This window comes from Streptomyces sp. NPDC050997, from assembly GCF_040660135.1.
Classification (GTDB): Bacteria; Actinomycetota; Actinomycetes; order Streptomycetales; family Streptomycetaceae; genus Streptomyces.
In genome coordinates this window covers 144349-258795 of the sequence record NZ_JBFAGK010000006.1, presented here as the reverse complement: position 1 = coordinate 258795, position 114447 = coordinate 144349, and the positions used below count along the sequence as shown (strand labels likewise).

Sequence of the window (114447 nt, the reverse complement as noted above, 5' to 3'; positions counted from 1 at the left end):
ACGCCCGCTACACGTTGAAGCGGAACTCCACCACGTCCCCGTCCCGCATCACATAGTCCTTGCCCTCCATGCGGGCCTTGCCCTTGGCGCGGGACTCGGCGACGGAGCCGGTCTCGACCAGGTCCTCGAAGGAGATGACCTCGGCCTTGATGAAGCCCTTCTGGAAGTCGGTGTGGATGACACCGGCGGCCTCGGGGGCGGTGGCGCCCTTCTTGATGGTCCAGGCGCGGGATTCCTTGGGGCCGGCCGTCAGATAGGTCTGCAGGCCGAGGGTGTCGAAGCCGACGTGGGCGAGGGTGGCGAGGCCGGGCTCCTCGACGCCGACGGACTGGAGGAGTTCCATCGCGTCCTCCTCGTCGAGTTCGACGAGTTCCGACTCCAGCTTGGCGTTGAGGAAGATCGCCTCGGCCGGGGCGACCAGGGCGCGCTGCTCGTCCTTGAAGGAGTCGTCGGTCAGCTCGTCCTCGTCGACGTTGAAGACGTAGAGGAAGGGCTTGGCGGTCAGCAGGTGCAGGTCGTGCAGGAGTTCGGCGCGCTCACTGCCCTGGAGGATGCCCTGGGAGAACAGCGTGTCGCCCTTCTCCAGGATCTCCTTGGCCTCCTCGACGGCCTTCACCTTCGGCCCGATGTCCTTCTTGATCCGCGACTCCTTCTGGAGCCGGGGAAGGACCTTCTCGATGGTCTGGAGGTCGGCGAGGATCAGCTCGGTGTTGATCGTCTCGATGTCGTCCTTCGGCGAGACCTTGCCGTCGACGTGCACGACGTTCTCGTCCTCGAAGGCACGGATGACCTGGCAGATCGCGTCGGACTCACGGATGTTCGCCAGGAACTTGTTGCCCAGGCCCTCACCCTCGGAGGCGCCGCGCACGATGCCCGCGATGTCGACGAAGTCGACGGTGGCCGGCAGGATCCGCTCCGACTTGAAGATCTCGGCCAGCTTGGTGAGCCGGGGGTCGGGAACGCCCACGACTCCGACGTTCGGCTCGATCGTGGCGAACGGGTAGTTGGCCGCCAGCACGTCGTTCTTGGTCAGGGCGTTGAACAGGGTCGACTTGCCGACATTGGGCAGACCGACGATTCCGATCGTGAGCGACACGGTGCGACTTCCCGGAGTGAGAGTGAGGCGGCTGGCGTGAGAGGGCCGAGGGGACAGGCCCCTGGGGGCCGATCCACCAGTCTACGGCGTACCGCACCCCGCCCCGGCGACGTATCGAACGCATGGCCAAGGTCCGGTCGACGGCGTGTCTGAAGAGCGATTCGGCACATAAACCGACCTAAGTTTGTCCAGTGGAGCAATACAGGACCCGACCCCCGCAGTACGGACCGCGACGCGGCACGACCCCGCCCTTTCCCCCGCAGGCGGGACGGGATGCGAACGGCGGCCCCGCGCGGCCCGGCAGACCCGCCGCCCCGGCGGGCCGGGGCGGCGGGGTGTCGCGGCGTCCCCCGACGGTACGGCCGTCCGGTCCTCCGCTGGTCCAGGCCTTACGGCGGATGCCCAACCCCCGGCTCACCGGACTCGGCGGCGGACTGTTCTGCGGAACGCTGATGTTCCTTGTCGGCTGCGTCGACGAGCTGCTGTTCGGGTCGTCGCTGACGGCATACGGCGTGCTGTTCGTCCTGGCGTCCGCGCTGACCGCCTTCTGGATCCACCGGGGCGATCTGCTGACCGCCCCCGTCATCGTGCCGATCGCCTTCACGGTGGGGCTCCTGCCCTTGACCGACAGCGCCGGCGGGCTCGGTGGCCGTCTGATGGGCCTGTTCACCGCGCTCGCGACGCAGGCGGGATGGCTCTACGGGGGCGCGCTGGTCGCGGGTCTGATCGCCACCGTGCGGAAGATCCGCCAGCTGCGCCGTCGACCGGTCCGCGACCGTCCACCGGTGTGATCCACCGCCGCTGCCGGCTACTCCTTCGCCGCGTGCGTCGCCGCGTGCATCGCAGCGCCCACGATCCCCGCGTTGTTCTGCAGCTCGGCCGGGACGATCTCGGCCTTGATGCCCTCGATGTGGGGCAGGAACTTCTGGGACTTGCGGCTGACGCCGCCGCCGATGATGAACAGCTCGGGCGAGAAGAGCATCTCGACATGGGCGAGGTACTTCTGGACCCGGTGGGCCCAGTGCTCCCACGTCAGGTCCTCGTCCTCCCTGGCCTTGCTGGACGCGCGCTTCTCCGCGTCATGGCCGTGCAGCTCCAGGTGGCCCAGCTCGGTGTTGGGGACGAGGGCGCCGTCGACGAACAGGGCGCTGCCGATGCCGGTGCCGAACGTGAGGAGGACGACCGTGCCCCCGCGGCCCCGGCCCGCGCCGAAGCTCATCTCCGCGACGCCCGCCGCGTCCGCGTCGTTGACCACCGTCACCGGCAGGCCGCCCAGGTGCTCGCTGAACAGGGCACCCGCGTCCGTGTCGATCCAGTCCTTGTCGACGTTGGCCGCCGTACGGATCGTGGATCCGCCGGTGACAACGCCGGGGAAGGTGAGGCCGACGGGTCCGGTCCAGCCGTAGTTCTCGACGACCTGCCGCACGCCGTCCGCCACCGCGTCCGGTGTCGCCGGGTGCGGGGTCAGCACCTTGAAGCGCTCCTGGGCGAGATCGCCCCTGTCCAGGTCCACCGGGGCACCCTTGATCCCGGAACCACCGATGTCCAAGCCGAAGATCTGCATGGCTCTACGTTACGACGAACGACTGACAGTCACTCGGCCGAGGGGGCCCCTGAGATGTCCTTCACAAGGCCGCCACGCTCCGCCATCAGCGCCGCCGCCTCCTCGCGCAGATCGCGGCGCAGCTCCTTCGGCAGCGAGAACGTGATGGACTCCTCGGCCGCCTTGACCAGCTCGACGTCGCCGTAGCCGCGCTGCGTCAGCCACTCCAGGACCTCCTCGACGAGCACCTCCGGGACGGAGGCGCCGGAGGTGACGCCCACCGTGGTCACGCCCTCCAGCCAGGCCTCGTCGATCTCACTCGCGAAGTCCACGAGGTAGGCCTCGCGGGAGCCGGCGAGCTTGGCGACCTCGACGAGCCGCTTGGAGTTCGAGGAGTTGCGGGAGCCGACGACGATCACCAGCTCGGCCTCGGCGCCCATCTGCTTGACCGCGAGCTGACGGTTCTGGGTGGCGTAGCAGATGTCGTCGCTGGGCGGGGAGATGAGCTGCGGGAACTTCTCCTTGAGCGCGTCGACGGTCTCCATGGTCTCGTCGACGGAGAGCGTGGTCTGGGAGAGCCAGACAACCCTGGAGGGGTCGCGGACCTCGACCTTCGCCACGTCCTCGGGGCCGTCGACCAGCGTGATGTGGTCGGGGGCCTCGCCGGAGGTGCCGATGACCTCTTCGTGACCCTCGTGCCCGATCAGGAGGATGTCGTAGTCCTCGCCCGCGAAGCGGACGGCTTCCTTGTGAACCTTGGTGACCAGCGGGCAGGTCGCGTCGATGGTGGCGAGGCGGCCCTGCTCGGCCTCGTCGTGGACGGTGGGTGCGACGCCGTGCGCCGAGAACATGACGATGTTTCCCGGGGGCACCTCTTCGGTCTGCTCGACGAAGATGGCGCCCTTGTTCTCCAGGGTCCGCACGACGTACTTGTTGTGGACGATCTCGTGCCGGACGTACACCGGAGCGCCGTACTGCTCCAGGGCTTTCTCGACGGCGATCACGGCGCGGTCCACACCCGCGCAGTAGCCACGGGGGGCGGCGAGCAGGACACGGCGGCCAGGCGAAGCAGTCATGCGTCCCATCGTAAGGCCGCGTACGGCGGGTCGAAGATCGCCTCTGTGCCGGGGTGGTGGGAAGAGTCACGAAGAGTCACGGGGGTGCGCGTCCACGAGGCCGGGAGCCCCCGGGGACGGGGCGCTCGTGGCGGGACACTCGTGTCGGGGCGTTGTCGGACCGGGCCGTTAGTCTCGGCGCATGGCTGCGAACACGTCCCCGGAAGCTCCCCTGCCCGTCGGCGAGGTGTCGCGGCTCATCGGGGGGTGGATCGACCGGCTCGGTGCCGTGTGGGTGGAGGGGCAGATCACCCAGTTGTCGCGGCGGCCGGGCGCGGGTGTGGTGTTTCTGACGTTGCGTGACCCGTCGTACGACATCTCCGTGAGCGTCACCTGTTTTCGGCAGGTGTTCGACGCCGTGGCCGATGTGGTGAGCGAGGGCGCCCGGGTCGTCGTCCTGGCGAAGCCCGAGTGGTACGCGCCGCGGGGGCAACTGTCGCTGCGGGCCACCGAGATAAAGCCCGTCGGAGTCGGGGAGTTGCTCGCGCGGCTCGAACAGCTGAAGAAGTCGCTCGCCGCCGAAGGGCTGTTCGCGCCGGAGCGCAAGAAGGCGCTGCCCTTCCTACCCCAACTCGTCGGACTGGTCTGCGGGCGGGCCTCGGCCGCCGAGCGGGACGTCCTGGAGAACGCCCGGCACCGCTGGCCGGCGGTGCGCTTCGAGGTGCGCAACGTCGCCGTGCAGGGCGTGCACGCGGTGCCGCAGGTCGTACAGGCGGTGAAGGAGCTCGACGCGATCGACGAGGTGGACGTCATCGTCGTCGCCCGTGGGGGTGGCAGCGTGGAGGATCTGCTGCCGTTCTCCGACGAGCAGCTCATCCGGACGGTCGCGGCATGCCGTACGCCGGTCGTGTCCGCCATCGGGCACGAGCCGGACAACCCGCTCCTCGACCACGTCGCCGATCTGCGCGCCTCCACACCGACCGACGCGGCCAAGAAGGTCGTACCGGACGTGGGTGAGGAGTACGAGCGGGTGCGGATGCTGCGGGACCGCGCGCGGCGGTGCGTCGAGGCCTTCGTCGAGCGGGAGGAACGCGGGCTGGCGCAGGCGCTCGCGCGGCCGTCGATAGAGGATCCGCACCGGATGATCGACGAGCGGGCCGACCATGTCGTCTCGCTCCTCGACCGGGGTCGGCGCACCCTCGGCCACCTCCTCGACCGCGCCGACTCGGAGCTGACGCACACGCACGCGCGCGTGGTGGCCCTCTCCCCCGCCGCGACCCTGAAGCGGGGCTACGCCGTGCTGCAGAAGACGGACGGCCATGTCGTCCGCGACCCGGCCGAGGTGGCGGGGGACGAGGTCCTGCGGGCGCGGGTCTCCGAGGGTGAGTTCGTGGTTCGAGTCGATGTGCAGGCCGATGCGTAGGGTGGGCGAATGACCAGCAAGGTGGAGGAGACGGCGGCAGTGGCCGAGGGGCCCGGGTACGAGCAGGCACGGGACGAGCTGATCGACGTCGTACGGCGGCTGGAGGCGGGCGGTACGACGCTGGAGGAGTCCCTCGCCCTGTGGGAGCGCGGCGAGGAGCTGGCCAAGGTGTGCCGCCGCTGGCTGGACGGGGCACGGGCGCGGCTGGACGCGGCCCTCGCCGAGGAAGAGGGCCGGGAAGAGGGTTCCGGGGACACCGAGTAGCACCTGGGTGATGACCGGGGCTGTGAAGCGGATCACCACGCCCCGGTTTTGGTTGAACGTTGAACTTCAATGTCGTACCGTCGAAGACGCAAGCGGTCCCCGGTCCGTTTCCGGGTCCGACGCACACGCCGAAAAGGTTGACGCATGTCTCTCGTCCTCGACCCCGCCGCGCAGGACCTGCTGTTCCGCGAGGCCCGCACCGCGAACACCTTCACCGACGAGCCGGTGACCGAGGAGCAGGTGCAGGCGATCTACGACCTGGTCAAGTACGGCCCGACCGCCTTCAACCAGACCCCGCTGCGCATCACCCTGGTCCGCTCCGCCGAGGCCCGTGAGCGCCTGGTCCAGCACATGGCCGAGGGCAACCAGGCCAAGACCTCCACCGCCCCGCTGGTCGCGATCCTCGCCGCGGACAACGAGTTCCACGAGGAGCTCCCGCAGCTCTTCCCGGCCTTCCCGCAGCTCAAGGACGCCTACTTCAGCGAGCGCCCGGCCCGCGAGGGTGCCGCCGCACTGAACGCCGCCCTCCAGGCCGCGTACTTCATCGTCGGCGTCCGCGCCGCCGGGCTGGCCGCCGGCCCGATGACCGGCTTCGACTTCGAGGGCGTCCGCAAGGAGTTCCTCGACGACGACCACACCCCGCTGATGGTCGTCAACATCGGCAAGCCGGGCGAGGACGCCTGGCACCCGCGCTCCCCGCGCCTGGCCTACGACGACGTCATCACCACCGTCTGAGCGGTGCGTACACATGCGGAAGGCCCCCGGCGTCGACGCCGGGGGCCTTCCGCATGTCCGGGCGGCTCACGCCATCTTCAGTGCCCCGGCCATCTCCGTCAGCTGGGCGAACGAGCCCGTGCCGGCCACCACCGTGGTCGACCCCTTCTCCGCGAGCACCAGGGCGTCGTAGCGGCCACCCGCGTAGCGCGTCCACGTACGGCCGTCGATCTCCTGGGTGGTCTTCGTCGCGGTGCCGCCCTGACTGGCCTCGTCGATGAACGTGGACGGCTTCTGAGCGGACTGCTCGATCTGCACGTACTCCCCGTCGGGGGCGTGGAAGCCCAGGTGCCACGCGTCGAACTGGTCGCCCCGGAAGCGCACGGACGTCGCCTTCCAGCTGCCGGACAGGCCCTCCGGCGCCGCCACCGGGTAGGTCGCCGCGCGGCGAGCCGTGAGCAGCTCGACGCGATAGTCGACCTTCTTGATGTCCGGAGCGGAGTCGTCGTGCGGGATGAAGAGGTAGATGACGGCCGCCGCCACCCCGATCAGGCCCAGGGAGAGGATCATGTCCCGGACCGTCTTCTGCTTACCGTTCGAACCTGCCACACCCCTATCGTCGCAGGTGCCCTGGTCCGCTCATCCGTGGGGCCCCCTGCTCATTTTGTCTGCCTGACGATAGAGTCGGGCCACACCCTCATCCGGCCGTCGTCGTATCAGAAAGGTGCGCTCCGATGACCGAGCATCATCATCTGCCGTCCGAGCTCGAAGTTCCTTCCGAGGCTCCCGACCGCAACCTCGCCCTCGAACTCGTCCGGGTCACCGAAGCCGCGGCGATGGCCGCGGGCCGCTGGGTCGGGCGCGGCGACAAGAACGGCGCCGACGGTGCCGCGGTACGGGCCATGCGGACCCTCGTCTCCACCGTCTCGATGAACGGCGTCGTCGTCATCGGTGAGGGCGAGAAGGACGAGGCCCCGATGCTCTTCAACGGAGAGCGCGTCGGCGACGGGACAGGGCCCGAGTGCGACATCGCCGTCGACCCGATCGACGGCACCACGCTGACCGCGAAGGGCATGACCAACGCGATCGCGGTGCTGGCCGCCGCCGACCGCGGGTCGATGTTCGACCCGTCCGCCGTCTTCTACATGGACAAGCTGGTCACCGGGCCCGAGGCCGCCGACTTCGTCGACATCGACGCGCCCGTGTCCGTGAACATCCGCCGGGTCGCCAAGGCCAAGCGGTCCACGCCCGAGGACGTCACCGTCGTCATCCTGGACCGGCCGCGGCACGAGGGCCTCATCGACGAGGTCCGCCAGACCGGCGCGCGCATCAGGCTGATCGCCGACGGCGACGTGGCCGGCTCGATCCTGGCACTGCGCGAGGGCACCGGCGTCGACCTGCTGCTCGGCGTCGGCGGCACGCCGGAGGGCATCATCTCGGCCTGCGCGGTGAAGTGCCTGGGCGGCACCATCCAGGGCAAGCTGTGGCCGAAGGACGACGAGGAGCGGCAGCGGGCGATCGACGCGGGGCACGACCTGGACCGCGTCCTGACGACCGACGACCTGGTGTCCGGGGAGAACGTCTTCTTCGTGGCGACCGGCATCACCGACGGTGAGCTGCTGCGGGGCGTGCGGTACCGGTCGGAGACCGCGACGACCGACTCGATCGTGATGCGGTCGAAGTCGGGGACGGTACGGAGGATCGACTCCGAGCACCGGCTCAGCAAGCTGCGGGCATACAGCGCGATCGACTTCGATCGGGCGAAGTAGACAGAGCCCGAAAGTGAAGTAGGCAGAGCACCCAAGAAGAGAGGCGTCCCCGGTGCGGTGGGAACGCCTCTCTTCTCGCGTGCGGGTCAGCCGGCTGCCGCTATGCGGTCCCCCGCCCTGGCCGCCTTCTTCAGTTCCAGGTCGCGGCGGCGGCGCCGGGCCAGGACCACGCGGCGCTCCGCGGCGGTCAGGCCGCCCCAGACGCCGTAGGGCTCCGGTTGCAGGAGCGCGTGCTCGCGACACTCGACCATGACGGGGCAGCCCGCACAGACGCGTTTCGCGGCCTGTTCGCGGGAGAGCCGGGCGGCGGTGGGTTCCTTGGACGGCGCGAAGAACAGGCCGGCCTCGTCGCGCCGGCACACCGCCTCGGTGTGCCAAGGTGCGTCTTGGTCCCTGTCCCGCACTGGACCCCGCTGGGCCGGTACGGCAGCTACCTGCAGGGACGAATGCGGCGGTTGCAGCACGGTCTACTCCTGACGACGGCTTCGCGAGCGAGAGACGATGCAGCAAGGCCTACCCGCTGTACGCGCGCCTATGCACTGAGTTCCGAACCGCCGGATTACGAGGACTTGTACGCGCTCTCACGCCCGACGACCCATGATCCCTTTCACCGGAAACATGTCGGATTCGCCGTCGGATTCACGACCGTCAACGATCCAGATGCTTGCGCAAACCCTTGTCGACCTTGCGCTGCACCCGGTCGAGAATGTCCGCGACGAGCTTGCCGCGCTTGGGCCGGCCCTCGACGTTCCCCAGCACCGCCCAGCCGTCCACGTAGACCACGGGGGCTTCCGGGTCGTCCGAGTCGACGGTGTCCACCTCGAAGTTGCCGAGGACTCCGCCGCCGGTGCCGCGCAGCGAGACGTTCTCCGGGACGCGGACCTCGACATTGCCGAAGACCGAGATGGCCTTGATCACGACCTGCTGGTACTCGAAGATCGCCTCACTCAGGTCGATGTCGACGGTCCCGAAGACCGCGTACGCGTGGATCCGGCGGCCCGCTCGCCAACGGCCCTTGCGGACGGCGCTGCTGAACACCGCGACCACGTTGTCGTCGGGGTCGTGCGGGAGCGCGTCGGTGGGGCGGTTGGGGGCCGGGGCGTAACCGGGGGCGGCTCGGCGGCCATGGGCGGCCGGCAGGTCCCGTATGAAGACCTCCAGTTCGCCCACCGTCTTGGCGTTCAGCACCCCCTCGACGCGTTCCGCGTGCTCGTCGGCGGTGAGGCGCCCTTCGGCGAGGGCCTCGCGCAGGATGTCGGCGACGCGGTCACGCTCGGCGTCCGAGGCGCGCAGGTCGGCGTCCCTCGCGGCGGCGGGTTCCTGCACCTGCGGTTCGGTGTGCTTGTGAAGGTCCACGGCAGCAGCGTACCGAAACGCGATAGATCGCGACCAGGGGTGTGGACAAACCTTGAACCGGCCGACTGAGGACAACCTCACCAGAGCGCTGTCGGAGGCAGGTTCTACGCTGGTGGGCGCTGCCAATGGAGGCCAGCGGCCATCTGTCGAGTGAGGAATGGGCGACATGCCTGAGTTCGCGTACACCGATCTGCTCCCCATGGGAGAGGACACCACCCCCTACCGGCTGGTGACCTCCGAGGGTGTCTCCACCTTCGAGGCCGACGGGCGGACGTTCCTCAAGGTCGAGCCGGAGGCGCTGCGCAAGCTCGCCGAGGAGGCGATCCACGACATCCAGCACTACCTGCGCCCGGCCCACCTCGCCCAGCTGCGCCGGATCATCGACGACCCCGAGGCATCGAGCAACGACAAGTTCGTGGCACTGGACCTCCTGAAGAACGCGAACATCGCGGCCGCGGGTGTGCTGCCCATGTGCCAGGACACCGGCACGGCGATCGTCATGGGCAAGCGCGGACAGAACGTGCTGACCCGGGGCGCCGACGAGGAAGCCCTGAGCCGTGGCATCTACGACGCGTATCTGAACCTGAACCTGCGCTACTCGCAGATGGCGCCTCTCACCATGTGGGAGGAGAAGAACACCGGCTCCAACCTCCCGGCGCAGATCGAGCTGTACGCGACGGACGGCGGCGCCTACAAGTTCCTGTTCATGGCGAAGGGCGGCGGCAGCGCCAACAAGTCCTTCCTCTACCAGGAGACGAAGGCCGTCCTGAACGAGGCCTCCATGATGAAGTTCCTGGAGGAGAAGATCCGTTCGCTGGGGACGGCCGCCTGCCCGCCGTACCACCTGGCGATCGTCGTCGGCGGCACGTCCGCCGAGTACGCGCTGAAGACAGCCAAGTACGCCTCCGCGCACTACCTGGACGAGGTCCCCGCCGAGGGCTCGCCGCTCGGCCACGGCTTCCGGGACAAGGAGCTGGAGGAGAAGGTCTTCGAGCTGACCCAGAAGATCGGGATCGGGGCGCAGTTCGGCGGCAAGTACTTCTGCCACGACGTACGGGTGGTGCGGCTGCCGCGGCACGGCGCCTCCTGCCCCGTCGCCATCGCCGTCTCCTGCTCGGCGGACCGGCAGGCCGTCGCGAAGATCACCGCCGAGGGCGTCTTCCTGGAGCAGCTGGAGACGGACCCGGCGCGGTTCCTGCCGGAGACCACGGACGAGCACCTCGACGAGTCCTCGGACGCCGTCAGGATCGACCTCAACCAGCCGATGGACGACATCCTCGCCGAGCTGACCAAGTACCCGGTGAAGACCCGACTGTCGCTGACCGGCCCGCTGGTCGTGGCCCGCGACATCGCGCACGCCAAGATCAAGGAGCGGCTGGACGCGGGCGAGGAGATGCCGCAGTACCTGAAGGACCACCCGGTGTACTACGCCGGCCCGGCGAAGACGCCCGAGGGCTACGCGTCCGGCTCCTTCGGTCCGACGACGGCCGGCCGTATGGACTCCTACGTCGAGCAGTTCCAGGCGGCGGGCGGCTCCAAGGTGATGCTGGCCAAGGGCAACCGCAGCAAGCAGGTCACGGACGCGTGCGACGCGCACGGCGGCTTCTACCTGGGCTCGATCGGCGGCCCGGCGGCCCGGCTCGCGCAGGACTGCATCAAGAAGGTCGAGGTCGTCGAGTACGAGGAGCTCGGCATGGAGGCCGTATGGAAGATCGAGGTCGAGGACTTCCCGGCGTTCGTCGTCGTCGACGACAAGGGCAACGACTTCTTCACTTCGCGGGAACATGAGCAGCCGACGTTCACCAGCATCCCCGTGCGGGGTCCCGGCCTCGGCTGACCCGGCGGAGCGACGCCTGAAGAGAGCCCCCGGCACCCGCCGGGGGCTCTTGTCGTCTGACCTGGCCAAAACCGCACTCTTGACGCCGCATCGCGTGCGTCGCGAGGGTTCGTTGCGTAGAAGTCCGTGCAACCCACTTAGCCCGGGAGGCTGCTGTGTCGCTACGGTTCATCGCCAAGGACCCGAACACGGATGGGGCGAACTGCCCCACCGTGTGGGTTGACGAGGAGAAGCAAGAGATCGTGATGCAGGGTTGGACGGTGGACGAGGCCACGCGTGCCGAGTGCCTGAAGTCCGGTCCCATCCCCGACAGTGAGACCGTCGTCCGGCTGCCCATGCGTATGGCGGCCGCCATCCGGGAGGCATGCGATGCCGCAGACGGCACCGCCGTTCGCTGAGCTGCTGGCGAACTGTCAGCGGTCCGCCGTGCATCTGGAGATGCGCGACTTCTACGACGACCCCGACGAGGCTCCGCGCGTGGCCGCGTGGAAGGCCGGGTATCGGCCCGACCCGAACGACCGTGCGTCGTGGTGGCGTCCGTGGCTCGACATGGTGTCGGAAACCGTCTCCCATGGCGTGGTCATCCGTCGCGCCCGAATCGTCTCGGAGCCCGTGAGCGAGTACACGCGCTACCTCTACGACGGCACGTTTACCAACGTCGCCGCTGGTGAGCAGATCCGTTGGCTTCCCCGCCGGAACGCGTCGGACCTTGCCCTGCCGGGCAACGACTACTGGTGCTTCGATGACCGGTTGGTGAGGTTCGGCTACTTCTCAGGTGAAGGTGTCTACCTCGGCGACGAGGTGGACGACCGTCCCGAGGTGGTCAAGCTGTGCGCCTCGGCGTTCGAAGCCGTCTGGGACCGAGCCATTCCGCACGACCGCTACAAGATCTGAGGCCCGACAGCACCAATGGCCCGTTCCCCGTCGTCCAGCGTCCAGGCTGCCCGTGAGGCGCTCGCAGCACGTCTCCGGGAGGTCCGCCTAGACGCTGGGCTGACCGCGCGGGAGGTGGCCCTACAGGCCGGCTGGCACCCCTCCAAGGCGAGTCGGCTGGAGAACGCGGTTACGTCACCGTCCGATGATGATATCCGCGCATGGTGCGGTATCTGCGGAGCTGACGGCCAAGCGGCCGACCTGATCGCCGCTTCTCGCTCGGCTGAGTCCATGTATGTCGAGTGGCGACGCCTACAGCGCACGGGACTGCGTCGACTCCAAGAGTCATACGTACCGCTCTTCGAGCGCACGCGGACTTTCCGGATCTACTGTTCCAACGTTGTGCCTGGGCTGCTCCAGACCCCGGCCTACGCTACGGCGCTCCTCTCCGAGATCACCCACTTCCGGCAGTCCCCGAACGACGTGGCCGAAGCCGTCGCGGCCCGCATGGATCGGGCGCGCGTGCTGCGCCAAGGTGACCACCGTTTCGCGATCCTCGTTGAAGAAGCCGTCTTGCGGTACCGCATGGGCGACGCCGAAGTTATGGCCGGGCAACTCGGGCACCTGCTGTCGATCATGTCCCTTCCGGCGGTATCCCTGGGAGTCGTGCCGTTCACGGCTTCGCGGCACATGTGGCCGCTGGAGACGTTCAGCATCTACGACACCGAGCAGGCCCAGGTGGAGCTACTGACTGCCGCTGTCAACGTCACTGCTCCCTCAGAGATCGGGCAGTACGCCGAGGCATTCGATCGGCTGTCCGAGATTGCCGTCTACGGGGGCTCAGCGCGCGCCCTGATCACCGATGCCATAGGGGCCCTCGGGTAACTCGCGTGCAATTCTGTAGAACTTCGTAGAGCCCAACCGTGGCCCGTTCCTAGCTTGTTGGCCACGGAGCGCAGCTACGAGGAGCGGGCAACCATGGCGAGCGAAGCGAGAGCACGACTGGCCCGAGATGTGGCAGACCACGGAGATGACGGGCGGCTACTGGTCTTCAAAGATGCCGACGACCCGCTAGGGAACAGCGCGGAAGGCGCAGACCTGGCCCCGCATTCCGGCGTCGGCAGTCCCCGCCCGACGCTGAGGGAGCGAGTAGCGGAAGCCAACCGGCAGAGCCGCTTGGGCCGACCGTGACCACAGCCTTGGAGCGCCCGAAGAAGCCGCGGGCAGGCCGTACTGGGTACGAGGGCAGGGCCCCCGGCATGATCGAGTGGCTGAACGCCATGGCGACCATTTGCGGTACGTGCTTCGGTCACCGCGAAGTCTGGTGCCCTGGCTGTGCGGGCTTCGGGGGGTGCTGGACGTGCAACAACCGGGAGAAGGTTCGGTGCCCGCAGTGCGCGGGCGGGAAGCTCGACGGTTGGAGATGGTGAGGCGATTCATTGGCCGCATAGCTTGGCCAGCCGTCGTGTTCATTACCTGGCTCGCCTGCGGCCTGATCATCACGCTTGCCGCGACGCACAACCTATGAACTCCCGCCCCCGGTTGGTGGACAGGCCAAGCAGCCGGGGCGGGTTGTACGACAGCGCGGGGACCGTATCCCCGCTGTTCGGAGAAGGGAACGGCAGCATGAGCAGAGTCCCCGAATTCGAGTTCGTCAGGACGGCGGCATGCCGTGACGCACGGGTAAACAACTGCCCTGAGGTGGCGCTGAACGTGCCCGGCGTGGTGGCGCTGCGGGACAGCGAGCGGCCCGAGACCATCGTCACCATGACGGCCGCGCAGTGGTCCGACCTGACGGCCGCTGTGAAGGCAGGTGAGTACGACCTGAGCGCCTGAGAGTAGGTCCCGTGCCGAAGTGCCCCCGCTGTAACGCCGAGTGCCCCATGGACCCCGAGAACGGGTTGCCGTGGTGCGCGCGGTGCGGGGCGTTCTTCTGGCTCTCACCGCCTGCCTGCCGGGGCTTGTGGTGGTGGCGTAACGCTGCCACCCGTGCCCCCGTCCGGCCACGCGAGCACTGAGCGGGCCCACTGTCGGCCCCGTCCGTCTGTCGTTCCCCCGTGGCAGATGGGCGGGGCTTCCCCGCGTCGCAGCGATGGGTGTGCAGGGAACGAAGGAACCCCCGGCCCGAGAGCGCGGGGGTTCCTGTTGGGCGCTGCTGCGCCTACTCGGAGAGCTGGCGGTAAACGGTGGCCTGCCCGACTCCGAGAGCCTTAGCAATCGCCCCGTAAGACTCACCAGCGGCCCGGCGAGCCTTGGCCGCCGCGATCATGTCTTCGGTCATGGCCTTGGGCCTGCCACCGGTGCGGCCCTGAGCCTTGGCCGCTTCCAAACCGGCACGGGTGCGCTCCACGATCATGTCTCGCTCAAGCTCGGCGAAGGCGACCATCATCGTGAAGAAGAACTTCCCCTCGCCCTTCGGCGAGTAGCTACCGGCGAGAGTGCCAGTGAGGATGCGCAGGGCGATGCCTCGGGCGTGCAGATCCTCGGCGATCGTCAGCACGTCCTTCGTGGACCGTCCAAGGCGGTCCAGCTTCCAGACGACGAGCGTGTCACCCTCGCGCATGTAGTCGAGTGCGGCCAGGAGGCCCGCGCGGTCAATGTTCTTACCCGAAGCCTTGTCTTCGAAGACTCGGGCACAGCCGGCCTCAGCGAGAGCGTCAGCCTGAAGCTGCGCATCCTGCGCCTTGGTGCTGACCCGCTTGTAGCCGATCAGGTGCCCGGTGGTGGTGTCCGTCCCCATGCCCCGATCATTCCAAAACCCATTCCGAAACTCAAGGCTTCAGAGCAAGGTTCTGGAATGACTTTTGGAACGACCTGGGGCCCGAGAGTGGCCCCTTCGGCCACTGATCCACTAACCACCGCTTTCGAGACGGATCTACGGGTCCCCACTGAGGGACGTGGGCGCATGTCCCCTCTTGGGGAGTCTGGCCCCCGTCTCGGATGACCTGGTCTGGTTCGTTGTTGATCCCAGTTGATCTGGGTCGTCAGCCTGTGTCTTGCGGCATCGAAACGATGATCACGCGGTGCGCTGGCTGTGCACGGCGTCCTGATCACTGGACTACTGTGCCGAGGCATGAACGCGGACCGCTGGTTAGCAGACACCCGGACTTCCTACGACACGGTCGCGGTCAGCTATGCCGACCGAATACGCGAGGCTTTGGCGAGGGAACCGTACCTTCGAGCGACTCTGGCGTTGTTCGCCGACTTGGTGCACGCCGCTGGCGGCGGGCCGGTGGCGGACGTGGGCTGCGGACCTGGACACGTCACCGCTCACCTGCATGAGTTGGCTGTGGACGCTTTCGGTATCGACCTCTCACCCGTGATGATCGACGTAGCTCGGCGCGACCACCCCGGCCTGCGATTCGAGGTGGGCTCGATGACAGACCTCGACCTCGCCGACTCTTCGGTTGTCGGCCTGCTCGCTTTTTGGTCGTTGATTCACGTCCCCGACGATGCCGTCCCCACGGTCTTCGGCCACTTCCGACGGGTGTTGCGTCCCAGCGGACCACTGCTGCTCGGCTTTCACGTCGGCGACGAGTCGAGGCTGAAGACGCAGGGCTACGGCGGTTATCCGATGAACGTCTACGTCCACCGCCGCCAACCCGACCAAGTGGCGGCCTGGCTACGCGAGGCTGGGTTCACGGTCGAGGCCCAAATGCTGCTCGACCTTGATGAGAGTGTTCCAGGGGCGGTCCTTTTCGCGCGCCGTCAGTCCTAGCCCCGCCAGCGTTCCGGTTGCGACCGATAGGACAGCGCAATCCAGATATACGCGGGAGGGGTCGCTACGATGTGTTAAGCATAGGCGCAGATTCCCACCAGTTCGGGTTAATGTGCGGCCGTGCGCTCGGAAGGAAGGGCGCGGGTGCCCGGAAGGATGCCTTCAGAGTTTCAGACCCCCCTTCCCAGCTCTTTCCGGTGGCCAGGGCCATTGTGGGAGCCTCCGCGACCTGAACACCGGCGCCTTCCCCGTCAGCCGGCCGAAATCCCCTTGACGGTGTCAGTACCGTGGATCGCATGGGTTGGTCGCTGAGCTATCTGAAGCCGCGTGAGCCACGGTTGTTGGACGCGCTTTTCCTGTCGGCTGGTCGCGCGTTGCATCTGGCCAATGCCTTCGAGTCGAAGTGTCAGTACGTCTTGCGGATGGCCAACCTTGCCGAGGCTGCACAAGCCGACCCGGTGTTGGGTCTGCAAGAGATGCTCAATGGTCTGCCCCCGGACAAGATGCTCGGGGGAACGTTGCGAGACCTAGCGAACACATCGCTCGGCTCGCGAACCTCCGACTTCGACGCCCTCGATGGGGCGAGGAAAGCCCGCAACTTCATTGCGCATGAAGGAGCCTCGGTAGGCTCAATATCTGCCGTGAGTCAAGGTGACATCTTGGAGCATGCAGCGCGGCTGCGCGCTGCTGTAGCCGATCTAGCCTTGTGCGACAACGTCGTGTCGCAATGGTGCTTCCACCTCGATGAGCCGAAAGACTCTCTTCCGAGGATGCTGATAGACGCTTACCGAACCATGGTCGATGGTTGGGTGTTTGGTCACTTCGGCGGCCTACTCGACGCCGAGGACGACTCGTCCTCAGACGTCGTTGAAGCTGAGTAATTCTGTCTCGCAGATAGAGGCACCTTCCACGGGGTGCCTCTAGGTTGCTATGAAGCCTGGCCTCCATTCCTCGGCCAGGGCGAGACGCGAACGCTAGTAAGCTTCTATAGAGCAGCGCCCTTAGAGGGGCGCTGCTTCTGTCTAAGGCCATAAGTTCCCTGGCCTTGGTCGGCCAGGGCATAGCTGCGCATCGGAGCGCAGCAGCTAACGGCCCCCGAGGGGGCCTTACTAAGGCCATAAGTCGCCGAAGGCCGTTCAGGCAGCCTCGGTGAACCATTCCCGGTCATCGATCCAGCCCAGGCACTCCGAGGAACGGTCACCCGCCAGGAGGCGGAACGTCGTCTTCTCCCCGCGCTTGCTCCCAACCGTCTCGACTTCGAGCCATCCGGCATCGATCAGGGCCTTCACTCCACGCTCGGTATAGCGGCGAAGGTTCCCGGCCCGGTCGCGTACGCCGACAGCATCGGCAAGCGAACGCCACGGAACAGTCACCTCGGATTCGTCGCCGCTGAGGCGGGCTATCTGCCGGGCCACGGCCTGACCGCTACGTGGCACGCATAGAACCGCGTCGGCATACCACAGGGCGGCTTGCCCGGTCGGGGGAGCCGTCTCGGCCGCAAGGGCGAACCCGCGCTTTCGCAGCTTCACTCTGCGCCCCGCGATAGCGTCCGCGTACTGTTCGGCAAAGGTCATCGGTCAGGTTTCCTTTCGGGGGATGCGGGAACAGAAAAGGCCCCGGTTATCCGGGGCCGCTGTGCGGTCTTATATGCCTAGGTTTTAACCCGCCAGGGGTGGCGGAATCAAGGAAGAGCGTTTAAACGGTCAGGGAGCCGAGCGTGGGCATGGAAAGGCCCCCGAAGCGTTTATACGCGACGGGGGCAAGGGTTGGGAGCGTGGGCGGCCCTACCTACTTCCGCTTATAAGCCACCTGCTTCGGCAGAATGTATTCCGCTTCCGGCTCGATCAACCAGTATCCCTCGGGAACTTGAAGCCCGGTTTCCTTGGCGATCTCGGCAAGCTCAGCCATCTTGCAGACGACTCGTCGGCTCCCGTCTTCCGTGGCCCCCACCGTCACAGTTATGCCGTGCCGTTGCAGGAACACACGCTTCTGTTCGTCATCCTTAGTCGTCCACTCTTCGGAGTAAGTACGACCCGTCTCCTTCCAGGCCGGGGCATCCTCAGCAGCCTTGATTTCCTCCCTCAGGCGTTCAACCTTGGCCGACTGGAATTCGTGTTGCCCCCAGTAGCGTTCAACCTGAACGTCGGTCTTGAACCGTCCAGCTAGGTAATCGGCTTCCAGTCGGTCTAGCGTCGCTTCGGCCTCGGCAAGATCGATCTTGGCCTGACTGATCGAATTACCGGCCCGCTCCATAACCGGGAGCGGGCCGAGAGTGAACTTCACGAAAGTCCCAACCGCCATGTCTAGGTCATCGCGGCGAATGCGGCCAGGGTTTGAGCACGTTCCGGTGTTGACGTTGTTGCAGGCGTAGTAGTGATGCACGCGACCGTTCGGCTTCGTCTTCTTGTTGGACGACATCCGGGCGCCGCAACCCTGGCAGGTAGCCACACCGCCCAGCATCGACCGTGAAGGGGTGGACCGCCTAACCGGACGATCACTCTTGAGGGCGGCCACGAATTCTGACCACTCGGCAAAATCCATCAACGGATCATCAGTGATCCGAACGTTCTCGCCGTTTTCGTCTACGACGTTCTCGCCCTTGTACGTGTAGATGCCGGCCACCGTGGGATTCATAGCTATGGCGCGAATCGCGTTGGCAGTCCAGGCAACGCCCCTCGGATCTTCCCCCTTCACGATTCGAAGATGATCCCGCCAAGTGGGAACGCCACGCTTATTCAGATCAAGTGCGATCTTGTACGACGACCAGTCGCCCTTTTGTCGCTCGACAATCTCTCGGAACAGTTCCGCATACGTGTGGTCCTGAACGAGCTTCTTTCCGCCGCCTTCCTGCCGTTCGAAGCGGTACCCGTACGGCTCGACGCCACCGATCCAAACGCCCTTGGCCTTGCGGGCGGCCGAGCCAGAAAGCGCGCGGGCGCGAATGGTGTCCAACTCGCCTTCGGCAAAGGCGGCGATGATCTGAGCGAACATCTTGCCCATGGGGGTGGACATGTCGATGCCCTCGGTCACGGACACGATGGACTTCCCGTGCTTCTGGCACCACTCGAAGACCTCGGCGAAGTGGCCCGCCTTCCTACTGAGGCGGTCGAGCTTCCAGACGGCCAAGACGTCCCACTCGTCGGCCCGCTCGTTGAACCAAGGACCGAGGCCCGGTCGCTTGAAGGGGTGCATCGCACCGGACACGTCCAGGTCTTCCGCCCAGCCCGCAATGCGACCGTCCACGGCGGGGCCAGCAGTCCAGTGCTCTACGGCCTGCCGCTGCTTCTCGGGACTGGTGGTGTCGTCCTTGAGGATGGACAGGCGGACAGCGCCCAGGACCCTCGGATGCTTGATCATGGCGGTGATCGTACGAGGGTCCACGCAAGATGAACAAGTTGAACGACTTCTTCCAGGACCCGGCGCCCGCGCCGACGTTCACGTCGATTCCGGTGCGGGGGCCGGGTCTGGTGTGATGCTGTGACGGACGCCCGCCCCTGATTGGCGCAGGGGCGGGCGTCGTCGTTTCGGAGTCGGATCAGCCGGCGCACAGGGTCAGGTTGACCGTGTCGCCGGACTTGACGATCTTCGGGGTGTGCGGGTCCACACCTACCACCGAACCGGGCTTGCAGTTCTTGACGGCCTCCTTGGTGACGGTGCCGAGCTTCGTCTGCGTCTTCAGGAGCACCTGCTTGGCGAGCACCAGGTCCAGGCCCGAGAAGTCGACCGGGATGGTCACGCCGTGGTCGTCGAACAGCATGGTGGTGACGTCACTCTTGGTGGCCGCGCTGGTCGCGGCCGGGGCCGGGCTGCTGTCGCTCGCGACCGAGGTGGCCAGGGCCGTCCCCCCGCCCGCCGCGATGAGGGCGGCGGCGACGGCGGCGATGCCGAGGGTCCGCCTGCGCCGGGTGCGGCGCATGATCTGGGGCGCGTCGAACTCGGGGGCCTCGGCGGAGTTCGCGTATCGGCTCATGGCGTTCATCAGTTCCTCTTCGAAAGGTGTGCAGCCGGAAGGCCGTGCTTCGCCGTACGAGGTCATCGGATTCCTTCCGTGTGCTGCTGTGGTGAAGGGGCGGAGAGTGCGGGGAACTGGCTTCTGAGTTTCTCGATCCCCCGGGCGAGCTGGGAGCGCACAGTGCTCGCCGAGATGTCCAGGTCGGCCGCGATCTCGGTGTCGGAGAGGTCGTGGAAGTACCGCAGCACCACGACCGTCCGCATCCGCATGGGCAGTTGCTGCAGTGCGCGCACCAACTGGTCCCTGCTGTCGACCTGTCCGTACTGGTCGCCGGGGGCGGCCCGGTCGGGGCCCTCCGCCTGCGAAACCGTACGGCGGAATCGGCGCCAGCGGTCGTTGGCCAGGTTGACCATGATCCGCCGCACATAGGCGTCCGGGGCGTCCTTGTCGGAGATCGTGCGCCACTTGCGGCAGGCCCGTTCCAAGGTCTCCTGGACCAGATCCTCAGCGGCGTCACGGCTGCCCGTCAGGACCAGGGCGCCCCGGAACAGCGCGGCCGACCGGGCGGCGACGAAACCGTCGAAGTCCGTCTCCACACGCTCCCTCCCTTCCTGTCACCCCTCCTCGACGCGAACACCCCTCCGTCTGCTGCACGGCCGTCATGAGAGCTGGGTCACACGGCGAACGGCACCCGGTCGGCCCAGTGCCCGGAACATCCCCGGCGTCCCGTTCGCTGTACAGGGCATGAGCCAATACCGCATCGAGCACGACTCCATGGGCGAGGTACGCGTACCGGCGGACGCCAAGTGGCGGGCCCAGACGCAGCGCGCCGTGGAGAACTTCCCGATCTCCGGGCAGCGCATCGAACGCGCCCACATCGAGGCACTCGCCCAGATCAAGGGCGCCGCGGCCAAGGTGAACGCGCGTCTCGGTGTGCTCGACAAGGACATCGCCGAGGCGATCCAGGAAGCGGCGGGCGAAGTCGCCGAGGGGCGGTGGGACGAGCAGTTCCCCGTCGACGTGTTCCAGACCGGGTCCGGGACCTCGTCCAACATGAACACCAACGAGGTCCTCGCCACCCTCGCCACCGAGCGCCTGGGCCGGGACGTCCACCCCAACGACCACGTCAACGCCTCGCAGTCGTCCAACGACGTCTTCCCCTCCTCGATCCACATCGCGGCCACCGCCGCCGTCACCCGCGACCTGATCCCCGCCCTGGAGCACCTGGCGGCGGCCCTGGAGCGCAAGTCCGAGGAGTTCGCCGACGTCGTGAAGTCGGGGCGCACCCACCTCATGGACGCCACCCCCGTGACGCTGGGCCAGGAGTTCGGCGGATACGCGGCGCAGATCCGCTACGGCGTCGAGCGGCTGACCGCCTCCCTCCCCCGGCTCGCCGAACTGCCCCTCGGCGGTACGGCCGTCGGCACCGGCATCAACACGCCCCTCGGCTTCTCCGCCGCCGTCATCGAGGAGGTCGCCCGCGCCACCGGGCTGCCGCTCACCGAGGCCCGCGACCACTTCGAGGCGCAGGGCGCGCGGGACGGGATCGTCGAGACCAGCGGGCAGCTGCGGACCATCGCCGTCGGACTGACCAAGATCGCGAACGATCTGCGCTGGATGTCCTCCGGCCCCCGCACCGGGCTCGCCGAGATCTCCCTCCCCGACCTGCAGCCGGGCTCGTCGATCATGCCGGGCAAGGTCAACCCGGTGATCCCGGAGGCCGTGCTCATGGTCGCCGCCCAGGTGATCGGCAACGACGCCACCGTGGCGACCGCCGGGGCGGCCGGCAACTTCGAGCTCAACGTGATGCTGCCGGTCATCGCCAAGAACGTGCTCGAGTCGATCCGGCTGCTCGGCAACGTGTCCCGGCTGCTCGCCGACCGGACCGTCGACGGGATCGTCGCCCACCGGGAGCGGGCCCGGGAGTACGCCGAGTCCTCGCCGTCCGTCGTGACGCCGCTCAACAAGTACATCGGGTACGAGGAGGCCGCGAAGGTCGCGAAGAAGGCGCTGGCCGAGCGGAAGACGATCCGTCAGGTCGTCGTCGAGAGCGGGTACGTGGAGCGGGGCGACCTCACCGAGCGGCAGCTCGACGAAGCGCTGGATGTCCTGCGGATGACACACCCGTAACCGCGTGCGAACCATTCTCGCCGCGGGCGTGAACCGTGACGCGTACCGCAGCGTCGTATGCCTATGGCACCTAATATCTGTGCATGGCAGACGGTGGAGCGGTGAGAGCCGAAGTGACAGCGGGCGGGTCGGCGGTGTTCTGGGCACCCGGGAGTCAGATCCTGTGGCGTTACCGGGAGAACGGCGGCGCGCGCTTCCACATCGCGCGTCCCGTCACCGTGGTACGGGACGACAGCGAGTTGCTCGCCGTGTGGCTGGCCCCGGGGACCGAGTGTGTGAAGCCGGTGCTCGCGGACGGTACGGCCGTGCACGTCGAGCCGCTGGCTACTCGCTACACCAAGCCGCGGACGGTGACTCACGACCGGTGGTTCGGGACGGGCGTGCTGAAGCTCGCCCGTCCCGGTGAGCCGTGGTCGGTGTGGCTGTTCTGGGATCCGGGGTGGCAGTTCAAGAACTGGTACGTGAACCTCGAGACCCCACTGGCGCGTTGGTCCGGCGGGGTCGACTCCGAGGACCACTTTCTCGACATCTCCGTCCACCCGGACCGCAGTTGGCACTGGCGGGACGAGGACGAGTTCGCGCAGGCCCAGCGGGACGGGCTGATGGACGCCCGACTCGCGCGGAAGGTACGGGAGGCCGGGCGGTCGGCGGTGGAGATGATCCGCTCCTGGGGGCCGCCGTTCTCGGACGGCTGGCAGCACTGGAGGCCCGATCCGTCCTGGTCCGTCCCGTCATTGCCCCCCGACTGGGATCGTACGCCCGCGCATCTGTCCTCATGAGACCCTTGATGCGCCCCCGGGCAAGAAACGTAGGATCGTCCTCCGCAAGGGCGCGCAGGGGCAATCGCCGGAGCACGCGCTGGGCTTGACCGATCGTCACCGAGGGGCGGCAGGACGTGAGCGAGGGGTACGAGGGCAACACCGGTACGGGACGATGTCGGGCCGCCGGTGGCACAGGAACAACCCCTGACCACGCGGGAAATCCGTTCCTGGGACACGTATTCCGGGTATCGGGTTTTCGGCGGGACCATCTGCGCGCGCGGCGCGCAGTCCCGGACGGACGGATTCGACACGCGTGACGGAGCAGCCGACCTTCGAACGCCCCCAGGCGGGCGTCGACCCCACGGACGGCCGTGGGGCGCTCCTGCGTGCCTCCACGACGTCCCAGCCCCACGGCGCGGACACGCCGTCGTGCACGCCCGGCGCCGGCGCCTTACCCGTACAGGCACGCGCCGGCGAGACACCGCCGGCCGCCTCCGGTACGACGCCCGCGTCCGGTACGACGACATCGAGCGGTATGGATGACAACCCCGCCGGCACCGGCCCCGAGCACTCCCAGCCGGCCACCGCCGAGCCCGACACACACCGCCCCCGCCCCGTCCCGGAGGGCATCCCCCTCCAGCCGGGCGCCGAGCCCTCGGACGGCCCGGAGCGCCGGACCGGACAGAGTCTGTCGCCGGGCCGGCCCACGCCGATGCGGCGGGACGGGGACCGGCTGCGGTTCGTGGGCGCCGCGACCCGGCGGATCGCCCGGGGTCTCGACCTCGACGAGATCGTGATGGGGCTGTGCCGGGCCACCGTGCCGACGTTCTCGGACGCCATCCTCGTCTATCTGCGCGATCCGCTGCCGGTCGGCGACGAGCGACCCGTCGGGCCGCTGGTGCTACGGCTGCGCCGCACCGACCGGATCCCGCTGGAGCGGGACCTGGAGGACGGGATCCTGCCGGTTCCGGTGCCGGATCCGTCCGAGCTCGGCACGATCGGCACCGAGCTGTGCGAGGTGCAGCCCGGCAGCGCGCTGGCCGAGGTGCTGCGCGGGGTGCGTCCCGTCTTCACGGACACGCCCGCCGCGCGCGCCGCGCTGCCCGAGCTGCTGGGCGAGGGCGGCGAGTTCGCCGTACCGACCGGACAGCGCGCGATCCTGGCCCCGCTGCGCGGCCGTCGCCGGGTGATCGGCGCCGCGCTGTTCCTGCGCCGCCCGGACCGGATCGCCTTCGAGCCGGACGATCTGCTGGTCGCGGCGCAGCTCGCCACGCACAGCGCGCTCGGCATCGACAAGGCGGTGCTGTACGGCCGTGAGGCGTACATCGCCGACGAGTTGCAGCGCACCATGCTGCCGGAGACGCTTCCGCGCCCGACCGGTGTGCGGCTCGCGTCCCGCTATCTGCCGGCCGCCGAGACCGCGCGGGTGGGCGGCGACTGGTACGACGCGATCCCGCTGCCCGGCAGCCGGGTCGCCCTGGTCGTCGGTGACGTCATGGGCCACTCCATGACCAGTGCGGCGATCATGGGCCAGCTGCGGACGACGGCCCAGACGCTCGCCGGACTCGACCTGCCCCCGCAGGAGGTCCTGCACCATCTCGACGAACAGGCGCAGCGCCTGGGCACCGACCGCATGGCGACCTGCCTCTACGCCGTCTACGACCCGGTCGCGCACCGGATCACCATCGCCAACGCCGGCCATCCCCCGCCGGTCCTGCTGCACCTGGGCGGCCGGGCCGAGGTGCTGCGGGTGCCGCCGGGTGCGCCGATCGGTGTCGGTGGCGTCGACTTCGAGGCCGTGGAACTGGACGCGCCCGCCGGAGCGACCCTGCTCCTGTACACCGACGGGCTCGTCGAGTCGCGTCTGAGGGACGTGTGGACCGGTATAGAGCAGCTGCGCGAGAAGCTCGCCGCGACCGCTCAGCTGACCGGGCCCGACCATCCGCCGCCGCTCGAAGCCCTGTGCGACGAGGTGCTCGACATGCTCGGTCCGGGCGACCGGGACGACGACATCGCGCTGCTCGCCGCCCGCTTCGACGGGATCGCGCCGAGTGATGTGGCGTACTGGTTCCTGGAGCCGGAGGAGATGGCTCCCGGCCGGGCCCGCCGGCTGGCCCGTCGGGCGCTGTCCCGCTGGGGCATGGAGGAGATGAGTGACTCGGTGGAGTTGCTGGTCAGCGAGGTCGTGACGAACGCGGTGCGGTATGCCACCCGGCCGATCACGCTACGGCTGCTGCGGACGGATGTCCTGCGCTGTGAAGTGGGGGACGACGTGCCGCAGTTGCCGCGGCTGCGGCAGGCTCGGGCCACGGACGAGGGCGGGCGTGGGCTGTATCTCGTGAACAAGCTGGCTCGGCGGTGGGGGGCGACTCGGTTGAGTACCGGGAAGGTGGTCTGGTTCGAGCTGAACCGGACATGACAGCAACGCGCGTGTGACGGCGAAGGTGAGAAGGCCCTGTGGACGGAGTCGCATGGATCCGGGAAGCCTTTGACGCGTACTGCGTCACGTTCGCCAGAGGGCTGAGCGTGGCGGAACTGGTAGGCCGGATGGGCTCCGACCCCGAGCGGATCCTGCCGTCCGTGTCCGCGGACGAGGCCCTGCGGCTCGCTCGGGACGAGGGGCCCGTCGCCCGGCTGGGCACCAGCAACGGCTGGGCCTTCGCTGTGGAGTCCGCGAGCGCCGAGGGCACCGACCGGCGTACCCTGCAGCGGGTCTCCCGGGGTACGGACGCGGTCATGCTGCTGGACAGCGGCACCCCTCCGTACTGGTTCGTGCACGCCCGCGACGGGGAGATCGCCTCCGACTTCGAGCCCGGTGTGGAGGCGGAGCAGATCGGCGGCACCGATCCTTCGTTCCTGGTGCCGGCCATGCGGGAGGCGGGCATGCTGCTGCCGGACGGGACGGCCGATCCGGACGACTGGGAGCCGGAGCAGCGGATCCTCACCGTGGCGGAAAGGGTGTTCTCGCTCGACCTGCCCCGTACGGCGCTCGAGGGCGGGTCGCTTCCCGCGGTGGTCCTCGTCTAGAACGCCTCGGTCTGTGCGACAACCCCCCGCACGAACCGTGCGAAGCCGGTTCGTGCGGGGGGCGGGTGCTCGGAGTCAGTGCCGGTTACCGCGTCCGCACGACGCAGATCTTCGAGAGGTCGGTGCACTCCTCGAAGCCCGGAACATTCACGTAGAACGCGTCCCTGTCGAGCATCCGGTTTCTCGGGACGAAGTGCAGGCCGATACGGTTCGCCGCGCCGGAGTTCTCGTCACCGGGGATGCTGGCCCGGCCGCAGATCTCGTTCCAGGTGTTGACCCGGGCGTAGGTGGGATCCTCGAGGATGGTCCAACCCGAGCCGGACAGCGGCTGAGCGTACAACTGCGTGCAGTCCTTACCCGTGGCCACCGCCTGCGGGGGCATGCCGCCGCTCTGGTACGTCGCTGCGAACGGGTACTCGTCGCAGCTCGACGTGCTGTTCGGCGGCTTCGAGGCGGGGTTGGGCACGAACTTGTCCGGACCGCTCTTCGGGCAGATCACCTTCCGGTTGGCGTCCTGGCTCGCCTTGCTCGCCAGGTAGTTCAGTGGCGAGTCGTGCTCCCTGCTGCCCGGGTGGTAGGGCAGCTTCTGCATGAGGATCCAGTAGAACGCCCCAGCCGTGGGGTTCGCCTCCGTGTTGACCACATACGTCGGGGTGTAGTCCGGGAAGACACAGCCGATCGTGGTCTTGCCCTTGGCCTCGTTGTCGCAGCGGATGCCGAGCTTGCCGCTGGGCGGCTGGTAGTCGGCACCGCCGTTCGGGGCGCCCCCCATGGTCGAGGACAGGATCCAGTTCAGGTGCACGGTCTCGTTGCCGGTCGTGCCCTGCCAGGTGTGGTCGACTTCCCCGACGGCCATGTGTGTGTCCAGACCCGACCACTTCGGCAGGCTGGACCAGGTGATGCCGCCCGACGAGCAGTTGTGCTGGCAGAACGACTGGACGTTGACCGTCACCGGCGGAACCTTCGGATCAACCTTGGTCGGCTGGATCGAGACGGTCTGCTTGATGGTGGGGCTGTCGATGTCGAGGTCGATCTCGTGCTTGTACGAGTACAGGTTCTGCGCGATCGGCACGTTGTTCTCGTACAACGTGGCCGAGAAGCTGTCCTGGAGGCAGGCCCTGGTGCGCGTGTAGAACATGTCGGCGCCGCTCTTCGCGCAGAAGGCCGTGTTGCCCGCGGCGAGTTGCTGCTTGCTCTGCTTGACGGGCTCACCGCGGAACTGCAGGCAGACCTCACTGCTCGCCCTGCCCTTGACGGGGCGGCAGTCGAACGCGCCGGAGTGCTTGTCGGCCGACGGCCCGGCGTTCGCGGCCCGTGCGCCCGCACGGGGGAAGACATGGCCGGGGAGGGTGGTCACGGGCTCCACCTCGGCCGGCTCCGGGGCGTCGGGGTTCATCTCGGGCATCTGGATGTCGGTGATCAGGTCGTACGAGCCCGGTACGAACGCCACCGCGTCGAAGGCGATGTCCTGGTCACCGGTGCCGTCCGGCGTGATGGTGGTGAGCCGGACCTGAGCGGCGTTGTCGAACCGGTAGGCGCCGAGCGAGACCCAGCGGTTTCCGTCGCCGGGCTGCGAGATCGTGCGCTTCTCGGTCCCGTGGGCCGTCTCGATCTCGTAGGTGGCGTACTTGGTCTGGGCTCCGTGGTCGGGCAGGTGCACCATGACCTTGGCCTGGCCGGTGAGCTTGTCGTTCAGCTTCCAGCTGCCGGTGATCTTCAACCGCTGGCCCTTGGCGTCGTCCGCGCGGGTGTGGCCGAAGTAGAAGTGACCGCCGAAGCCCGCGCCCAGCTGGTGCAGGTCGACCTTGGCCGGGTACACCACCTCGACGGCATTGTTGGCGAAGTTGAAGCCAAAACTCCCGGAGTTCTTCCAGGAGTTGGTGCAGCCGGGCCGGACGACGGGCGTGCCCGCGGGGACGTCGTCGACGATCAGGGCGTTGCTCGGCAGGCCCGTGGTGGTGCACACCGGCGGATAGGCGGTGCCGTCGGCCTCCTCCGGCATGCTCTCGCCGAAGCGGATGAACTCGAAGCCGCAGGTGTCGACGCAGTCGCTCTTCCAGGTGACCGGCTTGTTCCACCAGCACTTGAAGTCCTCACGGCCACAGGGGCCGCTGGTCGCGCTGTCGTTGGAGGCGCCGTCCGATATCCGGCTCGGGGTGCAGGAGTTGGAGGAGTCGCAGAACGCGCCCTCGGGTGCCTTGACCTGGGCCCGGTTGTACTTGGCGCTGCCCTTGACGGTGACGGCCTCACTGGTGCCGTTCCAGGTGGACTGGCGGAAGGCGGGGACCATCACGCCCGGGGACTCCAGGAAGGACGGCGGGTGGGCGGCAAAGCCGAGGACCTTCTCCTGGTAGGGCCAGTTCTGCGGGCGGGCGGCGGCGCTGGCGTCGTCGTTGCCCGCGGCGTTCTCCATGAACGGCAGCCGTCCGGCGTCCCATTCGGGGTTGGCCGGGTTGTTGGCCCAGCCCAGGCCCCACGGCGTGCCGGCTGTTCCCTTCGGGTGGAACCCGGAGTTGTAGGCCCACAGGGCGAAGTACCAGTTCTCGGGGCGGCCGTTGGCGCCGTGGTTGGCGATCAGGCCCGCGTCACGGGTCTCGTTCCACTTGGAGACGAGGGTCTGCAGGCCCGCCGCGATGTTCGCGGTGTAGTCGAGGGCCGCGGCCCGCTGCTTCTGGTACGGCCAGGCCTCGCCGCCGTGGCCGTCCTCACGGCCGGCCATCCGCATGTGGTCGGTGATCTGCGTGATGCCGTAACCGCAGTCCGCCTCGGCGAAGTTGACGTCCCAGTCATTGGCCGAGTCGCCGTCATAGAGGTCGATGCCGTAGTAGTTGCCGATCAGCGGGCTGGCGGTGACGCCGGGCACGGCCGAGCGGGCGGCCTGCCACATGTTGGACTCCTGGGTGGTCACACCGAGCATGACCTGCGCGATGGCGCGGCCACCGCCACTCAGCGGCGGGTTCAGGAAGAGGGTCTGCGGCTGGTAGGCCGGCATCCCGAGGTTCTTCCAGTTGGCCGATCGCGAGATGTGGGTGTTCAGCAGGCCCTTGACCGCCATGTTGACGGCCCATTCCACCTGACGCGGTTTGGGCTGCATGGCCTGGTTACGCGGGTCGTTGCGCGGTACGGAGCAGGTGCGCTCCTCCTCCACCGGGTTGCTGGGGTCACCGGCGGCCGCGGCGGACAGGGACCGCTTGGCCTTCCCCGACCCTGTGAGCAGTCCGGGGGACGGGTCCCGGCCCTGGGCGGCCCGCGTCGAGACATGGCGCGTCGGGTCCACGGTGAAGGACGCCTTGCGCCCGGTGTCCTCGACTGTGAGGGACATCTTCACCGGGCGGGCCACGGCGGTGTCGCCGGGCATCAGGAGCGTGCCCTTGCCGTCGGCCCATGCCGTAGGGGTCAGGACGGCCTCACCGCGTGTGGAGACGGTGGCGTCCTTCGGAGCCGACGTCAGCCTTCTTACGGTCGGAGGCAGTTGGCCGGTCTTCACCGTCTGCTTCGTGTCGCCGGTCACGTACACGTTGCCGGCACCACGGGTCAGTCCGGTCTCCGTGGCGAGCCCCTGTGCCAGCACGGCCGCGCCCGTCCGCCGGGCGTCCGGGTGGGTGACCGCGGAGGCGGTGATGCGCTTGACCTTGGAAGTGAGTCCCCGTTTGTCGAGGAAGGCGAGCCCGTCTTCGCTGTCCGGGGTGAGCCGGTACGGCACGCCGTCGGTGCGGACGAGGGCCTTGCGTCCTCCGCGCGCGTCGATGCGTACGACCTGCGCGCCTGAGGCCGCGGCTATGGAGTTGTCGGCGACCGGGACCGCCGAGGTGTACTGGCCCTTGAGCTTGATCGGCTTGCTGAGTTCGGCCGTCCGCGTGTTCAGCCGGAACAGCCGGGTGCCGGGCAGGTCTTCGCTGCCGGATTGGGTCAGGACAGCCGTTTCACCCGTTCCGCAGCCAGGGTTGTAGTACGACAGCGACGTCTTGAGACCCAGTTTGGTCACGTGTCCGGAGGCCAGGTCGACCACCGCGGTGAAGCCTCCGCGGGCCATCAACTGCGGTGTGTTGGTGAAGGTGCGGGGAGCGTAGACGACGATGGCCCGCGTCCCTGAGCCGGTGACGCAGATGTTGCCTATCCAGGCGTCGGTGTCGAACCCGGGCTCGGACAAGGACGCGGCCGTGCGCCATGTGTAGCCGTCGTTCTTCCGGGCTGTGAGGATGTGGAAGCCCTCGGCGTCCCCCGAGGTTGTCCATGCGAGGTCGCTGGAGCTCTTCCAGGACTTGCCCAGTACGGCGGTGCGCTTGGCCGAGGGCACCGCATCGGACGCGGACGTCGCCGGCTTCCGCGCGGTGTCGCGGGTCGGTGAGGGCTCGTCGGCGAAGGCCGTGGCCTGTACCAGCGATGCGAGTACCGCCCCGGCCGCAACCGCGGCCAGGGGCGCGAGTGTTCTTTTTCTTGGTCTCAAGAGAGACTTCCCCCTTCTCGTTCAGTGGAGGGGGAGTCGGCCGGTGCCGGCGTTGGGCACGCACGGACACTGGCTCGTGCGGCGGTTCCCCCTCTCACCGATACACGGGCATACGGGGGTGACGCGGCGTGCACAGGCCGCTGAACGCCCCCGTTGTATGTGCATGTGCCTTCAGGCGGAAGGCTTTGGTCTGAGCGATTCCGCCGACGACGAAGGTCACTTTAGGCACGCCATGCACTCGTCAATCAAGGAATCGACCGGAGCATGACGGGAAACCATCTGGGTGATCTCCGTCCGGGACCAGCCGGGGAACATGCACAACAGGCGCCCTCAGCTGTGAAGTTGCCATGAATCAGATGTGCGCGGCGCGCCTGCGGGGGCGGCAGAGTGGCTGAATTGCGACACACAGGAAAGGGCGCCCGGCAGTGCCGGGCGCCCTTTCCTGTTGCTAGAGGTCTTGCTGGAGGTCGTGCTAGAGGTCGTCACCCGGGTCGAGCGGATCCTCCGGGGTGCCGCTGCCCGTCGGCGGGGAGATCGTCGGTGTGCTCGGCGCGGACGTGGTCGGCGCCGGCGTCGTGGGTGTCTCGCTGGGCGGCTTGGACGTCGGGGACTCCGAGGTCGGCGGCGGGGACGTCGGCTTCTTCGTGGTCGGTTCGTCCGACGGGGTCTGGGTCGGTTGCTGGGTGACCGACGGCGACTTGGTCGGCTTGACCGCCGCGCCCTGGTCGGTGTCCAGGTCGAACTTGGAGTTCTTGGCCGAGACCCCGAAGGTGTACGCCGCCCAGATCTGTGCCGGGAAGCCACCTCCGTTGACGCGGTCCTCGCCGCCCGCGCCGTACATCTTGACCTGCGCGCTGGTCTTCACGTCCTCGCCGAACAGGCCCACCGAGGTGACCAGGTCGGGCGTGTAGCCGGTGAACCAGGCCGACTTGTTGTCGTCGGAGGTACCGGTCTTGCCGGCGACCTGCTGGCCGTCGCGCGCCGAGTTGTCCCGCACGGACGTGCGGGCCGTACCGTCGTCGACCACGCCGGTCAGCACCGAGGTGACGGTGTCGGCGGTCTCCGGGGAGAGGACCTGCTCGCCGATCGGGTCGGGCATCTCCACCTTGCTGGTGGCGTGCTCGGCCGACTTGATGATGCTCGGCGTGACCTGCTTGCCGTGGTTGTCGAGCGTGGCGTAGACCCCGGCCATCTGCAGCGGGCTCGCGCCCATGGTGCCGAGGGTCAGCGCGGGCACCGGCTTGAGGTCGCCGGTGTCCATACCGAGCTTGGCGCCCGTCTCGAGCACGTTGTCCATGCCGACGTCCACGCCCATCTGCGCGAAGACGGAGTTGATGGACTTGTTCATCGCCGTCTGCACGGTGACGTCGCCGTAGTCCTGGTCGTCCTCGTTCTCCGGCCCGAAGGCGATGTCGCTGCCCTTGACCGCGCGCTTGCTGGTGCCGTCGTAGATCGTGTTCGTGGTGATCGGCTTGTCGTCCTGCGTCACCGCGCCGTCCTCGAGGGCGGCGGCGAGGATCACCGGCTTGAACGTGGAGGCGGGCTGGTAGTCCGGGCGGGTCGCGTTGCTCCGGTAGTGCTCGAAGTAGTCCACACCGCCGTACAGGGCGACGATCTTGCCTGTCTTCGGGTCGACCGAGACCGCGCCGGCCTGGACGTTCTTGTCGACCGGCCGCTTCTTCGGATCCAGCTTGCTGGTCAGCTGCGCCTTGACGGCCTTCTCCAGCTTGGCCTGCTTCTTCTTGTCGATGTTCAGGGTGATGGTCCACCCCCTGCCGACGACCTGGGCCTCCGCCTGAGAGCGCGACATGCCCTCCCGCTTCATCAGCTGATCCTCGATCTGCGTGTTGGCGAGGTCGACCAGGTAGCCCTTCTGGCCTTCCAGTCCGGCGGCGGCCTTCGGCTTCTTCGGCGGCTCGAACGTCATGCCGTCGCGCTCGGCCTTGTCCAGCCAGCCCTCCTCGACCATGTTGTCCAGGACGTAGTTCCAGCGGTTCTGCACCAGCTTCTTGCCGGTCTCGCTCGCGACCTCCCAGTCGTACTGGCTCGGCGCCTGGAGGACGGCGGCGAGATACGCGCCCTGCTCGACCGAGAGGTCCTCGGCGTCGACCCGGTAGTAGGCCTGGGCCGCGGCCTGGATGCCGTAGGCGTTGCGGCCGTAGTAGCTGGTGTTGATGTAGCCGGCGAGGATGTCGTCCTTGGACTTCTGGCGGTCCACCTTCAGGGAGATGACCATCTCCTTGAGCTTGCGGGTGACCGTCTGCTCCTGGGTGAGGTAGTAGTTCTTGACGTACTGCTGGGTGATCGTCGAACCGCCCTGCGCACCCCGGCCCATGAGCGTGTTGTACAGACCGCGGGCCGTGCCCTTCAGGTCGATGCCGGAGTCGGTGTAGAAGCTCTTGTTCTCGGCGGCGACGAAGGTGTGCTGGACGCCCTTGGGCACCTTGGACAGGTCCACGATCTCGCGGTTGACCTTGCCGGAGCGAGCCAGGACCGTTTTGCCGTCGCTGTACTTGTAGACGTTGCTCTGGAGCTCCGCGGCCTGCGCCGCCGCGTTGCCGTTGGGCACGGGCACCATGATGTACAGCACGATGAAGGAGCCGATACCGAGGAGGCAGAGGCCGAAGAAGGTGCCGAGGATCTTCTTCCAGGTGAACGGCCTGCGTATGCCGCTCTTCCCGGCCTTGCCCGCTTTTTTGGACTTGTCGCCGCCCTTGCCCTTGGCTGCCATGCGGGTGGCGGCCCGGCCGCCACCCTCGACACCCGCAGCCGGCGACGAGGACGAGCTGGTGGACGCCGCGCGGTGGCCACCCCGTTGTCGCGCTCGTCTCTCTTCCGCTCGTCCCATGAGTCCGCTCGCTCCGCTTCGTTATCTGTTGTCACACAGGTTCGTGGCTCAGGTCAGCTCAGCAAGCTAACACCGCTTGGTGTGACAAAGGGCTTTCGATCCTGTCTTTTGCGGACGTGACAATCAGCACCCGTCCCACTGGAATCGACGTACGAGAGGGAGCAAGGGTTGCCAGGACGGGATGAAGTGTTAGCACTTGGATAGCTGCGAGCGACCGGGGCCGTCCGCCCGGCGGTCCGAGGCCTGTCGCAGAACCGTGACAATCGGCTCCCACCTGCGCGACCGTACGCCCCGCCACGATCCGCACACTCGACGTATACATACGGGGTATACACCGTGTGTAGAGTCCTCCTCATGTCCATCGGTCACACTCTTCTGGGACTCCTGGAGTCCGGCCCGCGCCACGGTTACGACCTGAAGCGGGCCTTCGACGAGAAATTCGGTCACGACCGGCCACTGCACTACGGCCAGGTCTATTCGACGATGTCCCGCCTGCTCAAGAACGGGTTCGTCGAGGTCGACGGCATCGAACCCGGCGACGGGCCGGAGCGTAAGCGGTACGCGATCACCGAGGCGGGGATCACCGACGTACAGCAGTGGCTCGCCACGCCGGAGAAGCCCGAGCCGTATCTGCAGTCGACGCTGTACACCAAGGTCGTCCTCGCGCTGCTGACGCGGCGCGACGCGGCCGACATCCTCGACACGCAGCGTGCCGAGCATCTGCGCATGATGCGGATCCTCACCGACCGCAAGCGCAAGGGTGATCTGGCCGACCAGCTCATCTGCGACCACGCCCTGTTCCATCTGGAGGCCGACCTGCGCTGGCTCGAACTGACGGCCGCGCGGCTCGACAAGCTCGCCGAGGCGGTGACCAAGTGACTCCTCCCACCGGTTCCCTGCTGGCGGCCGACGATCTGCGCAAGGCCTACGGCCCGACCCTCGCGCTCGACGGCGCCGAGTTCTCCATCCACCCCGGCGAGGTCGTCGCCGTGATGGGCCCGTCCGGGTCCGGGAAGTCGACGCTGCTGCACTGTCTCGCCGGGATCGTGACACCCGACTCGGGGTCGATCACGTACAACGGGCGCGAGATGGCCACCATGAACGACGCCCAGCGCAGTGCGCTCAGGCGCAGCGAGTTCGGGTTCGTGTTCCAGTTCGGGCAGCTCGTCCCCGAGTTGACCTGCGTCGAGAACGTGGCGCTGCCGCTGAGGCTGAACGGGACCTCCCGCAAGGAGTCCGAGCGGGCCGCGCTGTCGTGGATGGAGCGGCTGGAGGTCGACGACCTGCGCAAGAAGCGGCCCGGTGAGGTGTCCGGCGGGCAGGGGCAGCGGGTCGCCGTGGCGCGGTCGCTGGTCACCAGCCCGCGGGTGCTGTTCGCCGACGAGCCGACCGGCGCGCTCGACTCGCTCAACGGCGAGCGCGTGATGGAGCTGCTGACCGAGGCGGCCCGGTCCACCAACGCCGCCGTCGTGCTGGTCACGCACGAGGCCCGGGTGGCCGCCTACTCCGACCGCGAGATCGTCGTACGGGACGGGAAGTCCCGGGACATGGAGCGGGTCGTATGACCGTGAGGCAGTGGTGGCGGGACCTTGCCATGGGGGTCAGGTTCGCCTTCGCCGGCGGGCGCGAGGGATGGGTCCGGGCGCTGCTGACGGCCGTCGGGGTCGGGCTCGGGGTGGCGCTGCTGCTGCTGACGACCGCCATCCCGAACGCGCTGGCGGTACGGCACGACCGGGAGGACGCCCGCAGCGACCTCCAGTACGGCGACACCAGCACCGGGGTGTCCAGGTCGGACCACTCGCTCCTGATCGTGAGCGCCGGTACGACCTTCCGCGACAAGGATGTCCGGGGGCGGGAGCTGGAGCCGGAGGGGCCGAAGGCGCCCCTGCCGCCGGGGTTGGAGAAGTTCCCGGCGCCGGGCGAGATGGTGGTCTCCCCCGCGCTGAAGGACCTCCTGGAGTCCGGCTCCGGGAAGCTGCTGCGGGAGCGGCTGCCGCAGCGGATCGTCGGCACGATCGGCGAGAGCGGGCTGATCGGCTCGGCGGAACTCGCCTTCTACCGGGGCGGCCAGGGCCTCGCCGACCAGCTCGACCATGGCGGTGTGGCCCGGATCGACCGGTTCGGGAATGACCAGGCGACGTCCGAGAAGACCGACCCCGTGCTGATCCTGCTGATCCTCGTCGTCTTCGTCGTCCTGCTGATGCCGGTCGGCGTGTTCATCGCCGCAGCCGTACGCTTCGGCGGCGAGCGGCGCGACCGGAGGCTCGCGGCGCTCAGGCTGGTCGGCGCCGACGGCCGCTCGACCCGGCGGATCGCCGCCGGCGAGGCCCTCGCGGGCGCGGTGCTCGGGCTGGTGCTCGGCGCGGGCTTCTTCATGATGGGCCGTCAGGTGGCGGGCTCGGTCGAGGTGTTCGACGTCAGTGTGTTCCCGAGCTACCTCAACCCCTCCCCGGCCCTCGCGCTGCTGGTCGGACTCGCCGTGCCGGCGGCCGCGGTGCTCGTCACCCTGATCGCCCTGCGCGGAGTCGTGATCGAGCCGCTGGGTGTGGTGCGCGCTGCCAAGCCGGCCAAGCGTCGGCTGTGGTGGCGGCTGCTGCTGCCGCTGGGCGGGCTCGCGCTGCTCTACCCGATGATCGGGCAGGGCCGGGATGGCGGCGACTTCAACCAGTACCTCGTCGTCGGCGGTGTCATTCTGCTGCTCATCGGCGTGACCGCGCTGCTGCCATGGATCGTCGAGGCCGTCGTCGGACGGCTCGGCGGCGGCGGGGTGGCCTGGCAACTGGCCGTGCGCAGGCTCCAGTTGAGCAGCGGTACGGCCGCCCGCATGGTCAACGGCATCGCGGTCGCGGTGGCCGGGGCGATCGCGCTGCAGATGCTGTTCGCCGGCGTGGAGAGCGACTACACGAAGGACACCGGCTACGACGTAACGCGGGCGCAGATGCAGGTGTCGGTCCCGAAGGAGGTTCCGCTCGGCGGGGCCACCGAGAAGTTCCGCCGGACCGAGGGCGTACGTCAGGTCTTCGCGTACTCCGAGGGACACCTCGGCGAGCGGCGAGCGGATCCGGAGCTCGGCGCCCAGGTGACCGTCGGGGACTGCACGGCGCTCCGGGAGATCGCGGTCCTGCCCTCGTGCCGGGACGGCGACGTGTTCGTCTCACTGGGTGCCGAGTACGACACCGACACCCCGAAGCTGACGAAGGCGGGCCGGACGCTGTACTTCGACCCGTCCTACGAGGGCTCCACGAAGGGCGCGGAGAGCCCGTGGGTGGTCCCGTCGGGACTGAAGAAGGCGCAGAGCCGCACGGACGACCCGACCTTCTCGGCGCGGGGCGGCTTCCTGATCACCCCGAAGGCACTGCCGGCCGCGAACGCTTCCGGCCTGAGCGGCGAGGTGTACCTCAAGCTCGACGAGTCCGTGCCGGACGTGTTCGAGTACGTGCGCAACACGTCGACGGCCATCGACCCCCTGAGCGACCCCATGGTCTGGCAGTCGGTCGAACGGGCCGACAAGTACACGGCCATCCGCACCGGCCTGTTCGCCGGCGCCGCCTGTGTGCTGGCGCTGATCGGGGCGAGCCTGCTGGTGTCGCAGCTGGAGCAACTGCGCGAGCGCAAGCGGCTGTTGTCGGCGCTGGTCGCCTTCGGCACCCGGCGGCGCACGCTGAGTCTGTCGGTGCTGTGGCAGACGGCGATCCCGATCGCGCTCGGTCTGCTGCTGGCGTCGGCGGTGGGGCTCACGCTGGGCGCGGTGCTGCTGCGGATGACGGGCACCACCGTGCGGGTGGACTGGCCGAGCGTGCTGTCCATGACCGGAGTGGGCGCGGCGGTCGTCCTGGTGGTGACCCTGTTCAGCCTGCCGCCGCTGCTGAGGCTGATGCGGCCGGACGGGCTACGGACGGAGTAGCCGGGCCGGTGGGCCGGTTGGGCCGGTTGGGCTGGTGGGCCCCTCTCCTACGGGGGAGGGGCCCTCGCCCTCACAGGCTGTACTCCTTGATCACCCGCCGGACCTGGGCGAACAGCATGCCCACGTTGACGGACTTCCGGCAGACGACCACCGCGACGACGTCCTGTTGCTCGTTCATCCGGACGAACAGGTGTGTGAGGTTCTCGCTGTTGACCAGGATCTCCTGGAAGAAGTGGTTGTCAGTGGTGTTCCCACGGCGTTCCTTGAAGACGTCCTCGATCATCACGACGGTACGGCCCTGGAACAGGTCGAGGGTCGCACCCGCCAGCAGGTCCAGGACCTCGGGCGGGTGGTTCTCGACGGTCTCGTACGACAGCAGCATGCCGGTGGACATGTCGACCACGCCCGAGGCCACACAGTCGGGGGCATCGGTACGGAGGGACTTGACCAGGCCCATCACCTGGTCGGAGAAACCTGGGGTCATACGCTTCGTCGCCATCCCTTCAGACTCCTTCGGCTGCTTTTTCGGTGAGGATCGAGTCGATACGGCGCAGGGTGGGCTGGGTCACCCTGTGCAGGTCGTCGACGTCCATGCCCTCGTCTCCCAGGACGACCATCAGCGCGGTGTCGCCGACGGCGTAGAAGGCGGCGCAGCCGTGGCTGCCATAGGTGACCGTGCGGCGCAGGGTGCCGCGGGCGGTCGCCTGGGCGGTACGGCGGGCGAGGCCGAGGCCGGCCGCGGCGAGGGCGGCGAGGCCCTCCGGGTCGATGGAGTCGGCGGTGTCGGCGGCGATCAGCAGTCCGTCCGCGGCGGCCACGGCGGTGTCGGTGATTCCGGTGACCTGTTCGCGCAGACCGCGCATTTCCCGTGCGAGGGCTTTGTGATCCATGTACTCAACTCCCCTATTTCTGTTCGCATCTGATCGGGCTTTTCGTCTCGATGTGATGGTTCGTTTCGATGTGATGGTTCGTTTTCGGCTGGTCCTTCATTTCGGGATTCCGTTCCGTAGGCGGAAGAAGCCGCCCGGTTTACGGCGGGGCAGGGCGGCGGGAATCGGGGGTGGCGGGGGCAGGAGGGGTTCGGTGGGCCGCTCCGGCGTGCGGGGGTGTACGCCCTGGCCGTCGGGGGGTGTGCACAGGACCGGGATCGGGAGAGGTTCCGCGGGGCACTCCAGGACCCCCTCGGCGAGCATCCGGGCGACCTCGACGGTGGCGGTGTAGACGCCGCGTCCGGTGCGGAAGGCCAGGTCGCGGCTCGTACGGCGGCCGTCGGCGTGAGCGAGCAGTTCGCCGCGCAGGGCGCCATGCGGGCCCGCCGCACCGCCGTTCGCCGGTACGGGGCGCTCCCTGTCGGGGTGCACGGGGCGGGGCAGGGCTGCCAGCGCGGCGAGTCGGCGGGCCGCCTCCCGCAGCAGTCGGGCGGGCGACTCCCCCACCGCGACCTGGGCGAACGGCTCGGCGGCCGGGGCGCGTTCGCAGTCGTCCGCCCGGCCCGCGGCGATCGCGAACGCCGCGTCGTGCAGCGCCATCACGCAGACGACCTTGAGCTGGGCGGCGCCCGCGTACCCGTGGGCGACCAGCCCGGTGGCCGGCCAGCGCGAGCCACCGGACTCCCGTACCAGCTCAGTCCACTGCTCGCCGCTGACCCGCCCGGAGCGCAGCAGCAGGGCCTCGGGGCCCGGCGCGCCCGGGGACTCCACGGCGACCACCAGTCCGTCCCGGAAGTGGACGGTGCCGCCGGGGGACCCGGCGATCCGCAACTCCCCGGTGAAGCGCTCACGCCCGCACTCGGCCAGGGCCGGCGCGAGCAGCTCGTAGCCCGACATCACTCCCCTTGGCATGTCGCACATACGCCTGACGCGTAGCGCTCAGGGAGGAATGTGTATCAGGCCGGGAGCATATTCCGACGAAAGTATTCCGAGCTGTCGTCCGCTGACGGAAGTTGAAGCCGCACGCCGATCAACTGGCCTTGTTCTGGCGTCATCCGGCGCTCATTTGAACGATTCTCGGTCGACTGTCTCTGCCGCGTTCCCATGCCCTTCCGCCCTTTCGGAGCCCAACACCCGTACGGGCAACGGTCGCAGCGCCTCGCGCAGGACGGCGGCCAGTTCCTCGTACTTCGCGCCGCGGGCCAGGAGCGCCCCGACCTCCGCCGCACCGCCCTCGCGCGTACGGCGAGACGCTCACCGGCCGGCGAGAGCAGCACCTTGCGCGTGGTGCGCTCCAGCAGCGTGACCCCGAGTGTCTCCTCCCGTGCGGAGACGGCACCCGAGAGCGCGGGCTGGCTCATACCGATCGCGGTGGCCGCGTCCCGGAAGTGGAGGTGCTCGGCGACGGCGGCGAAGCCCCGGTCCTCTCCGCATGGATGGACGGGGCCCCGGACGCGTCAACGGGCCCCGTCCACCTGCCTGGTGGGCGGGGCCCGTTGGTGCGGGTGCCGTGGAGTTACGGCTTCGGGGGCGTCTCCACCGGTTCCTTATTCATCGCCGTGGCACCCCTCGGCCGCGGCGAGTGCTTCATCGCGGTCTCGTGGGAGTACGACCGCAGATACCCCACCACCGTGTTGGTCACCGCCACCAACGGCACCGCCACCACGGCACCGCCGATCCCCGCGACCATCCCGCCGGCCGCGACCGACAGCACAACCGCCAGCGGGTGCACACGAACGGCCCGGCCCAGGATGAACGGCTGCAGGATGTGGCCCTCGATCTGCTGGACCGCCAGCACCACCGCCAGCACCAGGACCGCCGTGAAGACGCCCTGCGTCACCAGCGCGACCACGACCGCCAGCGCACCGGAGACCACCGCGCCGACGAGCGGGATGAAGGCGAACAGGAAGATGAAGACGGCGAGCGGGACGGCCATCGGGACGTCCAGGAAGAAGATGCCCAGGCCGATGAAGATGGCGTCGATGAGGGCCACGATCACCGTGCCGCGGACGTAGGCCGTCAGGGTCCGCCAGGCCCGGGGGCCCGCGCCCGCCATGGCCGGCCGGGCCGCCGCCGGGACCAGCTTCAGCGTCCACTCCCAGATGCGCCGGCCGTCGTAGAGGAGGAACAGCGTCGAGAAGGCCGCCAGCAGGATGCCGGTGAGCGCCTCGACGACGACCGTGACGCCCTCCAGACCCGCCGACGTGATCTGGTCGGTGTTCGCGCCGACCGCGTTCCGCAGGTTCTCGGCGATCTCGTTGATCTGCTTGTCCGTGACGTGGAAGGGGCTGTTCAACAGCCACTTGCGCAACTCGTCGATGCCGTCCTGGACCTGGTCGGAGAGGTTGTCGATGTTCTCCATGACCTGCCAGGTCACGAACCAGCCGATCAGGCCCATGACGACGAATCCGAGGACCGCGGTCAGCGCGGTGGCCAGGCCGCGCGGAAAGCCGAGCCGCATGAGCCGCGCCACCGTCGGCTGCAGGATCGCCGTGATGAGCAGCGCCGCCACGAACGCCAGCACCACCAGCTGTACGGCGCTGATGACCCGCATGAGCACCCAGAGGGTGCCCGCCAGCACCAGCAGCCGCCAGCCGGCCTCGGCCGCGACCCGCATCCCCCACGGCACGGCCTGCGCGGGATCAGGGCGGGTCACGACGGCCACCGACAGGTGGTCCTCGGACGGCGGGGCGCCGTCGGACGACGGTGTGCCGTCGTCCGCGAACGGAGCCGCCTCGGACTCCGCGTCCTCCCGCTCGGCCCGCGCCCGGCGCTCGTTCAACCGCTCACCCATGTCGGTCAGTCCGGTTCCGAGCCGATCGAGCCACCCTGGCACTTTCGACATGATGCGTCCTCTTCCCCCGTCTCGCCCCACCGCTCCCCCGGAGTCGTCCGGTCCGACCGTACATGGCAACAGCCCCTCTCCCAGGGACGGGGAGGGGCTGCGCGAGGTTGAGTGCGTGGCCGGGGCCACGAAGACTCAGTACCAGTGGTTGGCCTGCCAGAACGACCAGGCCTCACACGGGCTGCCGTACCGGCTGTCCATGTAGTTGAGGCCCCACTTGATCTGGGTGGCCGGGTTGGTCTGCCAGTCGGAGCCGACCGACGACATCTTGGAACCCGGCAGTGCCTGGAAGAGACCGTAGGCGCCGGAGGAAGCATTGACGGCCTGGTAGTTCCAGCTGGACTCGTGGTCCACGATGTTGCTGAAGCACTGGAACTGTCCGCTCGACACCATCGAACGGGCCATCGACTGGATCTGCGCGATGGAGTAAGAGCTCTGGACGGGGAAGCTGGAGGGGGTGTCCGCCTTGACCGACTTGACCTCGGCCTCGGCTTCGGCCTCAGCCTTGGCCTTCTCCTTGGCCGCCTGCTCCGCCTTCTCGGCGGCGTCCTTCTTCTCCTGCGCGGTCTTGGCGGCCTCCTTGCGAGCCGACTCCTCCGCGACCTTCTTGGCGCTCACGTCCGCGGCGATGGCCTGGGTGTCGGCCTGCTGCGTGAGAGACGCGAGCTGAACCTGCGCTTGTTGACCCGCGGGGATGTCCGCGAGGAGCGTCGAGTCGGCTGCCGTCGCCTCCGCGTCGATGGGCTGCGCGGTGCTGCCCGAGGCAACTCCGACGACGCTTCCGACAGCGGTGACCGCCGTGGCCGAGGCCACTGCGAATCCCCTGACCGAAATCGGGCTCACACGGTTTCCTTCCAGCATCGTCCGCTTCGGTGACCCTGGCGGACGCAATCGTGCCCCTGGCACTGGCCTCCCAACTGCGGGGTCACGGGAGGCGCGGGCCCGGTGGACAACTCCCCTGCGGGAGAGCCGCGTGAAAACTCGGGCGGCATACGACGACTGTATGGAGTTGGGTGTGGTTCCTGTGGTGCCGTACCGCTGGGGGCACAGATGTGTCGTATGCGGGGCCTGACAGGAGTGAGACTCTGCCGTACCCCGACACCGCGAGGCAATTCTGTGTTGCGTGTGAAAGCTCACATCCCGTTTGCGCCCGGTGATTCTGAGAAAGCGCCACGCGCGAAGGCGCCGCCCGGCTAGGCTCACTGCCTTTTACCGGACGGCGCCAACCAACGGGTAGCTACCGCAAGTTCAGCACTTGGGTCAGATGTGCCCGTCCTCCAGCATTTCGGTCACAAGGGCCGCGATCTGGGACCTCTCGGACCGCGTCAGCGTGACGTGAGCGAAGAGCGGATGACCCTTCAGCTTCTCGACCACGGCGACGACACCGTCGTACCGACCGACTCTCAGGTTGTCCCGCTGGGCCACGTCATGGGTGAGAACCACCCGTGAATTCGCGCCGATTCGGGACAGAACGGTCAGCAGGACGTTCCGTTCCAGTGACTGCGCCTCGTCCACGATCACGAACGCGTCGTGGAGTGAGCGGCCCCGGATGTGGGTGAGCGGGAGAACCTCCAGCATCCCGCGCGCGGTGACCTCCTCGATGACCTCGCGGCTGGTGACCGCGGACAGCGTGTCGAAGACCGCTTGCGCCCAGGGGCTCATCTTCTCGGCCTCGGAGCCGGGCAGATAGCCGAGCTCCTGTCCGCCCACCGCGTACAGCGGCCGGAAGACCATCACCTTCTGGTGCTGGCGGCGCTCCAGGACCGCCTCCAGGCCCGCGCACAGCGCGAGCGCCGACTTGCCGGTGCCGGCCCGTCCGCCCATGGACACGATCCCGATGTCCGGGTCGAGGAGCAGATCCAGCGCGATGCGCTGCTCCGCGCTCCTGCCCTTGATGCCGAACGCCTCACGCTCCCCGCGGACCAGCCGGACGCTGCCCTCGGGCGAGACCCGGCCGAGGGCCTTGCCGCGCTCGGACTGGATCGTCAGCCCCGTGTGCACCGGGAGGTCGGCGGCCTCGGGAACGTGGACATGTCCCTCCTCGAAGAGGATGTCGACCTGTTCGCCGGGCAGGGTCAGTTCGGACATTCCGGTCCAGCCGGAGGCGTCCGTGATGGCGAGTTCGGCTCGGTACTCCTCGGCGAGGAGACCGACCGAGGACGCCTTGATCCTGAGCGGAAGGTCCTTCGACACCACTGTGACGTCGAACCCCTCGGCCTGCAGGTTGCGGGCGACCGCGAGGATGCGGGAGTCGTTGTCCCCCAGGCGGTAGCCGCTGGGCAGCACGCTGGGGTCCGAGTGGTTGAGCTCGACACGGACGGTCCCGCCGAGTTCCCCGATCGGGAGGGGGGCGTCGAGGCGACCGAATCGGACCCGGAACTCGTCCAGCAGGCGCAAGGCCTGCCGGGCGAAGTAGCCGAGTTCGGGATGGTGTCGCTTGGCCTCCAGTTCCGTCACCACGACGATGGGAAGCACGACCTCGTGCTCGTCGAAGCGGCTCAGGGCGTTCGGGTCGGCCAGCAGGACGCTGGTGTCGAGAACATAGGTGCGCCGGTCTGGCATACGGCGCTTTGTGCTGGTCACCACGGAAGGACGTACCCCCTCGGATGAGGTCGGGGAGCGACGGAGTGGAGCTGGACCGGTCGTCGGCCGCGATGCACGGGCCGGAAACCGGCCCTCCACTGCTTCGTCCGCGCTGAGACCGCACGGTCGGGCTGGTGCAAAGGGCCTCCCGGGCGGACGGCCCCGTGCCGTCCGCTGAGATCCGACACCCGTGGTTCGGGCGTCGACCTGTTTGCCTTATGCCCTCGAATCTGCTGCGCCATGCCAGCACATAGGACGGCGCGCTGGTGAACTCCTTGTTACTTCCACCCCAAAGGGGGTATTCGCTGCTCTTTCCGGGTGACGACCGTCAGCCGCCGTAGCGGCGGTGGCGCGCCGCGTAGTCACGCAGGGCGCGCAGGAAGTCGACCTTGCGGAAGGCCGGCCAGAAGACTTCACAGAAGTAGTACTCGGAGTGGGCGGTCTGCCAGAGCATGAATCCGGACAGGCGCTGCTCACCGCTGGTACGGATCACCAGGTCCGGGTCGGGCTGGTCGCCGGTGTAGAGGTGGCGGCCGATCGTCTCGACGTCGACGGACTCGGCGAGCTCCTCCATGGAGGTGTTCTTGTCGGCGGCGTCGAGGATCATCGAGCGGACCGCGTCGGCGATCTCCTGGCGGCCGCCGTAGCCGATGGCTACGTTGACCAGTATCCCGTCCCTCGCCGCGGTGGTCTCCTCGGCCTCCTTGATGGCGTCCCGCATCCCCTGCGGCAGCAGGTCGAGCGCGCCGACGTGGTGCACCCGCCAGCGGCCGTCGGCGGCGAGGGAGCGGACCACGTCCTCGATGATCCCGAAGAGCGGGACGAGCTCTTCCTGCGGCCGGTCGAAGTTGTCCGTGGAGAACAGCCAGAGGGTGACGACCTCGACGTCCGTCTCGGTGCACCAGCCGAGGAACTCCTCGATCTTGTCGGCACCGGCACGGTGACCCTGGGCGGTGGTGGAACCCGCGGCCTTCGCCCAGCGCCGGTTTCCGTCCATGACGACGCCGATGTGCTTGGGCACCTGGGCGTGGTCCAGGTGACCTTCCACCCGGCGTGCGTACAGCCTGACGAGCAGGCCGCGCAGTGTGTCGCGCAGGTTCACGTGATTGTCAGCCCCTCCGTGCGGATGCGGTCCCCGCGAGCCGAAGGGTACCGGTGCGTGCAGTGGGCGTGCCTTGTGGGGTCCGTCCGCACCGCGTGGGCCGGCGGGGTGAACCCTCCTCACGGGTGCCCGTTCCGGGCAGAAAAAACGGGCCGGTCCGTGGGGGGGAGACGGACCGGCCCGAGGGGGGGTTTCCACCATAACCCTTCGTAAGTGATGCTGCGCGCATCGGCGTGCCACAACTACTCTCCGGAGTCGGGCGACGACGCGGCGGTGGTGATCCGCGGGACCTGTCGTGCCTGGTACGTGGCCGGATAGCGGCGGATTCTCGGGGCTGAACCGGCTGATTCTCGAGTGGAAACCAGAGGGAACGGTTCCCCCCGGTGGGTGACAGCGAGTGCGAACGCCTCTTTGACGCCGCCACGGGTGGGCTTTCGCGCCGGTACGGGTGGCCACGGCACCCCGCGGCCTTCTCCATCGCTCGGTACCACCGGCGCGGCTCGCTGGAGGAACTGGCTGGAGGAGCTGGAGGGACTGGAGGGAGCTGGAGAGAAGAGGACAGAATCTGACCTCGTTCCGTCCTAGCGTCGGGCCATGACCGTGAGAATCACCTGGGAACAGGCAAGCGCGCGGCGGCTGGGACGTCAGTTCCTGGCCAGCCCCGCCGAAACCGGTACGGCCGTCGCCGATGTGGTCGGCGCGATGCTCGCCGCGCACGCACAGGTCCTTTCGGCGGCGGAGGTGTCGGTGGGGGTGCGTGCCGCCGGGACGACCCGGGCGGATGTACGGGCCGCGCTGTGGGAGGAGCGTTCACTCGTGAAGACCCACGGCCCGCGCGGGACCGTCCATCTCCTGGCCACCCGCGAACTGCCGCTGTGGTGCGCCGCGCTGACCGCCGTTCCGGTCGGCGCGGGCCCCTTTACGGCCGACGCACGGGTCACCGAGGAGCAGGCCGGGCAGATCGTGGCGGCGATCGGGGACGCCCTCGACGGGGTGTGCCTGACCGTCGACGAGCTGAGCGAGGAGGTCGTCGCCCGCACCGGCCCGTGGGCCGGTGACCTCGTGATGCCCGCCTTCCAGGACATGTGGCCGCGCTGGCGGCAGGTGATGCACCGGGCGGGCCAGTCGGGCGCGCTGTGCTTCGGACCGAACCGGGGCCGCCGGGTGACCTACACCCGCCCGCCGCACTTCGACCCGCTGCCACCGGACGAGGCGGTACATGAACTCGTACGGCGGTATCTGCGGGCCTACGGGCCGTCGACACCGGCGTACTTCACCAAGTGGCTGGCAGCACCGGGTGGTTGGGTCGGCCGGCTGTTCGGGGAGATGCGGGAGGCGGGTGAGATCGAGGAGGTCCTCTTCGAAGGTGCCCCGGCTTGGGTGGCGGCCGGAGACACCGGCTTCCCCGAGGCGCCGGTCCTCGGGGTGCGGCTGCTGCCCTACTTCGACGCGTACGGCATCGCCGCACAGCCGCGTGAGGTGCTGTTCCCGGGTGCCGCGTACCGGAGGGCGCTGGCGGGCGGCCAGGCCGGGAACTACCCCCTGCTGCTGGTCGACGGGGTGGTGGCGGGGGTCTGGCACCAGCGACGCCAGGGACGGCGTACGACCGTCACCGTGGAGCCGCTCGAGCGCCTGACGGCGCGCCAGGAGCGGGAGTTGGGCGAGCAGGTGGAACGGGTGGGCGAAGTGCTGGAGGCGCGGCCCGAGTTGGTGATCGGGAAGGTCACGGCGGGGCCGCACGCCTAGGACAGATCCTGGCGGGCTCACTCGCCTGGTGTGCGGGCCTCGAAGAGATGACGGGTGCTGTGGGCGACGAACGGGCCCTCGGACTCGATCTGCTCGTGCAACGAGCGAAGCCGGGGCTCGTACGCCTCGACGGTGAAGCCGGGGACCATCCAGACCACCTTCCGCAGAAAGTGGACGACGGCCGCGATGTCGTGGAACTCCACGCGCAGCCGTTCGGCGCGCAGGTCGACGATCTCCAGCCCGGCCGCCTCCGCGGCGGCACGCTCGCGGTCGGGGTGGCGGTCGCTGCGGCCCGCGTCCGGCTGGGGGCCGAGGAAGTACTCGACGAGCTCGAAGACGCTGGCGGGGCCGACATGCTGGGCGAAGTACGTGCCCCCGGGGCGCAGGACGCGGACGATCTCCGGCCAGTCGGGGCGGATCGGATGGCGGCTGACGACGAGATCGAAGGTCGCGTCCGCGAAGGGCAACGGCGCGTCGTCCGGGGTCGCGACGACGGCGACGCCACGCGGCCGGAGCAGCGCCGTGGCCTTGGCCACGTTCGGCGGCCAGACCTCCGTGGCGGCGGTGAGCACGGGCGCCTTCGGGGCGGCGGCCGCCAGGGCGAAGTCGAGGACCTCACCGCCACCGGTGTGGATGTCGAGCGCGGCGGACGCGCCCGCCAGCCGCCCGGCCATCGATCGCGCGTACCCCCATGAGGGCCGTGCCTCGGTGGCCCGACCCTCGAACCAGGAGAAGTCCCACCCTTCGGTGGGCACGGCGGCACCTTCGGCGACGAGGTCTTCGAAGGTGCGGGGCTCCGGGTGCGTGGCTGACTGATCCATGGGGTGATCGTCGCAGGGCGTTGTCAGTGGCCGCTGTTAATTTTCCGGGCATGACGACTCAGGAACCGCGGGATGCCTCGGGGATGCCGTACGCGGGCGGCGAGAAGGACACTCTGCGCGCGAGCCTCGACCGGCACCGGGACGCGGTGCTGTGGAAGCTGGACGGTCTCGACGACGAGCAGCAGCGCCGCCCCATGACACCGTCCGGGACGACCCTGCTCGGGCTCGTCAAGCACCTCGCGTCGGTGGAGTACGGCTGGTTCGTGGGGACCTTCGGGGGCGAGGTCGAGCCGCTGTGGTTCGACCCGTACAGCGAGGAGGACTTGCGCACGGAGGACGACACGACGGAGCGGATCGTCGAGTTCTACGGCCGCGCCCGCGCCGCCGCCGACCGCATGATCGCCGAACGCTCACTGGACGACCTGGGCCGGCCGGCATGGCGCCAGGGCGACTCGGTGTCCCTGCGCTGGGTCCTGGTCCACATGATCGAGGAGACCGCGAGACACGCGGGCCACATGGACATCGTGCGGGAGCTGATCGACGGGTGTACGGGGGATCACCGGCCGGCTTGAGCGGCTGAGCCGACCGGCAGGATTCGGCCCGTCGGCCTCGGCCCTCGGCCGGGGTTCACGGCACCAGGGGCCGGACTTCCTGCGCGGTGAACCGCACGAACCCCTCCGGGTCCGGCTCGTCGCCCGTCGGCTGGAGCACCACCGTGTCGGCGCCCGCCTCGGCCAGTCGCTGGACGGCCTTGGCGACGGCGCCGGCGTCCCCGGCGACACCCAGGTCCGGGACGGAGTCCAGCCCCTCGTCGGTCAGCTCGGCACGCAGTCGGGCGGCGGCGTCCGGTCCGGTGGCGGCGAGGAGGTAGACGACGAGCTTGTGCGGCTCGGTCCGCCCGGCCGCGGCCCGCCCCTCGTCGATGAGTCGGCGTGCCCGTCGCACCCCGTCGGGCGGGGTGGACGCGGTGAGTAGGGTGCCGTCCGCGACCTCGCCGGCGAGCCGCAGCGTGCGCGGACCGGTGGCGCCGGCGAGCACCTGGATGTCGCCGCCAGCGGCCGGCGGCCAGTCGAGAGCGACGTCGTCCAGCGCGATGTAACGCCCGTCGGTGGTGACCCGCTCTCCGCGCAACAGGGCGCGCAGCGCGACGAGATGCTCCCGCAGCAAGGTCAGCGGGGACTCGGCCCGTGCCCCGACCTGCCCCATCCAGTCCTGCACCCCGTGCCCGAGGGCGAGGATCGCACGGTCGGGGAACAGCCGGTGCAGGGTGGCCGCCTCCATCGCGGTGACGGCGACGTTCCGCAACGGCACCGGCAGCAGCCCGACCCCGATCCGTACCCGCTCGGTCCAGGCGAGCGCGGCGGCGGCCGCCGAGACCCCACCCTCACGGAAACAGTCCTCCCAGAGCCACAGCTCCTCCAAGCCGACGTCATCCGCGCGCCTGGCGACGGATCGCAGGTCTTCGGGCGGCAACTGCGGACGGAACACTGCACCGAGAGTGGTCATGGCGGCTTACCTACCCGCTACGGACGCGCCCGTCACGTCCCGGGCGCTTCCGGCTGAAGCCGCTCGTGGCGCAGCAGTACGACACCGTTGCCGAAGGTCCGGGACTCGATGAGTCGGAGGGACGTCGCTGTGCGGGGGTCGGTTCGGGGGAAGAGGGGTTTGCCGTCGCCGATGAGGACGGGATGGACGTACACATGGAACTCGTCGACGAGGTCGTGTCGCAGGAATGCGGCGGCGATGTCGGCCCCGCCGAGCCCGAGGTCGCCGCCCGGCTGCTCCTTGAGCGCCCGCACCTCCTCCGGGACGACCTCCCGCGCGATCGTGCTGTTCCAGTCGGCGTGCCGCAGGGTCCGTGAGTAGACGACCTTCGGGATGTCCCGCCAGATGCGGGCGAACCCGGTCGTGACCGGGTCGGCCTCGGGGTCGGAGTCGGCCGTGGGCCAGTACCCGGCCATGAGCTCGTACATGACCCGGCCGTGCAGCAGCCCGCCCATCCTCGCGACCGTGTCGTTGGCGTGCCGGTGCAGTTCCTCGTCGACGCGGTGCCAGGAGATGTCCCGGCCGGGGCCCTCGATATAGCCGTCCAGGGAGATCGACATCATCAGGACGATCTTTCGCACGTCTCGGTCACCTCGTTCGGTCGGGTACGACGAATCGTCATCACGGTCCCAGACTCGGATACGTTCGGTCGGTATTGAGAAGCGGCACAGGGAGGTGACCTCGCGTGGGACGCTGGCTCGACGGACGGGGCAGGCTGGTGGTGCACGGCGGGGACGGGGCGGAGCGGGTCACCGTCCCGCTGGAGATCGCGACCTCCTACCGGGCCCGCACGAAGGGGCTGCTCGGGCGGGACTCCGTCGACGGGGCGATGCTGCTGTCCCCCGCCGGCAGCGTGCACACCTTCCGGATGCGTATCCCCATCGACGTCGCCTATCTGGATCGCAGCCTCAACGTCCTCGCCGTACACACCATGAAGCCGGGCCGCCTGGGACTGCCCCGCCTGCGGTCCCGGCATGTGCTGGAGGCGGCGGCGGGGGCGATGTCGGGGTGGGGAATCCGGGCGGGGGCCCGGGTGACGGTGGAGAGGGATCTGGGGGGCGGGGAGGGAGGGTAGGCGGCAGAGCAGGGTGTTTCGGCCTCAGATCGATGCGGGCCCGGACGAAGCGAGAAGTTCTTGCAAGTCCCGTACGAGGATCAGGTCGTAGCGACCCAGTGCGGACAGATTCTCGAAGATCTGCCGCGCCGTTGCCTCCTGGCGCTCCAGGTTCGAGTCGAAATCGCGCACGGTGAAGAGTGAGTCGTACTGCTCGAACGCCATGCCGTGGTCGTCCTCGTACTCATGGGTGAACTCGACCTCGACCGCCGCGTGCCCCAGGTTCGCCGCGCAGTCGATGAACTGAGTGTCCACCGGCCTCACTTCGGCGCCACACGCCGTCGCGATATCACGGACGACTTGCTCCCGCGGAATTCCGGGACGCAGGAAGATGTAGTGGTACTCGCTCATACGACATCCCTAGGGCCAAGTAATAGTGTATCCGTCGCCGATGATCCGAATCGAGTTCATCCGGCCCGGCGGATTATTGTGCAGGAATTTGTCCAGCCCTTCACGCGCTCCGCTTTCGGCAAGACCGCTCCCACGTGCGTCGACGACGGCATCGCGCGCCTGCTTCTTGGCCGTGTTCAGCGTGTTCTTCACGGAGTTCGGAGCGGCTCCCGGTTCCAAGGTCTTGAACTCCGTCGGAACACCGTCCACGACAGCGTCGGGAGTTTTACGGCCTGCCACTTGAGACTCCTTGAGCGCTTTCACGCTCCTGCCTTCCGTTTGCAGCGTCTCAGCAATTCTGCGCTCCTTGGGGCTGAATGCCTTCTCGGACTCGTCTATGGAACCATCCCGGGACTTCCCCTGATCGCCCTCCCCCGACCTGTCGCTTTCACCAGCCGAGTTTCCGCCTCCAGCCCCCGCGACTATCAGAGCGATCCCCGCGGCGCCGAGGCGAACGGCCAAGAGGGCGCCCTCGGCTGTGAGTCCGCCGGCCGTGCCGGAGCCGGCGAGGGCGAGACCCGCTCCCGGTGGGAAGAGGGCCAGGAGGGAGAGGAGGAGCAGGGCGAAGCCCAGGTAGGCGAGGAAGTGGTCGAGGGCTTCGAGGAGGTGGGAGGTGGGGATGACGGGGCCGACGGAGCTGCCGGAAGAGGTGATGCTTCGCCAGAGGAGAAGGGTTCCTGCCGTCGCGGAGGACAGCGCCGTGCTGAAGCGGAAGCGGTGGACGGCGAGTTGTTCGGCCAGGAGGTGCGTGGTCGCCCGGTGCCAGGTGCGGAGCAGCACGGTCAGGAGCCAGGCCGTCCAGACCATGGCGGCTGCCGCGCAGGCCTGGAGGATCTTCGGGCCGATGCCCGTCGTGAAGTACTCCTGGAGGTCGGCCGTGGACCTGAACGAGCCGACGCCCAGGAAGAGGACGGACGGGAGGACCAGGGCCCAGGGGACGAGGGCCAGGAGCAGTCGTCTTCCGCGCTGTGCCGTGCCGGTTCCGGCCGCTCCGAGGTAGGCACGGACACGGACACGGATGGCAGCCGGGCTGCTCCAGGCGTGGGGGTTGTCCGTGGCGTCGATCCGGGTGGCCAGGTCGGCCACCACTCGGTGCAAGGGTTCGTCAAGGGTGTGCGTGCCGTCAGAGGTGCGCGAGGCGGGGGCGGACGACGGGGCGGATGCCCCATAGCAGAGCGCTCTGCGCAGTCGTATGAAACTCAGGGCTATCAGAGGAGTCCAGGGCCACCGCCAGGACGCGTAGCGGATCAGGTTGCCCGCGGTGTCGCCGTTCGTCCGCTCCCCGGCCAGGAGGATGCCGGGGAGGGTTCGCCTCGCGCGGTGCAGGGAGATCAGGTCCGCTGTCATCGCCAGTAGCAGAGCGAGGAGAGGGGCAGCCCAGAGTCTGTCGTCGAGGGTTGCCAGCCACTGTGCGGCCTCGCTACGCGCGTGGCCGGGCCCGGCGACGTAGTTGTTCAGCGTGTGGTGGGCCACCGCGGCGGCGAAGGGGAGTGCCGCAAGGGGTTTCCACCGCTTGCGGGCTCGCAACAGGATGCCAACCGCCAGGCCTGCCAGGGTCGTCCACGTCAGGTGCGTGAAGGTCGCCACCGTGACGTCGCCCGTCCGGTCGAGGTGCAAGGTGGCGACCGGGGACGGCAGCCAGGACGTGGCCGCCTCGCCCCAGCCCGGGACGTACGGCGGTGACAGGCTGTCGGGGATCAGCCAACCGCCGTGACGGGACAATGCGCGGTCCGCGTCCAGGGAGTAGCGCAGCAGGGCTTCGAGGAGTCCGAAGCCGGCGCCCAGGGCGGCTCCCAGGATCGTGAAGTCCGTCAGACCCCACTGGCGGCGGACCCTCGTGTACAGACCTGCCAGCAGCAGGGGTGCGGCCTTCGCCAGTTCCTCCACCCACGGGGCCGTGGTGTAGGCCGTCGTGTTCACCACGTCGACCAGCGAGCGGCCGGTCTGGGCGGCGATCGTTCGCGTGTAGGCGAGTTCCAGGAGCGCGGCAGCGGTTCCGCAGGCGTAGGCACCGACGAGGATGGCCAGCAGGACGGTGGAGAGGCGTACGGAGCGGGTCGGCCAGGAGAGGGCGGCGAGTTGCAGAACCCCGTACACGGCCGCGGCCACCATGAGGATGTTCACGTGTGCTTCCCCGCTCCGCCCGTTCCCGCAGAGCTCCCGGTCAGTTCTCTCCGCGAGGGAAGGACACCTCGACCCGTCGGTTCTTCTTGCGGCCGGACTCCGTCGCGTTGGAGGAGATGGGGTACTGCTCGCCGTAGCCGCGGACCTCGAAGGTGACGTTCGGGTCGTTGAGTTCCTGGTCCAGGATGTCCTGGACGGCGTTGGCGCGTTGCTTGGACAGTACGTCGCCGTGAGCGGCGGAGCCGAGGTCGTCCGTGAAGCCGAACACCCGTACCCGCGTGCCGTTCTGGGTCTTGATCTCGTCCGCGATGGAGGTGATACGGGCCTTCGCCTCCGCGCCCAGCTTCGCGCTGTCCTTGCCGAACAGCACCTCTGCCTGAAGCGCGAACTTCACGTCCGCGTTGGTGTCCTCCCGGCGCTCGTCACCGCTCTGATCCTCGACGACCTGCTTGATGTCCAGCACCTTCGGCTCCGCGAGGGTGCCACCCTCCGGGAGCTTCAGGTCCGGGTCGTTGGCGTCCACGTTCACGGGGGCGGAGGCGGTGGGTTCGGTGCCGGGGGGGACGCTGGGGCTGGTGTCGGCGTGGGCCGCGAGGGCTGTGCCGGCAAGGAAAAGGGAGGTTGTCGTGAGAATCAGTGTGAGGCGCACATGGGTCATTGGTGGCCTCACCCGGAGATCTGGATGGAGGCAGCGGCGAAGGCGGGGAGCTGGAAGGTGACTTCGGTCGTGTCAGTGGGGGGCGCGGGGAACTGCAGGAAGACTGCCACGGTTTCGCCGGCCTTCACTGTCGAGAATCCTGTGGTCGTCAGGGGGCGGCCGTCCGTATCGCGCAGCACGTAATACCGCTTCTTGCCCTTCGAATCCACGAGCGTCGCGCCGCCGAGTGACCTGCCGTTCCTGATGATCTCGGTCTCGTTGCCGCTCAACGAAGCGGGAACCGCGACGCCCTTGGCGCCGTCGTTCCTCAAGTTTCCGTTCACGGTGACGAAACCGCCGGAATCCCGCTCGGCGGAGGTGACCTGGAGGACGAGTCCGTCGGGTCCCTTCAACTCGGCCAGGGGCGCTTCGGACTGGCCCTCCTGAGTACTCGGTTGAGACCCACTCTCCTTGGAGCTGGACGCCGAACTCTCCGGCTTCTGGTCGTCGTCACCTCCACCACCGCAGCCGGCCATGCCGAGAGCCACTCCGGCCACGACTGTCAACGTGACCACCGCCCTGCATGCCTTCGCAGTGAACCGAATGCTCATCACTCTGCTTCCTTCGTCATTCGTCGTTCGCTTGTGAATCGGCCAGGTGTACGTTGAAGAGGTCTTCCGGTTCCGGCAGAACAGTGAGATCGTCCGGATTCAGGATCCACTCCCTGTCCTTGCAGTCGAGCTCCGGCAGTACGTCTCCGTCGGCGTCCTCTCCCAGTGGCTCGAACGTACAGAGCGGCTCGATCACGGCAGTGGCACTCGCCTGCGAATGCATGTTCTCGGTACCGGGAACGATGGAGTCACCGACAGGCTTGTTCGTCTCGACGTCGACCGTGTAGCCCGGGGGCAAACCCGGCGCCGCCCCGCAGAATGCGGTGGCATCGTTCTGCGCCGCGAGCTGGTCGGCCCGCCCGCACCCGTCGAACGGCACTCCTTCGCCGTCGAAAATGGCCTGCCACTTGGTCGGGTCGAGTACGTTCTCCACCCACTCGTCGGAGAGTTTGTCCCGCGTGTCCATGGCGGCCGCGAGTGCCGCCGCGTCTGCTGCCGTCTGAGCGCCGTTCCGATTCGCCGCGGCCTGGCCGACCGCGAGGTATGCGAACGCGAGAAGGAGCAGACCCGCCACCACCGTGATGTAGATGGGGAAAGCCTGCCCCGCGTCGCCGGGCCTGCGGCGCTGCTTCAGCCGCCGGTAACCTCGGCGATCTTTGTCGTGATTGCGTCGAAGATCGTCTGCCCGATATCCGTCCCCGTGATCGCCAAAACGATCGCCACCACCACAGCGATGATCCCCAGATACTCCACCGCCGTCTGCCCCTTGTCGTCGCGGGCGGCGCGGTTGCGCAGGTACGCGGCGGTGGTGTTGATCCAGTTGGTCATGGTGTTCCCCTCCGATGGCGGCCGATCGGCGAGCGATCACCCCAACGTACGACGGAACACCCCTTTCTGCCGAGGGCCCCTGGGCCCAATTCCGGGCCCAATGAAGAATCCCGCCGCCTCTCCCTGGTGTCAGCACAGGTCACCCCAGTCCTCGGTGTGAACCCATGGCCGTGCCGAGCCACTTGGCGGTGGCCTGGGAGCGGCTGGTGCTGTGGAGCTTGGCGAAGATGCGGTTAATGTGGTTCTTGACCGTCTTCTCGCTGATGAAGCAAGTGGCGGCGATCTGCTGGTTGTTCATCCCCGACGCGATGAGGTCCATGATCTCCGCCTCCCTCGTACTGAGCTGGAACCGCGCCCTCGACGACTGTCCCACATCTGGTTGCACTCGTGAAGTCGTTTTCGGAGAATTGGAGGGAGACGACATCCACGGAAGGGGATATGTACCCGATGAGGGCAGTGAAACTCTTTGCTGATGAGAAGAAGTGGAAGGTTGGACTTCGTATGCGGTCGCACCTGACGCACGGAGTCGGCCCAGCAGCGCTCCCGCCGCCGTGGGGGTGAAGTGGGGGCGGCCCTCCTTGATGTCCCGTACGGCGTTCACGAGTTGGTCGGCGGTGAACTCGCCGTGGACGAGGTAGCCGTCGGCTCCGCGTCGCAGGGCTTCCTCCACGATCTCCGGTTCCCCGCTGTACGTCAGCATCATCACCGGGGCGATCCTCACCAGGTACGGGAGCGCCGAGATGCCGTCCAGGCCGGGCATGCGGACGTCCAGGAGGACGATGTCGGGACGGTGGTCCCGGGCCGCCTCGCAGGCCTCGTGACCGTCGACCGCCTCGGCCACCACCGTGATGTCCGCGCGGCCGGAGAGCAGGGCGGTCAGGCCAGCTCGGACCACGGGGTTGTCGTCGGCCACGACGACCCGTAAGCCGGGGGTGGGGGGCGATGGGGTCCTCGAATGCGTCGTCGTCGCACTCATCGATGTCCTCGATGCTCTCGTCGTCGCGGTCTCGTCGTCCTCATTACAGCGCTTCCCAAGTCTCCGGTGGCGCTGCCGCCAAGGGGAGTTCCAGCAGGACCTCCGTGCCCCGGGAGTGCGTGCCCTTGCCGATACGGATGCCGGCGCCCACCGACGCCGCTCGCTCGACCATGCCGACCAGGCCGAAGTGGCCCGAGCGGCGGAGCTCTTCGAGGGTCGTGTCCGGAGGGAGGCCGCGTCCGTCGTCGTACACGCTGATGCGGAGGACGTCGCCGTGGACTCCCCCGTGGACGTCGAGGCGGGTCGCGGCGGCGTGGCGGTGGGCGTTCTCCATGGCCTCCGTGGCGATGGTGAGGAGGTGGCGGGCCACGTCGGGCGGCAGCCGGAGCGGCTGCTCCGTCGGATCGCCGGTCGGGTGGTAGGTGGTCGCCCGCGCGGTTCGGGCGCCGAAGTCGTGGGTGCGGGCGGCCAGTTCCGCGAGTACGTCGGTGGTGTGGTCGAGGTCCGATTCACGGCGCAGGTCGGCCAGGAGTTCGCGGGACTCGGCGGCCGCCCTGCGGGCCGAGCGGGAGACGAGTTCGGCCTGCCGCTTGATGAGGGCCGGGTCGATGCGGGGAGCGCCCGCCGAGTGCGCCAGCCCGTCCGCGGCCAGGGCCACCCCGTGGAGGGTCTTGGCCACGGAGTCGTGCATCTCCCGGGCGAGACGGGCCCGTTCGGCGCTCACCGCCTCCGCAGCGGCCAGGCGGGCCTGGACGGTGGTCAGGGCCTGGGTGGCGACGCCGAAGCGGAGCATCAGGTTGCGGAGGGTGGAGCCGACGGCTCCCGTGATGACGCAGAGGCCGGGCAGCAGCAGGGCTTCCGCGAGTTCGGCGCGTTCGCCTTTCAGGGTGGCCTGGACGAGCAGCAGGATCAGTGACTGGAGGGAGGCGAAGACGGCCGCGCCTCGCCAGCCGTAGACGATGCCCGCGAGGAGAGGGGTGCAGACGCTGACGTAGGCGAGGGTGCTGTCCGGGCCCGCCGAAATCAGGAGCAGGGAACCGAAGAGGGTGTCCACGGCCAGGAGGGTGGGGTGGCGCAGGAGCAGAGGGCCGAAGCGTTCCCAGTCCCTGAAGAGGACGTACGAGCCCATGAAGGTGACGACCACGGCGGCGCCGACCAGGCGGGCGCCCAGGCCGGGATTCGCGTTGAGGAGGGCGGAGGGGGCGGCGAGGGCGATCATCGCGAGACGGAAGCCGAAGACCTGGCGGCACATGGCCTGGAGGGCGTTCACCTGGAGGGGGATGGGTGGCGCGGGTTCGTCTGTCGATTTCTTCGGCGGAGGCTGGTCGCCGTCAACTGGCCGGGGCGGCTGGGACGGTTGCCCAGCGTCGGCGGCCGTGGCAGCCCACCGCGCGGGCTGATCGCCGTCGGCGTTCATACGACCGTCCGCCGCCCGTGCGGCGCGCCCGTCCACCACCGGTACGGCGCGCCCGTCCACCGCCCGTACGGCGACCCCGTCCGCCGGACCCAGCCTCTTCTCCACGTCCGGCCCACGAACCTGCCCGCGCGCACGCCCCTGCCCCCGCCCCCGCCCCTGCCCGTGCGCCCACCCAGCAGCCCGCCGCTTGCTCCCGGCGCCCGTCCTCGCCCGCACCCTCGCTCTCATCCGCGCGCTCACCCTCACCTCTCGCCCGCCCCCTACTTCCCGGTGATCGAGCCGAAGTCCGTCCCCGACCCCAGCAGCAACCCCGCCCCCAGCAGGATCATCGTGGCCGGGACCATGAACGTCGTGATCATCATCGTGGCCTTGGGGACCGCCCGGGCGGCCTTGCGGCGGGCGTTCTGGGCGTCGGTGCGGCGCATGTCCTTCGCCAGGGAGACGAGCGTGTCGACGATCGGCGCCCCCAGCTCCTCCCCCTGCTGGAGGGCCGTCACGAACATCGCGACCTGTTCGGAGTCGTTCCTGCGGCGCAGCTCCGCGAAGGCCTGGCGGCGGCTCATGCCGAGGTCCATCTGGCGCAGCGTGATGCGGAGTTCGTCCGCCCAGGGGCCCTCGTACTTCGAGGCGACGCGGTCCAGTGCCTGGCGGAAGCCGAGGCCCGCGCTCACCACGACGGCCAGGACGTCCAGGAAGTCCGGCAGGGTCCGCTCGATCACGTCCTTGCGGATCCGGATCGCCGACCAGATGCCGACCTCCGTCCAGAACGCGCCGAACGCCAGCAGCAACAGGGCCACCAGGAGGTCGCCGCGGAGCAGGAACACCAGGAAGCCGAGGCCGCCGAGGAAGCCGTAGACCGCGCGGCGCGCCGCGTAGCGGTCGATGGTGAGGCCGCCGGGGTTGCCTGCCAGGTCGATCTTGCGGCGGTACTTCGCGACCTGCTTGGGGCCCATCAGCCGCAGTACGGCGGGGGCGTAGCGCATGCCGAGGCGGTCGATCAGGGAGTCGACCGCGCCGGTGCGGGTGGCGCCGACCTCCAGGGCCAGCACCAGGTCGCTGGGGAGTTTCACCTCCGCCCGGTACATGCGGATGCCGGTGAAGATGCCCCAGACGGCGAGGCCCATCAGCAGGGCCAGCAGGAGTGCCATCTACCCAGTTCCTCCCAGCCGTTCAGACGTCGATCCGCGACAGGCGGCGGATGAGGACAAAGCCCACGGTGTACAACCCGAACGCGACGATCACCGCCGCCTGGCCAAGCGGTGAGCCGGTCATACGGTCCAGGGCGCCGTCCTTCACCCCGTTCATCAGGAACAGCGAGCCGACGCCGAGCACCGGCACCGCGTACGACGTCATGTTCACCTGGGACAGCTGGGTGCGGACCTCGCGCCGGGTCTCCTTGCGTTCCTCCAGCGTCTCCGTCAGGTTCCGCAGGGCGCTCACCACCTGGCCGCCCGCCCGGTTGGAGAGAACCAACGTCGTGACCAGGACGACCAGTTCACGGGACGGGAGCCGGTCGGCCATCTCGCCGAGCGCGTCGTCCATCGTGGCGCCCATCGCCAACTGGTTGTCGACCTTGGCGAGTTCCTCGCCCGCCGGCGCCTCCAGCTCCTCCGCGGCCATGCCGATCGCGGTGCGGAGCGCGAGCCCCGCCTGCGTGGCGTTGGCCAGGATGCGGGCCATCTCCGGGAGTTGGTTGATGAACTTCTCGATGCGTTTCTGCCGTTGCCAGGTGAGGAACTGCAGCGCCGCCCAGATGCCCAGCAGTCCGGCGATCGGCCCGAAGAAGGGGGCCAGGGCGGCCTGCCCGACCAGCCACAGGCCCGCCACCGCGGCCAGCATCGCGGCGAAGAACTCGCCGGGCGTGATGTCCATGCCGGTCGCCGCCAGCCGCAGTTCCAGGTTCCGGCCCGTCCGGGTCCGCCGCAGTCGGCGGTCCAGGTTGCGGAAGCGGCGCCGCCGGCCGGTGACGGATATCTGGCCGGCGGACGACAGCCGCTCCACGAGCGCTGCCCGCTGTGCCCTGCCCTTGGCGTAGGTGTGCACACCGATGACGGTGAGTACGCAGGTCAGCAGGGTGACGCCGATGGTGAGCGTGACAAGGTTCTGGAGATCCATGGGGGCGGTCCTACCTGGCTTCTCGGATGGCTAGCTGATCTGCGGAACGGGCCACACCGAAGGCCTGGGGCGTGGGCTGGCTCGCCATGTAGAGGCGGTCGGCGGTACGGCGCGGGAGCGGGAAGTGCTGGTAGGCCCCGTAGATCCGGCCGTCGGCCGCCATCGGCCGGGCGTCGAAGCGGGCGACGGTGGCCAGCCGGTACGGCTCGCTGCCGTGGCTGTCGAGCAGCGCGATCTCGGTGATACGGCGGACGCCGTCCGCGAACCGGGTGAGCTGGATGATGACGTCGATGGCGCTGTTGATCTGGTCGTGCAGCGCCTCGAAGGGGATCTCCACCTCGGACATGGACGCCAGGGTCTTCAGCCGCATCAGCGCGTCCTCCGCGCTGTTGGCGTGCACGGTCGCAAGGGAGCCGTCGTGGCCCGTCGACATCGCCTGGAGCATGTCGAGCGACTCGCCGCCACGGACCTCACCGACCACGATCCGGTCAGGGCGCATACGCAGCGAGTTGCGGACCAGGTCGCGGATGGTGATACGGCCCTTGCCCTCGACGTTCGGCGGACGGGACTCCAGCCGGACCACGTGCCGTTGCTGGAGCTGGAGTTCGGCCGAGTCCTCGATGGTGATGATGCGGTCGCCGTCGGGGATGAGACCCGACAACGCGTTCAGCAGCGTCGTCTTGCCGGTGCCCGTCGCACCCGACACGATGATGTTGAACCGCGCCTGCACCAGGCCCGCCAGCAGATACAGCATGTGCTCGTCGAGCGAGCCGAAGTCGGCCAGTTCGCTGAGCGTGAAGGAGCGCGGGAAGCGGCGGATGGTGAGGATGGCGCCGGTCAGCGACAGGGGCGGGATGATGACGTTGACGCGCTCGCCGGACGGGAGCCGGGCGTCGACCATCGGGTTCGACTCGTCCACCCGCCGGTTGACCGTCGACACGATCCGCTCGATGGTCTGCATCAGCTGGTCGTGGGAGGGGAAGCGGAGCGGCAGCTGCTCCACCCTGCCGCCGCGCTCCACGAAGATCGAGTCCGGGCCGTTCACCATGATCTCGGTGATGGACGCGTCCTCCAGCAGCGGTTCGAGTATGCCGAGCCCGAGTGCCTCGTCGACCACCCTGCGGATCAGCTGCGAGCGCTCCACCGTCGACAGGACCGGGCCCTCCCGGCTGATGATGTGCCCGAGCACCCGCTCCAGCCGCGCCCTGCGCTCGGCCGCCGCCAGCGCGCTCATCTCCGCGAGGTCGATCTCCTCCAGCAGCTTGGCCCGGTAGGAGGCGACCAGGTGGCCGTCCTCGCCCCGGCTGCTGTTGTCTTCCGGGGAGTTGATGCGTGACCGCAGGCTCATTAGTGGTTCCTCAGTGGTCGAGCGGCATGGTGGCGGTCTTCTGGGCGGTGTCGAAGTCCCAGCCGGGGACGATCGACGGGATCTGGACGGTGGCGGTGACGGTGACCTCGTCACCGCCCTCCACAGCGGCACAGCCGACGGTCAGCCAGTCGCTTATCGCGTTCGCGCATCCCTCCTGGGCGCTCAACTCGATCGAGGCCGCGCGCGCACCCGCCCTGGCCGCCGTTCCGGCCTGCTGGGCGGTGTAGGCGATCAGTCCGATCTGTACGCCCGCCATCGCCACGAGGACCAGGATCGGGATGAACCCGAGGTACTCCAGGGCGACCTGACCGCGGTCGCGGCGAACCCCGCCTCCGCCGTGGCGTTTCCCGTCGTACGACATCTCAGTCCTTCACCTCCTCGACGGCCCCGGCGTGGCCCTCCACGTCGAAGGGGAAGCCGATCGCGCCCGGGAAGAGGACGGGCACGTGGAGGGTGACGTCGGCCGTGACATAGCCGCCGGAGGTGGAGCACTCCACCTCGCCGCCCCACGCGCCCGGCAGCTTGTCCAGGCCCGCCTGGACGCACGCCCCCTGCCGCTCTCCCTCCGGGACCGCCGTCCCCGCCCGTACCGCCTCGTCCGCAGCATTCCCCGCGAGCGTGAACGTGTACCCCAGCAGCACGAACTGCCACATCAGCACCAGGGTGACGAGGATCAGCGGGGTCATGCCGAGGAACTCGACGGTGACCTGGCCGTCGTCCCTCCGCATGGCGCCCTTCCACTTGGGATGGCGCATCCCTGGTGCCACGGCACTAGCTCCCCAGCTCACGGCGTCGCCGGAAGCCGACCGCGGCCCGGTCGCCGCCGCGTAGCCGGCCGGCGCGGTGACCAGGGTTGTCGGGGCTCTTGACCAGTCCGAGCTCGGCCGCGAGGGCCCACAGGGCCTGCTTGACCGTGCTCTTGCCGTCGAGTTCGTGGACGCGGCCGGCGTCCACCGCGCTCTGGAGTTCCTTGAAGTTGGCGGGGATCGCGACGCCCGCGACGGCCGTGCCGGTGATCTTCTGGATCAGCGGGGGCTGGATCTCCGTACCGCGGGTGTGGCGGTTGACGACGACGGTCGTCTCCTCGGCCTTGCGGATCTGGAGCCGGTCCCACATCCGGACGGTGCGTTTGGCGCCCCGGACCGCGACCACGTCGGGCGTGGTGACAAGCAGGGCCGTGTCCGCCATCTCCACGGCGGCCGCGCCGGCGCCACCGAGCTGGGCGCCGCAGTCGACGACGACGACCTCGTAGCGTGAGCGCAGGGCGCTGACGATCTGGCGGGCGGCCCGGTCGGTGACCTCCTCGCCGCGTTCGCCCTCACCGGGGGCGAGCAGCAGGGCGACGCCGGTGTCGTGGGGGAAGACGGCGTCGGCGAGGACGCGGGGGGAGATGTCGGTGATGGCGGCGAGGTCGACGACCGAGCGGCGGAACTGGACGTCCAGGTAGGACGCGATGTCCCCGGTCTGCAGATCCATGTCGAGCAGGGCGGTGCTGCGGCCCGACGCCTGGGCGGCGAGGGCGAGTTGGATGGCGGTGAGGGTCGCCCCCACGCCTCCCTTCGCCCCGCTGACCGTGACGACGGTCCCGCCGACACCGGTGAACACGTCGCCGCCGACGCCCAGATGACGCCGTACGCCCACCGACCACTGGGCGACCGCCTGGACGCGGCTGGCCAGTTCCTCGTAGCCGAGCGGCAGGGCGATCAGGCCGCGGGCGCCGTAGTCCATGGCGGCCTGGAAGAGGCCGGGGCTGGCGTCGGAGGTGACGAGGATGACACCGACGGCGGGGAAGCGGAGGGCGACCTCGCGGATGAGTTCCAGGGCCGGGACCGGGCCGATGCGCTCGTGGACGACCACCACCTCGGGCAGTTCGTCGATCGACTCGGTGGCGAGGCGGGCGAGGGTGTCGATGAGCTGGGTGGAGTCGACCACCGGGGCGAGCGGTTCGGCGTCCGGGAGCTGGCTGAGCAACGTGGTGATGGACCGGACCGCGTCCGTGTCGCCGACTGCCGGGAGGATCCTCGTGGGCATGGCGGCCTCTCACTTGTCCTTGGCGAGTTCGTAGCTGCGGTCCTGCTCCGGGACGGTGGTGTCGGTGCCGGGTGCGACGAGCGCGAGCCGGACCTCCTTGGCGAACGACTCGGCGTACGTGATGCGCTGGGCGTCGAGGGTGGAGAGCGCGAAGGTGATGGGGACGGCGTCGGTCTCCTGCCGGGTGCGGTCGTCCGCGTCGGGCTTGAGGGCGGTCAGCTCACCGACGTCGATGACCCTGGCATTGGCCACGATGATCTTGGACTGGTCGGGATCGACCTCCCGCTGTCCCTCGAAGGTGGCGTACACGTTGACCGACGAACCCGGCGTGATCTTTCCCGCGACACCGGTCGCCGCGTCGATCATGATGGCGACCTCCTGCTCCCCGGGCCGCAGGGCGGGCTGGTCGACGATCATGTCGCTCTGCAGCAGGGAGCCCTTGCGCAGCGTGGTGACGGCGATCTTGCCGCGGAGCCGGGAGAGGTCGGTGACCGCGGTGTCCGGCAGCCAGCGCTCGGGCATCTCGGTCTTCTCGAACTGGCCCGCGCTGAGGCTCGTGTAGGGATTCACGTCGGACTTCAGCCGGTACGCGGTGACCTCGGGTCCGACCTTGGACTTCACGTCGTTGATGACGGACAGCACGCCGGCGAAGGCGCCGAGGGCGCACAGGACCGACAGAAGCAGGAGTATCACGCCGCGGCGCTGACGGGAGTTCATGAACCGTACGACCTCGTCGGGGGGGGTTGGGTGGGGCGGGGTGGGGCTGGCCGAGCGGGCGGTGGCGGCCCGGGTCGGCTCACCCGGCGGGCAGTTGGTTCCCGTACACGGACGACACACGCGAGACGGACGACACGGGTGCCGCGGGCGATACCGGCGCTGTCGCGGAGCAGAAGACGCAGCGATCGCCGATGACCTCGATGCCGCACCAGTGACAGGTGTTCTGCCGCACCGAGGTGACCAGTTGGTAGAGCACCGACAGGTCCGGCAGGAAGGTGCAGAACTCGATGAGCCGGCCGGTGCCCCACCACAGCGCGGACTCGGCGGGCAGCGGGGCCTCGCGCAGCCCCTGCACGCTCCACGACTTGGCCAGGGTCGCGTTGACCCAGTCGGACTGCAGCTGCCCGCGGGCGACCAGCATCGACGTGGAGAACTCCGGGCCCGCGAGGGTCACGCCGGGCGCGATGCGCACGAGCTGCGGCTGCGGGTGGGCGAGCACGCCGAACTGACTGCCCGGCACCCAGGACTTGGCGTGCGACTTCAGGCCCACGGGGACGCGGTCGAGCTTGGCGACGGAGCCGAGCAGCGCCCCCGCGTGGAGGTAGTGGGTGAGCAGCCGGGCGGCCGAGGCGAGCACGCCGGGGCTCAGGTCGCAGGAGGCGAGCTGCCGCAACTGGCGTGCCAGGACGGCGAGTCCGAGGGGCGGCAGATCGGGCCGGAACAGGGCGATCCGGTCGCTCTCCAGGAGGGAGCGGACGGTGAGCAGCCGCCGCTCGACCTCCCGGGGTGTGGCCTGCGAGCACACGACGATCACATGACCGTGCTGCTCGATGAGTGTCTGCACCGCGGCCAGCGACCGGTCGAGCGGCTGCTTGTCCAGGTCCGACAGAACGGCGGCAGGCATGGTTCGATCGTCCTGCGGCGGCAGCGCCATATCGGCACTGGTCACGGCAATGGCAGTTGGCACGCGCAGCTCCCCGAATCCCATGCCCGTGGGCCCGCCCGGCGTCACTCCGGCCCGCCCGTCGACTTCACTGCGTGACTACCTGAGCACTGTATCCACGCCCCTGTGACCGGAGAACAGCGTTTCTGTGACTTCCTCATCCCCTTGAGGACTTAAAAGGGGCCTATTTCCGTGCAGATGGGGCGCACTTGCCACGGGCCCTCGTACGTCCAGGGCGAGTTGCCCCCGCCCTCGCGACGAAACCGGCGAGACTCTTGACAGTTGAATTGGTCTGGACCACTTTATAGGCACAGCGGTGGCCACCGTCGTCCCATGCCCCTCTCCCCCACAGGAGGCACCAGTGCGCCGCGAAACAGGCATGCCCGGACACCGGCACGGACGCAGACGGATACAGACCCGGATACAGACCCGGACACGGATCCGCACCCGGATCCGGCTCCTCGCGGGATCCCTCACCACGACCATCGCCGTAGGCCTCGCCCTCCCCCTCGGACTCACGGTCGCCGTCGCGGGCCAGGCTTCGGCCGCGGACGTCAACAACGCGAAGAACGCCGGCTTCGAGTCCGGCCTCACCAACTGGACCTGCTCCGCGGGCAGCGGTACGACCGTCTCCTCCCCGGTGCACGGCGGCTCGGCCGCGCTGAAGTCGACGCCGGCCGGCCAGGACAACGCGAAGTGCGTCCAGACGGTCGCGGTCAAGCCCAACTCGACGTACACACTGAGCGCGTGGGTGCAGGGCGGGTACGCCTATCTGGGCGCGACCGGCACGGGCACGACGGACGTGTCGACCTGGACCCCGGACTCGTCCTCGTGGAAGCAACTGTCGACCACGTTCACCACGGGCTCCTCGACGACCTCGGTGACGGCGTACACACACGGCTGGTACGGACAGGCGGCGTACTACGCGGACGACGTGTCGCTGTACGGGCCGGACGGCGGCGGTGGCGGCGACCCGACCCCGACGGTCCCGGGGACGCCGACGGGAGTCACCGTGACCGGGACGGCGTCCTCGTCGGTCTCCCTGGCCTGGAACACGGTCTCCGGCGCCACCGGTTACACCGTCTACCGGGACGGCACCAAGGTGACGGCGGTGACCGGAACCTCGGCGACGGTGACCGGCCTCGCGGCCTCGACGTCGTACTCCTTCCAGGTCGCGGCGACGAACGCGGCGGGTGAGTCGGCGAAGTCGGCGGCGGTGACGGGCCGAACGACGGCTTCCTCGGGCAGTGGCGGGGGCACGGTGCCCAAGCACGCCGTGACGGGTTACTGGCAGAACTTCAACAACGGCGCGACGGTACAGAAGCTCTCGGACGTCCAGTCCCAGTACGACATCATCGCGGTGGCCTTCGCGGACGCCACGACAACACCGGGCGCCGTGACCTTCAACCTCGACTCGGCCGGGCTCGGCGGCTACACCGTCGACCAGTTCAAGGCGGACGTGAAGGCGAAGCAGGCGGCGGGCAAGAAGGTCATCATCTCGATCGGCGGCCAGAACGGCACGGTCTCGGTGACCGACTCGACCTCCGCGACGAACTTCGCCAACTCGGTCTACACCCTGATGCAGACGTACGGCTTCGACGGCGTCGACATCGACCTGGAGAACGGCCTCAACGCGACTTACATGACGCAGGCGTTGCGGGCGCTGGCCGCGAAGGCCGGGGCGTCCCTGGTGTTGACGATGGCCCCGCAGACGATCGACATGCAGTCGACGTCCAACACCTATTTCCAGACCGCGCTGAACCTGAAAGACATCCTCACGGTCGTCAACATGCAGTACTACAACAGCGGTTCCATGCTGGGCTGCGACGGCAAGGTCTACAGCCAGGGCTCCGTCGACTTCCTGACAGCCCTGGCCTGCATCCAGTTGGAAGGCGGCCTGTCCCCGTCCCAGGTGGGCCTCGGCCTCCCGGCGTCACCGAGCGGCGCGGGGAGCGGGTACGTCTCACCGTCGGTGGTGAACAACGCGCTGGACTGCCTGACGAGGGGGACGGGGTGCGGGTCGTTCAAGCCGTCGCGGACTTATCCGGAGCTGCGGGGGGCTATGACTTGGTCTACGAACTGGGATGCGCGGGCGGGGAATGCGTGGTCCGGGGTGGTGGGACCGCACGTGCATGGGCTGCCGTAGCGGTCGCCGACTGAGGTCACCGGCGTGGCGCCAGTCCGTCTCGGCGCCACGCCCACAACTTCTTAGGGCGAGCTCATGCGTCATCGCTCCGCAGCCGTCGCGCTATGTCGATGTCCCTTTGGAGCGCACTGAGGCGAGGCGGTTCCCGGGCGGCGTCAAGCACAACGACATGCAACCGGTCGCCTGTCTGCGGCGGGGCTGTGTTCTCGTCCCACCAGGACGGGTGTTTCACCTGATCGACGAATCCGTCTCCGCCGCCGTCGACTTCGACCTTCGCTCCGACCGGGGCGACGGCGACGACTGTCACGTCGAGCTCTTGGTGATCCTGAAGTGTCACTTCGACCCTGGCCACATCAGGCGCACCATCCCGCTTCGACGAGGAGGTCTACAAGAGCCGCAACGCAGCGATCCGCCTATGGCTTCGACCATGATCCGCCGAACACAGACCTAGTCCTCCCAGTCGAGCTGATGCTCCGGCACCCCCACGCTGGCCCCGTAGGCAACCGCTTCCGCCCGACGAGGGTCGTTGGCCCCCGTGTAGCGGAAGACTCGGCAGGCGAACACCACCACCCGTTCCGTCCCCACCCGGTAATCGGCGTACCAGCCTCCTTCAGGAGAGAGGCCTTCTGTCAACGCCCGGGCCAGCGGCGCATCATCCTGTACGTCGCTCTCGAACTCCAGGACCGTCCACACAGGAGGCTGGCTTCCACGCGCCGAGTCAGCGAGGTCCATCCGCGTGACTCGACACACCCGCAGTCCCGTCAACTCAAGCACTGCACCCGACCGCAGACTCTCTCCGATGACGCAACCCGTGATCACTGCGCTTCCTCCCAAGGCGTGGACGTGTCAGCCACCACCGTAGGCGTCGCGCCCGGGCCGACAGGGGAAAGTTGAGGAGATCCGCCGGCCCCATAGGCCCGAGATGCGCCCTATCGGGCTATGGGGCCGGGGCAGGTCAGAGCAGGTGATCGACCTTGCCCGCCTTGATCTCGAGGATGAGCGAACGGAGCGCTTCACGGGTGTCGGCGAGGTAGGCGTCCTCGTACACCCGGCTCCGCGCGAGCGTGTCGAAGTACGCTCCCTCAGTCGCCACGCGATTTGGCCTCGAACAGAGACTCCTCGATCTTGGTCGGTGGGAGCCAGGCGGGTGGCGCGGGAGGCCCGAAGGCGGCGGGCGGAGGACCGAATGACATGGCATACATCCTCGATGAGTTCCCTGGACAGGCGAGAGCCAGTTGTGGATTATTGCCGGTACCAGTCATTTCCACCACTGGCGAGAGCGCTTCTCAGGAAGCTCTCCAAGGAGGGGGAAATCCATGTGCGGCTGTCTGTTTCGTGATCCCAGACGAAAACGTCTTCCCTCGCCGGAGTCCGCACGAATGCGAACTGATCCCCCCCTGCATTGTCTCCAAAGAACATAAGTGAATCAAACGGCATGTACAATTTTCCGAATTGTTCGTTGCCGCGGAACGCCGTGTTCTCAGCGAGGATTTTTTCAGAGTTCCAGATCAGTTCCGTCCCGTAGTGAGCCTCAAGTCCGTCGGTCTCCATGAGCAACGTCCGAAGCGGAAGGGGGACTGGCTGGCCGAGTTGGTCTTCGATATCTGCCAGGGAACCTTCAGTCGTCGGGTAATGCAACTCTACGTTGGGAAATTCTGCCGCGAGTTCACGCCACATGCCTCCGCCTTTCCTATTTCGCGCTCACCTGATGCGCGGGCTGAACCAATTCCCGAGCCTATCATCGACAGCTGTGGCATGGTCCATCACTTCCTGCCGTGTCGGGTTTGGATGCGTGTCATAGAATCGATTCCATGATATGCGCACGTCGCTCAAGTGGATTCTGCTATTGATGTCACCTTTGGGTATTCCTCGAAGATTTTCTAGGGAGTGGATCTCGTCTGGCGTAAAAAGGCCCGGGTATCGGCGAAGGATCTGCTGCTCGATAGCGTGATGGACTACCACTTCCCCCTGGAGGGTCGGGTGAGCCGTGAAAAATGTCTTCTTGTAGTTGTAGCTTGTGGTGCTACCGACCGTGGCTTCTTCTCGTAGAGGTACATCTTTGCCAAGCACGGTTTCGTTCCTGGCCGCTGCGTTTTTCTCCGCGTCCTCACAGGGTATAAGGCCCAGCGGGTCGGCCCACGAGTGCGGATTGTGGACGTAGATTTCCGGGTTAGGAGAAGGGGCGAGTCCGAGGGGATCAGGGGTGATATAGCGGGCGGTTTCGGGGTCGTAGTGGCGGAAGTAGTTGTAGTGCAGTCCCGTTTCCGGGTCGTAGTACTGGCCGGGAAAGCGTAGGGGTGTGTACGTGGAGCTGTCCGCAGTCCATGCTGTGGTGCCCCAGAGGGTGCTGCGGGTGTGCCAGGCGATCTCCCCGTGTTCGTCGATGAGTTCGCTGGGAGTGCCGACGAGGTCGGTGACGATGGCGAAGAAGCGGGAGTCGATCTCCTCCTGCGGGGCGTCCGCTGCATTGATGCGTTCGGTCTGGGCGATGGGGCGTAGGCCCTGGTGGTCCCATGTGAGAGTGACCGGGTTCGGCAGGTCTGGGGACGTTGTCGTCTGTTCGCACAGGGTCGTGCCGTCCCAGGTGAAGACCACCTGCTCGATGACGGTTTCGCCATCGTCCGCCAGGCGGAGTTTGGCCGTGCGGCGGCCCAGGGGGTCGTAGGTGTAGCGCCAGCGCGTGCCGTCCGGAGTCGTCACCGATGACAGACGGTCCTCGGCGTCCCACTCGTAGCGCCAGGTGTCCGGCTTGCGGGACAGGCGGGTCTTCTGGCGCAGGGTGATGCGGCCGAGGGCGTCGTGTTCGTAGCGGACCCGGCCTGCACGGGTGATGCGGGTTCCCTCGTACTCGCGGGCGCCGGTCGCTTCCTCGCCGGGGTGGTCCGTGGGCCAGAACGCCTGGGTCTGGTTGCCTGCCGCGTCGTAGGCGTACGTCTCCGTCCAGTTCGCCGCGTGCACGGCCGTGACCCGGCCCGTCGAGTCCAGGTCGAAGCGGCGTGAACCGGTCAGCTGGTCGTCGATGCCGGTCAGGTTGCCGTCAGCGCGGTAGGTGTACGCGCGGGACTGGACTGTACGGCCTTCCGCGCCCGTGACGGACTGGGTGGTCAGGCGGCCGAGGTCGTCGAAGCCGTGTTCCAGGGTGACCGTCTGGCCGATGTGGCGGGCCAGTTCGCGGCCCGCCACATCGTAGGTGAAGTCGATGGCCCGGCCCGAGGCCGTCATGCCGGTGCGGCGGCCTGCCGTGTCGTACGACCATGTCGTCGTCGCGCTCGTCGGGGTGCGGCGGCCCTTCCGGCGGCCCCACTCGTCGTATGTGTACGTAAGCTCGCGGCCGTCGACCGTCTCCGAGCGCACCCTGCCGAAGCGGTCCCGCAGCAGGGCCAGGGTCGTGCCGTCCGGGCCCGTGGCCTGGGCCAGTTCGTCGGTCATGTCGTACGCGTAGGTCGTGACCTGGCCGGCCGCGTCCTTGCGGACCACCTGGCCCAGCTCATTGCGCTCGAAAGCCACGACCTCACCGAGTGTGTTGATGCGTGAGAGCATGCGGCCCGCCACGTCGTACGCGTATGTGAGGGAGCGGTCGTCGAAGTCGGTCTCCGTGACGAGCCGCCCGGCAGGGTCGTACTCGTAAGCCCACGTCAGACCCTGTGGGTTGGTGACCTTCGTCAGGCGCAGTTCCGTGTCGTGCTCGAACTCGTAGCGCACCCCGTCGGGCCCTGTACGCGACGTCAGCAGGTCGAAGTGCGTGTACTCGAAGCGGGTGACTTTGCCCAACGCGTCGGTGTGGCTGACGCAGTTGCCCTCACCGTCGTATGTCCAGGACTCCGGTGTACCGTCCGCGGCGATCCGGCGGGCCAAGAGGCCTTCGACCGTCCACTCCAGATGGGTCACCGCGCCGGCCGGGTCCGTGATGGTGACGGGACGGCCGAAAGGGTCGCGCTCGTATCTCGTCACCGAGCCCAGTGGATCTGTGATCTCCACGGGGAGCCCAACCCGATCGCAGCGGACCGTGGTTGTGTGGCCCAGGGGGTTCGTCACCGAGGCCAGGTGGCCTGCCTCGTCATGCGTGAATCGGGTGGTCTGGCCTGCCGGGTCGGTCAGTGACGTGCGGTTGCCGCGCTCGTCGTATGTCTGGCGGATGACGGTGCCGTCGGGGTTGACCACCTTTACGGGGAGGCCGAGTGCATTGAACTCCGCCTTCGCCGCGCGACCGTCGGGCCGTACGACTGAGACCAGGTTGCCCGACTCGTCGTAGCGGAACGAGGTCGTGTGGCCGAGCGGATCAGTGCGGGACAAGAGCCGGTTGCGGCGGTCGCGTCGGAATCGGGTGGCCGCTCCGGTTTCGTCGATCTCGGCCGTCACCTGCGTACGGTCGTTGATCAGGAATCGGGCCGTGTGTCCGAGCGAGTCGGTGATGGTGGTGACCCGTTGTCCGGTCTCCGGGTCGATCGAGTCGTAGGTGAAGGTGGAACGCTGGTGGCCGGCCGCACCCTCCTGGTAGACGCAGCGGTCCTTGTCGTCGTAGACGTACTCGAAGCGGCTGCCGTTGGTGTCGGTCCACGAGGTGATGCGGCCCCGTTCGTCGTAGCCGAAGTGCAGGGGGCGTCCCGACGAGTTGGTCACTTCGGTGAGGTGGCCGTCGGTGTAGCCGTAGCGGACTATCTCCTGGTCCGAGCCGTCGTGCGCTGCTCCCGCCAGGTACAGGCCGGTTATCCGGCCGTCCAGGGCTGTGAGTTTCAGGTGGCGTCCGCTGCTGTGGCGGATGCCGATGGGGGTGTCATCGACGGCGTACTCGAACGTGAGCCAGTGGCCGTTGCGGTCATCGATCTGTTCGAGAAGGGAGAGATCCTCGGAGCGGTCGGTGAAGTGCCAGGTCCGGTCTGTCTCCGGATCGGTGATCGTGTAGCCGCCGTCCTCACGGTCCAGAAACCACCGCGGGCCGTGAGAGGGCAGCACCGGGACACCGGGAGCGGGGTGCGCGTAGGACAGCAGCAGGCCGTCCTCGGCGACGAAGACGACACCCTCCGAGTCGATCTCCAGACGTTGGTCGACGGTGGACGACCACGTGGGCCCGAACCAGCGTCCGGCTCTGTAGGACGACTCGAAGGAGCGCTTGAAGACGAGTGGGAGGGAGCCGGGGAGGGAGACGTCGGTCTGAGGAAGCACCATGGTGCCCGTGGCGACATCAACGGGGTCCTTTTCACAAACCCTTTCGCCGGGAGGCCGACTGGTGCCTTCCGGTGTTTCCCGTGTCCCCTGACGCGCCGCACGTTGCGCCCCCGATTCCGCGGCCTCCTCCGCTCCCGCCTTCACTCCGGCCCGCAACCCACCCCGCGCCAGCCCCAACCCCTTCCCGCCGACCAACTCGGGGATCAACCGGCCGACGCTCTCCGCCGGGTCCTTCTTGAAGCCCTCCCAGGCGGACTTCAGTACGCGCTCGGGATGTGTGCCGGTGGAGACGAGGCCGGTGATGGTCATGCTGACGTTCTGGAGGTACTGGGCGGGGTGGGTGAGGTTGTAGCCGTCGACCGGGTTGAGGCCACGGACGAAGTTCACCGTGCCGGCCACGCCCTTGACCGCACCGCCCACGACGTGGGTGAGCTCGGTGGCGACCGTCGCGTACTCGTCTTTGAGATTCGAGCCCAGCCGGTCGAGCAGCGGTGGTTCGGCGGGCGCGTGGGCGAGGGCCGCACGGACCGAGGTGGCCGCGGTACGGCCGGCTTCGTTGCGCTGGCGGCGGGCCTCGCTGAGGATCTCGTGGGCGCGTTGGATGTCGGCGGTACCGGGGTCCTGGAAGGGGGCGGGGCGCGGGCCGGGGTCCTCGTTCGCCTTGACCTTGGAGTTGTAGGCATCGACACGCTTGTTGTACGCGTCCACCGCGTCGTCGGACGCCTTCTTCCCCTTCTTGTACAGCTCGACGGCCTCCTGCGCCTGGCGCTGCGCCCAGGTGACCGTGCCGGCGAAGTCCGCCAGGGCCTTGGCTGCCTTGTCGCAGGCGTCCGCCGCGTGCAGCCACTTGGTGGGGTGCGTGGTGAACTTCTCGCGGAAGGTGTCGGCGGCCTCGCCCTTCCAGTGCGAGGAGTCGAGCTTGCGCATGCCCTCGCCGACCTTGTCGAAGGCCTTCTGGAAGTCCCGGAGATGGGTGGCGGAGGCCCGTATGGTGCCCGGGTTTCCGTGGATCAGCTCGTTCGCCTGCTCGGTCTGTCCGAGTTGCTGCTCACCCGGCGTGGCACCGAGGTCGGAGGCGAGTTCGTCGCCGAAGTCCTCGACCTTGTCGGCGACTCCTTCGGCACCGACCTTCTCCAGGCCCGCGCCGATGACGTCCGTGCCCTTGTCGATGCCCTCGCCGATGAGCTTCTTGCCTGCGTCGACACCGTCGCTGACCGTCTCCAGACCGGAGTTGACCAGATCGCCGAACCCCATCAGGGGGTCTCCTCACCCTGCTGCGGTTGTTGCTGCGTCGGTTGTTGTGACGGTTGCTCGGCGGCCGTCTGGGCCCGCTCCTCCGCGGAGGGGCCGAAGGCAGCGTCCATCAGGTCCTCGTACTGCTCATCGTCTGCGCCCGTGGCCTGCTGGTAGTTCAGCGGGCTGGGGATCGGCCCGGTCATCGCCTGGGACGTCATCATGTCCCGGCCCGCGTCCTTCCAGCCCTGCTTGCTGTTCGCCCAGGCCTCGTCGAAGGACTCCTTGCTGTAGTCGGGATTCTTCATGGAGTCGAGACCGCTGCCGGCGATGTCGCCCCAACCCAACTGCGAGGCCTCGTCCTCGGAGGCGTACGGGTTGCCGATGAGGGAGTTCGCGCCGACCTTCAGGAAGCCTTCGACGTATTGGTCCGTCTCGTAGAGCGTGCCCGCCGCCAGGCCGACGTTGTCGGCGAAGACGTTGCCCTCGTTCACGAGTGCGCGTACGCCCCATTCCCAGCGCTCACAGAACGACGTGAACGCCGACTTCAGGTCGTCGTGCCCCAAGTCCAGCCCGGAGAGGTCCAGTTCGGAGAAACCCCGCCCCTGCCCGGCGAAGCTGTCGGTGCCGAGTTCCTTCAACTCGTCCAGCGTGAGGTTGATGCCCTTGGCTATGGCGTTCAGGCCTGCCGCCTGGATGTCCTTGCCGCCCCCACCGCCCCCGTCGCCAGTACCGGCACCAGCACCGCTCACCGTGACTCCTCCCCGTCTACCGTCTCCACGTCCAGGGCGACCGCGTCCGGCACGATCCCCACGACCGGCGGGAACAGGACGCCGTCGTCGTCCTCGCTGCCCACGTCGAGGGCCACCCCGCACGGGACGCCCGTCGCCGGGACACCGGCATCCAACAGCCGGGCTCCCAACACCCGCCGATACGCCCACTCCCGCGAACCTTCACCCCTCGCGATCGCGAACCGGGCCAGCGCGGACTCGTCCGAGAAGGCGTAGATCCAGCGGACGCCGCGGTAGTCACCGACCAAGAGGTCCGCGTTGTCGTCGAGGGGGACGAGTACGGGCGTACGTCGGAACTCACCGAGCAGCGCGGCGAATTCGCGGCGGGCGCGGGCGATGTCGTCCGAGGTTGCCGGGGAGGGGGCTGCGGCGGTCGGCGGTACGGCGGCGACCAACAAAGTTCCAGGCGCTGGCCGTTCACCGCCGTCCTGCGGTGTCTGCCCGGCCGTGTCGTACGGGTCGGCCTTCTCCAGGTAGTCGTACAGCCTGGACCTGGGTATCTCCGGGCCCTCGCCCCCTCCTTCAGCCATGCCTGGGATCATCACATCGGCATATTGCCGAACGCAACGCGGATCACCGGCCGTGGCGGGATTTGACCATTCCACCGACACGACGTCTACGACACCACGGGCAACCAGATCCAGGTCTTCGGGCTCATGGCCCACCTGGGAGGAGCGGTAACCGCTCGCCAACAAGTCAGAGCGCATCCATGGACGTGCAGATCCACCGAGCTGCACCAAGCATTCCCCGCCACCGGTACGCGGAAGGGCCGATATCGGATCGCGTGCGGTGGTCGCCAACTGACACGCTGCCTCCATGGATCACGCGGAAGTACTGCTCATCGGTGGGCGGGCGGGTGTCGGCAAAACGACCGTGGGATGGGAGGTTTCGGCGCTGCTGCGCACAGCGGCAGTTCCCCACGCTGTGATCGATGGCGACTTCATGGGGCAAGTGCACCCGGCGCCTGAGGGAGACCCTGACCGCTCGGAGATCACCGAGAGCAACCTGAGAGCGGTGTGGGCAAACTTCGCTCAACGCGGCTACCGCCGCCTGATCTATACGAACACCGTGAGCGTGCTGCCTGAAGCGACGGGCATGTTTGAGCGCGCCATGGGGACCGAGGCGCGGATCATACGGGTTCTGCTCACCGCCTCCGATGCCACAGCTCGGGAACGGCTGGTGGGCCGGGAACTCGGCTCGGAGCTGGAGAAGGAACTGGAAGGCAGTGTTCGCAAGGCACGACTCCTGGATGAGCGGGCTCCTGCAGGGACGGTGAGAGTGGTGACGGACAGTCGGCTTGTGGTGGACATCGCGCGGGAGGTGGCGGCCGCCACTGGCTGGGCCGAGCCCCTCCCCACCTACGGGTCGTGATCGTGTGCGGCACCCCAGGTGAAGTTCTCGATGGGCGACACCTTGGAGGTCGAGACCACGGGGCAGCCGCTGACGTTCGCGCCTCGCTTCGACATCGCCGGACCTCAGGTGATCATTGCGGGTTACGCGGACCCGGCCGGGCGCGAGCGGCTGATCGGGGCGACTTTCGGGAGCATGCAATGGCTGTGGTCGGAAACCGATGAGGTTCGGTTCGCCGCCGACAGCCGGGAATTGATCGGTGCCACCCTCCACCTGCCCCCGAAGTCCGCTCTCCCGCAGATCTGTCACAAGCGCCCGAACAGGCTGCCGACGCAGCGGGGCGGCTTACGCGCGGACGCCGCGGAGGAGTTCGATCTGCTCCAGACGACCGTTTTCTGCTACCCGTCCGACGCCGCCGAGCTGATGTGCCTGAAGGGTCTCGATGTCCGCAAAGGCCCGGCGCCCGGAAGGATCGGCATCGCCTCCGATGTATGCCTCCCCGTTCAGGAAGGGTCCATGGTCGGCTGGAGCCTAAGCGACCCCGCGCGGTATCTGACGGACAGTTACGCAGATCCAGACACCGGTCCCCCTGCAACCGCGACTGGGCTCCGGCTTGCCGAGTGCCTAGCGCTGATCTCCGAGCCGCTCGTCGACGGGGTGATGGACGGGGAACCGGAGGCCTGGCACAGACTTCGGGCTGTCGAGCTCGCCCTGTGTGAACAGCGGGAGGACCGTCGCCGGGCGGACGTCCTGCACCGGGTGGTCAGCCGGTTGATGGAGGACTACGGATCCTGATCCACCGGTGGACTGGGTGAAGGGCCATACGCCCGACACAGCTTCGATGAAGGGTTGCTTGCATCATGACCACTGGAAAAACTGAAGGGATTCCGGCTATGCCAACCCGAAGCATGAAATGTAAGCAAGCGCTCACCAGGTTCGGAGAACTTGTCTGGTTTGGCTTGAATTTGGAGTCTAATCCCGTATACGGCTACCTTCAGGTGCCGTCCATGAAATGGCGCTACGCCTCTCCGCGCGAAGAGGTCGCACAACTCATAGAAAACGTCGTGAAAATGTCACCGACCCAAGTGGAGTGGACACTGGACAGGACACGGAGAAATTGGGTGCTACTACCTACTCGAATTTGACAGGAAGCTCAAGGGCTCAACAATCCCGCTTTCGCGGACGCAGTCCACTCGGTCAATGTTGAGGATCAGGAATTCTGCTCCAGGGCACTCTCAGATTTCGAGCTCATCATTCAAGTCCTCCAGCAAGACCAGATTCCGGAAGACTGATTCGGCCAGTCGACGGGCCATATTCGGTCGTCAGTCCTCCCGCCCGGTCAGACGAGGAGTGGTCAAGATCAGTCAGGAGTTTATCGTTCCGGACGACATAGAGGTCCGGGAGACGATCGGTGAATGGCCGGAGGTTGACGAGGAAGGAGTGCACCACATTGCTTGCCGTGGAGAGGCCGGTGACTGCCTTTTTCTGTCGTACAGTCCCGTTCAGAAGTCCGTAAGAGTTCGCTGGGATAGAAGCAACGGGGATGAATTTCTGGATCTTTTCCGTGAAGGCGCGACCAAGTTGACGGTCGCGTCGGATCGACGCGGCTCTCTTTTGATCGCCGAGTATCGTGTGGGCGACTCTGTAGGGAATTTGGATATTCAGACTTCCCCCCGCTTTGCGGTCCGGGATCGGCTTCTCTTCGCATGACGCTCACCGCCTAGAACCCGGGGTATGTTGAATGAACGAAGAATTTCCGGTCTGTGTACGAGTGGACGACCGGGACGCTGAGTAAGATGCTGGTCGATGGCGACGGACCCTGGCTCCTTCGTTTGGCATCTCCTGCCGGCATTGAATCGACCTCAACAGGCGACGATGTGTTCGAAGCGCTGCGGATCATGAGGACGGACGTGTCTTCAAAGGAAATCGTGATCTATTGCAACGGGTCTCGGGTTGACGTGAGGCCATCAGGCTTGTCTGCATCGCATGGGGCCTGGATGGTCTATGTTCTTCATATGTGGCGCCCACCGACTGTGCGTGACCTCGTTCCGATTTTCGGCCAGGCGTCGGCGAATCGAATTGGCTCCGTGGCGGAACAGGACGCCTATTGGATGCGCCATCTGAAAAACAGGAAGAATTGGCTGAATTTCATCAACCCCGTTTGGTGGATCTATTTTTTCACCGCGTCTTGGGGGAAGCCTAAATGGTGAGCTCAGCCAGATTCTACGATATGCGCATGGAACAGGATCTTCTTTTCGCTCCAAAGATCGGGCCTGGAGATTCTCGGCAAGTTTGCAGTGCATTCACACAAATCAGGGCAGCTCACGGACGCGCTTGTCGGCGTATGCCCGAGCGTCTCCGAATCGCCTTGCGGCGCTAATCACCATGGGTGAGGCCCTGAAAGTCACGACTTCGCGGCAAGCCCTTCACCAGCTGCAAGAACTCCTCATGCAGCCGACCGTTGGTGACCAGCACAGACATATCGCCTTCCAGCACGGACGCTCCACTCAGGTCGGTCACCCGCCCACCCGCCTCTGTGACAATGACCGGCATCGGAGCGACGTCCTCATAACCCATCGGCGGCCCGGCAATGACGCCGGCATCGGCCCGGCCCGTCACAAGGGCCACGATCATGCCCGTTGAGGGCACCAGGAGGACCCGGCGGTGGAGAGCGGAAAGGAGCTCCTCCGACCATCCGGCCGGATTGTGCATCAGCGTCCTTGCCCCGCCCAGACCGGTCCGCTTCGTGACCCGAGCACGGCGGCCCGACCGCAGGTTCGGGCCCGGACCAGGCAGCACCCAGCAGCCCAAACCGCGACCCGCCACGATCATCTGCTGACTCATGGGCATGTTGATCACGCCGATAGCCGGCCCGTACTCGTCCTCGTAGGCGATGTCATTCGAGAACAGCGGTACCCGGTGCATAAAGTACCTCGTGCCGTTGATGGGGTCGATGATCCATCGCCGTCCTGATATCCCGATGGTCGCTCCTCCCTCCTCTCCGAAGATCCCGTCGTCCGGCGCATGCTGGCTCAGCTCGTCTCTGATGAGTTCCTCAACCGCCACGTCGATCTCGGTGACCTCGGTGCCGTCCGTCTTGAGACGGCTGTGCCAGTCGTCGCTGAAGAAACCTTGCGCCGACTTCTGCCCGGCACGACCGGCCAGGCGAATAGCGAACTCCAAGAGCTCTCGGTCAACGGGAGGAGCCTCGAACACGTAGTCCATCCGTCGAGTTTTTCACGGCTCCCCGTACCGTGATTGGAGCCAGATCAACTTCGTACACTGTGGAGCCACTTCCGAACCGTGCATTGGATCCCAAAGAGGTGCTTACAAACAATTCACCCGGCCCGGCACCTGACTTCCAGATGAACACGGCTGGAGGACACCGGGCCGTCGAGGCAGTGAACGCACATGCTGCCCGCCACTCCCCATTTCAATCGAGGAGCCCCTGGCTCAACATCCCCTTCCGGTAGCCCTCCCGTACGTCGTCGCGCCCGCCCTCGGCAGCGTCGCCCACATCCTTGTCCCGCCGCCCGGTTCGTGGGCCTCGCCGAAGCCCCACGTGCCGTCGCAGGCGCGGCAGACGCAGGCCAGGACGCGGAGGGCGGCGCGGCGGCGGGTGTCGCAGGCTGTGGCGAGGTGGGGTTGGGTGTGGCGGGGGTGGCTGTCGTAGGCGATCAGGCGGAGGGTGGCGGAGCGGTAGCGCAGGGACAGGTAGAAGGTCGGGGTCTCCGTGAACTGGGCTGCGGTTGCGGTGAGTTCACCTACCGCCTGTAGGGCCGGGTCCAGCATGTCGTGCAGGTTGTGGGTCTTCAGGACCTCTCGGGTGGCGGCTCGGGCGAGTGAGGGGCTGGCCAGGGCCGCGGGGAGCGTGAGGCTGTAGGACAGGGTTTCGGGCGTGGGGGCGGTGGGGTCGGCCGTGTGGGGCGGGGCCACGGGGCAGCGGGAGATGGGCATGGGGTGACTCCTCTTGGGCGTGGGGGCGGTCTTGCGGTGGCAGCTGGTGGCCTGTCTCCCTGCCGCGGGCCCGGCCCCTCCCAGGGCGGGAGAGTGCGGGCAGGCTCGTGTGATGCGCTTCCAGTAGCCGGGGGTAACTGACGCGCTACCTAATGTAGAGAGGTAGTTGGTTACATTGCCACTTCGTCAGTGAAATTGACCCGGACGTGGTGGGTCGGCACTGGTTCACGGCAGACTGCTGACGACCCATACGGGAAGGAAGGGCATGCCACCGAGGACGACACCGACCGAGCGGCAGAAGCGTCTGGGCAGCGAGCTGCGCAAGATGCGGATGGCGGCGGGCATAACGGCGGATCAGGCCGCTGGGCTCCTCGGCCTCGACCGGGCGAAGATCTCCAACATCGAGACGGGCATCCGCACCATCAGCGAGGAGCGACTCCGTACTCTCGCCTGCAACTGCGAGTGTTCCGACCAGGCATACGTGGAGGCCCTGGTGAGCCTGGCCCGCACCAACGGGCGGGGCTGGTGGGAGCGTTACCGTGGAGCCCTCGCCCCCGGGCTCCTGGACATCGCCGAGTTGGAATCGCACGCCGTGCGTATGCGGACGGCCCACACCGCGCACATCCCGGGCCTGTTCCAGACCAGCGATCACGCACTCGAACTCTTCAGGGCTGTGCTGCCGCCGCTGCCCGAACACGAGGTCGCTCTGCGGCTGGCGTTCCGTGCGGAGCGTCAGCAAGTGCTGGAGGGGGAGAATCCGCCCGCGTACGTCGGTGTCGTACACGAGGCCGCGCTGCGCATGCAATTCGGCGGGCCAAAGGTGGCTCGCGCCCAACTGGAGCACCTGTTGTCGGTGTCCGAACGGCCTGCGGTGCTTCTGCGCGTCGTCCCGTTCGCCGCCGGTACGTTCCCCGGGGCCGGACAGACCGTCAACTACCTCGAAGGACCCACGCCCCAGCTCGACACCGCACAGGTCGACACTTCCCACGGGCCGGAATTCCTTGGTGAGCAAGCACAGTTGGCGAAGTACCGTGCCCACCTGGACTGGATGGAACGTATCGCCCTGTCCCCCGAGAACTCACGCGACTTCATCCGGGGCATCGCCAACAGCTTGTGAGGAGCAGTCCGATGGACGAGATCACATGGGAAGAGCCCTTCTGCGGCGAGGGAGCGAGCTGCTTCCGCCTCGGCACCGACCCCGCCGGCAACGCCTACATCGCCATAGCCGGTGCCGAGGACGCCTACCTCACCGACACCCGGGAAGCGCTCCGCTCGCTCATCCTCGAGATCAAGGCGGGCAAGGCCGATCACCTGCTCTGACCGGCCCCGGTTCCAGGAGCCGCCCTAGAGGAAGTCCGCCCACGGCTGGTCCCAGATCTGCTTCACGCACAGGATCAGGAACAGCAGGCCCGCGATCGCCAGCATGGCGTTGCTGAGCAGGCCGTTGCGCCATTCGCGGGGTGTGCGGGAGGAGTTCAGGAGCCACAGCAACGTGCCGGCCAGGAAGGGGAGGAAGGCGGCGCCGAGGACGCCGTAGAGGATGATCAGGCGGAACGGCTGGCCCTGGAAGAGCAGGATGATCGGGGGGAAGGTCAGCCAGAGCAGGTACGCGCGGAAGGGCCAGGACTTCTCCCGGCCGCCCGACGCGATCGCCTCGCCCGACGCCGCACCGCCATCCGACGCCGCACCCGCACCCGCACCCGCACCCGCACCCGCACCCGCAGTGCCCTTCTCGGCCCGTGCCGCCGCATCCGTCCGGTACCGCGCCACGAAGTCCGCGAACATCAGGCTCACGCCGTGCCAGACGCCGATCAGGGAGGTGAAGGACGTGGCGAAGAAGCCGATCAGGAAGAACTTGGCCGTCGCCGTGCCGTACTTGTCCTCCAGGATGTCGCTCAGCTGGATCAGGCCCTTGTCGCCGCTGGCGATCGCCACGTTCGCGGAGTGGAGCAGTTCCGCGCCCACGAAGAGCATCGCCACGACGAAGATGCCGGTGGTGGCGTACGCGACCCGGTTGTCGAGGCGCATGACCTTCATCCAGCCCGTGTTCGTCCAGCCCTTCGCGTTGACCCAGTAGCCGTACGCGGCGAGGGTGATGGTGCCGCCGACGCCGCCGATCAGGCCGAGGGTGTTGAGGATCGAGTCCTTCTCGTCGGGCAGGACGGGGAGCAGGCCCGCGAAGGCGTCGGCCAGGTTGGGGGTGACCCTGATCGCCAGGTAGACCGTGACCACGAACATGACGCCCACCAGGACCGTCATGACCTTCTCGAAGATCTCGTACTTGTTGAACCAGACGAAGACCAGGCCGACCAGTCCGCAGGCGACGGCCCACGCCTTGAGGTCCATCACGTCGGGGAACAGGGCCTGCAGGGGCAGCGCGCTCGACGACATCGCGGCCGCGCCGTAGACGAAGCCCCAGATCACGACGTAGACGACGAAGAACCAGGTGGTCCAACGGCCCAGGCTCGCCCAGCCGTCGAAGAGGGTGCGGCCGGTGGACAGGTGCCAGCGGCCCGCCGCCTCGGCGAGGGAGATCTTGACCAGGCAGCCGATGATGGCCGCCCACAGGAGGGTGTAGCCGAAGTTACTGCCCGCGATGAGCGTGGCGACGAGGTCACCGGCGCCGACGCCGGTCGCCGCGACGACGATTCCGGGACCGATGTACTTCCAACTGGACTTCCGGGGGGTCGAGGTGGCCGCCGTTCCTGGCGCCGCGTTGTCCTTGCTGTCCGTGCTGTCCGTGGTGTCCGCCATGCCGATCAAGAAAGCGTAAAGCGGACGATGAGGCAAGAGGGCGTGCGGTGAAGGAACTGGATGGGGGACGGGTTCGCCCACCTGCGCGAACCTTCGCCAATGGCCCCTGTCCGCCGCACAGTTCAGGCCATCGGGGCTTTATTCGCTCTTGACCTGCTCATGCCACAAGCAGACGATGAGCGGCACACCCGCACCAGGGCCCGCCGGCAACGCCCACCGCCGGCCGGCCCGCAGCTACGTCGCTGGACCACCCCCGCTCCACTCCCCCACTTCCGGAGATCCCGGAAACCTGGAGAACCTAGGAGACTTCATGCGACTTCGTGTACGAGGCTCGGGCGCCCGCGCCGGCAGACGACGCGCCGCCGTCGCCGCCGTCGCCTGTCTCGCGGCGCTCGCCCTGGCGGCCCCGCTCTCCGCGAACGCCGACAGCGCCCAGAAGGCGGCCCCGTCCGCCGACGACATCCGCCAGTACGAGGTGCACATGCCCTCGAACTCCCAGTCCCGCACGGCGCTCCAGCAGGCCGGCGTGACGGTGGACGACGCCGACGACCACTCGGTGTTCGTCTCCGGCCGCGCGGACCAGGTCAAGAAGCTGAGGCAACTCGGCTACGACGTCACGCTGATGGGCGCGGCGCCGGACCGGTCGAACGGCGCGGACGATGTACGGCTCCTCGACTTCCCCTCGGCCGACTCGCGCTACCACAACTACGCCGAGACGAACACGGAGATCAACACCCGGCTCGCGGCGTACCCGAACATCATGAGCAAGCGCGTGATCGGGAAGTCGTACGAGGGCCGGGACATCGTCGCCATCAAGATCAGCGACAACGTGGCGACGGACGAGGCCGAACCCGAGGTGCTGTTCACGCACCACCAACACGCCCGTGAGCACCTGACGGTGGAGATGGCGCTGTACCTGATCCGCGAGTTGGGCGCCGGCTACGGCTCCGACTCCCGGATCACCAACATGGTGAACAACCGTGAGATCTGGATCGTGCCCGACCTCAACCCGGACGGCGGCGAGTACGACATCGCGACCGGCTCCTACCGTTCATGGCGCAAGAACCGGCAGCCCAACAGCGGTTCCTCGTACGTCGGTACGGACCTCAACCGCAACTGGAACTACCGCTGGGGCTGCTGCGGCGGCTCCTCGGGCTCGACGTCCTCGGAGACCTACCGGGGCAGTGCCGCCGAGTCCGCGACCGAGGTCAAGGTGGTCGCCGACTTCGTGCGCAGCCGGGTCGTCGGCGGCAAGCAGCAGATCACGGCGGGCGTCGACTTCCACACGTACAGCGAGTTGGTGCTGTGGCCCTTCGGGTACACCACCGCGGACACGGCTACCGGCATGACGGCGGACGACCAGAACGCCTTCGCCACGATCGGCCGGAAGATGGCCGCGAGCAACGGCTACACGCCGGAGCAGTCAAGCGACCTGTACATCACGGACGGGACGATCGACGACTACCTCTGGGGTACGCACAAGATCTTCAGCTACACCTTCGAGATGTACCCGTCGTCCAGCTCCGGCGGCGGTTTCTACCCGCCCGACGAGGTCATCGAGCGGGAGACCGCGCGCAACCGGGACGCGGTGCTGCAGCTGCTGGAGAACGCGGACTGCATGTACCGGTCCATCGGCAAGGAGGCGCAGTACTGCGCCTAGGCGCGAAGCGCTGGGCGCACGCAGGGTGGGTCGGGGCCGGTCCTTGTCGGGACCGGCCCCGGTGCGATTACGGCCGTGGCGCTCGCCTACGTCGCGTACGGGGACGCGTACGGGTGCGGGTACGGGTACGGCTACGCGTCCTCAGTCGGCGTCCTTCTCGTCGGACGCCTCCGCCTTGGGCTTCGCCGTCTCGGACTTCGCCGTCTCGGACTTCGCTGCCTCGGACTTCGCTGCCTCGGACTTCGCTGCCTTGGGCTCTCCGGCCTCGGCCTTCTCCGCCGCCCCGCCGTTCTCTTCCTCGGTGACCTCAGCGTCCTCGGCGACCTCGTCCGCGCTCTCCTCGTCCCCGTCCTCGAAGTACTCGTCGAGAACGGCGTCCAACTGCTCGTCCCACTCCGTGAAACGGCTCCTGGACGTGGCCTCGATCTCGATCGGGTACCAGCGGCGGTCGGGGGTGTGCACGGTGATGGTGAGCCGCTTGCCGAAGCGGGGGACCTCCGTCTCGACGGCGCCGATCTCGTCCCAGCGGAACTCGCACGCCTGGTCGTCCAGGGTGAGCCGGACGCCCTTGTGGTCGGCGACGATCTTCGCGCGGCGGTCGGACGCCTCGAAGACGGGCCCGTCGGGTTCCTCGTCGGTCTCGGGCGACTCCGCGACGGAGACGTCCGAGACACCCGGGACCTCCGAGGCATCCGAGTCATCAGAGCCGTCCGACGCCTTCGGGCCGGGCTCCTCGGAACCGGCCTCATCAGAGACCTCCCCCTTGGGCTCCTCCGGTCTGGCGTCCGCCGGTTCGCCGGACACGGGTGAGGTGAGCCCGGGGATGAAAGCCGGGTCGAATCCGGCGCCTTCCAGGGGCTGGCTGCTCGAACCTATGCGCTGCTCCACAGCGGGCAGTATGGTCGACGATCCTGTGTCGGGCACAGCCAGCCCCAACTTTGTTATCAGACGCCTACATGGGGCCACACGACCACATGGGGCCACACGAACAGATTCATCGGGCTACACGAACAGACTCAGCACCGCCGCCACCACGAACCCCGCCACCGACAGCACCGACTCCAGCACGGTCCACGTCCTGAGCGTGTCCCGTTCGCTGATGCCGAAGTACTTCGCCACCATCCAGAAGCCGCCGTCGTTGACGTGCGAGGCGAAGATGGAGCCGGCCGAGATGGCCATGATGACGAGGGCGACGAAGGCCTGGGAGTGATCGCCCTCGGCCAGCAGAGGCGCCACGATGCCCGCCGTCGTGACGATCGCGACCGTGGCCGAGCCCTGCGCGACCCGCAGGACGACCGAGATCAGGTACGCCAGCACGAGCACCGGCAGCCCGACGTCGTTGAAGGTGTCGGAGAGGGCCTGGGCGACACCGCTGGCCTTGAGGACCGCGCCGAAGATCCCGCCCGCGCCGACCACCAGCAGGATGTTGCCGACCGGCTTCAACGAGGCCGTGGACACGGTCTCCAGGGACTTGCGGGACCAGCCGCGACGGATGCCCAGCAGGTAGTACGCGAGGAGCAGGGCGATCGTCAGGGCCACGAAGGGATGGCCGAAGAACTCGATCACCGAGCGGCCCGTGGAGGGGTCCAGGGCGATGGACGAGAAGGTGGCCGCGAGGATCAGGACCAGCGGCGTACCGATGATGCAGAGGACCGTGCCCAGCGGCACCGGCTCCTCACGCGGCGCGACGCCCTGCTCGCGCTGCTCGTCGATCACCGCCTGCTTGGCCTCCGCCGCCGCCTCCACCATGTCCTGCGGTACGGCGACGAAGATGCGGCGGCCGATCCACGCCGAGAAGGCCCAGGCGGCCAGCACGGCCGGGATGCCGCAGATGACGCCCATCAGGATGACCCAGCCGAGGTCCACGTGCAGCAGACCGGCCGCCGCGACCGGGCCGGGGTGCGGGGGCAGGAAGGCGTGGGTCATCGACAGGCCTGCCAGCAGGGGCAGGCAGTACAGCAGGATCGATTTGCCGGAGCGTTTGGCGGCCGCGTACACGATCGGCGCGAGGACGAAGATGCCGACGTCGAAGAAGACCGGTATGCCGAAGATGAGGCCGGTCATGCCCATCGCGAGCGGGGCGCGCTTCTCCCCGAACAGGTTCAGCAGCCGAGACGCCAACACCTCGGCGCCGCCGCTGACTTCGAGGATCGCGCCGAGCATGGTGCCCAGGCCGATGATGATCGCGACATGGCCGAGGATGCCGCCCATGCCGGTCTCGATGGTGGACACCGCGTCCGATCGCTGGACGGTGCCGAAGAGTTCGGTGACCGACAGGCCGGCCAGCAGGCCGACGGCTATGGAGACCGCGAGCAGCGCGACGAACGGCTGGAGTCTCGCCTTGATGATGAGGAACAGCAGGAGCGCTATGCCGATGGCGGCGACGGTCAGGAGGCCGGCCGTGCCGTCGATGAGGAGGAGCAGACCGCCGGTGTGGGGTGGGGCTTCGGGGGTCGTTGCGGCCGCGAGCGGAAGGGACATTCGGGGGTCCTCTGCGTAAGATCATGGAGCTTTCGGGCAGGGAGGATCGCGGCACGGCACCCCGAGAGGTGCCGGACCGTGTACGTCGTGCGGGAGTTGAGGAGCCGTCAGTCGAGGTTCAGCCCAGGACGGCGAGCGCGTCGATCTCGATGAGGAGCCCGGCGGGGAGGCCGACGTAGACCGTCGTGCGGGCGGCCGGGGGCGCGGTGAGGCCCTGCTCCTCGAAGTAGGTGTTGTAGATGCCGTTCATCTCGGCGAAGTGGTCGACGTCCGTGAGGTAGACGCGGATCATCATCGCGTCGTCCCAGCTCGCGCCGCCCTCCTCCAGGATCGCCTTGACGTTGGCGAGGGTCTGGAGGGTCTGCTCGCGCAGAGTGGGGCCGGCGGGCGTGGGCGGCTTGCCCTCCTCGGCCGGGAGGAAGCCGACCTGTCCGGCAACCTGGAGGATGTTGCCCTTCTTCACACCGTGGGAGAACTTCGCGGGCGGGGTGGTGTGGGTCTTGGGGGTGAGCGAGATCTTCTCGGTCATGAGGTGACTTCCTTGACGGGGGTCCTGCCGGAGTACTCGCCGCTGATGGCGTCCGCCGTACGGCGCACCAGCGGGAGCAGGGTGAGGAGTTCGTCGGCGGTGACGACGACGTTCGGCGCGGAGACCGACATCGCTGCGACCACACGGCCGTCGGCGCCGCGGATGGGGGCCGCGACGCAGTTGATGGACTCCTCGTGGCCGCCGAGGTCGGTGGCCCAACCCTGTTCGCGCACCTTCTCCAACTCGCGTACGAAAGCAGCTGCGTTGGGTGTCGAACGGGACGTGTACAGGGGGTAGTCGAGCTTCTCCGCGAGGGCCCGGCGCTCGGCTTCCGGGAGGTCGGCGAGGAGCAGCTTCGCCACGGCCGCGACGGTGATGGCCACCGGTTTGCCGATCCGCGAGTACATGCGCACCGGGTAGCGGCTCTCCACCTTGTCGATGTAGAGGACCTCGTCCTCCTCGTAGACGGCCAGGTGGACGGTGTGTCCGCACTGTTCGTTGAGACCCGTGAGGTGGGGGTGGGCGATCTCGCGGATGTCGAGGTTCTCCATCGCCTCCTGGGCGAGGGCGATGAGGCGGGCGCCGAGGCGGTAGCGCTGGTCGGACTGGCGGTAGACCATGCCGTGTTCGTGCAGGGTGCGCAGGAGGCGCAGCGCGGTGGACTTGTGCACGCCGAGGCGCTCGGCGACCTGGCCCAGGTCGGCGGGGCCCTCGGCGAGCAGCGGCAGGATGCTCAGCGCGCGGTCGACGGTCTGGCTCATGGCGTACGTACCTCCTTCTCGGCCCGCTTCTCGGCCCGCTTCGCGGCCTGTGTCCAGCCGGGCCCGAGTCGAAGTCTCCCCCACGCGTCGTCGTCCAGGGCCACCAGTCGGTCGGCGTGATCGCGGGCGGGGGGCGGGGCGAGGTCGCCGGGGGCGGTGAGGGCGGCGGCGGCCCAGAGGTGACCGTGCCTCAGGCGGTCTCGTACGGGGAGGTCGCGGAGAGTGCCGGAGAGGAAGCCCGCGGCGAAGGCGTCGCCCGCGCCGACGGCCGCGACGATGTCCACGTGGGGGGCGCTGACGTGGGTGGCGGTGCCGTCGGGGTCCTTGCCGACGCCCTCGTCGACGCCGTCGCCGTCGCCGTCGCTGAAGCCTTCGTCGACGCCGTTGCTGAAGCCTTCGCCAACGCCATTGCCGAAGCCCTCGTCGACGCCCTTGCCGAAGGCGACCGCTCCGTCTCCGCCCTGCTTGACGACCAGGAGGTCCGGTTCGGGCAGCGCGGCCACGAGGGCGTGTGCTCCGTGCAGGCCCCAGGCGTCGCGTGCCTCGTCGGCCCCGACGAAGACGATGTCGGTCCGGCGGGCCAGGTCGAGCAGGACGCGGGGGCCGTCGGTGTCGCGCCACAGTCCGGCACGGAAGTTGACGTCGAAGGAGACGAGCGGCCGGTCGGGCCGGGGTGCGGTCAGCTCCCACAGGAGGGCGAGGCAGTCGTCGGAGAGGGCGGCCGTGATCCCGGAGAGGTGGAGCACCCGCCCCGCCCGCACCGTCGTCAGATCCATGTTCCCCGGCGCCATCGCCGAGGCCGCCGAGCCCGCCCGGTAGTACGCCACCTCGTGCGCGTCCGTCTCCCGGTCCCCCGCCGTGCGGAAGTACACGCCCGTCGGACGGGCCGGGTCCCGGCGAACGGCGGACACGTCGACGCCGTATCCCCCGACCGTCTCCAGGAGGTGGTCGCCGAACCCGTCGGCCCCGACCCTGCTGACCCACTTCACGGCGTGGCCGGCGGCGGCCAGCACGCACGCCACGTTCGACTCCGCGCCCCCGATCCCCCGGTCGAAGGAGGGAACATCGGCGAGACGGCCCGGCCGGGAGGGCAGGAACGTGACCATGGACTCGCCGAGCGCGACGACGTCCACGACGTCGGGGGCATTGCACGGTCCGCTGGTGGTCACGATCGTCGTAGCTCCTCGGCCGGTTGCGGATGGCGGCGGATTCGTTGACCCCGCGTCGCCGGAGATGTTAGACAGCGGTAAGCGATATACGCAACGAGTGTTGCACATAATGCAATCGAGCTGATCAGGGAGGCTCCATGGCCATCGAAGCGCTCGCCGGCCTGGCGGCGGAACGGGTGGATCACCGCTTCAAGGGCCTCCCCCCTGACGCCGACGGCCTGACCGTCGGCGAGCTGGCCGCCCAGCGCCGCAACCTCTTCACCGACGGTTTCGCCACTCCCGTACTGGCCCTCTCCGCCGAGCGCCTCGAGCACAACCTGCGGCTCATGGAGACGTACGCGGCCCGGCACGGCCTCGCCTTCGCCCCGCACGGCAAGACCTCCATGGCGCCGCAGCTCTTCCAGCGGCAGATCGAGCACGGGGCGTGGGGTGTCACCCTCGCGGTGCCGCATCAGGTCCGGGTGGCCCACGCCTTCGGGTTCCGGCGGATCTTCCTCGCCAACGAGCTGGTCGACGCGGCCGCCCTGCGCTGGATCTCCGGCCGGCTCGACGCCGACGACGACTTCCGGCTCCTCTGCTACGTCGACTCCGTGCGCGGGGTCGAGCTGATGGACGCGGCCCTGCGCGGCGCCCGCCGCCCCCTGGACGTCGTCGTCGAGCTCGCCGCCGGCGAGGGCGCCCGCACCGGCGTCCGTACGGAGGCGGAGTGCGCGGCGGTCGCGGACGCGGTGGCGGGGACCCGGACGCTACGGCTCGTCGGCGTCGCGGGCTACGAGGGCGAGGTGCCGGGGGCCACCTCGGAGCGGGTGCACGAGTGGCTGCGCCGGCTGGTGGCGCTCGCCGCCGACTTCGACAAGGCGGGGCGGTTCGCCGACGCGGAGGAGATCGTGGTCAGCGCGGGCGGCAGCGCCTGGTTCGACGCGGTGGCCGATGTCTTCGCCGAGATTCCCGAACTGTCCCTGCCCGTGCTGAAGTTGCTGCGTTCGGGCGCCTACGTCTCGCATGACGACGGCCACTACCGCAAGCTCACGCCCTTCAACCGGGTTCCAGAGGAGGGCGCTCTGGAGCCCGCGTTCCGGCTCTGGACGCAGGTGGTGTCCCGGCCGTCCGCCGAGCAGGCGTTCGTGAACGCGGGCAAGCGGGACGCGGCCTACGACCTCGACCTGCCCTTCGCCCAGGTGGTCCGCCGGGACGGCGTCGAGCGCCCGGCCACCGGGATCGAGGTGACCGCCCTGTCCGACCAGCACGCCTGGCTGCGCACGGCCCCCGAGGCGGACCTCGCCGTCGGGGACTGGGTGGGCCTGGGCCTCTCCCACCCGTGCACGTCCTTCGACAAGTGGCAGCTGATCCCCCTCGCGGAGGCGGACGGCACGGTCGTCGACTACATCCGTACGTTCTTCTAGGGAGGCGGGACGTGACAGAGCTGGCAGAGCTCGTCATCCGGGACGCGGACGTGGTCGACGGCTCGGGCGGCGCCTCGTACCGCGCCGATGTGGTGATCGACGGCGGCCGGATCGTGTCGATCGTCCAGGAGGCCGCGGCGGCGGGCTGCCAACGCCCGAGGGCCCGCCGGGAACTGGACGCCGAGGGCCTCGTCCTCTCCCCCGGCTTCATCGACATGCACGCCCACAGCGACCTGGCGCTCCTGCGCGACCCCGACCACAGCGCCAAGGCCGCGCAGGGCGTCACGCTCGAAGTCCTCGGCCAGGACGGGCTGTCGTACGCGCCGGTCGACGACCGTACGCTCGCCGAGGTCCGCAGCGCGATCACCGGCTGGAACGGCGACGGGGACGACATCGACTTCGACTGGCGGTCGGTCGGCGAGTACCTCGACCGGCTCGACCGCGGTTTCGACGGGCAGGGCATCGCGGTGAACGCCGCCTATCTCGTCCCCCAGGGCACGGTCCGCGCGCTCGCCGTCGGCTGGGAGGACCGCGCGGCCACGCCCCGGGAGCTGGACCGGATGCGGCAACTGGTCGCCGAGGGCCTGGAGCAGGGCGCGGTCGGCCTGTCGTCGGGGCTCACCTACACCCCCGGCATGTACGCCAAGGACGCCGAACTGACCGAGCTGTGCCGGGTGGTGGCGTCGTACGGCGGCTACTACTGCCCCCACCACCGCTCCTACGGCGCCGGGGCGCTGGAGGCGTACGAGGAGATGGTGGCCCTCACCCGCGAGGCGGGCTGCGCGCTCCATCTCGCGCACGCCACCATGAACTTCGGCGTCAACAAAGGCCGCGCGCCCGAGCTGCTGTCCCTCCTGGACGACGCGCTCGCCGCCGGATCCGACATCAGTCTCGACACGTACCCCTACACGCCCGGCTCCACCACGCTGGCCGCCCTGCTGCCGAGCTGGGCGAGCGAGGGCGGCCCGGAGGAGGTCCTGAGGCGGCTGGCGGACCAGGAGACGGCGGAACGCGTCCGGCACCACCTGGAGGTGGTCGGCGCGGACGGCTGTCACGGAGTGCCCGTCGAGTGGGACACGATCGAGATCTCGGGCGTGCGGGACCCCGGGCTGGGGGACTTCGTCGGCCGTACCGTCCAGGAGTCCGCCGACCTGCGCGGCGAGGCCCCCTGGGTGACCGCCCGCCGGCTCCTCCTCGACGACCGGCTCGGCTCGACGATCCTCCAGCACGTCGGCCACGAGGAGAACGTGCGGGCGATCATGCGGCACCCCGTCCACACCGGCGGCTCGGACGGCATCCTCCAGGGCGCCAAGCCGCACCCGCGCGCGTACGGCACCTTTCCCCGGTATCTCGGCCGGTACGTACGGGAGTTGGGGGTGCTGACCCTGGAGGAGTGCGTCGCCCGGCTCACCGCACGCCCGGCGGCCCGGCTGCGCCTGCCGGACCGCGGGCTGGTCCGCGAGGGTTACCGGGCGGACCTGGTGCTGTTCGACCCGGCCACGGTGGCGGCGGGGTCGAGCTTCGAGAACCCGCGGGTGCTGCCGACGGGCATCCCGTACGTCCTGGTCGACGGCCGTTTCGTGATCGAGGACGGCCGACGGACGGATGTGCTGGCGGGGCGGGCGGTGCGGAGGACTCCGTAGCCGCTCACGGCTTCCGCGGTGCTACGGCTTGGGCAGGGTGCACCCGCTCTTGCTCAGGTCGAGCTTGTTGTCGAGGCCGAAGCAGGCCGGGATCTGGTAGGTCTCCTGGGCGTAGTTGATGCCCTGGCGGACGGTGACGGTGCCGTCCGCGGCGACCTCGCAGGGGTTGTTGTCGGTGCAGCGGCCGCCGTCCTCGTTGCCGGTGTTGTTGACGGCGACGACCTTGCCGGTGGCGTTGTCGATGACGGGCGAGCCCGAGGTCCCGCCGATGGTCTGGCAGGCGGAGGTGTAGCGGACCGAGTCCTTCCAGGTCCACTCCCCTTCCTTGAGGCGGTAGGCGAAGCCGTCGACGTTGCACGCGTAGGTGCGCTTCCAGTAGCCGGAGACGACGGTGATGGCGGTACCGGCGGTGGGGTGCGCGTCGTTCAGGGTGAGCGCGGTGATCCCGTACGAGCTCTTGATCTGCGCGTACGTGGTGGTGAGCTGGTACAGCGAGACGTCCGTGTCGGTCATCGTCGCGTACGCGATCTTGCTGGCGCGCAGGGTGCCGAGCCGTGTGCCGGCGGAGTTGAGCAGGCCGAAGGTGCGGGTGGAGGCCTGGTCGACGACGACCTCGCCGGCGGCCGGGAACCCGGTCTCCAGGCAGTGACCGTTCGACATCACCAGCGCCGGGTCGTCGTCCTCCGAGGCCGGGAAGCGGACCACCGAACCGGAACAGTTGCTGAGCGAGACGGTGCCGGCGAAGGTGACGGCCTGGATCGCGGGAGCGGCGGTCTCCTTGGCCGGCGCGGTCTCCGCGACCAGCGCGGTCTCCTTGGCCGGCGCGGGCGCCGCGACCGCGGGTGCCGCGCCGGTCCCGGCGATCACCAGGGCGAAGAGCGCGGCGGCGAGAGGCTTTCTCATGTGGGGGGTCCCCTCTGTATGACGAAGGTGACCGGAGATCTTCCGGCCACCCACAGATTTGTCATGCGCATTGTTAATGGAGGGGCGCGCGGGGGCAAGGAGCTGTTTTCGGACAGGTCCGGAAGGGTCGGGAAACGCCCGTCGGAGCCTCACCGGCGATACCGACTCAAACCGACGCGTCCCACGTGGCGGAAAACACGACCCACGGAGCGTTACCGGGCCGTAAGCTCCCAGACATGCAGGTGATCCAGTCGACCAAGCTCGCCAATGTCTGTTACGAGATCCGGGGCCCGGTTCTCGAGGAGGCGATGCGCCTGGAAGCGGCAGGGCACCGCATCCTGAAGCTGAACACCGGCAACCCGGCCGCGTTCGGCTTCGAGTGCCCGCCCGAGATCCTGGAGGACATCCTCCGCAACGTCTCCTCGGCGCACGGCTACGGCGACGCGAAGGGCCTGCTGGCCGCGCGCCGCGCGGTCGTCATGCACAACCAGACCCTCGGCATCGAGACCGACGTCGAGCACGTCTACATCGGCAACGGCGTCTCCGAGCTGATCGTGATGGCGATGCAGGGACTGCTGGACGACGGCGACGAGGTCCTCGTCCCGGCCCCGGACTACCCGCTGTGGACCGCCGCCGTCTCCCTCTCCGGCGGTACGGCCGTGCACTACCGGTGCGACGAGCAGGCCGACTGGATGCCCGACCTCGCCGACATCGAGCGGAAGGTCTCCGACCGCACCAAGGCGATCGTCATCATCAACCCGAACAACCCGACGGGCGCGGTGTACGACGAGGCGATGCTGCGCGGGCTGACCGACATCGCCCGCCGACACAACCTGCTGGTCTGCTCGGACGAGATCTACGACAAGATCCTCTACGACGACGCCACGCACACGCCGACCGCCTCGGTCGCCCCCGACCTGCTGACCCTCACCTTCAACGGGATGTCCAAGGCGTACCGGGTGGCCGGCTACCGGGTCGGCTGGATGTCGATCTCCGGGCCGCGCGCGCACGCCGACTCCTACATCGAGGGTCTGACGATCCTGGCGAACATGCGCCTGTGCGCGAACATGCCGGGTCAGCACGGCGTGGTCGCCGCGCTCAGCGGCCGCCAGACCATCAACGAGCTGGTGCTGCCGGGCGGGCGACTGCGGGAGCAGCGGGACGTGGCGTACGAGCTGCTGACCCAGATCCCCGGGGTGAGCTGTGTGAAGCCGAAGGGGGCGCTGTATCTCTTCCCGCGTCTCGACCCCAACGTCTTCAAGATCAAGGACGACCGGCGGATGGTCCTGGACCTGCTCCGGCAGGAGAAGATCATGGTCGTCCAGGGCAGCGGCTTCAACTGGCCCGAACCGGACCACTTCCGGGTGGTGACGCTGCCGTCGGTCGGCGACCTGCGCTCGGCGATCACCCGGATCGGCACCTTCCTCGACGGTTACGGCCAGCCGTGACAGGGCCCACGACAGGGGCCGGTCCCGGCAAGGGCCGTTCGTAGCAAGGGCCGTTCGCCCTAAGGTTTTTCAACTTTAGACGAAATCTAAGCTAGGATGGCTTCCTGACAGCTTCAGGAGGCCACCCCCATGTACGAGCCGATCCGCACCAAGTCGGTCCACAGCACGATGGCCGGCAGTGCCTCCGACTTCCCCCATCGTTCCCGTGAGGAAGAGCTGGACATCCAGCTCTCGGGGCATCTCGCCGCGCTGCTCGCCGTCACGGACGAACTGCGCGCGGCGGCGCCCTCCGCCGACCTGGACACCGCCGCCGACCGGCTCGCCGAGCAGGTGGGCCGGCTCCGCGGCGGCCGTACGCCGGCCCGCTCGTCGGTGACCGTCGACCGCGCCCCGCGCCTGACGGCCCTGCACCGGCGGGCCCACGCGCTCGCAGGCCGGGCTCTGGTGGTCGCGGCCTCTCGTGCCGACACGGCGGCCGCGATCCTCGCCGCCGAGCGGATGGACGCACACTCGGCGGCCCTGGAGCCGCGCGAGGTGGCGTCGGCCTGAGCCCTTGAGGGGCTCCCCCTGCGGCCCCGGTCCGCGTGCGTCCGACGTGACGCGCGGACCGGGCGCCATTTTCTTCTGCGCCTGCGTACATTCGGGTGGACTGCGCACCCCAAGCTCCCGCCAAACGGCGGTGCCAACTAAACAGCCTCGTAACGTCGGTGGAAATGACGGTGGTTCGGTTTCCCGTACACCATCGATCCCTCACTCTTCCACGAGATGTGACACAGTGAAACGTAGGCGATTGTTGGTGGTGCTCGCCGGTGCGGCCGCAGTTTCCACCGGAGTGATGTCGTGGGCGCTGAATTCCGCAATGAATCCGGAATCCGAGGCGGCCCAGCCGGCGGTGAACCAGCCACTCCAGGATGCCGATTCCATTTTGCAGGACGGAATTCAGCAACAGGAGAACCACGATTTAAAAGGGGCCGTCCGTACCTACCGGCGCGTGCTGAGGCTGGACCCGAAGAACAAGTTCGCCTGGTACAACCTGGGCGTCATCGCCCATGACGACGGTCGGACGGACGATGCCCGCGCGGCCTACGAAAAGTCCCTGAAGATCGATCCGGCGTTCATGTCGGCTCTCTTCAATGAGGGGATTCTGCTGAAGTCGAGCGACCCCGACCGCGCCCTGGGACTTCTGGAACGCGCCCTTGGAGTCGATCCCCAGGCGGCCACGGTGCATCTGCACCTCGGGGAAATCTGGGCGATGAAGAACCGCGACCAGGTAGCCACGGACGAGTTCCGCAGTGCGGTCGCGGCCGATCCCTCGCTCCGTTCCCAAGTGCCGGAATCCTTCCGGGATTCCCTGAGCACCTCAACCCGATCGAGCACAGCAGGGAGCACGAGATGACGTCGACCGCCACCCCGAGATTCTCCGTCTTCACCCCCAGCCACCGCCCCCGCTTTCTCGACGAGTGCCTGGCAACCCTGCAGGCGCAGAGTTGTTCGGACTGGGAGTGGATCGTCCTGCTCAACAACGGCGCCCGGTGGCGGCCGGAACGCCCCGACGACAGGGTCCGATTGGAGATCGCGGACGACGTCATCGGCGTCGGAGCGGCGAAGCGCAGGGCCTGTGAACTGGCGCGCGGCGAGATCCTCGTGGAGCTCGACCACGACGACCTGCTGGCGAAGGCGTGCCTGGCGGAGCTCGCCAAGGCCTTCGACGCGCATCCCGAGGCGGTGTTCGTCTACAGCAACACCGCGCAGATCACCGAGGACGGCAAGCGGGACGACGATCGTTTCAACGAGACGCACGGCTGGCACTACGAGGAGGTGCGCGTCGACGGCCGCAAGCTGCTCCAGGTCAGGTCGATGGCTCCGACGCCGCACAACGTCTCGTACATCTGGTACGCGCCCAACCACGTGCGGGCGTTCCGCAAGGACGCCTATGTCAAGTCCGGTGGGTACGACGCCACCCGTACGGTTCTCGACGACCAGGACCTGATGTGCCGGATGTTCCACGTCGGCGACTTCCACCACATCCCCCGCTGTCTGTACCTCCAGCGGATGCACCCCGCGAACACCCAGCGTGATCCGGAGATCAACGCGCACATCCAGCGCGAGACGGTCGCCCTGTACGACAAGTACATCGAGGCCAACGCCCTCGCCTGGACCCACCGGAGGGGGCTGATCGCGCTGGACCTCGGCGCGGCCCGCCGTAAGCCGCCCGGTTACATGGGCGTGGACAAGCACCTGGGTGAGGGCGTCGACATCGTCGCGACCCTGCCCGGCAGGGTGGATCTGCCCGACGACTCCGTCGGCCTGATGCGGGCCGTGAACTTCCTCGAGCACGTGCCCGCGAAGGTGCCGCTGATCAACGAGCTGTACCGGCTGCTGGCACCCGGCGGGATGCTCCTCACCCTGACACCCAGCTCCGACGGCCGGGGCGCGTACCAGGACCCGAGTCACGTCGCCTACTACAACGAGAACTCGTTCTGGTACTACACGGACGACCAGTACCGCGCCTTCGTGCCCGACCTCGAGGCCCGGTTCCAGAGCTCGCGGCTCGCCACCTGCTTCCCGTCCGAGTGGCACTCCGAGAAGAACATCTCCTACGTGGTCGCCAACCTCATCGCGATGAAGGACGGCACCGAACGGTGCGGCGGCCCGCTGCTGGTCTAGTGATCCGCGCTGTCGGAGACCTCTTCCGGGACGGAACGCGGGGGTGCCCCGAGGCCGAGGCCACGGGGCACCCTCGCGCGAGGGTTACGGTGTCACGACGCGCAGAGCACGAAGGCCGTGATCGTCTGGCTTGCGGTGGTGGTGACGGTCCACCCGGTGGGCGGTGGACCACCGCTCGGGAAGCTGTCGCGAATGCTTCCCGAGGAGGTGGTGAATCCGCCGCCGACCACCGTCTCGCCGACGAGGCACGTCGCAGTCGCCGTCATGGTGTCGGCAACGGGGTTGACCCGGACTGTGATGCCGTCAAGCCCGCCCTGAGCACCCTGCGCGCCTTGGGCTCCCTGCGCGCCCTGGGCACCCTGAGCACCCTGGGCTCCCTGCGCGCCCTGCGCGCCCTGCGCGCCCTGGGCTCCCTGGGCTCCCTGGGCTCCCTGGGCTCCCTGAGCACCCTGAGCACCCTGGGCTCCCTGAACGCCCGCGCCCGTGGCGCCCTGAGCACCCTGAGCACCCTGGGCTCCCTGGGCGCCCTGAACGCCCGCGCCCGTGGCGCCCTGGGCACCCTGAGCACCTTGCGCGCCCTGAGCACCCTGCGCGCCCTGAGCACCCTGAGCTCCCCTAGCGCCCTGCGCGCCCTGAGGACCCTGCTTGCCGTCGTGACCCCTGGGACCCTGAGGACCGCGCGGGCCCTGGGGGCCACGGTCGTTGTTGCCATGGCCGCGGTCATGGTCGGCGCCGTATTCCCTGTTGCCGTCCCGACGCACCGCTGCCGCCTGCCCATTGGAGCCGGCCCTGCGGACCGCGTCGGCGATGGCCACCTCTGACACGTCGTTCGTGCCCAGTTGCTCCACGACCACGCGGGTGCTGGGTGCGTGCATCTCTTCGGCGACAGCCAACGCGCTCGGGACGACGCTGAGCGCCACGGCTACCGCGCCGACCGACACCGTGGTGACGGATCTCAGGCGCGAAGTTCGGATCGTTCTGCGGTTCAAGAGAACCTTCCTCACGATTAAGAGGGAGTAGACAGCAAGCGCGCACTCAGTACGCTCCATTTCGCTTGCATGCCTCATCCCTACGGATACAGACGAGGCAGTTATTCCCACTTTATGAAAGAATGATTATGTATCCGCCCGCTCCGGGGGCAAGGATCACCCGAGCGGCCTCTATACCTTTGGCGCCCATTCACCACACCGCCAAAAGGGTGACATTGACCGAATGGCCGATCTCCTCGGGCGCCGTTCACGAGACTTCTGCGATCGATGGACACCGCCCGGCCCATTCGTCGGCTCGACTCGGCAGCACTCGTGGCGTTCACCATGACATTCAGGCATTTCGGACATACTGTTCGGCGCGCCGCCCGGTGGCGCAATGGAGCGCGACCTGAACGGAGCCCGCAATGCCCGACACAGCCGCCGAGGACCCGCGCCGGCGCACGGTCGATCCGACGGTGCTGGCGCTGACCGCCTACACCGCGGTGATGCTGGCCCTCTCGGCCCGCGCCTTTCTGATGCCTGACGAGTCGGGCGACTACCTCACCTTTCTCGACCCCTGGTATCGGCACATCGCGAGCAACGGCGGGTTCCACGCCCTCGCCGACCCCGGTTTCTCGGACTACAACGTCCCCTACCTCTACCTGCTGACCGCTCTGACCTATCTGCCGCTGCCGGCGCTGGCGGGCATCAAGTGGATCTCGATCCTGTTCGACCTGGCGCTGGCGTACTACGCCTTCCGGATCGTGTCCCGGCTCCGGCCCACCCAGCCCTGGGCCGCCTTCGGCGCGGCCGCGGTGGTGCTGTTCCTGCCCACCGTCGTCGCCAACAGCGGGTGGTGGGGGCAGTGCGACGCCCTCTACGCAGCCTTCCTGGTCGGCGGGATCCACTACGTGCTGCACCACCGGCCATGGTGGGCGTGCACGTTCTTCGGGGTCGCGCTGGCGTTCAAGTTCCAGGCTGTCTTCCTCTTCCCCTTCCTGCTCGTCCTGGTGCTGGTGGGACGGGTGCCGTGGCGGAGTCTGCTCGCCGTTCCCGCGGCGTACCTCGTCCTCGACGTCCCGGCCCTCATGCTCGGCGCCGACCCGTGGCGGCTGCTGACGGTCTACGCCCGGCAGACGGACACGTACCACCTCCTGTCGGCCAACGCGCCGTCCGTCTACGAGTTCGTGTCGGCGCCCGGTGACACGGAGATGGTGCGCAACGTGGGTGTGCTGGTCGCGGGGACGCTCGTGTCACTGCTGATCGGACTGACCGTGTGGTCCCTGCGGCGCGGTCGGCGCGGCGCGCCCGACTCCGGCCCCGGCGTGCAGGGACTCACGGACACCCGGGTCGTGCTGCTGGCCGCCTGCTCCTCGGTCGTGGTGCCGTTCCTGCTGCCCTCGATGCACGAGCGCTACTTCTACGTCGCGGACGTGCTCACCGTGCTGGCCGCGTTCGCACTCCCCCGGCGGCTCTGGTACGTGCCGGTACTGGTGCAGCTCGCCTCGTTCGGCAGCTACCTGAGGTGCAACTCCGCCGACCTGGCTCCCTATCTGTCGATGCCCGCGCACAGTGCGCTGATGCTGCTGGCGCTGTTGGCCGTGGTCCGGACGACCGCCCACGAGCTCCGGACCCCGCGCGCGGGGTCCTACGGACATGCCCCCGCCGCCGAGGGGACCCTGTCGCCGGAGTCACCGGTGTCGGCGTCGTCGGCGACGTAGTAGGTCGGGCGTCGCTGGACGGCGGTGTAGATGCGGCCGATGTACTCGCCGACCACTCCCACGCAGATCAGCTGGACGGCGCCGATGAAGAGCACGGCGATGATCAGGGAGGCCCAGCCGGGGGTGGTGTCGCCCGCCGCGTACACGGACAGCGTGTACACGAGCATGGCGAGGCAGACGCAGAAGGCGAGGGCGCCGAGCCAGATGGCCAGCCGCAGCGGGGCGACGGAGAAACTGATGATGCTGTCGACCGCCAGCAGGATCATCTTGCGCAGGGAGTACTTGGTGTGACCGGCGACGCGTGGATCGCGGCGGTAGGTCACCTCTCCGCTGGGGAAGCCGAACCAGGGCATGAGGAGCCGGTACACCTGCGGCTGGTCGGGCAGGGCTTTGAGGGCGTCGAGGGCGTTGCGGGACAGCAGACGGAAGTCGCCGGCCTGGGCGCAGACATGGGCGCCGACCATACGGCGCATGAGCCAGTAGTACGCGGCGGCGGTGCGCCGCTTGAAGCTGGTGTCGCTGGAGCGGTTGGCGCGTACGCCGTAGACGATGTCCAGGCGCCGGGAGCGGGCCAGGGCGAGCATCTCGAGGATCTTCTCCGGGGGGTCCTGGAGGTCGGCGTCAAGACTCGTGGCGTAGTAGCCGCGGGCCTGGTGCAGACCGGCGGTCAACGCCGCCTGGTGCCCGCTGTTGCGTCGCAGTCGCACCACCCGCAGCTGCGGCCAGTCGGCCCGCAGGTGCGCGAGTTGTTCGGCTGTCCCGTCCGTGGAGCCGTCGTCCACCGCGACGACCTCGTACACCTCCCCGGTCCCGTCCAGCACCGGCCGCAGCCGCCCCGCCAGCGCCGGCAGCGCCTCCTCCTCGTTGAACATCGGAATCACGACCGACAGCTCAACCGACGACTCGATCATTGGGCGATCCCTGTGCGTCCTGGAGCGGGCGGGAGCGGCACAGCGCGCCCGATTCGCTCACGTACAGTAGTATTTGCTCACTTATCGTACAGTGCAGGAATGTCTCAGCGCGTCCAGACACACGCACCCCGCACCGCGGGGGTCGCACGGCAGCTCCCGGTCTTCGCGGTCATCGGTGTGCTGTCCACCGCCGCCCATCTCGGCCTGTTCGCGGCGCTCCGGTCGGCGCTCGACGCCCAGCTCGCGAACCTGGTCGCGCTGCTGGTCACCGCGGTGGCGAACACCGCCGCCAACCGCCGGTTCACCTTCGGGGTGCGCGGCGCGGAGGGGGCCGCCCGGCATCAGCTCCAGGGGCTGGCGGCCTTCCTCGCCGGGCTCGCGCTCAGCGGCGGCGCCCTCGCCCTGGTGCACCGGACCCTGCCGGACGCGCCGTACGTGGAGATCGGCGCACTGATCGTGGCCAACGGCGCCGCGACGGTCCTCCGCTTCACGCTGCTGCGGCGGTGGGTGTTCGCGGAAGCCTGAACGGGCGAAGGCCCGCCGTCACCTCCCGTCGGTGTGGACGGGGACGTGACGACGGGCCCAGGGCCCCGCACAGCCGTTGTGCGAACGTTGTGCGAAACCTTGCCGGTCTGTGCTGCCGTGAGGTGCTGTCACCGCGGCCGGCCGTGACGATATTGCTGGTCAGGGCACGATCGGAGCCGGCCGCGGCGTCTTGGGGGGCGGGTTCAGCCCAGGCGCTGCACCAGCGCGCGGTACTCGTCCCAGAGTTCCTTGGGCGTCTGGTCGCCGAAGGTGTTGAGGTGCTCGGGGACCAGGGAGGCCTCCTCGCGCCAGACCTCCTTGTCGACCGTGAGGAGGAACTCCAGGTCGGAGTCGGCGAGTTCGAGGCCCTTGGTGTCCAGGGCGTCCTTGGTCGGCAGGATCCCGATCGGGGTCTCGACGCCCTCGGCCTTGCCCTCCAGACGTTCCACGATCCACTTCAGGACACGGCTGTTCTCGCCGAAGCCGGGCCAGACGAACTTGCCCTCGTCGTTCTTGCGGAACCAGTTGACGTAGTAGATCTTCGGGAGCTTCGCCTGGTCCTTGCCCTTGGCGACATCGACCCAGTGGCCCATGTAGTCACCCATGTTGTAGCCGCAGAACGGCAGCATCGCGAAGGGGTCGCGGCGCAGCTCGCCGACCTTGCCCTCGGCGGCGGCGGTCTTCTCGGAGGCCACGTTGGCGCCGAGGAAGACGCCGTGGTTCCAGTCGAAGGACTCCGTGACCAGCGGGACGGCACTGGCGCGACGCCCGCCGAAGAGGATCGCCGAGATCGGCACGCCCCTGGGGTCCTCCCACTCGGGCGCGATGATCGGGCACTGGGCGGCGGGGGTGGTGAAGCGGGCGTTCGGGTGGGCGGCCGGGGTCTGCGAATCCGGCGTCCAGTCGTTGCCCTTCCAGTCCGTCAGGTGGGCCGGAGTCTCCTCCGTCATGCCCTCCCACCAGATGTCGTTGTCGTCGGTGAGGGCGACGTTGGTGAAGACGGAGTTGCCCCACAGCGTCTTCATCGCGTTGGCGTTGGTGTGCTCACCCGTGCCGGGCGCGACGCCGAAGAAGCCGGCCTCGGGGTTGATGGCGTAGAGGCGGCCGTCCTCGCCGAAGCGCATCCAGGCGATGTCGTCGCCGATCGTCTCGACCGTCCAGCCCGAGATGGTGGGCTCCAGCATGGCGAGGTTGGTCTTGCCGCAGGCGCTCGGGAAGGCGGCGGCGACGTACTTCGACTCGCCGTGCGGGGGCGTCAACTTGAGGATGAGCATGTGCTCGGCCAGCCAGCCCTCGTCGCGCGCCATGACGGAGGCGATGCGCAGGGCGTAGCACTTCTTGCCGAGCAGGGCGTTGCCGCCGTAGCCCGAGCCGTAGGACCAGATCTCGCGGCTCTCGGGGAAGTGCGAGATGTACTTCGTCGAGTTGCACGGCCACGGCACGTCGGCCTCGCCCTCGGCCAGCGGCGCCCCGAGCGTGTGCACAGCACGCACGAAGAAGCCGTCGGAGCCGAGCTCGTCCAGGACCGGCCGGCCCATGCGGGTCATCGTGCGCATGGACACGGCGACGTAGGCGGAGTCGGTGATCTCGACGCCGATCGCGGAGAGGTCCGAGCCGAGGGGGCCCATGCAGAACGGGACGACGTACATCGTCCGGCCGCGCATCGAGCCGCGGAAGAGGCCCTTCTCACCGGAGGAACTGCCTTCCTCCCCGGTGAAGATGGCCCGCATCTCGGAGGGGGCCTTCCAGTGGTTGGTCGGGCCCGCGTCCTCCTCCTTCTCGGAGCAGATGAAGGTCCGGTCCTCGACCCGGGCGACATCGGTCGGGTCGGAGGCCGCGTAGTACGAGTTGGGGCGCTTGATCGGGTCGAGTTTCTTGAAGGTGCCCTTAGCGACGAGCTCCTCGCACAGGCGCTCGTACTCTGCCTCTGATCCGTCACACCAGACCACGTTGTCCGGCTGCGTCAGTTCTGCGATCTCGTTCACCCACGAGACCAGTTCCTTGTGGGTGGTGGGAATGACGGGGGGAGCCGCGATATCGCGCGCCACGATTGCTCCTAAGGGAGGGATTTTGTCCTTTGTTGCCCCGTGGGGGCCGCGACCCGGATGCTTCGCAGTGCCGATTCCCGCTGGCGCTCATCCGGTGCCGACCGCACTCATTTGATCATCCGACGAGTATGCCCATCTGTCCATAGGAGCGTACAGATGAGCGGAGTGAGGATCGCCACGTGTAAAATGGCCGCTTTGCGTCCACATGGGATTCGGCTGAAGGTTCCTTGAGAGGACACCGACAGCGCTCCCGCCAAACCCCCGTGAGACGATGGCCACTCTTCGTCGGTCAACGGTTCGCGGAGAGCTGTTACTTACGGTTCCGTAGGTACGATGCCGGACATGACTGCGTCCGTCCCCGACGCGACCTCGGACACCCCGGCCGCAGGCCGCGGTCCCGTCGCGACCTCCCTGCCGCATCCGGTCAAGCCCAGACTCCGCGGCTGGCTGCATCTGGGCATGTTTCCGGCCGTACTCATCGCGGGCCTGGTGCTCACCGCCCTCGCCGACTCCCCCAGAGGCCGCCTCGCCTGCGGGATCTTCGCCCTGACCGCCTGCCTGCTCTTCGGCGTCAGCGCGCTCTACCACCGGGGCAACTGGAGCCCGCGCATGGACGGGATCCTGCGACGGCTGGATCACGCCAACATCTTTCTGATCATCGCCGGCACCTACACCCCGCTGACGATGCTGCTCCTGCCCGGCACCAAGGGTCAGTGGCTGCTGTGGAGCATCTGGGCAGCGGCCCTCGCGGGCATCGCCTTCCGCGTCTTCTGGGTCGGCGCCCCGCGCTGGCTCTACACGCCCTGTTACATCGCGATGGGCTGGGCGGCCGTCTTCTTCCTGCCCGACTTCATGCGCTCCGGCGGCATCGCCGTCCTCGTGCTGGTCATCGTGGGCGGCCTGCTCTACAGCGCGGGCGGCGTGATCTACGGCATCAAGCGCCCGAACCCGTCACCGCGCTGGTTCGGCTTCCACGAGGTGTTCCACTCCCTCACGTTGGCGGCGTTCATCGCGCACTACGTCGGGATCTCGCTGGTGGCGTACCAGCACGTGTGACCACTCCTCCGGGAGACGACGGCCACGGCTTTCGAGCCGTGGCCGTTTTTCGTATGCCCCGCCCCGCCTCGTTTCTCCTTCTCGTCCCCCTTGGCTGAAAGTAACCACCAATTGACACTCTTTAGGTTTTGAGAGCTACTCTCATTTCATGGTTACTGTCACTCCATCTCCCGAGGCGCAACCCGACCCCCGCCGCTGGTGGGCCCTCGGCGCCCTGGTCGCGAGCATGCTGACCCTCGGCTTCGACCTGACGATCCTGAACGTGGCGCTGCCGACGATGGCCGGCGATCTCGGCGCCACCACCGGCGAACAGCAGTGGATGGCCGACGCGTACGTCGTCGTCTTCGCCGCGCTGATGCTCCCCGCCGGACTGCTCGGCGACCGGTTCGGACGGCGGCTGATGCTGATCGTCGGACTGGGGATCTTCCTGGCCGGTTCGGTCGTGGGCGCCCTGGCCGGGGACGTGAACGCGGTGATCGTCGCCCGCGCGGTGATGGGCGTCGGCGGCGCGCTGGTCACCCCGCTCGCCCTCTCCGTCCTGCCCTCGCTCTTCCGGCCCGAGGAAAGCACCAAGGCCGTCGGCATCATCTCCGCCGCCACCGCGCTCGGCCTGCCGCTCGGCCCGATCATCGGCGGGTGGCTGCTCAACCACTTCTGGTGGGGCTCGGTCTTCCTCGTCAACGTGCCGATGGCCGCGATCGGCATCACCGCCTGCGTGTTCCTGCTGCCCGAGACCCGCGACCCGGCCTCCCCCAAGGTCGACATCGTCTCCACGGCGTTCACCGCGGGCGGGCTCGGTGCCCTCATCTACGCGATCATCGAGGCGCCCACCCGTGGCTGGGGCGACCCGCTGGTGCTGGGGATGTTCGGCGCGGCCGTCGTCCTGCTCGCCGGGCTGGTGCTGCGGGAGCGGCGGATGGAGCGGCCCATGCTCGACATGACGCTGCTCGCCCAGCGCGGCTTCCTGTTCAACACCGTCGCGGCGACCCTGGTGATGTTCGTCCTGTCCGGCCTGCTCTTCGTGCTGCCGCCCTACCTCCAGGCGGTCCTCGGCAACGACGCCCTCGGCACCGGTCTGCGGCTGCTGCCGATGATGGGCGGCCTGTTGGTAGCCTCCCGGACCGCCCAGCCGGTCCTCGCCCGGTTCGGCGCCCGCGCGACAGTGAGCGCCGGCCTGGTGGTGCTGGCCTTCGCCGCGCTCCTCGGCAGCCGTACGACGGTCGACTCCGGCTACGGCTTCACCGCGCTGTGGCTCTCGATCGCCGGGCTCGGCTTCGGCTTCGCGCTGATCCCCGCGATGAACGGCGCCCTGGGCGCGCTGCCCCGCGACCGGGCCGGCAGCGGCTCCGGCCTGCTCATGACGCTCCGCCAGGTCGGCGCCGCGATCGGCATCGCCCTGCTCGGCAGTCTGCTCGCCGACACCTTCCGCGACCGGCTCGACGTCACGGGGCTGTCCGCGCGGGCGGCGGACACCGCCGGTGACTCGGTGGTCGCGGCGCACCTGGTCGCCCAGCAGAGCGGCTCGGCCGATCTGCTGGCCTCCGCGAACAGCGCGTACACCCATGGCATGGGCATCGTGCTCCTGGTGTGCGGGATCGCGGCCCTGGTGTCCGCGCTGCTGGCGGCGGCGTTCCTGCCCACCACCCCCGTGGCCAAGAGCTCCGAGACCCCGGACCTCGATGCCGCGCGGGTCGATGCCTGACAATGACCCTCATGACGCCCGCACGAACCTCTGACTCCACCGACCGTCCCCAGCTGGGACTTCGTGAGCGGAAGAAGATCAAGACCCGGACTGCGATCCGCGACGCGACGTACGCGCTGATCGAGGAACAGGGGTACGACGCCACGACGATCGAGCAGATCGCCGAGCGCGCCGAGGTGTCGCCGTCCACGGTCTTCCGCTACTTCCCCACGAAGGAGGACATCGTCCTCACGGACGAGTACGACCCGATCCTCCTGGAGGAACTACAGGCCCGGCCGGCCGACGAGTCGTGGTCGGACTCCCTGCGGCACGTCATGCGCAGGGCCGTAGACCTCGGAACGGACGAGGATCCGGAGATCATCCGGCTGCGGTCGCGGCTGATGGTCGAGGTGCCCGCGGTGCGTTCCCGGATGGTGGAGAGCATGTCGGTCACCGGCAGGCTGCTCGCCTCGGCCGTCGCGGCGCGCACCGGCCTCGCGGAGGACAGCCTGGAGGTGCGGGTCTACACGATGTCCCTGATCGGCGGACTCTCGGAGATCTCCCAGTACTGGGCCGAGAACGGCTTCCGGGACGACCTGCGCGACCTTATGGACCGCGCGCTGGACGTCATCGAACACGGCCTCACCGTGAAGAAGCCCTGAGGCCGACCTGTGCACACCACCTGGCGTGGCCACGGACCCTGGCGGTGTCCGCCAGGGTCTGTGGTGCCGCGGTGGAGCGCTCAGCTCGCGCTGGGCGCCATGATCCTCAGCGGCGCTTGAGGTCCGCCTTTCCGCAGGCGATGCCGTTCTTGTCGGGGTCGAGCCGCAGCGGGTCGTCCTTGCCGTTGACCTTCAGGCGGCCGTAGTCGTTCGCCTTCAGCCAGGCGCAGCGGGCGGCCGTCGTCTTCTTCACCTCGTCCGGGAACACGGTCGGCACACAGACGTTGATCGAGCCGTAGTGCCGGTCGCAGCCGGAGACGGTGGGGCTGACCTTCTGCGAGGTCTTCTTCTTCGCGGGCTTGCTGACCGTGCCCTCCAGTGAGTCGGCGAAGGAGTGGACGTGCGCCGAGGCGTCGGTGGCGCTCAGTGCCGACGGGCCTTGCAGATGGACCCACTTGGCCACCGACGGCACCCCGTTGGCGTCGACCGCGAAGAGCATGTACCAGCCGGGCGGTGCCATGTTCGGGTTGCTCGTCACGTTCAGATCGACGTTGTTGCCGTCCACCGACAGTGGCAGGTCCACGAACCGCTGGTTCGGGTCCGAGGAGTGGGTGACGGCGGCCGGGCGGATCAACTCGGCCTTGGCGATGGGCCGGTCGACGGTGATCCGCTGGGTGTCGCCGTAGGTCCACTCGGTGTCGATCACCGAAGTGATCGACGGGCGCGGGCCCTTGAGCAGATACGGCGGGGTGTAGATCGACACGTTGTGGTTCCAGGTGCCGTTGCCCGGGTTGTCGCCGGTCGACATCACCCGGCCGTCGGGCAGCAGGAACGACGACGAGTGGTAGCCGCGCGCCTGCGGGTCGGCGGCCACCGGGTCGAAGGTGTTCGACGCCGGGTCGTAGATCGACGACTCGAAGACCGGGTCGGCCCGGTTGTGCAGCGCGCCGCCGGTCTCCAGCACCTTGCCGTCCGGCAGGAGTACGGCGGAGACGTACATCTTGCCCTGGTTGCCGGTCTCGGCCACCTTGCCGTTGCCGAGGTCGACGGTGCCCTGCGGGAGCGGCGGGCCGGCGACATAGGACGGGTTGGCGGACTTGAGGTCGATGACGTCGGTCAGCCGGTTGGCGTCCGGGTTGGAGTCGATGTTGCCGCCGCCGAGGGTGAGGACCTTCTGGTCCTGCGCCGGGGGCAGCAGCACGCTCGCCGACTGGTCGCGCTCGTCCTTCTTCTGCAGGCCCGGGATCTGCGTGACCGTGTTGGCGCCGTAGTCGTAGATCGCGCTGCCGGTGCCCGGGATGTTGTTGCCGAAGACATGGCTGCCCGAGTAGAAGAGGCGGCCGTCCTGCATCAGGATCATCGACGGGTACAGACCCCAGTACGACCAGGTCTGGTTGACCTTCCACAGCGGCAGCCACTGCTGCTCGGCGTCCGACCAGAGCTCGGCGGTCACCGAACCGGTGGAGTCCTCGCGCAGGCCGCCGAAGGAGATGACGTCACCGTTGCCGAGGGCGGTCGCCGACGGGTACCAGTGGCCGTCGTTCATGTCGTTGGTCTTGCTGTACGTCTCGGTCTTCGGGTCGAAGATGTACGAGTCCTTGTAGCCCTCGTAGCCGTGCCCGCCCACCACCGGGTACGCCTTGTTGCCGCTCATCACCAGCACCCGGCCGTCCTGGAGCTGGACGTGCCCGGAGCAGAACATGTCCTTCGGCGTGGGGATGACCTTGTAGGTGCCCTTCACCGGGTCGTACACCGCGGAGGTGAAGGTGCCCGCGTTGAACTGCTCCTCGCTGTTGCCGGAGCCCGCGATCAGCAGCACCTTGCCGTTGTTGAGGACGACGGAGTGCATGGAACGGACCGGGTTCTCCGTGGGCAGCACGTCCCACCTGCCGTTGGCGCACTGCTCGGCGGTGCCGGTGCACTCCGGGGTCGGGACCGGGTCGGCGACCTGGTCCATGGAGTAGTCGTCGGTGGTCGCCGAGCCCGTGCCGTACACGGAGACGCCCCAGGTGATGCGGTCGGTGCCGGCCGGTACCTCGGGGGTGCGTACGGTGGCCTCGGTCCAACCGGCCGCCATGTCCAGCGTCTTGAGGTCGGTCCAGTACTGCCAGCCCGCGGTGGCGTCGTGCCGGAACAGCGTGAGCGACGCGTCCGGGGTGGTCGTCTTGTACCAGAGCCCGAGGTCGTACTGCTTGCCCGCGGTCACGACCGGCGCGCAGTCGGTGGACTCGGTGATCAGCGCCTTGCGGTCGCCGTCGACGCGGCGGGTGAGCGACACCTTCATGGCCTTGGAGCCGCTGTGGGCGTCGCCCACGGTCGAGAAGGTGAAGTCGTTGTCGCCCCAGCCGGACTTCTCCCAGCAGTACGGCATGTCACCGGTGCCGGCGGTCTCGAAGCCTGGGTTCTTGACGAGGTTGGCGGCGGAGGCGGGTTGCGGCGAGGTCAGCAGCAGGCCCCCGGTGAGGCCTGCCACAGCCAGGAGGGCGGATCTCCTACGGCGTCTATTCACGGGCTCTCCTTGCGGTACGGCCGCCATCGGGGCCCCCGCGGCCCCTGCGCGGCAGATACACCAACGCTTCGGTCCCCGCGAAGCGCAGGACGAAGGTCGTCACCAGGGCGAGCGCGGTCGCGGACAGCGCGCCCATCCCGAACCGGTGGACGAACAGCGCGATCAGCGGGATGCGCAGCACCAGATCGGCGTTGGCGAGCAGCGCGAACCGTCCGGCGCGGTCCCACCAGCGCCGGTGCCGCCGCCGGTCGCGGAACAGCAGATGCTCGATGAGTACGAAGTTCCAGGCCACGCCGAACTGGTTGGCGAGGATCTCGGCCGGGACGTAGTGCATGCCGGCCAGGGTGAGTGCCCACAGCCCGAGCAGGTTCGGCACGAAGCCGGTCGCACCGATCAGGCCGAAGCCGACCATGCGGGCCACCGGCGACGCGGTACGCAGGCCCGCCAGGTGGCGCAGGAAGCGCATCCCCTCCTGGGCGCTGGACTTGGACTCGCCCGCGAACCGGTCCTGGAAGACGAACGGCACCTCGGTGACCTGGCGCGGGCGGCTGCGTACGGCGAGTTCCAGCAGGATCTTGTAGCCGAGAGGCTGGAGCACGTCGGCGGTGACCGCGCTGCGGCGGATCGCGAAGAAGCCGCTCATCGGGTCGCTGATGCCGTGCAGCTTGCGCGGGAAGAGCGACTTGGTCAGCCAGGTCGCGCCGCGCGAGACGGCGACCCGGTAGCTGCCCGCGAGTCCGGCCCGGCTGCCGCCCTTGATGTAGCGGGAGGCGACGACCAGACCGGCGCCTGCCCGCTCGCCGGTGGCCACCAACTCCGGTACCAGGGACGGCGGGTGCTGGCAGTCGCCGTCCATCACGACGATCCAGTCGGAGGAGGCCGCCCGGATGCCCTCGACGACCGCGCCGCCGAGCCCGCCGACCGGCTCGTCCCGGTGCAGGACGGTCACCGGGAAGGGGCAGTCCTTGGCCGCCTCGTAGATGACCTCGGGGGTGTCGTCGGTGGAGTCGTCCACGAAGACCACCTCGCAGGGCAGCCGGGAGGGCACCGACTCGGTTATCAGGTGCAGCAGTTCGCGTATGTTGGCGGACTCGTTGAAGGTCGGGACGACGATGGTGACGGCACCGGGCTCGGCCACCTCCGCCGCCTGTACGGCCGGATCGTCGAGTTCTCCGGGGACGATGGACTCCTGGCTCATCGGACGCCTCCTACGGCGGTGCCGGTGGTCTGGATCTGCCGGATCTCGATCCGGTCCGCACCGGTGCCGAAGGTGGCTACCGGCTTCGAGTGCTGGATGGCCGCCTTGACGTTGGGCAGGTCGACCGCGTCCCGCCGGACCGTCGGCGAGGCGACCACGTAGTCGATGTCCTTCCAGCCGCGCGGCATCGTCTTCGTCACCGCGGGGTCGAGGTCGGCCTTGTAGAACCAGATCACGCCGAGTCCGGGCCGGTACCCGGCGTGCACCAGGTCCAGCCAGAGCGCGTCGTCGACGAGCACCCGGGTGTCCTCCGGCTTCGCCACCTCGCTGCTCAGCCACTTCGAGGCGGCCTTGTAGGGGGCGTTGGCGTCGAGGGTGACGGCGGTGCGGTCGCCGTCGTACCAGCGCGGTACGACATAGGCGCCGGCGGCGACGGCGAGGACGGCCGCGAGGGCGTACCGCCCACCGGTGAGCAACCGTTTCTCCCCCTCGCTCCGCCACCTGCGCAGCACGCCGTGCACCACCGAAGCGGTGCCGCCGGCGAGCACCAGGGCGAGGTACGGCAGCGCCTGGATGACGTACATCGCGGGCAGGTAGCCGTTGGGCCGCAGGGCCAGGGCGGCGAGGATCGCCACCGTCAACGCCGGTCCGGCCAGGGCGCGGGCGGTGACCGACCAGCGCCAGGTGACCAGCAGCAGGAGGGCACCCGCGAGGCCGCCGAGCGGCAGGATCCGGTCGTAGTACAGCCAGGACTCGAGGACGCCGTGGGAGCCTGAGCCCTGGTCGAGGATGAATCCCGAACCGGGCCTGGTCATCTGGTACTTGACGCCGTCCCAGAGGGAGACATGGCCGCCGCCGGGCAGCAGTTCGCCCTTCAGGAGGGCGAACAGCGGGTAGGACATGCCGATCAGCAGACAGGCCGTGATGGCGCCGGTGAGCGCGAACTTCCGGGTGTCGCGGTGGCTGTGCCGCCACATCGTCACCAGGAGCGCGGGCAGGACGACGAGCATCGTCTCCTTGGTGAGGACGGCCGTGGCGGCCGCGATGCCCGCCCCGAAGTGGTGCCAGAGGTGGCGGCTCGGGGACGCGGCGAGGGTGAACGCGAGCAGCGTCCACATCACCGCGAGGTTGTCGAGGAAGATCTCCCGCTGGAGGACCACGGACAGCGGCGAGAGCCCGAACAGGAGCATGCCGAATCCGGCGGCCCAACGGGGCAGGGAGAGGCGACGGCCCAGGACGTAGACGAGGATCGCGCTGATGCCGCTGACGACCAGCATCACCACGCGCATCGAGCCGACGGTCATGGAATCGGGGCTGATCAGCGAGGGTATCCAGGTCAGCAGGGCGAGCTGGATCCAGCCGAGCGGCGGGTGGTCGTACCAGTAGGTGTAGTGGGCGAGGCCCTTGCCCTCCTGGACCGCCCAGGCCTGGGCGAGGTAGGTGCCCTCGTCGTCGCTGAGCGTCGGGTAGTCGGCGATGTTCCAGCCCTGTACGACCAGGATCGCCACGAGGAGCAGACCGCACAGCAGGAGGTCGGAGCGGGAGGAGCGCAGTCGGCTCGGCGGGGCCGTTCGGCCGGCCGAACCGGTCATGGGTGCAGGCTGCCGCTGCGCGGGGACCGTCGGAGTGGTCACCGCGGGAAGGGTGGAAGTCACGCGGGGACGTCCTCTCGGGTCACTTCGGAGGGTGTGAGATGCGCGCCGACATGTGAGGTCAACTCCCAGTCCGTACGGCCGCGTTGCTCACGCCATACGGCGCGGATGGCGGCCCCGGCGAGGAGCACCTGGTAGAAGGGCCCGCCCACGACGAGCTTGAGGTAGTGGACGAGGCGGACGCGCAGGCCGTACTGCTTGCCGAAGTCGTGCAGCCCGACGATCTCGAAGACGAAGGTCACCATGGCGGTGACGAGCGGCAGGAAGGTGACGAAGGCGATGCCCACGGGCACGTCGAGGAAGAGCGCGATCGCCACGTTCAGCGGGATGATCACACCGGTGAAGGCCTGCATGAACGGCGTCATGAGGGTGTAGCGGGCCAGCAACCGCTGCCCGAAGCCCGGCAGTTGCTTCCAGTCCTTCTTCCGGTACACCTGGAGGAAGCCCTGGTTCCAGCGGGTGCGCTGCTTCAGCAGCGACATCAGCGAACCGGGCGTCTCCTCCTTGGTCACCATGTCGGAGTCGTAGGCGACGACGACCTTCTTGCCGACGCTGGACAGCCGGACACCCAGGTCGCAGTCCTCGGCGAGGCAGTCGGGGTCCCAGCCGTCGGCTTCCCGCAGGACGTCCGTGCGCACGAAGACGGTGTTGCCGCCGAGCGGGATGAACCCTTTCTGCGCGTGCAGATGCAGTCGGGACCGGAACCAGAAGAAGTACTCCAGGCAGTTGCGCAGGCTGTACCAGCTGGAGTGGAAGTTGATGAGCTGCACCCCGCCCTGGACGACGTCCGCGCCGGTGGAGCGGAAGGCGTGGTCGACGTGTGCGAGGAGCTCCGGATGGACCTGGTCCTCGGCGTCGAAGACCCCGACGACATCGCCGCGGCAGTGCGGCAGCGCCGTGTTCATGGCCTTCGGTTTGTTCTTCTTCTCGTGGGTGTCGACGACGACCCGCACGCGCGGGTCGCGCTCCGCGGCGTCGCAGGCGACCGCCGTGGTCTCCGGGTCGTCGTGCCCGACGATCACGATGATCTCGAAGTCGGTGTGGCTGGACTCCAGCAGCCGTTGGATGGTGTGGTCCAGCACGGCCTGCTCGTGGCGCGCCGGAAGCAGCAGCGAGAAGGACAGGTGCTCACCCCCGTCCGGTCTGTTGAACCGGGTGGAGGCGAGCACTTCGGGCGTACGCCACGCGTGCATCTGCCACCACAGGGTGAAGGCAGCCATCCAGAACAAGGCAAGCGAAACGGCAGCGATAAGGACAGACGTCAGCAAAAGATCCCCCCAGATCCCAAAACCCCCTGCCGCGCGGCGGCGTGTCACATCGACGTGGCACGGCCGCGCGTCACTGTGCAGAGATTAGGGGGGAACTGTGAAGCGCGGGAGGTGTTCCGATAAAGAGTGTGTTTCGGAACGGGGTGGCGACTACTGGGAGGTATCCGCATACCTGGCGCATTTGGGCAGCCTGAACGAACCCCTCCACTGCGGCTCGTCGCCGCTCGACGCACTGTCATCGACGGTTGTCAGCCGCTCAGTTGCGTGCTCAGCCGGTCCGGATCGGTCGTCGGGGCGTCACATGTGAAGTTACGGCAGACGTAGGCGGTCGGTTCACCGTCGCGCAGCGGCCGATCGGCGAGCAACGGGAACTCGCCACTGCCTTCGCTACCGAGGGCGACGACCGCACCCGGCGCGGTACCGAGAAGTGCCGTGCGGTGCAGGGTTTTTGTGCCCTCGTCGTCGAGATCGGGCCCCACGACAGCGACCTCGCGCGGCCCGTCAAGGAGCGCCTCGGCGACGGCGAGCCCCCAGCCGACGAAGCGGGGGACGCGCGGGCCGAGGGCCTTGACGACACCGAGCGCCTTCTCGGCGGCGGTGCGGTGCGGCTCCGATCCGGTGTGGGCGGCATAGCTCAACAGGGCGCCCGCTGCGGCGGTCCAGCCGGACGGGGTGGCGTTGTCGGTGGGGTCCTGCGGTCGGCGGATCAGCTTCTCGGCGTCGGCGGCGGTGTCGTAGAGGCTGCCGGAGTCGTCGGCGAACCGGGCGAGGACGTGGTCCAGGAGGAAGCCGGCGAACTCCAGCCAGACCCCCTCGCCGGTCACGGACGCGAGCGCGAGGAAGCCCTCCGCCACGTCCGCGTAGTCCTCCAGCACCCCCGCGTTGGCCCCGACCCGGCCGTCCTTGCTGGTGCGGGCGAGGCGGGCATGATCGTCCAGGTGCAGCCGGACGAGGAGGTCGGCGGCGCCGAGCGCGGCCTCGATGAGGTCGGGGCGGTCGAAGTAGGCGCCCGTCTCGGCGAGCGCGGCGATCGCGAGGCCGTTCCAGGCGGCGACGACCTTGTCGTCACGGCCGGGAGCGGGCCGCCCGGACCGGGACTCCAGCAGCCTCCGCTTCACGGAGTCGATGCGCTCGGCGTCGAACACGACGTCCTGCTGCGGGAGTTGGAGGACGGAGGCGCCCTCCTCGAAGGTGCCCTCCGCGGTCACGCCGAAGTACTGCGCGGCGAACTCGGCATCCGACTGGAGCACCTCGTGGAGCTGCTCGGGCGTCCACACGTAGTAGGCGCCCTCGACGTGCTTGCCGGTCCCGCCCTCCCGTCGCCCGCCGCCACCCTTCTGAAGACGCTCCCCCAGACTCCGTCCGGGGGGACCCCCATCGCGCGGCACCTCCTCTTCGCTGTCGGCGTCGAGCGCGGACGCGAACCCGCCCTCGGCGGTGCGCAGTTCCCGCACCAGGAAGTCGGCGGTCTCCAGCGCGACCCGGCGGGCGAGCTCGCTGTGTTCGTCGGCGACTCCGTCGCGGGTGGTGGACCGCCAGAGGTGGGCGTAGGCCCGGCACAGCAGGGCGTTGTCGTACAGCATCTTCTCGAAGTGCGGCACGGTCCAGTCGCGGTCGACGGAGTAGCGGGCGAAGCCGCCGCCGAGCTGGTCGTAGATCCCGCCGCGGGCCATCCGCTCACAGGTGTCCCGGGCCATCTGGAGCGCGCCCTCGGCCCCGGTCCGCGCGTGGTGGCGCAGCAGGAACTCGACCACCATGGACGGCGGGAACTTGGGCGCCCCGCCGAATCCGCCGCGCTGCGGGTCGTACTCCCGGGTCAGCCCGAGCAGTGCCTTCGCGAGCTCCTCCTCGCCGGGTGCCTGGCTGTCGCCGTAAGAGATCTCCCGTCCGGCCAGATCCCGCACGATCTTCCCGGCCACCTCGGCGACCTCGTCGCGCCGCTCGGCCCAGGCCTGCCGGACCCCCTGGAGGACCTGCCGGAAGGCGGGCATGCCCTGGCGCGGGGCGGGCGGGAAGTAGGTGCCGAAGTAGAAGGGCTCGGCGTCCGGGGTGAGGAACACGGTCATGGGCCAGCCGCCCTGGCCGGTGGCCGCCTGTACGGCCTCCATGTAGACGGCGTCGACGTCGGGACGCTCCTCGCGGTCCACCTTGACGCTGACGAAGTGCGCGTTGAGGTAGTCGGCGGTCTCCTGGTCCTCGAAGGACTCGTGGGCCATGACGTGACACCAGTGGCAGCTGCTGTAGCCGACGCTCAGCAGGACCGGCACGTTCCGTTTCCGGGCCTCCTCGAAGGCACCGTCCGACCAGGGCCACCAGTCGACGGGGTTGTCGGCGTGCTGGAGGAGGTAGGGGGACGTCTCATGGGCCAGTCGGTTCGGCATGGGGTCCATCCTGCCGCAGTACCCGGCCGGTGAGGCGGCAGGCATGTCCTGGGCGGGGGCCCGGATCTTTTCGTGGCGTGGGCCCGCCGGGCGGCGGAGGGCGGTGAGTGCGGCGGCGGGCGGTGAATGCAGTGGCGGACGGCGAGTGCCGTGGCGGACGGCGAGTGCCGTGGCGGACGGCGAGTGCCGTGGCGGACGGCGAGTGCCGTGGCGGACGGCGAGTGCCGTGGCGGACGGCGAGTGCCG

Annotated in this window: 104 protein-coding genes and 1 pseudogene; 41 read left to right on the top strand and 64 right to left on the bottom strand. The window is 68.5% G+C overall.

The window, feature by feature from the left end; genetic code table 11:
- Positions 1–7: 7 nt before the first annotated feature.
- Complete coding sequence (gene ychF / locus AB0H86_RS16380) at positions 8–1096, bottom strand: redox-regulated ATPase YchF (protein ID WP_362437897.1); 1089 nt, start codon at positions 1094–1096, stop codon at positions 8–10.
- Between the two features lie 191 nt (positions 1097–1287).
- On the opposite strand from ychF, the gene AB0H86_RS16375 reads away from it, so the two are divergent.
- Positions 1288–1887: a DUF6542 domain-containing protein gene (locus AB0H86_RS16375; protein ID WP_362437894.1), complete on the top strand. Its 600-nt coding sequence runs from the start codon at positions 1288–1290 to the stop codon at positions 1885–1887.
- Between the two features lie 17 nt (positions 1888–1904).
- Here the strand turns inward: AB0H86_RS16375 and ppgK are convergent, their stop codons facing one another.
- Together ppgK and AB0H86_RS16365 are read right to left on the bottom strand one after the other, a co-directional pair.
- Positions 1905–2660, bottom strand: a complete 756-nt coding sequence (gene ppgK / locus AB0H86_RS16370) for a polyphosphate--glucose phosphotransferase (protein WP_362437891.1) — start codon at positions 2658–2660, stop codon at positions 1905–1907.
- Positions 2661–2689: 29 nt separating this feature from the next.
- Positions 2690–3715: a 4-hydroxy-3-methylbut-2-enyl diphosphate reductase gene (locus tag AB0H86_RS16365; protein WP_362437888.1), complete on the bottom strand. Its 1026-nt coding sequence runs from the start codon at positions 3713–3715 to the stop codon at positions 2690–2692.
- A 181-nt stretch (positions 3716–3896) separates the two neighbouring features.
- Between AB0H86_RS16365 and xseA the strand changes: the two genes are divergently transcribed.
- The 3 genes from xseA (at position 3897) to AB0H86_RS16350 (ending at position 6116) form a co-directional block, all read left to right on the top strand.
- Positions 3897–5117: an exodeoxyribonuclease VII large subunit gene (gene xseA, locus AB0H86_RS16360; protein ID WP_362437886.1), complete on the top strand. Its 1221-nt coding sequence runs from the start codon at positions 3897–3899 to the stop codon at positions 5115–5117.
- A 9-nt stretch (positions 5118–5126) separates the two neighbouring features.
- The gene (locus AB0H86_RS16355) at positions 5127–5381 is read left to right on the top strand and encodes an exodeoxyribonuclease VII small subunit (RefSeq protein ID WP_362437883.1); all 255 of its coding nucleotides are present in this window, start codon (positions 5127–5129) and stop codon (positions 5379–5381) included.
- A gap of 144 nt (positions 5382–5525) precedes the next feature.
- Complete coding sequence (locus AB0H86_RS16350) at positions 5526–6116, top strand: malonic semialdehyde reductase (RefSeq protein ID WP_362437881.1); 591 nt, start codon at positions 5526–5528, stop codon at positions 6114–6116.
- Positions 6117–6182: 66 nt separating this feature from the next.
- On the opposite strand, the gene AB0H86_RS16345 is transcribed toward AB0H86_RS16350, so the two are convergent.
- Positions 6183–6704 carry a DUF4245 domain-containing protein gene (locus AB0H86_RS16345; protein ID WP_362437878.1) on the bottom strand — a complete coding sequence of 174 codons (522 nt, stop codon included), beginning with the start codon at positions 6702–6704 and terminating at the stop codon, positions 6183–6185.
- A gap of 125 nt (positions 6705–6829) precedes the next feature.
- On the opposite strand from AB0H86_RS16345, the gene glpX reads away from it, so the two are divergent.
- Entirely contained in the window at positions 6830–7864 is a 1035-nt protein-coding gene (gene glpX / locus AB0H86_RS16340; RefSeq protein WP_362437875.1) for a class II fructose-bisphosphatase, read from the top strand.
- An 86-nt stretch (positions 7865–7950) separates the two neighbouring features.
- On the opposite strand, the gene AB0H86_RS16335 is transcribed toward glpX, so the two are convergent.
- Entirely contained in the window at positions 7951–8328 is a 378-nt protein-coding gene (locus tag AB0H86_RS16335; RefSeq protein ID WP_362437873.1) for a WhiB family transcriptional regulator, read from the bottom strand.
- 184 nt (positions 8329–8512) lie between these two features.
- The gene (locus AB0H86_RS16330) at positions 8513–9190 is read right to left on the bottom strand and encodes a DUF1707 domain-containing protein (protein WP_362438546.1); all 678 of its coding nucleotides are present in this window, start codon (positions 9188–9190) and stop codon (positions 8513–8515) included.
- Positions 9191–9377: 187 nt separating this feature from the next.
- Between AB0H86_RS16330 and AB0H86_RS16325 the strand changes: the two genes are divergently transcribed.
- From AB0H86_RS16325 to AB0H86_RS16305, 5 genes are all read left to right on the top strand, one after another.
- Complete coding sequence (locus AB0H86_RS16325) at positions 9378–11057, top strand: fumarate hydratase (RefSeq protein WP_362437870.1); 1680 nt, start codon at positions 9378–9380, stop codon at positions 11055–11057.
- A gap of 155 nt (positions 11058–11212) precedes the next feature.
- A complete protein-coding gene (locus AB0H86_RS16320; protein WP_362437867.1) occupies positions 11213–11455 on the top strand; it encodes a hypothetical protein in 243 nt (80 codons plus the stop codon).
- A complete protein-coding gene (locus AB0H86_RS16315; protein WP_362437865.1) occupies positions 11427–11951 on the top strand; it encodes a DUF6879 family protein in 525 nt (174 codons plus the stop codon). The genes AB0H86_RS16320 and AB0H86_RS16315 overlap by 29 nt, the downstream gene beginning before the upstream one ends.
- A 15-nt stretch (positions 11952–11966) precedes the next feature.
- Positions 11967–12815, top strand: coding sequence for a helix-turn-helix transcriptional regulator (locus AB0H86_RS16310; protein WP_362437862.1), 849 nt, complete (start codon positions 11967–11969; stop codon positions 12813–12815).
- A gap of 741 nt (positions 12816–13556) precedes the next feature.
- The gene (locus tag AB0H86_RS16305) at positions 13557–13766 is read left to right on the top strand and encodes a DUF397 domain-containing protein (RefSeq protein WP_362437860.1); all 210 of its coding nucleotides are present in this window, start codon (positions 13557–13559) and stop codon (positions 13764–13766) included.
- Positions 13767–14091: 325 nt separating this feature from the next.
- Here the strand turns inward: AB0H86_RS16305 and AB0H86_RS16300 are convergent, their stop codons facing one another.
- Complete coding sequence (locus AB0H86_RS16300; protein WP_362437857.1) at positions 14092–14670, bottom strand: recombinase family protein; 579 nt, start codon at positions 14668–14670, stop codon at positions 14092–14094.
- Positions 14671–15003: 333 nt separating this feature from the next.
- On the opposite strand from AB0H86_RS16300, the gene AB0H86_RS16295 reads away from it, so the two are divergent.
- The gene (locus AB0H86_RS16295; RefSeq protein WP_362437854.1) at positions 15004–15648 is read left to right on the top strand and encodes a class I SAM-dependent methyltransferase; all 645 of its coding nucleotides are present in this window, start codon (positions 15004–15006) and stop codon (positions 15646–15648) included.
- 296 nt (positions 15649–15944) lie between these two features.
- Positions 15945–16529 (top strand): hypothetical protein, encoded by a 585-nt coding sequence (locus AB0H86_RS16290; protein WP_362437851.1) that lies wholly within the window; start codon positions 15945–15947, stop codon positions 16527–16529.
- A 255-nt stretch (positions 16530–16784) separates the two neighbouring features.
- Here AB0H86_RS16290 and AB0H86_RS16285 read toward each other — a convergent pair whose 3' ends face one another.
- From AB0H86_RS16285 to AB0H86_RS16270, 4 genes are all read right to left on the bottom strand, one after another.
- Positions 16785–17222: a hypothetical protein gene (locus tag AB0H86_RS16285; RefSeq protein ID WP_362437848.1), complete on the bottom strand. Its 438-nt coding sequence runs from the start codon at positions 17220–17222 to the stop codon at positions 16785–16787.
- Between the two features lie 214 nt (positions 17223–17436).
- Positions 17437–19005, bottom strand: a complete 1569-nt coding sequence (locus AB0H86_RS16280; protein ID WP_362437845.1) for a recombinase family protein — start codon at positions 19003–19005, stop codon at positions 17437–17439.
- A gap of 178 nt (positions 19006–19183) precedes the next feature.
- Entirely contained in the window at positions 19184–19618 is a 435-nt protein-coding gene (locus tag AB0H86_RS16275) for a hypothetical protein (RefSeq protein WP_362437842.1), read from the bottom strand.
- A 62-nt stretch (positions 19619–19680) separates the two neighbouring features.
- Positions 19681–20196, bottom strand: coding sequence for a SigE family RNA polymerase sigma factor (locus AB0H86_RS16270; protein WP_362437839.1), 516 nt, complete (start codon positions 20194–20196; stop codon positions 19681–19683).
- A gap of 148 nt (positions 20197–20344) precedes the next feature.
- Here AB0H86_RS16270 and AB0H86_RS16265 point away from each other — a divergent pair, with 148 nt between their 5' ends.
- From AB0H86_RS16265 to AB0H86_RS16250, 4 genes are all read left to right on the top strand, one after another.
- Complete coding sequence (locus tag AB0H86_RS16265) at positions 20345–21730, top strand: class II fumarate hydratase (RefSeq protein ID WP_362437836.1); 1386 nt, start codon at positions 20345–20347, stop codon at positions 21728–21730.
- An 83-nt stretch (positions 21731–21813) separates the two neighbouring features.
- Entirely contained in the window at positions 21814–22509 is a 696-nt protein-coding gene (locus tag AB0H86_RS16260; protein ID WP_362437833.1) for a DUF402 domain-containing protein, read from the top strand.
- 295 nt (positions 22510–22804) lie between these two features.
- Positions 22805–24910 carry a SpoIIE family protein phosphatase gene (locus AB0H86_RS16255; RefSeq protein ID WP_362437830.1) on the top strand — a complete coding sequence of 702 codons (2106 nt, stop codon included), beginning with the start codon at positions 22805–22807 and terminating at the stop codon, positions 24908–24910.
- A 38-nt stretch (positions 24911–24948) separates the two neighbouring features.
- Entirely contained in the window at positions 24949–25518 is a 570-nt protein-coding gene (locus AB0H86_RS16250) for a DUF6461 domain-containing protein (protein WP_362437828.1), read from the top strand.
- Positions 25519–25603: 85 nt separating this feature from the next.
- On the opposite strand, the gene AB0H86_RS16245 is transcribed toward AB0H86_RS16250, so the two are convergent.
- Together AB0H86_RS16245 and AB0H86_RS16240 are read right to left on the bottom strand one after the other, a co-directional pair.
- Positions 25604–29965, bottom strand: coding sequence for a hypothetical protein (locus tag AB0H86_RS16245; protein WP_362437825.1), 4362 nt, complete (start codon positions 29963–29965; stop codon positions 25604–25606).
- A gap of 472 nt (positions 29966–30437) precedes the next feature.
- Complete coding sequence (locus tag AB0H86_RS16240) at positions 30438–32813, bottom strand: transglycosylase domain-containing protein (RefSeq protein ID WP_362437822.1); 2376 nt, start codon at positions 32811–32813, stop codon at positions 30438–30440.
- Between the two features lie 354 nt (positions 32814–33167).
- Between AB0H86_RS16240 and AB0H86_RS16235 the strand changes: the two genes are divergently transcribed.
- The 3 genes from AB0H86_RS16235 to AB0H86_RS16225 are packed head-to-tail and all read left to right on the top strand — an operon-like array spanning position 33168 to position 36717.
- Positions 33168–33692 carry a PadR family transcriptional regulator gene (locus tag AB0H86_RS16235; protein WP_362437819.1) on the top strand — a complete coding sequence of 175 codons (525 nt, stop codon included), beginning with the start codon at positions 33168–33170 and terminating at the stop codon, positions 33690–33692.
- Positions 33689–34378, top strand: coding sequence for an ABC transporter ATP-binding protein (locus AB0H86_RS16230; protein ID WP_362437817.1), 690 nt, complete (start codon positions 33689–33691; stop codon positions 34376–34378). The genes AB0H86_RS16235 and AB0H86_RS16230 overlap by 4 nt, the downstream gene beginning before the upstream one ends.
- Positions 34375–36717, top strand: a complete 2343-nt coding sequence (locus AB0H86_RS16225; protein ID WP_362437814.1) for an FtsX-like permease family protein — start codon at positions 34375–34377, stop codon at positions 36715–36717. Before AB0H86_RS16230 ends, AB0H86_RS16225 begins: the two co-directional genes overlap by 4 nt.
- A gap of 70 nt (positions 36718–36787) precedes the next feature.
- Here the strand turns inward: AB0H86_RS16225 and AB0H86_RS16220 are convergent, their stop codons facing one another.
- From AB0H86_RS16220 to AB0H86_RS16185, 8 genes and pseudogenes are all read right to left on the bottom strand, one after another.
- The gene (locus tag AB0H86_RS16220; protein ID WP_362437811.1) at positions 36788–37216 is read right to left on the bottom strand and encodes a hypothetical protein; all 429 of its coding nucleotides are present in this window, start codon (positions 37214–37216) and stop codon (positions 36788–36790) included.
- A gap of 4 nt (positions 37217–37220) precedes the next feature.
- Positions 37221–37607 (bottom strand): roadblock/LC7 domain-containing protein, encoded by a 387-nt coding sequence (locus tag AB0H86_RS16215; RefSeq protein WP_362437808.1) that lies wholly within the window; start codon positions 37605–37607, stop codon positions 37221–37223.
- A 96-nt stretch (positions 37608–37703) separates the two neighbouring features.
- Positions 37704–38543, bottom strand: coding sequence for a MarR family transcriptional regulator (locus AB0H86_RS16210; protein ID WP_362437805.1), 840 nt, complete (start codon positions 38541–38543; stop codon positions 37704–37706).
- A 329-nt stretch (positions 38544–38872) separates the two neighbouring features.
- Positions 38873–39013: pseudogene (locus AB0H86_RS16205) on the bottom strand (LysR family transcriptional regulator); the annotation flags it as partial.
- 149 nt (positions 39014–39162) lie between these two features.
- Complete coding sequence (locus tag AB0H86_RS16200) at positions 39163–40491, bottom strand: AI-2E family transporter (protein ID WP_362437802.1); 1329 nt, start codon at positions 40489–40491, stop codon at positions 39163–39165.
- Positions 40492–40626: 135 nt separating this feature from the next.
- A complete protein-coding gene (locus AB0H86_RS16195) occupies positions 40627–41352 on the bottom strand; it encodes a transglycosylase SLT domain-containing protein (protein ID WP_362437799.1) in 726 nt (241 codons plus the stop codon).
- Positions 41353–41751: 399 nt separating this feature from the next.
- On the bottom strand, positions 41752–43077 hold the full coding sequence (locus AB0H86_RS16190) for a PhoH family protein (RefSeq protein ID WP_362437796.1): 1326 nt from the start codon (positions 43075–43077) through the stop codon (positions 41752–41754).
- A gap of 325 nt (positions 43078–43402) precedes the next feature.
- Complete coding sequence (locus AB0H86_RS16185) at positions 43403–44176, bottom strand: isoprenyl transferase (RefSeq protein WP_362437793.1); 774 nt, start codon at positions 44174–44176, stop codon at positions 43403–43405.
- A 594-nt stretch (positions 44177–44770) separates the two neighbouring features.
- Between AB0H86_RS16185 and AB0H86_RS16180 the strand changes: the two genes are divergently transcribed.
- On the top strand, positions 44771–45922 hold the full coding sequence (locus AB0H86_RS16180; RefSeq protein WP_362437790.1) for a winged helix DNA-binding domain-containing protein: 1152 nt from the start codon (positions 44771–44773) through the stop codon (positions 45920–45922).
- A gap of 17 nt (positions 45923–45939) precedes the next feature.
- On the opposite strand, the gene AB0H86_RS16175 is transcribed toward AB0H86_RS16180, so the two are convergent.
- The gene (locus AB0H86_RS16175) at positions 45940–46743 is read right to left on the bottom strand and encodes a methyltransferase domain-containing protein (protein WP_362437787.1); all 804 of its coding nucleotides are present in this window, start codon (positions 46741–46743) and stop codon (positions 45940–45942) included.
- Between the two features lie 50 nt (positions 46744–46793).
- On the opposite strand from AB0H86_RS16175, the gene AB0H86_RS16170 reads away from it, so the two are divergent.
- The gene (locus tag AB0H86_RS16170) at positions 46794–47315 is read left to right on the top strand and encodes a DinB family protein (protein WP_362437784.1); all 522 of its coding nucleotides are present in this window, start codon (positions 46794–46796) and stop codon (positions 47313–47315) included.
- A 55-nt stretch (positions 47316–47370) separates the two neighbouring features.
- On the opposite strand, the gene AB0H86_RS16165 is transcribed toward AB0H86_RS16170, so the two are convergent.
- Both AB0H86_RS16165 and AB0H86_RS16160 read right to left on the bottom strand, forming a co-directional pair.
- Positions 47371–48249: an LLM class flavin-dependent oxidoreductase gene (locus AB0H86_RS16165; protein WP_362437781.1), complete on the bottom strand. Its 879-nt coding sequence runs from the start codon at positions 48247–48249 to the stop codon at positions 47371–47373.
- A 32-nt stretch (positions 48250–48281) separates the two neighbouring features.
- Positions 48282–48869, bottom strand: a complete 588-nt coding sequence (locus AB0H86_RS16160) for a dihydrofolate reductase family protein (RefSeq protein ID WP_362437778.1) — start codon at positions 48867–48869, stop codon at positions 48282–48284.
- Positions 48870–48973: 104 nt separating this feature from the next.
- Here AB0H86_RS16160 and AB0H86_RS16155 point away from each other — a divergent pair, with 104 nt between their 5' ends.
- Positions 48974–49363, top strand: a complete 390-nt coding sequence (locus AB0H86_RS16155; protein WP_362437775.1) for a DUF192 domain-containing protein — start codon at positions 48974–48976, stop codon at positions 49361–49363.
- A 24-nt stretch (positions 49364–49387) separates the two neighbouring features.
- Here the strand turns inward: AB0H86_RS16155 and AB0H86_RS16150 are convergent, their stop codons facing one another.
- The 16 genes from AB0H86_RS16150 to AB0H86_RS16075 form a co-directional block, all read right to left on the bottom strand.
- A complete protein-coding gene (locus AB0H86_RS16150; protein ID WP_362437772.1) occupies positions 49388–49753 on the bottom strand; it encodes a hypothetical protein in 366 nt (121 codons plus the stop codon).
- A 9-nt stretch (positions 49754–49762) separates the two neighbouring features.
- Complete coding sequence (locus tag AB0H86_RS16145; protein ID WP_362437769.1) at positions 49763–51916, bottom strand: PrsW family glutamic-type intramembrane protease; 2154 nt, start codon at positions 51914–51916, stop codon at positions 49763–49765.
- Positions 51917–51956: 40 nt separating this feature from the next.
- Entirely contained in the window at positions 51957–52574 is a 618-nt protein-coding gene (locus AB0H86_RS16140; protein ID WP_362437766.1) for an OmpA family protein, read from the bottom strand.
- Positions 52575–52582: 8 nt separating this feature from the next.
- Positions 52583–53164, bottom strand: a complete 582-nt coding sequence (locus AB0H86_RS16135; RefSeq protein ID WP_362437763.1) for a hypothetical protein — start codon at positions 53162–53164, stop codon at positions 52583–52585.
- Positions 53165–53180: 16 nt separating this feature from the next.
- On the bottom strand, positions 53181–53798 hold the full coding sequence (locus tag AB0H86_RS16130) for a pilus assembly protein TadG-related protein (protein WP_362438543.1): 618 nt from the start codon (positions 53796–53798) through the stop codon (positions 53181–53183).
- Positions 53795–53992: a hypothetical protein gene (locus AB0H86_RS16125; RefSeq protein ID WP_362438540.1), complete on the bottom strand. Its 198-nt coding sequence runs from the start codon at positions 53990–53992 to the stop codon at positions 53795–53797. The genes AB0H86_RS16130 and AB0H86_RS16125 overlap by 4 nt, the downstream gene beginning before the upstream one ends.
- Before the next feature lie 139 nt (positions 53993–54131).
- Positions 54132–54968 carry a response regulator transcription factor gene (locus AB0H86_RS16120; RefSeq protein WP_362437760.1) on the bottom strand — a complete coding sequence of 279 codons (837 nt, stop codon included), beginning with the start codon at positions 54966–54968 and terminating at the stop codon, positions 54132–54134.
- Positions 54969–55011: 43 nt separating this feature from the next.
- Complete coding sequence (locus tag AB0H86_RS16115; protein WP_362438536.1) at positions 55012–56385, bottom strand: histidine kinase; 1374 nt, start codon at positions 56383–56385, stop codon at positions 55012–55014.
- Positions 56386–56645: 260 nt separating this feature from the next.
- On the bottom strand, positions 56646–57533 hold the full coding sequence (locus AB0H86_RS16110; RefSeq protein ID WP_362437758.1) for a DUF5936 domain-containing protein: 888 nt from the start codon (positions 57531–57533) through the stop codon (positions 56646–56648).
- Positions 57534–57555: 22 nt separating this feature from the next.
- Positions 57556–58500: a type II secretion system F family protein gene (locus AB0H86_RS16105; RefSeq protein WP_362437755.1), complete on the bottom strand. Its 945-nt coding sequence runs from the start codon at positions 58498–58500 to the stop codon at positions 57556–57558.
- A gap of 10 nt (positions 58501–58510) precedes the next feature.
- Positions 58511–59848 carry a CpaF family protein gene (locus tag AB0H86_RS16100; RefSeq protein ID WP_362437752.1) on the bottom strand — a complete coding sequence of 446 codons (1338 nt, stop codon included), beginning with the start codon at positions 59846–59848 and terminating at the stop codon, positions 58511–58513.
- Positions 59849–59858: 10 nt separating this feature from the next.
- Entirely contained in the window at positions 59859–60230 is a 372-nt protein-coding gene (locus AB0H86_RS16095) for a TadE/TadG family type IV pilus assembly protein (protein WP_362437749.1), read from the bottom strand.
- A gap of 1 nt (position 60231) precedes the next feature.
- Entirely contained in the window at positions 60232–60597 is a 366-nt protein-coding gene (locus tag AB0H86_RS16090) for a TadE family protein (RefSeq protein WP_362438533.1), read from the bottom strand.
- Between the two features lie 43 nt (positions 60598–60640).
- Positions 60641–61900 (bottom strand): AAA family ATPase, encoded by a 1260-nt coding sequence (locus AB0H86_RS16085; protein ID WP_362437746.1) that lies wholly within the window; start codon positions 61898–61900, stop codon positions 60641–60643.
- A gap of 9 nt (positions 61901–61909) precedes the next feature.
- A complete protein-coding gene (gene cpaB, locus AB0H86_RS16080; protein WP_362437743.1) occupies positions 61910–62617 on the bottom strand; it encodes a Flp pilus assembly protein CpaB in 708 nt (235 codons plus the stop codon).
- 79 nt (positions 62618–62696) lie between these two features.
- Positions 62697–63605, bottom strand: a complete 909-nt coding sequence (locus AB0H86_RS16075) for a hypothetical protein (RefSeq protein ID WP_362437740.1) — start codon at positions 63603–63605, stop codon at positions 62697–62699.
- Between the two features lie 334 nt (positions 63606–63939).
- On the opposite strand from AB0H86_RS16075, the gene AB0H86_RS16070 reads away from it, so the two are divergent.
- Entirely contained in the window at positions 63940–65706 is a 1767-nt protein-coding gene (locus AB0H86_RS16070) for a glycosyl hydrolase family 18 protein (RefSeq protein WP_362438530.1), read from the top strand.
- A gap of 73 nt (positions 65707–65779) precedes the next feature.
- On the opposite strand, the gene AB0H86_RS16065 is transcribed toward AB0H86_RS16070, so the two are convergent.
- The 7 genes from AB0H86_RS16065 to AB0H86_RS16035 all read right to left on the bottom strand — a co-directional run bounded on the left by AB0H86_RS16065 (position 65780) and on the right by AB0H86_RS16035 (position 73426).
- Positions 65780–66058: a hypothetical protein gene (locus AB0H86_RS16065; RefSeq protein WP_362437737.1), complete on the bottom strand. Its 279-nt coding sequence runs from the start codon at positions 66056–66058 to the stop codon at positions 65780–65782.
- 95 nt (positions 66059–66153) lie between these two features.
- The gene (locus AB0H86_RS16060) at positions 66154–66438 is read right to left on the bottom strand and encodes a hypothetical protein (RefSeq protein ID WP_362437734.1); all 285 of its coding nucleotides are present in this window, start codon (positions 66436–66438) and stop codon (positions 66154–66156) included.
- A gap of 223 nt (positions 66439–66661) precedes the next feature.
- On the bottom strand, positions 66662–66799 hold the full coding sequence (locus AB0H86_RS16055; protein WP_362438593.1) for a hypothetical protein: 138 nt from the start codon (positions 66797–66799) through the stop codon (positions 66662–66664).
- Positions 66800–66948: 149 nt separating this feature from the next.
- Positions 66949–67383: an SMI1/KNR4 family protein gene (locus AB0H86_RS16050; RefSeq protein ID WP_362437731.1), complete on the bottom strand. Its 435-nt coding sequence runs from the start codon at positions 67381–67383 to the stop codon at positions 66949–66951.
- A 24-nt stretch (positions 67384–67407) separates the two neighbouring features.
- Entirely contained in the window at positions 67408–72126 is a 4719-nt protein-coding gene (locus AB0H86_RS16045; RefSeq protein WP_362437729.1) for a putative T7SS-secreted protein, read from the bottom strand.
- A complete protein-coding gene (locus tag AB0H86_RS16040) occupies positions 72126–72857 on the bottom strand; it encodes a hypothetical protein (protein ID WP_362437726.1) in 732 nt (243 codons plus the stop codon). The genes AB0H86_RS16045 and AB0H86_RS16040 overlap by 1 nt, the downstream gene beginning before the upstream one ends.
- Entirely contained in the window at positions 72854–73426 is a 573-nt protein-coding gene (locus AB0H86_RS16035; protein ID WP_362437723.1) for a hypothetical protein, read from the bottom strand. Before AB0H86_RS16035 ends, AB0H86_RS16040 begins: the two co-directional genes overlap by 4 nt.
- 286 nt (positions 73427–73712) lie before the next feature.
- On the opposite strand from AB0H86_RS16035, the gene AB0H86_RS16030 reads away from it, so the two are divergent.
- The 3 genes from AB0H86_RS16030 to AB0H86_RS16020 all read left to right on the top strand — a co-directional run bounded on the left by AB0H86_RS16030 (position 73713) and on the right by AB0H86_RS16020 (position 76456).
- Positions 73713–74267: a hypothetical protein gene (locus tag AB0H86_RS16030; RefSeq protein WP_362437720.1), complete on the top strand. Its 555-nt coding sequence runs from the start codon at positions 73713–73715 to the stop codon at positions 74265–74267.
- A gap of 42 nt (positions 74268–74309) precedes the next feature.
- Complete coding sequence (locus AB0H86_RS16025; protein ID WP_362437718.1) at positions 74310–75041, top strand: hypothetical protein; 732 nt, start codon at positions 74310–74312, stop codon at positions 75039–75041.
- A gap of 1001 nt (positions 75042–76042) precedes the next feature.
- On the top strand, positions 76043–76456 hold the full coding sequence (locus AB0H86_RS16020; RefSeq protein ID WP_362437715.1) for a hypothetical protein: 414 nt from the start codon (positions 76043–76045) through the stop codon (positions 76454–76456).
- Positions 76457–76622: 166 nt separating this feature from the next.
- Here the strand turns inward: AB0H86_RS16020 and AB0H86_RS16015 are convergent, their stop codons facing one another.
- Positions 76623–77471, bottom strand: coding sequence for an inositol monophosphatase family protein (locus tag AB0H86_RS16015; protein ID WP_362437712.1), 849 nt, complete (start codon positions 77469–77471; stop codon positions 76623–76625).
- A 228-nt stretch (positions 77472–77699) separates the two neighbouring features.
- Complete coding sequence (locus tag AB0H86_RS16010; protein WP_362437710.1) at positions 77700–78203, bottom strand: ATP-binding protein; 504 nt, start codon at positions 78201–78203, stop codon at positions 77700–77702.
- A 265-nt stretch (positions 78204–78468) separates the two neighbouring features.
- Here AB0H86_RS16010 and AB0H86_RS16005 point away from each other — a divergent pair, with 265 nt between their 5' ends.
- Complete coding sequence (locus AB0H86_RS16005) at positions 78469–79320, top strand: helix-turn-helix transcriptional regulator (protein WP_362437707.1); 852 nt, start codon at positions 78469–78471, stop codon at positions 79318–79320.
- A gap of 11 nt (positions 79321–79331) precedes the next feature.
- Complete coding sequence (locus tag AB0H86_RS16000; RefSeq protein ID WP_362437704.1) at positions 79332–79523, top strand: hypothetical protein; 192 nt, start codon at positions 79332–79334, stop codon at positions 79521–79523.
- 24 nt (positions 79524–79547) lie between these two features.
- On the opposite strand, the gene AB0H86_RS15995 is transcribed toward AB0H86_RS16000, so the two are convergent.
- Complete coding sequence (locus AB0H86_RS15995) at positions 79548–80957, bottom strand: Nramp family divalent metal transporter (protein WP_362437701.1); 1410 nt, start codon at positions 80955–80957, stop codon at positions 79548–79550.
- Between the two features lie 310 nt (positions 80958–81267).
- Here AB0H86_RS15995 and AB0H86_RS15990 point away from each other — a divergent pair, with 310 nt between their 5' ends.
- Positions 81268–82617 carry a M14 family metallopeptidase gene (locus tag AB0H86_RS15990; RefSeq protein WP_362437698.1) on the top strand — a complete coding sequence of 450 codons (1350 nt, stop codon included), beginning with the start codon at positions 81268–81270 and terminating at the stop codon, positions 82615–82617.
- Between the two features lie 141 nt (positions 82618–82758).
- Here the strand turns inward: AB0H86_RS15990 and AB0H86_RS15985 are convergent, their stop codons facing one another.
- The 5 genes from AB0H86_RS15985 to AB0H86_RS15965 form a co-directional block, all read right to left on the bottom strand.
- A complete protein-coding gene (locus AB0H86_RS15985) occupies positions 82759–83505 on the bottom strand; it encodes a hypothetical protein (RefSeq protein WP_362437695.1) in 747 nt (248 codons plus the stop codon).
- 114 nt (positions 83506–83619) lie between these two features.
- Positions 83620–85098, bottom strand: coding sequence for a gluconate:H+ symporter (locus AB0H86_RS15980; protein WP_362437692.1), 1479 nt, complete (start codon positions 85096–85098; stop codon positions 83620–83622).
- Between the two features lie 118 nt (positions 85099–85216).
- Positions 85217–85627, bottom strand: coding sequence for a RidA family protein (locus AB0H86_RS15975; protein WP_362437689.1), 411 nt, complete (start codon positions 85625–85627; stop codon positions 85217–85219).
- Positions 85624–86388 (bottom strand): IclR family transcriptional regulator, encoded by a 765-nt coding sequence (locus AB0H86_RS15970; RefSeq protein WP_362437686.1) that lies wholly within the window; start codon positions 86386–86388, stop codon positions 85624–85626. Before AB0H86_RS15970 ends, AB0H86_RS15975 begins: the two co-directional genes overlap by 4 nt.
- Positions 86385–87557, bottom strand: coding sequence for a sugar kinase (locus AB0H86_RS15965; RefSeq protein WP_362437683.1), 1173 nt, complete (start codon positions 87555–87557; stop codon positions 86385–86387). The genes AB0H86_RS15970 and AB0H86_RS15965 overlap by 4 nt, the downstream gene beginning before the upstream one ends.
- Positions 87558–87694: 137 nt before the next feature.
- Here AB0H86_RS15965 and AB0H86_RS15960 point away from each other — a divergent pair, with 137 nt between their 5' ends.
- Together AB0H86_RS15960 and AB0H86_RS15955 are read left to right on the top strand one after the other, a co-directional pair.
- A complete protein-coding gene (locus AB0H86_RS15960; protein ID WP_362437680.1) occupies positions 87695–88960 on the top strand; it encodes an amino acid deaminase in 1266 nt (421 codons plus the stop codon).
- Positions 88961–88980: 20 nt separating this feature from the next.
- Positions 88981–90603 (top strand): D-aminoacylase, encoded by a 1623-nt coding sequence (locus AB0H86_RS15955; RefSeq protein ID WP_362438527.1) that lies wholly within the window; start codon positions 88981–88983, stop codon positions 90601–90603.
- Positions 90604–90624: 21 nt separating this feature from the next.
- On the opposite strand, the gene AB0H86_RS15950 is transcribed toward AB0H86_RS15955, so the two are convergent.
- A complete protein-coding gene (locus AB0H86_RS15950) occupies positions 90625–91506 on the bottom strand; it encodes a serine protease (protein WP_362437677.1) in 882 nt (293 codons plus the stop codon).
- A 236-nt stretch (positions 91507–91742) separates the two neighbouring features.
- Between AB0H86_RS15950 and AB0H86_RS15945 the strand changes: the two genes are divergently transcribed.
- The 4 genes from AB0H86_RS15945 to AB0H86_RS15930 all read left to right on the top strand — a co-directional run bounded on the left by AB0H86_RS15945 (position 91743) and on the right by AB0H86_RS15930 (position 95621).
- Positions 91743–92954 carry a pyridoxal phosphate-dependent aminotransferase gene (locus AB0H86_RS15945; protein WP_362437674.1) on the top strand — a complete coding sequence of 404 codons (1212 nt, stop codon included), beginning with the start codon at positions 91743–91745 and terminating at the stop codon, positions 92952–92954.
- 129 nt (positions 92955–93083) lie between these two features.
- The gene (locus AB0H86_RS15940; RefSeq protein WP_362437671.1) at positions 93084–93503 is read left to right on the top strand and encodes a hypothetical protein; all 420 of its coding nucleotides are present in this window, start codon (positions 93084–93086) and stop codon (positions 93501–93503) included.
- 247 nt (positions 93504–93750) lie between these two features.
- Complete coding sequence (locus AB0H86_RS15935) at positions 93751–94350, top strand: tetratricopeptide repeat protein (protein ID WP_362437668.1); 600 nt, start codon at positions 93751–93753, stop codon at positions 94348–94350.
- Positions 94347–95621, top strand: a complete 1275-nt coding sequence (locus AB0H86_RS15930) for a glycosyltransferase (protein ID WP_362437666.1) — start codon at positions 94347–94349, stop codon at positions 95619–95621. The genes AB0H86_RS15935 and AB0H86_RS15930 overlap by 4 nt, the downstream gene beginning before the upstream one ends.
- Before the next feature lie 92 nt (positions 95622–95713).
- Here the strand turns inward: AB0H86_RS15930 and AB0H86_RS15925 are convergent, their stop codons facing one another.
- Positions 95714–95887, bottom strand: a complete 174-nt coding sequence (locus AB0H86_RS15925) for a hypothetical protein (RefSeq protein ID WP_362437663.1) — start codon at positions 95885–95887, stop codon at positions 95714–95716.
- Between the two features lie 66 nt (positions 95888–95953).
- Between AB0H86_RS15925 and AB0H86_RS15920 the strand changes: the two genes are divergently transcribed.
- Positions 95954–96442 (top strand): hypothetical protein, encoded by a 489-nt coding sequence (locus tag AB0H86_RS15920; RefSeq protein ID WP_362437660.1) that lies wholly within the window; start codon positions 95954–95956, stop codon positions 96440–96442.
- Positions 96443–97014: 572 nt separating this feature from the next.
- The gene (locus tag AB0H86_RS15915; RefSeq protein ID WP_362437657.1) at positions 97015–98310 is read left to right on the top strand and encodes a glycosyltransferase 87 family protein; all 1296 of its coding nucleotides are present in this window, start codon (positions 97015–97017) and stop codon (positions 98308–98310) included.
- On the opposite strand, the gene AB0H86_RS15910 is transcribed toward AB0H86_RS15915, so the two are convergent.
- Positions 98238–99221 carry a glycosyltransferase family 2 protein gene (locus AB0H86_RS15910; protein ID WP_362437654.1) on the bottom strand — a complete coding sequence of 328 codons (984 nt, stop codon included), beginning with the start codon at positions 99219–99221 and terminating at the stop codon, positions 98238–98240. The two genes, AB0H86_RS15915 and AB0H86_RS15910, sit on opposite strands and share 73 nt — an antisense overlap.
- 99 nt (positions 99222–99320) lie before the next feature.
- On the opposite strand from AB0H86_RS15910, the gene AB0H86_RS15905 reads away from it, so the two are divergent.
- A complete protein-coding gene (locus tag AB0H86_RS15905; protein WP_362437651.1) occupies positions 99321–99746 on the top strand; it encodes a GtrA family protein in 426 nt (141 codons plus the stop codon).
- Positions 99747–99949: 203 nt separating this feature from the next.
- On the opposite strand, the gene AB0H86_RS15900 is transcribed toward AB0H86_RS15905, so the two are convergent.
- Positions 99950–101794, bottom strand: coding sequence for a phosphoenolpyruvate carboxykinase (GTP) (locus AB0H86_RS15900; protein WP_362437648.1), 1845 nt, complete (start codon positions 101792–101794; stop codon positions 99950–99952).
- Positions 101795–102136: 342 nt separating this feature from the next.
- Between AB0H86_RS15900 and AB0H86_RS15895 the strand changes: the two genes are divergently transcribed.
- From AB0H86_RS15895 to AB0H86_RS15885, 3 genes are all read left to right on the top strand, one after another.
- Complete coding sequence (locus AB0H86_RS15895; protein WP_362437645.1) at positions 102137–102850, top strand: hemolysin III family protein; 714 nt, start codon at positions 102137–102139, stop codon at positions 102848–102850.
- A 148-nt stretch (positions 102851–102998) separates the two neighbouring features.
- Entirely contained in the window at positions 102999–104552 is a 1554-nt protein-coding gene (locus AB0H86_RS15890) for a DHA2 family efflux MFS transporter permease subunit (RefSeq protein WP_362437642.1), read from the top strand.
- Positions 104553–104554: 2 nt separating this feature from the next.
- A complete protein-coding gene (locus tag AB0H86_RS15885; protein ID WP_362437639.1) occupies positions 104555–105193 on the top strand; it encodes a TetR family transcriptional regulator in 639 nt (212 codons plus the stop codon).
- A 106-nt stretch (positions 105194–105299) separates the two neighbouring features.
- Here the strand turns inward: AB0H86_RS15885 and AB0H86_RS15880 are convergent, their stop codons facing one another.
- From AB0H86_RS15880 to AB0H86_RS15860, 5 genes are all read right to left on the bottom strand, one after another.
- A complete protein-coding gene (locus tag AB0H86_RS15880; protein WP_362437636.1) occupies positions 105300–107729 on the bottom strand; it encodes a galactose oxidase early set domain-containing protein in 2430 nt (809 codons plus the stop codon).
- Positions 107695–108900, bottom strand: a complete 1206-nt coding sequence (locus tag AB0H86_RS15875; RefSeq protein ID WP_362437634.1) for a glycosyltransferase family 2 protein — start codon at positions 108898–108900, stop codon at positions 107695–107697. Before AB0H86_RS15875 ends, AB0H86_RS15880 begins: the two co-directional genes overlap by 35 nt.
- Positions 108897–110555: a glycosyltransferase family 39 protein gene (locus tag AB0H86_RS15870; RefSeq protein ID WP_362437631.1), complete on the bottom strand. Its 1659-nt coding sequence runs from the start codon at positions 110553–110555 to the stop codon at positions 108897–108899. The genes AB0H86_RS15875 and AB0H86_RS15870 overlap by 4 nt, the downstream gene beginning before the upstream one ends.
- Positions 110552–111820: a glycosyltransferase gene (locus AB0H86_RS15865; RefSeq protein WP_362437628.1), complete on the bottom strand. Its 1269-nt coding sequence runs from the start codon at positions 111818–111820 to the stop codon at positions 110552–110554. Before AB0H86_RS15865 ends, AB0H86_RS15870 begins: the two co-directional genes overlap by 4 nt.
- A gap of 248 nt (positions 111821–112068) precedes the next feature.
- Positions 112069–114201 (bottom strand): thioredoxin domain-containing protein, encoded by a 2133-nt coding sequence (locus tag AB0H86_RS15860; protein WP_362437623.1) that lies wholly within the window; start codon positions 114199–114201, stop codon positions 112069–112071.
- Positions 114202–114447: the final 246 nt, after the last annotated feature.

Excerpts from the sequence above, each read along its gene's own strand:
- AB0H86_RS16275 (WP_362437842.1), bottom strand. The coding sequence starts at position 19,618 with ATGAGCCGATACGCGAACTCCGCCGAGGCCCCCGAGTTCGACGCGCCC.
- AB0H86_RS16135 (WP_362437763.1), bottom strand. The coding sequence starts at position 53,164 with ATGAGCATTCGGTTCACTGCGAAGGCATGCAGGGCGGTGGTCACGTTG.
- AB0H86_RS16015 (WP_362437712.1), bottom strand. The coding sequence starts at position 77,471 with ATGGACTACGTGTTCGAGGCTCCTCCCGTTGACCGAGAGCTCTTGGAG.
- AB0H86_RS16225 (WP_362437814.1), top strand. The coding sequence starts at position 34,375 with ATGACCGTGAGGCAGTGGTGGCGGGACCTTGCCATGGGGGTCAGGTTC.
- AB0H86_RS16005 (WP_362437707.1), top strand. The coding sequence starts at position 78,469 with ATGCCACCGAGGACGACACCGACCGAGCGGCAGAAGCGTCTGGGCAGC.
- AB0H86_RS15980 (WP_362437692.1), bottom strand. The coding sequence starts at position 85,098 with ATGTCCCTTCCGCTCGCGGCCGCAACGACCCCCGAAGCCCCACCCCAC.
- AB0H86_RS15925 (WP_362437663.1), bottom strand. The coding sequence starts at position 95,887 with ATGACGGCGACTGCGACGTGCCTCGTCGGCGAGACGGTGGTCGGCGGC.
- AB0H86_RS16020 (WP_362437715.1), top strand. The coding sequence starts at position 76,043 with ATGCTGGTCGATGGCGACGGACCCTGGCTCCTTCGTTTGGCATCTCCT.
- AB0H86_RS16170 (WP_362437784.1), top strand. The coding sequence starts at position 46,794 with ATGACGACTCAGGAACCGCGGGATGCCTCGGGGATGCCGTACGCGGGC.
- AB0H86_RS16210 (WP_362437805.1), bottom strand. The coding sequence starts at position 38,543 with ATGTCGGGCTACGAGCTGCTCGCGCCGGCCCTGGCCGAGTGCGGGCGT.
- AB0H86_RS15880 (WP_362437636.1), bottom strand. The coding sequence starts at position 107,729 with ATGGCGGCCGTACCGCAAGGAGAGCCCGTGAATAGACGCCGTAGGAGA.
- AB0H86_RS15875 (WP_362437634.1), bottom strand. The coding sequence starts at position 108,900 with ATGAGCCAGGAGTCCATCGTCCCCGGAGAACTCGACGATCCGGCCGTA.
- AB0H86_RS16200 (WP_362437802.1), bottom strand. The coding sequence starts at position 40,491 with ATGTCGAAAGTGCCAGGGTGGCTCGATCGGCTCGGAACCGGACTGACC.
- AB0H86_RS16325 (WP_362437870.1), top strand. The coding sequence starts at position 9,378 with ATGGGCGACATGCCTGAGTTCGCGTACACCGATCTGCTCCCCATGGGA.
- AB0H86_RS16125 (WP_362438540.1), bottom strand. The coding sequence starts at position 53,992 with ATGACCAACTGGATCAACACCACCGCCGCGTACCTGCGCAACCGCGCC.
- AB0H86_RS16300 (WP_362437857.1), bottom strand. The coding sequence starts at position 14,670 with ATGGGGACGGACACCACCACCGGGCACCTGATCGGCTACAAGCGGGTC.
- ppgK (WP_362437891.1), bottom strand. The coding sequence starts at position 2,660 with ATGCAGATCTTCGGCTTGGACATCGGTGGTTCCGGGATCAAGGGTGCC.
- AB0H86_RS15975 (WP_362437689.1), bottom strand. The coding sequence starts at position 85,627 with ATGACCGAGAAGATCTCGCTCACCCCCAAGACCCACACCACCCCGCCC.
- AB0H86_RS16050 (WP_362437731.1), bottom strand. The coding sequence starts at position 67,383 with ATGTGGCGTGAACTCGCGGCAGAATTTCCCAACGTAGAGTTGCATTAC.
- AB0H86_RS16165 (WP_362437781.1), bottom strand. The coding sequence starts at position 48,249 with ATGACCACTCTCGGTGCAGTGTTCCGTCCGCAGTTGCCGCCCGAAGAC.
- AB0H86_RS16085 (WP_362437746.1), bottom strand. The coding sequence starts at position 61,900 with ATGCCCACGAGGATCCTCCCGGCAGTCGGCGACACGGACGCGGTCCGG.
- AB0H86_RS15970 (WP_362437686.1), bottom strand. The coding sequence starts at position 86,388 with ATGAGCCAGACCGTCGACCGCGCGCTGAGCATCCTGCCGCTGCTCGCC.
- cpaB (WP_362437743.1), bottom strand. The coding sequence starts at position 62,617 with ATGAACTCCCGTCAGCGCCGCGGCGTGATACTCCTGCTTCTGTCGGTC.
- AB0H86_RS15915 (WP_362437657.1), top strand. The coding sequence starts at position 97,015 with ATGCCCGACACAGCCGCCGAGGACCCGCGCCGGCGCACGGTCGATCCG.
- AB0H86_RS16105 (WP_362437755.1), bottom strand. The coding sequence starts at position 58,500 with ATGGATCTCCAGAACCTTGTCACGCTCACCATCGGCGTCACCCTGCTG.
- AB0H86_RS16215 (WP_362437808.1), bottom strand. The coding sequence starts at position 37,607 with ATGGATCACAAAGCCCTCGCACGGGAAATGCGCGGTCTGCGCGAACAG.
- AB0H86_RS16095 (WP_362437749.1), bottom strand. The coding sequence starts at position 60,230 with ATGTCGTACGACGGGAAACGCCACGGCGGAGGCGGGGTTCGCCGCGAC.
- AB0H86_RS15910 (WP_362437654.1), bottom strand. The coding sequence starts at position 99,221 with ATGATCGAGTCGTCGGTTGAGCTGTCGGTCGTGATTCCGATGTTCAAC.
- AB0H86_RS16290 (WP_362437851.1), top strand. The coding sequence starts at position 15,945 with ATGGGTTGGTCGCTGAGCTATCTGAAGCCGCGTGAGCCACGGTTGTTG.
- AB0H86_RS16175 (WP_362437787.1), bottom strand. The coding sequence starts at position 46,743 with ATGGATCAGTCAGCCACGCACCCGGAGCCCCGCACCTTCGAAGACCTC.
- AB0H86_RS16280 (WP_362437845.1), bottom strand. The coding sequence starts at position 19,005 with ATGATCAAGCATCCGAGGGTCCTGGGCGCTGTCCGCCTGTCCATCCTC.
- AB0H86_RS16310 (WP_362437862.1), top strand. The coding sequence starts at position 11,967 with ATGGCCCGTTCCCCGTCGTCCAGCGTCCAGGCTGCCCGTGAGGCGCTC.
- AB0H86_RS15860 (WP_362437623.1), bottom strand. The coding sequence starts at position 114,201 with ATGCCGAACCGACTGGCCCATGAGACGTCCCCCTACCTCCTCCAGCAC.
- glpX (WP_362437875.1), top strand. The coding sequence starts at position 6,830 with ATGACCGAGCATCATCATCTGCCGTCCGAGCTCGAAGTTCCTTCCGAG.
- AB0H86_RS16295 (WP_362437854.1), top strand. The coding sequence starts at position 15,004 with ATGAACGCGGACCGCTGGTTAGCAGACACCCGGACTTCCTACGACACG.
- AB0H86_RS15960 (WP_362437680.1), top strand. The coding sequence starts at position 87,695 with ATGGCCATCGAAGCGCTCGCCGGCCTGGCGGCGGAACGGGTGGATCAC.
- AB0H86_RS15890 (WP_362437642.1), top strand. The coding sequence starts at position 102,999 with ATGGTTACTGTCACTCCATCTCCCGAGGCGCAACCCGACCCCCGCCGC.
- AB0H86_RS15940 (WP_362437671.1), top strand. The coding sequence starts at position 93,084 with ATGTACGAGCCGATCCGCACCAAGTCGGTCCACAGCACGATGGCCGGC.
- AB0H86_RS16260 (WP_362437833.1), top strand. The coding sequence starts at position 21,814 with ATGGCAGACGGTGGAGCGGTGAGAGCCGAAGTGACAGCGGGCGGGTCG.
- AB0H86_RS16195 (WP_362437799.1), bottom strand. The coding sequence starts at position 41,352 with ATGCTGGAAGGAAACCGTGTGAGCCCGATTTCGGTCAGGGGATTCGCA.
- AB0H86_RS16285 (WP_362437848.1), bottom strand. The coding sequence starts at position 17,222 with ATGACCTTTGCCGAACAGTACGCGGACGCTATCGCGGGGCGCAGAGTG.
- xseA (WP_362437886.1), top strand. The coding sequence starts at position 3,897 with ATGGCTGCGAACACGTCCCCGGAAGCTCCCCTGCCCGTCGGCGAGGTG.
- AB0H86_RS15945 (WP_362437674.1), top strand. The coding sequence starts at position 91,743 with ATGCAGGTGATCCAGTCGACCAAGCTCGCCAATGTCTGTTACGAGATC.
- AB0H86_RS16100 (WP_362437752.1), bottom strand. The coding sequence starts at position 59,848 with ATGAGCCTGCGGTCACGCATCAACTCCCCGGAAGACAACAGCAGCCGG.
- AB0H86_RS16035 (WP_362437723.1), bottom strand. The coding sequence starts at position 73,426 with ATGGCTGAAGGAGGGGGCGAGGGCCCGGAGATACCCAGGTCCAGGCTG.
- AB0H86_RS16045 (WP_362437729.1), bottom strand. The coding sequence starts at position 72,126 with ATGGGGTTCGGCGATCTGGTCAACTCCGGTCTGGAGACGGTCAGCGAC.
- AB0H86_RS15885 (WP_362437639.1), top strand. The coding sequence starts at position 104,555 with ATGACCCTCATGACGCCCGCACGAACCTCTGACTCCACCGACCGTCCC.
- AB0H86_RS16355 (WP_362437883.1), top strand. The coding sequence starts at position 5,127 with ATGACCAGCAAGGTGGAGGAGACGGCGGCAGTGGCCGAGGGGCCCGGG.
- AB0H86_RS16315 (WP_362437865.1), top strand. The coding sequence starts at position 11,427 with ATGCCGCAGACGGCACCGCCGTTCGCTGAGCTGCTGGCGAACTGTCAG.
- AB0H86_RS16220 (WP_362437811.1), bottom strand. The coding sequence starts at position 37,216 with ATGGCGACGAAGCGTATGACCCCAGGTTTCTCCGACCAGGTGATGGGC.
- AB0H86_RS15990 (WP_362437698.1), top strand. The coding sequence starts at position 81,268 with ATGCGACTTCGTGTACGAGGCTCGGGCGCCCGCGCCGGCAGACGACGC.
- AB0H86_RS16070 (WP_362438530.1), top strand. The coding sequence starts at position 63,940 with ATGCCCGGACACCGGCACGGACGCAGACGGATACAGACCCGGATACAG.
- AB0H86_RS16110 (WP_362437758.1), bottom strand. The coding sequence starts at position 57,533 with ATGGCACTCCTGCTGGCCCTGCTGATGGGCCTCGCCGTCTGGGGCATC.
- AB0H86_RS16365 (WP_362437888.1), bottom strand. The coding sequence starts at position 3,715 with ATGACTGCTTCGCCTGGCCGCCGTGTCCTGCTCGCCGCCCCCCGTGGC.
- AB0H86_RS16115 (WP_362438536.1), bottom strand. The coding sequence starts at position 56,385 with ATGAACGCCGACGGCGATCAGCCCGCGCGGTGGGCTGCCACGGCCGCC.
- AB0H86_RS16090 (WP_362438533.1), bottom strand. The coding sequence starts at position 60,597 with ATGCGGAGGGACGACGGCCAGGTCACCGTCGAGTTCCTCGGCATGACC.
- AB0H86_RS16140 (WP_362437766.1), bottom strand. The coding sequence starts at position 52,574 with ATGACCCATGTGCGCCTCACACTGATTCTCACGACAACCTCCCTTTTC.
- AB0H86_RS16150 (WP_362437772.1), bottom strand. The coding sequence starts at position 49,753 with ATGAGCGAGTACCACTACATCTTCCTGCGTCCCGGAATTCCGCGGGAG.
- AB0H86_RS16030 (WP_362437720.1), top strand. The coding sequence starts at position 73,713 with ATGGATCACGCGGAAGTACTGCTCATCGGTGGGCGGGCGGGTGTCGGC.
- AB0H86_RS16075 (WP_362437740.1), bottom strand. The coding sequence starts at position 63,605 with ATGGGATTCGGGGAGCTGCGCGTGCCAACTGCCATTGCCGTGACCAGT.
- AB0H86_RS16000 (WP_362437704.1), top strand. The coding sequence starts at position 79,332 with ATGGACGAGATCACATGGGAAGAGCCCTTCTGCGGCGAGGGAGCGAGC.
- AB0H86_RS16010 (WP_362437710.1), bottom strand. The coding sequence starts at position 78,203 with ATGCCCATCTCCCGCTGCCCCGTGGCCCCGCCCCACACGGCCGACCCC.
- AB0H86_RS16235 (WP_362437819.1), top strand. The coding sequence starts at position 33,168 with ATGTCCATCGGTCACACTCTTCTGGGACTCCTGGAGTCCGGCCCGCGC.
- AB0H86_RS16240 (WP_362437822.1), bottom strand. The coding sequence starts at position 32,813 with ATGGGACGAGCGGAAGAGAGACGAGCGCGACAACGGGGTGGCCACCGC.
- AB0H86_RS15930 (WP_362437666.1), top strand. The coding sequence starts at position 94,347 with ATGACGTCGACCGCCACCCCGAGATTCTCCGTCTTCACCCCCAGCCAC.
- AB0H86_RS16265 (WP_362437836.1), top strand. The coding sequence starts at position 20,345 with ATGAGCCAATACCGCATCGAGCACGACTCCATGGGCGAGGTACGCGTA.
- AB0H86_RS15995 (WP_362437701.1), bottom strand. The coding sequence starts at position 80,957 with ATGGCGGACACCACGGACAGCACGGACAGCAAGGACAACGCGGCGCCA.
- AB0H86_RS15950 (WP_362437677.1), bottom strand. The coding sequence starts at position 91,506 with ATGAGAAAGCCTCTCGCCGCCGCGCTCTTCGCCCTGGTGATCGCCGGG.
- AB0H86_RS16120 (WP_362437760.1), bottom strand. The coding sequence starts at position 54,968 with ATGAGTGCGACGACGACGCATTCGAGGACCCCATCGCCCCCCACCCCC.
- AB0H86_RS15905 (WP_362437651.1), top strand. The coding sequence starts at position 99,321 with ATGTCTCAGCGCGTCCAGACACACGCACCCCGCACCGCGGGGGTCGCA.
- AB0H86_RS16305 (WP_362437860.1), top strand. The coding sequence starts at position 13,557 with ATGAGCAGAGTCCCCGAATTCGAGTTCGTCAGGACGGCGGCATGCCGT.
- AB0H86_RS16060 (WP_362437734.1), bottom strand. The coding sequence starts at position 66,438 with ATGGACCTCGCTGACTCGGCGCGTGGAAGCCAGCCTCCTGTGTGGACG.
- AB0H86_RS16180 (WP_362437790.1), top strand. The coding sequence starts at position 44,771 with ATGACCGTGAGAATCACCTGGGAACAGGCAAGCGCGCGGCGGCTGGGA.
- AB0H86_RS16350 (WP_362437881.1), top strand. The coding sequence starts at position 5,526 with ATGTCTCTCGTCCTCGACCCCGCCGCGCAGGACCTGCTGTTCCGCGAG.
- AB0H86_RS15895 (WP_362437645.1), top strand. The coding sequence starts at position 102,137 with ATGACTGCGTCCGTCCCCGACGCGACCTCGGACACCCCGGCCGCAGGC.